The organism is Draconibacterium halophilum, from assembly GCF_010448835.1.
GTDB lineage: Bacteria > Bacteroidota > Bacteroidia > Bacteroidales > Prolixibacteraceae > Draconibacterium > Draconibacterium halophilum.
Genome location: NZ_CP048409.1, coordinates 1,211,100 through 1,307,500 on the forward strand (window position 1 = coordinate 1,211,100; position 96,401 = coordinate 1,307,500).

At 40.0% G+C, this 96,401-nt stretch carries 78 protein-coding genes, 3 tRNA genes, 2 rRNA genes and 3 pseudogenes (2 of these 86 cut by a window edge); 55 read left to right on the forward strand and 31 right to left on the reverse strand.

The genetic code is table 11. The annotated features are described in order from the left end of the window. On the forward strand, positions 1 to 1,947 hold the 3' portion of the coding sequence (locus tag G0Q07_RS04900) for a helix-turn-helix and ligand-binding sensor domain-containing protein (RefSeq protein WP_163345036.1). It extends 888 nt beyond the left edge of the window; the window shows 1,947 of its 2,835 coding nt (coding positions 889-2,835); the start codon falls outside the window, past its left edge; its stop codon occupies positions 1,945 to 1,947. A 77-nt stretch (positions 1,948 to 2,024) separates the two neighbouring features. Here G0Q07_RS04900 and G0Q07_RS20220 read toward each other — a convergent pair whose 3' ends face one another. The 11 genes from G0Q07_RS20220 to G0Q07_RS04945 form a co-directional block, all read right to left on the reverse strand. After that, positions 2,025 to 2,642: an outer membrane protein assembly factor BamB family protein gene (locus G0Q07_RS20220; protein WP_394366531.1), complete on the reverse strand. Its 618-nt coding sequence runs from the start codon at positions 2,640 to 2,642 to the stop codon at positions 2,025 to 2,027. Positions 2,643 to 2,698: 56 nt separating this feature from the next. Further along, positions 2,699 to 3,148, reverse strand: coding sequence for an outer membrane protein assembly factor BamB family protein (locus tag G0Q07_RS20225; RefSeq protein ID WP_203532674.1), 450 nt, complete (start codon positions 3,146 to 3,148; stop codon positions 2,699 to 2,701). After that, entirely contained in the window at positions 3,085 to 3,300 is a 216-nt protein-coding gene (locus tag G0Q07_RS20230) for a hypothetical protein (protein ID WP_203532675.1), read from the reverse strand. The genes G0Q07_RS20225 and G0Q07_RS20230 overlap by 64 nt, the downstream gene beginning before the upstream one ends. A gap of 319 nt (positions 3,301 to 3,619) precedes the next feature. Further along, positions 3,620 to 7,699 (reverse strand): PAS domain S-box protein, encoded by a 4,080-nt coding sequence (locus tag G0Q07_RS04910; RefSeq protein ID WP_163345037.1) that lies wholly within the window; start codon positions 7,697 to 7,699, stop codon positions 3,620 to 3,622. Continuing rightward, the gene (locus G0Q07_RS04915; RefSeq protein ID WP_163345038.1) at positions 7,696 to 11,340 is read right to left on the reverse strand and encodes a PAS domain S-box protein; all 3,645 of its coding nucleotides are present in this window, start codon (positions 11,338 to 11,340) and stop codon (positions 7,696 to 7,698) included. The genes G0Q07_RS04910 and G0Q07_RS04915 overlap by 4 nt, the downstream gene beginning before the upstream one ends. An 87-nt stretch (positions 11,341 to 11,427) precedes the next feature. After that, entirely contained in the window at positions 11,428 to 11,868 is a 441-nt protein-coding gene (locus G0Q07_RS04920; protein WP_163345039.1) for a response regulator, read from the reverse strand. 118 nt (positions 11,869 to 11,986) lie between these two features. Beyond that, the gene (locus G0Q07_RS21245) at positions 11,987 to 12,280 is read right to left on the reverse strand and encodes an ATP-binding protein (RefSeq protein WP_163348883.1); all 294 of its coding nucleotides are present in this window, start codon (positions 12,278 to 12,280) and stop codon (positions 11,987 to 11,989) included. Further along, positions 12,262 to 13,311 (reverse strand): sensor histidine kinase, encoded by a 1,050-nt coding sequence (locus G0Q07_RS04930; protein ID WP_163345040.1) that lies wholly within the window; start codon positions 13,309 to 13,311, stop codon positions 12,262 to 12,264. Before G0Q07_RS04930 ends, G0Q07_RS21245 begins: the two co-directional genes overlap by 19 nt. Positions 13,312 to 13,328: 17 nt before the next feature. Beyond that, on the reverse strand, positions 13,329 to 13,826 hold the full coding sequence (locus tag G0Q07_RS04935) for a chemotaxis protein CheD (protein WP_163345041.1): 498 nt from the start codon (positions 13,824 to 13,826) through the stop codon (positions 13,329 to 13,331). Between the two features lie 133 nt (positions 13,827 to 13,959). Further along, complete coding sequence (locus G0Q07_RS04940; protein ID WP_163345042.1) at positions 13,960 to 17,907, reverse strand: PAS domain S-box protein; 3,948 nt, start codon at positions 17,905 to 17,907, stop codon at positions 13,960 to 13,962. 298 nt (positions 17,908 to 18,205) lie between these two features. Continuing rightward, positions 18,206 to 19,042, reverse strand: a complete 837-nt coding sequence (locus tag G0Q07_RS04945) for a peptidylprolyl isomerase (protein ID WP_163345043.1) — start codon at positions 19,040 to 19,042, stop codon at positions 18,206 to 18,208. A gap of 823 nt (positions 19,043 to 19,865) precedes the next feature. Between G0Q07_RS04945 and G0Q07_RS04950 the strand changes: the two genes are divergently transcribed. From G0Q07_RS04950 to G0Q07_RS04980, 7 genes are all read left to right on the forward strand, one after another. After that, complete coding sequence (locus G0Q07_RS04950) at positions 19,866 to 20,849, forward strand: NADP-dependent oxidoreductase (RefSeq protein ID WP_163345044.1); 984 nt, start codon at positions 19,866 to 19,868, stop codon at positions 20,847 to 20,849. A 53-nt stretch (positions 20,850 to 20,902) separates the two neighbouring features. Then, positions 20,903 to 21,541 (forward strand): SDR family oxidoreductase, encoded by a 639-nt coding sequence (locus tag G0Q07_RS04955; RefSeq protein ID WP_163345045.1) that lies wholly within the window; start codon positions 20,903 to 20,905, stop codon positions 21,539 to 21,541. A gap of 60 nt (positions 21,542 to 21,601) precedes the next feature. Continuing rightward, positions 21,602 to 22,603 carry an NADP-dependent oxidoreductase gene (locus G0Q07_RS04960; protein WP_163345046.1) on the forward strand — a complete coding sequence of 334 codons (1,002 nt, stop codon included), beginning with the start codon at positions 21,602 to 21,604 and terminating at the stop codon, positions 22,601 to 22,603. 504 nt (positions 22,604 to 23,107) lie between these two features. Then, positions 23,108 to 24,370, forward strand: a complete 1,263-nt coding sequence (locus tag G0Q07_RS04965; protein WP_163345047.1) for a tyrosine-type recombinase/integrase — start codon at positions 23,108 to 23,110, stop codon at positions 24,368 to 24,370. 2 nt (positions 24,371 to 24,372) lie between these two features. Next, positions 24,373 to 25,014, forward strand: a complete 642-nt coding sequence (locus G0Q07_RS04970) for a hypothetical protein (RefSeq protein ID WP_163345048.1) — start codon at positions 24,373 to 24,375, stop codon at positions 25,012 to 25,014. A 149-nt stretch (positions 25,015 to 25,163) separates the two neighbouring features. Next, on the forward strand, positions 25,164 to 25,439 hold the full coding sequence (locus G0Q07_RS04975) for a helix-turn-helix transcriptional regulator (protein ID WP_163345049.1): 276 nt from the start codon (positions 25,164 to 25,166) through the stop codon (positions 25,437 to 25,439). After that, entirely contained in the window at positions 25,432 to 26,847 is a 1,416-nt protein-coding gene (locus G0Q07_RS04980; RefSeq protein ID WP_163345050.1) for a hypothetical protein, read from the forward strand. The genes G0Q07_RS04975 and G0Q07_RS04980 overlap by 8 nt, the downstream gene beginning before the upstream one ends. Positions 26,848 to 27,249: 402 nt before the next feature. On the opposite strand, the gene G0Q07_RS04985 is transcribed toward G0Q07_RS04980, so the two are convergent. From G0Q07_RS04985 to G0Q07_RS05000, 5 genes are all read right to left on the reverse strand, one after another. Continuing rightward, entirely contained in the window at positions 27,250 to 27,462 is a 213-nt protein-coding gene (locus G0Q07_RS04985; RefSeq protein WP_163345051.1) for a hypothetical protein, read from the reverse strand. A 46-nt stretch (positions 27,463 to 27,508) separates the two neighbouring features. Continuing rightward, positions 27,509 to 27,682: a hypothetical protein gene (locus G0Q07_RS04990; protein ID WP_163345052.1), complete on the reverse strand. Its 174-nt coding sequence runs from the start codon at positions 27,680 to 27,682 to the stop codon at positions 27,509 to 27,511. 229 nt (positions 27,683 to 27,911) lie between these two features. Continuing rightward, complete coding sequence (locus tag G0Q07_RS21250; RefSeq protein WP_394366535.1) at positions 27,912 to 28,208, reverse strand: HNH endonuclease; 297 nt, start codon at positions 28,206 to 28,208, stop codon at positions 27,912 to 27,914. A 95-nt stretch (positions 28,209 to 28,303) separates the two neighbouring features. Next, positions 28,304 to 28,753 carry a JAB domain-containing protein gene (locus tag G0Q07_RS04995; protein ID WP_163345053.1) on the reverse strand — a complete coding sequence of 150 codons (450 nt, stop codon included), beginning with the start codon at positions 28,751 to 28,753 and terminating at the stop codon, positions 28,304 to 28,306. 112 nt (positions 28,754 to 28,865) lie between these two features. After that, the gene (locus G0Q07_RS05000; protein ID WP_163345054.1) at positions 28,866 to 29,123 is read right to left on the reverse strand and encodes a hypothetical protein; all 258 of its coding nucleotides are present in this window, start codon (positions 29,121 to 29,123) and stop codon (positions 28,866 to 28,868) included. A gap of 465 nt (positions 29,124 to 29,588) precedes the next feature. On the opposite strand from G0Q07_RS05000, the gene G0Q07_RS05005 reads away from it, so the two are divergent. The 7 genes from G0Q07_RS05005 to G0Q07_RS05035 all read left to right on the forward strand — a co-directional run bounded on the left by G0Q07_RS05005 (position 29,589) and on the right by G0Q07_RS05035 (position 40,681). Continuing rightward, positions 29,589 to 31,781 (forward strand): type I restriction-modification system subunit M, encoded by a 2,193-nt coding sequence (locus tag G0Q07_RS05005; RefSeq protein ID WP_163345055.1) that lies wholly within the window; start codon positions 29,589 to 29,591, stop codon positions 31,779 to 31,781. Positions 31,782 to 31,783: 2 nt separating this feature from the next. Beyond that, the gene (locus G0Q07_RS05010; protein ID WP_163345056.1) at positions 31,784 to 33,100 is read left to right on the forward strand and encodes a restriction endonuclease subunit S; all 1,317 of its coding nucleotides are present in this window, start codon (positions 31,784 to 31,786) and stop codon (positions 33,098 to 33,100) included. Next, complete coding sequence (locus G0Q07_RS05015) at positions 33,093 to 36,125, forward strand: type I restriction endonuclease subunit R (RefSeq protein ID WP_163345057.1); 3,033 nt, start codon at positions 33,093 to 33,095, stop codon at positions 36,123 to 36,125. Before G0Q07_RS05010 ends, G0Q07_RS05015 begins: the two co-directional genes overlap by 8 nt. A 152-nt stretch (positions 36,126 to 36,277) precedes the next feature. After that, positions 36,278 to 38,152 (forward strand): AbiJ-related protein, encoded by a 1,875-nt coding sequence (locus tag G0Q07_RS05020; protein ID WP_262888008.1) that lies wholly within the window; start codon positions 36,278 to 36,280, stop codon positions 38,150 to 38,152. Beyond that, positions 38,145 to 39,011: a hypothetical protein gene (locus G0Q07_RS05025; protein WP_163345059.1), complete on the forward strand. Its 867-nt coding sequence runs from the start codon at positions 38,145 to 38,147 to the stop codon at positions 39,009 to 39,011. The genes G0Q07_RS05020 and G0Q07_RS05025 overlap by 8 nt, the downstream gene beginning before the upstream one ends. A gap of 612 nt (positions 39,012 to 39,623) precedes the next feature. Beyond that, the gene (locus G0Q07_RS05030) at positions 39,624 to 40,118 is read left to right on the forward strand and encodes a hypothetical protein (RefSeq protein WP_163345060.1); all 495 of its coding nucleotides are present in this window, start codon (positions 39,624 to 39,626) and stop codon (positions 40,116 to 40,118) included. A 125-nt stretch (positions 40,119 to 40,243) separates the two neighbouring features. Further along, positions 40,244 to 40,681, forward strand: a complete 438-nt coding sequence (locus tag G0Q07_RS05035; RefSeq protein WP_163345061.1) for a hypothetical protein — start codon at positions 40,244 to 40,246, stop codon at positions 40,679 to 40,681. 188 nt (positions 40,682 to 40,869) lie between these two features. Here G0Q07_RS05035 and G0Q07_RS05040 read toward each other — a convergent pair whose 3' ends face one another. Further along, positions 40,870 to 41,256 carry a hypothetical protein gene (locus tag G0Q07_RS05040; protein ID WP_163345062.1) on the reverse strand — a complete coding sequence of 129 codons (387 nt, stop codon included), beginning with the start codon at positions 41,254 to 41,256 and terminating at the stop codon, positions 40,870 to 40,872. 472 nt (positions 41,257 to 41,728) lie between these two features. Next, positions 41,729 to 41,802 (reverse strand) — tRNA-Ala (locus G0Q07_RS05045). 147 nt (positions 41,803 to 41,949) lie between these two features. Between G0Q07_RS05045 and G0Q07_RS05050 the strand changes: the two genes are divergently transcribed. The 4 genes from G0Q07_RS05050 (at position 41,950) to hflX (ending at position 44,721) form a co-directional block, all read left to right on the forward strand. After that, positions 41,950 to 42,639 carry an energy transducer TonB gene (locus G0Q07_RS05050; RefSeq protein WP_163345063.1) on the forward strand — a complete coding sequence of 230 codons (690 nt, stop codon included), beginning with the start codon at positions 41,950 to 41,952 and terminating at the stop codon, positions 42,637 to 42,639. Between the two features lie 108 nt (positions 42,640 to 42,747). Beyond that, the gene (locus G0Q07_RS05055; protein WP_246222986.1) at positions 42,748 to 43,215 is read left to right on the forward strand and encodes a hypothetical protein; all 468 of its coding nucleotides are present in this window, start codon (positions 42,748 to 42,750) and stop codon (positions 43,213 to 43,215) included. After that, positions 43,176 to 43,436: an energy transducer TonB gene (locus G0Q07_RS20620; RefSeq protein ID WP_246222987.1), complete on the forward strand. Its 261-nt coding sequence runs from the start codon at positions 43,176 to 43,178 to the stop codon at positions 43,434 to 43,436. Before G0Q07_RS05055 ends, G0Q07_RS20620 begins: the two co-directional genes overlap by 40 nt. Positions 43,437 to 43,509: 73 nt before the next feature. Next, a complete protein-coding gene (gene hflX / locus G0Q07_RS05060; RefSeq protein WP_163345064.1) occupies positions 43,510 to 44,721 on the forward strand; it encodes a GTPase HflX in 1,212 nt (403 codons plus the stop codon). 13 nt (positions 44,722 to 44,734) lie between these two features. Here the strand turns inward: hflX and folK are convergent, their stop codons facing one another. Beyond that, the gene (gene folK / locus G0Q07_RS05065) at positions 44,735 to 45,226 is read right to left on the reverse strand and encodes a 2-amino-4-hydroxy-6-hydroxymethyldihydropteridine diphosphokinase (protein WP_163345065.1); all 492 of its coding nucleotides are present in this window, start codon (positions 45,224 to 45,226) and stop codon (positions 44,735 to 44,737) included. Between the two features lie 77 nt (positions 45,227 to 45,303). Here folK and sppA point away from each other — a divergent pair, with 77 nt between their 5' ends. The 7 genes and pseudogenes from sppA (at position 45,304) to G0Q07_RS05105 (ending at position 52,442) form a co-directional block, all read left to right on the forward strand. Continuing rightward, entirely contained in the window at positions 45,304 to 47,091 is a 1,788-nt protein-coding gene (gene sppA, locus G0Q07_RS05070) for a signal peptide peptidase SppA (protein WP_163345066.1), read from the forward strand. Positions 47,092 to 47,196: 105 nt separating this feature from the next. Further along, a pseudogene (gene lpxK, locus G0Q07_RS05080) lies at positions 47,197 to 48,236 on the forward strand (tetraacyldisaccharide 4'-kinase). Positions 48,237 to 48,239: 3 nt separating this feature from the next. Beyond that, positions 48,240 to 49,055 carry a purine-nucleoside phosphorylase gene (locus G0Q07_RS05085; RefSeq protein WP_163345069.1) on the forward strand — a complete coding sequence of 272 codons (816 nt, stop codon included), beginning with the start codon at positions 48,240 to 48,242 and terminating at the stop codon, positions 49,053 to 49,055. Positions 49,056 to 49,106: 51 nt separating this feature from the next. Further along, positions 49,107 to 50,051 (forward strand): SMP-30/gluconolactonase/LRE family protein, encoded by a 945-nt coding sequence (locus G0Q07_RS05090; RefSeq protein WP_163345070.1) that lies wholly within the window; start codon positions 49,107 to 49,109, stop codon positions 50,049 to 50,051. Between the two features lie 42 nt (positions 50,052 to 50,093). Further along, complete coding sequence (locus tag G0Q07_RS05095) at positions 50,094 to 51,044, forward strand: pyridoxal-phosphate dependent enzyme (protein WP_163345071.1); 951 nt, start codon at positions 50,094 to 50,096, stop codon at positions 51,042 to 51,044. 478 nt (positions 51,045 to 51,522) lie between these two features. After that, positions 51,523 to 52,119 carry a hypothetical protein gene (locus tag G0Q07_RS05100; protein WP_163345072.1) on the forward strand — a complete coding sequence of 199 codons (597 nt, stop codon included), beginning with the start codon at positions 51,523 to 51,525 and terminating at the stop codon, positions 52,117 to 52,119. After that, the gene (locus G0Q07_RS05105; RefSeq protein ID WP_163345073.1) at positions 52,119 to 52,442 is read left to right on the forward strand and encodes a hypothetical protein; all 324 of its coding nucleotides are present in this window, start codon (positions 52,119 to 52,121) and stop codon (positions 52,440 to 52,442) included. Before G0Q07_RS05100 ends, G0Q07_RS05105 begins: the two co-directional genes overlap by 1 nt. Positions 52,443 to 52,976: 534 nt before the next feature. Here the strand turns inward: G0Q07_RS05105 and G0Q07_RS05110 are convergent. Beyond that, positions 52,977 to 53,348 carry a phospholipase D-like domain-containing protein gene (locus tag G0Q07_RS05110; RefSeq protein WP_394366532.1) on the reverse strand — a complete coding sequence of 124 codons (372 nt, stop codon included), beginning with the start codon at positions 53,346 to 53,348 and terminating at the stop codon, positions 52,977 to 52,979. Between the two features lie 38 nt (positions 53,349 to 53,386). After that, on the reverse strand, positions 53,387 to 54,427 hold the full coding sequence (gene cls, locus G0Q07_RS05115) for a cardiolipin synthase (RefSeq protein WP_163345074.1): 1,041 nt from the start codon (positions 54,425 to 54,427) through the stop codon (positions 53,387 to 53,389). A 113-nt stretch (positions 54,428 to 54,540) separates the two neighbouring features. Here cls and G0Q07_RS05120 point away from each other — a divergent pair, with 113 nt between their 5' ends. Further along, positions 54,541 to 54,942 carry a DUF6146 family protein gene (locus tag G0Q07_RS05120; protein ID WP_262888009.1) on the forward strand — a complete coding sequence of 134 codons (402 nt, stop codon included), beginning with the start codon at positions 54,541 to 54,543 and terminating at the stop codon, positions 54,940 to 54,942. Positions 54,943 to 55,556: 614 nt separating this feature from the next. On the opposite strand, the gene ribD is transcribed toward G0Q07_RS05120, so the two are convergent. Next, positions 55,557 to 56,606, reverse strand: coding sequence for a bifunctional diaminohydroxyphosphoribosylaminopyrimidine deaminase/5-amino-6-(5-phosphoribosylamino)uracil reductase RibD (gene ribD / locus G0Q07_RS05125; RefSeq protein ID WP_163345076.1), 1,050 nt, complete (start codon positions 56,604 to 56,606; stop codon positions 55,557 to 55,559). A 40-nt stretch (positions 56,607 to 56,646) separates the two neighbouring features. On the opposite strand from ribD, the gene prmC reads away from it, so the two are divergent. Together prmC and G0Q07_RS05135 are read left to right on the forward strand one after the other, a co-directional pair. After that, entirely contained in the window at positions 56,647 to 57,486 is an 840-nt protein-coding gene (gene prmC / locus G0Q07_RS05130) for a peptide chain release factor N(5)-glutamine methyltransferase (protein WP_163345077.1), read from the forward strand. Positions 57,487 to 57,568: 82 nt separating this feature from the next. Beyond that, positions 57,569 to 58,633 carry an endonuclease/exonuclease/phosphatase family protein gene (locus G0Q07_RS05135; RefSeq protein ID WP_163345078.1) on the forward strand — a complete coding sequence of 355 codons (1,065 nt, stop codon included), beginning with the start codon at positions 57,569 to 57,571 and terminating at the stop codon, positions 58,631 to 58,633. On the opposite strand, the pseudogene G0Q07_RS05140 reads toward G0Q07_RS05135, so the two are convergent. After that, positions 58,630 to 59,564: pseudogene (locus G0Q07_RS05140) on the reverse strand (bifunctional riboflavin kinase/FAD synthetase). The gene G0Q07_RS05135 and the pseudogene G0Q07_RS05140 overlap by 4 nt on opposite strands. A 346-nt stretch (positions 59,565 to 59,910) precedes the next feature. Here G0Q07_RS05140 and G0Q07_RS05145 point away from each other — a divergent pair. The 3 genes from G0Q07_RS05145 to G0Q07_RS05155 are packed head-to-tail and all read left to right on the forward strand — an operon-like array spanning position 59,911 to position 63,035. Beyond that, positions 59,911 to 61,167: a TlpA disulfide reductase family protein gene (locus G0Q07_RS05145; protein WP_163345079.1), complete on the forward strand. Its 1,257-nt coding sequence runs from the start codon at positions 59,911 to 59,913 to the stop codon at positions 61,165 to 61,167. A 15-nt stretch (positions 61,168 to 61,182) separates the two neighbouring features. After that, positions 61,183 to 61,944, forward strand: a complete 762-nt coding sequence (locus G0Q07_RS05150; RefSeq protein WP_163345080.1) for a UDP-2,3-diacylglucosamine diphosphatase — start codon at positions 61,183 to 61,185, stop codon at positions 61,942 to 61,944. A gap of 8 nt (positions 61,945 to 61,952) precedes the next feature. Further along, positions 61,953 to 63,035, forward strand: a complete 1,083-nt coding sequence (locus G0Q07_RS05155; RefSeq protein ID WP_163345081.1) for a 3-oxoacyl-ACP synthase III family protein — start codon at positions 61,953 to 61,955, stop codon at positions 63,033 to 63,035. 67 nt (positions 63,036 to 63,102) lie between these two features. Here the strand turns inward: G0Q07_RS05155 and G0Q07_RS21385 are convergent, their stop codons facing one another. Further along, positions 63,103 to 63,426: a uracil-DNA glycosylase family protein gene (locus G0Q07_RS21385; RefSeq protein ID WP_449504531.1), complete on the reverse strand. Its 324-nt coding sequence runs from the start codon at positions 63,424 to 63,426 to the stop codon at positions 63,103 to 63,105. Continuing rightward, on the reverse strand, positions 63,321 to 63,764 hold the full coding sequence (locus G0Q07_RS05160; RefSeq protein ID WP_449504533.1) for a uracil-DNA glycosylase: 444 nt from the start codon (positions 63,762 to 63,764) through the stop codon (positions 63,321 to 63,323). Before G0Q07_RS05160 ends, G0Q07_RS21385 begins: the two co-directional genes overlap by 106 nt. Before the next feature lie 140 nt (positions 63,765 to 63,904). Here G0Q07_RS05160 and rmuC point away from each other — a divergent pair, with 140 nt between their 5' ends. Further along, the gene (rmuC, locus tag G0Q07_RS05165; protein WP_163345082.1) at positions 63,905 to 65,257 is read left to right on the forward strand and encodes a DNA recombination protein RmuC; all 1,353 of its coding nucleotides are present in this window, start codon (positions 63,905 to 63,907) and stop codon (positions 65,255 to 65,257) included. Between the two features lie 136 nt (positions 65,258 to 65,393). Here the strand turns inward: rmuC and G0Q07_RS05170 are convergent, their stop codons facing one another. Beyond that, positions 65,394 to 66,737, reverse strand: coding sequence for a dihydroorotase (locus tag G0Q07_RS05170; RefSeq protein WP_163345083.1), 1,344 nt, complete (start codon positions 66,735 to 66,737; stop codon positions 65,394 to 65,396). 184 nt (positions 66,738 to 66,921) lie between these two features. Beyond that, positions 66,922 to 67,656: a polyprenol monophosphomannose synthase gene (locus tag G0Q07_RS05175; RefSeq protein ID WP_163345084.1), complete on the reverse strand. Its 735-nt coding sequence runs from the start codon at positions 67,654 to 67,656 to the stop codon at positions 66,922 to 66,924. Between the two features lie 247 nt (positions 67,657 to 67,903). On the opposite strand from G0Q07_RS05175, the gene G0Q07_RS05180 reads away from it, so the two are divergent. Continuing rightward, positions 67,904 to 69,460 (forward strand): sigma-54-dependent Fis family transcriptional regulator, encoded by a 1,557-nt coding sequence (locus G0Q07_RS05180; protein ID WP_163345085.1) that lies wholly within the window; start codon positions 67,904 to 67,906, stop codon positions 69,458 to 69,460. A gap of 92 nt (positions 69,461 to 69,552) precedes the next feature. Beyond that, positions 69,553 to 70,020, forward strand: a complete 468-nt coding sequence (locus tag G0Q07_RS05185; protein ID WP_163345086.1) for a GNAT family N-acetyltransferase — start codon at positions 69,553 to 69,555, stop codon at positions 70,018 to 70,020. A gap of 147 nt (positions 70,021 to 70,167) precedes the next feature. On the opposite strand, the gene G0Q07_RS05190 is transcribed toward G0Q07_RS05185, so the two are convergent. The 4 genes from G0Q07_RS05190 to G0Q07_RS05205 are packed head-to-tail and all read right to left on the reverse strand — an operon-like array spanning position 70,168 to position 76,418. Beyond that, positions 70,168 to 71,556, reverse strand: coding sequence for an efflux transporter outer membrane subunit (locus G0Q07_RS05190; RefSeq protein WP_163345087.1), 1,389 nt, complete (start codon positions 71,554 to 71,556; stop codon positions 70,168 to 70,170). A 20-nt stretch (positions 71,557 to 71,576) separates the two neighbouring features. After that, entirely contained in the window at positions 71,577 to 74,729 is a 3,153-nt protein-coding gene (locus G0Q07_RS05195) for an efflux RND transporter permease subunit (RefSeq protein ID WP_163345088.1), read from the reverse strand. Between the two features lie 20 nt (positions 74,730 to 74,749). Then, positions 74,750 to 75,928, reverse strand: coding sequence for an efflux RND transporter periplasmic adaptor subunit (locus tag G0Q07_RS05200; RefSeq protein WP_163345089.1), 1,179 nt, complete (start codon positions 75,926 to 75,928; stop codon positions 74,750 to 74,752). 40 nt (positions 75,929 to 75,968) lie between these two features. Beyond that, the gene (locus G0Q07_RS05205) at positions 75,969 to 76,418 is read right to left on the reverse strand and encodes a MarR family winged helix-turn-helix transcriptional regulator (protein WP_163345090.1); all 450 of its coding nucleotides are present in this window, start codon (positions 76,416 to 76,418) and stop codon (positions 75,969 to 75,971) included. 494 nt (positions 76,419 to 76,912) lie between these two features. Here G0Q07_RS05205 and nifH point away from each other — a divergent pair, with 494 nt between their 5' ends. The 20 genes and pseudogenes from nifH to G0Q07_RS05305 form a co-directional block, all read left to right on the forward strand. Next, positions 76,913 to 77,737 (forward strand): nitrogenase iron protein, encoded by an 825-nt coding sequence (gene nifH, locus G0Q07_RS05210; protein ID WP_163345091.1) that lies wholly within the window; start codon positions 76,913 to 76,915, stop codon positions 77,735 to 77,737. 131 nt (positions 77,738 to 77,868) lie between these two features. Then, on the forward strand, positions 77,869 to 78,195 hold the full coding sequence (locus G0Q07_RS05215; protein WP_163345092.1) for a P-II family nitrogen regulator: 327 nt from the start codon (positions 77,869 to 77,871) through the stop codon (positions 78,193 to 78,195). Positions 78,196 to 78,213: 18 nt separating this feature from the next. Further along, entirely contained in the window at positions 78,214 to 78,588 is a 375-nt protein-coding gene (locus tag G0Q07_RS05220) for a P-II family nitrogen regulator (protein ID WP_163345093.1), read from the forward strand. 17 nt (positions 78,589 to 78,605) lie between these two features. Further along, on the forward strand, positions 78,606 to 80,237 hold the full coding sequence (gene nifD / locus G0Q07_RS05225; RefSeq protein WP_163345094.1) for a nitrogenase molybdenum-iron protein alpha chain: 1,632 nt from the start codon (positions 78,606 to 78,608) through the stop codon (positions 80,235 to 80,237). 139 nt (positions 80,238 to 80,376) lie between these two features. Continuing rightward, positions 80,377 to 81,759, forward strand: coding sequence for a nitrogenase molybdenum-iron protein subunit beta (nifK, locus tag G0Q07_RS05230; RefSeq protein ID WP_163345095.1), 1,383 nt, complete (start codon positions 80,377 to 80,379; stop codon positions 81,757 to 81,759). A gap of 173 nt (positions 81,760 to 81,932) precedes the next feature. Beyond that, a complete protein-coding gene (nifE, locus tag G0Q07_RS05235; protein WP_163345096.1) occupies positions 81,933 to 83,288 on the forward strand; it encodes a nitrogenase iron-molybdenum cofactor biosynthesis protein NifE in 1,356 nt (451 codons plus the stop codon). A 42-nt stretch (positions 83,289 to 83,330) separates the two neighbouring features. Continuing rightward, positions 83,331 to 84,793 (forward strand): annotated as a pseudogene (locus G0Q07_RS05240) (nitrogenase component 1). A gap of 64 nt (positions 84,794 to 84,857) precedes the next feature. Then, entirely contained in the window at positions 84,858 to 86,177 is a 1,320-nt protein-coding gene (locus tag G0Q07_RS05245) for a radical SAM protein (protein WP_163345097.1), read from the forward strand. A gap of 114 nt (positions 86,178 to 86,291) precedes the next feature. Next, a complete protein-coding gene (locus G0Q07_RS05250; protein WP_163345098.1) occupies positions 86,292 to 86,633 on the forward strand; it encodes a NifB/NifX family molybdenum-iron cluster-binding protein in 342 nt (113 codons plus the stop codon). Between the two features lie 126 nt (positions 86,634 to 86,759). Next, positions 86,760 to 87,065, forward strand: coding sequence for a (2Fe-2S) ferredoxin domain-containing protein (locus G0Q07_RS05255; protein ID WP_045033451.1), 306 nt, complete (start codon positions 86,760 to 86,762; stop codon positions 87,063 to 87,065). Positions 87,066 to 87,284: 219 nt separating this feature from the next. After that, complete coding sequence (locus tag G0Q07_RS05260; protein ID WP_163345099.1) at positions 87,285 to 88,409, forward strand: homocitrate synthase/isopropylmalate synthase family protein; 1,125 nt, start codon at positions 87,285 to 87,287, stop codon at positions 88,407 to 88,409. Between the two features lie 64 nt (positions 88,410 to 88,473). Further along, a complete protein-coding gene (locus G0Q07_RS05265; RefSeq protein WP_163345100.1) occupies positions 88,474 to 88,866 on the forward strand; it encodes a HEPN domain-containing protein in 393 nt (130 codons plus the stop codon). 350 nt (positions 88,867 to 89,216) lie between these two features. Then, positions 89,217 to 90,014, forward strand: a complete 798-nt coding sequence (locus G0Q07_RS05270; protein WP_163344491.1) for an IS982 family transposase — start codon at positions 89,217 to 89,219, stop codon at positions 90,012 to 90,014. Then, positions 89,998 to 90,780, forward strand: a complete 783-nt coding sequence (gene modA / locus G0Q07_RS05275) for a molybdate ABC transporter substrate-binding protein (RefSeq protein ID WP_163345101.1) — start codon at positions 89,998 to 90,000, stop codon at positions 90,778 to 90,780. The genes G0Q07_RS05270 and modA overlap by 17 nt, the downstream gene beginning before the upstream one ends. Further along, positions 90,773 to 91,474: a molybdate ABC transporter permease subunit gene (gene modB / locus G0Q07_RS05280; RefSeq protein WP_163345102.1), complete on the forward strand. Its 702-nt coding sequence runs from the start codon at positions 90,773 to 90,775 to the stop codon at positions 91,472 to 91,474. Before modA ends, modB begins: the two co-directional genes overlap by 8 nt. Beyond that, positions 91,471 to 92,553 carry a molybdenum ABC transporter ATP-binding protein gene (gene modC, locus G0Q07_RS05285; protein ID WP_163345103.1) on the forward strand — a complete coding sequence of 361 codons (1,083 nt, stop codon included), beginning with the start codon at positions 91,471 to 91,473 and terminating at the stop codon, positions 92,551 to 92,553. Before modB ends, modC begins: the two co-directional genes overlap by 4 nt. Before the next feature lie 871 nt (positions 92,554 to 93,424). Continuing rightward, positions 93,425 to 94,948, forward strand: a 16S ribosomal RNA gene (locus G0Q07_RS05290). A 135-nt stretch (positions 94,949 to 95,083) separates the two neighbouring features. Then, positions 95,084 to 95,157 (forward strand) — tRNA-Ile (locus G0Q07_RS05295). A 105-nt stretch (positions 95,158 to 95,262) separates the two neighbouring features. Continuing rightward, positions 95,263 to 95,336, forward strand: a tRNA-Ala gene (locus tag G0Q07_RS05300). A gap of 397 nt (positions 95,337 to 95,733) precedes the next feature. Beyond that, positions 95,734 to 96,401, forward strand: a 23S ribosomal RNA gene (locus tag G0Q07_RS05305) (it continues 2,130 nt past the right edge of the window). The 16S and 23S rRNA genes sit together here with 2 tRNA genes alongside, the layout of an rRNA operon.

Here is a 96,401-nt window from a genome sequence, read left to right on the forward strand (position 1 = left end):
ACGGTGTTGGGCATTGCAACCGACGAACGAGAGAATACCTGGCTGGCACTCGATATTGGAATTGGTTTTGTTGCCGACAATCCCAATAAAAGTTTTGTGGTTAAAAAGCTACCAGGAGCGGGCGCTATATACTCGACCGCCATTTTCGAGAACAATCTGTTCCTTGGTACGAACCAGGGTTTGTTTAAAGGATCGCTTGATTTGGATAATGATGATATTAAACTTGTTCAGGGCACGCAGGATCAGATATGGGATCTGAAAGTAATTGACGACGAGCTATTAATAGGGCACAACCAGGGGAGTTTTGTGCTAAAGAATGGGGTAAAAAGAGTTATCTCATCTGAAGGAGGAGCATTCAATTTTGTGCAGGATCCGTTTCATCCCGACTTGCTTTTGCAATCTACCTACAACCGCATTGTTGTATACAACAAAACCAACGACGGAATAGCGTTTCGAAACTACATCGAGCATTTTAGTAATCTGATCCGTTATATTGAATTCGATCATTTAGGAAATATCTGGGCCAGCCACATGCACCGAGGAATTTTTAAAATTCAAGTGGATGAAGAACGGACAAAAGCAGTGGGCGAACCTGAATATTTCGGAGAGGAGACATTTGGGAAAGACCATTCCATACATGTTTTTAAAATTGAAAAACGTATTGTTTTTACTACCGGCGAAAAATTATATACCTTCGACGATCTTACAAATTCTATTCTCCCATACGATACTTTAAATGTAAATTTGGGGAAATATGCAGCAGCCAACCGAATTGTTAAAGCTCCTGATAATTATTACTGGTTTATCGAGTCATCATCAATCGGTTTGTTTTCCATTGTACAAAACGATGTGAAACTGATTAAAGAGTTTCCGACTTCGTTGTTTAACGATCCGTTGTTGGTTGAAGGTTTCGAAAATATACTTCCTGGAAATGAATATACCGGAATTTTGTGTTTGCAAAACGGGCTGGCTTTTCTTGATGCTTCGGTGAGCGATTCAGCCACAAGTATGATTGGGCGTTACGCGCCAGAGGTGAGAACGATTGAGCTGCAACGTAATGGCGGTAGATCGGTATTTTTGCCACTTAACACCAATAAAACCGAGATTAAGAACACGCTGAACAACGTAAAATTCCGCTTCTCTTTTCCTATGCTCAATGAATTTCCGGTATCATACAAGTATTTTTTAAGGGGCTTGCATCAGGGCTGGTCGGAAAGTGTGGCGAACCCCGAATTTCAGTTTGAAAGATTACCGCGCGGAGACTATCAGCTACAAGTAAAAGCTGTTGATATTTGGGGTAACGAAAGCCAGCTTTATACCTTTGATTTTAAAATTCTGCCAGCACTATTGGGCACAAAGCTTGCCATATTTATTTACATGTTCATTTTAATCGGAGCGCTTTTATTGTTCCGAAGGTGGGGAGTGAAACAAACCCGAAAAAAAGAACAGCTAAGACTTGAAAAGCGCGAACGCGAAATTATACGGCTGAGAAATGACAAACTGCGAGACGAAGTACAGTTTAAGAGCAAAGAATTAGCAAACTCAACAATGGCGATTATTCGAAAGAATGAATTTTTGCTTGATTTAAAAAATATAGTGAGAAAACAGAAGAACGAGCTGGGATCGCGCTACCCAGATAAATATTACAATTATCTCAATAATAAAATAGACAAGAATATTTCGAGTAGGGATGATCGTCAGATTTTTGAGAATAATTTTGAGCGGGCACACGAACAGTTTTTCCAGAAAATGAAGAATAAATATCCTGACCTCACATCGAGCGACCTGCAACTTTGTGCTTATCTGCGAATGAATTTGTCGTCGAAGGAAATTGCACCACTACTTGGGATTTCAATTCGCGGCGTTGAAAACCATCGTTATAAGTTAAGGAAAAAGCTCAAACTGGAACCCGAGGATTCGCTCACCGATGTTATGTTTTCGGTTTAATAGCGTGAGTTTTATTCTAAAATGATTTTTACAGAAAGTTTTAATTGCTGCACTACCGCTGCACGGAGTTTCAGTTACTATTTTGATAAATCAGCACAAATCAGTTTATTATCGTTACGAATAAAAACATGTTTATTGGCAAATGCAGGGTGAGTCCAGGTTACGCCACGAGGCAATTGTTTTTTAGTGGGATCAATTAATTTAGCCCTGCTAATCTCGGTAAATCCTTCAGGCGATAATTCTGAAATTATTAATTCTCCCTGCTCGTTAAACATCCATATTTTATCGTTGTGCTGAATAAAATGAATGTTTGCCCAACGGTTTCGTTTTACGGCGGTTTGATCTTCCCAAATCCTGTCGCCAGTATGAAAGTCGAGGCAACGTAACTCGCCATAACTATCCACTCCGTAAATGTATTCGCCTATAATTACCGGGGTATTCATTACACAATGTAAAGCATCGGTTTTACGCTCACTTTCACCACTGCGTTGCCATACTTTTTCGGCACTAGTGTAATCATCGCCTAATTTTACCAGCAACGAGCCACTGTAAAAAGCACTAACAAAGATATGATCGTTTGCTAATACCGGAGTGGCAATACTCATTCCTGAGCCGGTTTTCCAGGGAAAACGCCAATACACTTCGCCAGTCTTAGGATTTAATCCCGACAAACTGTGTTCGGTCCAGTTTACCACTACCTGTTTTCCATTTTTTTCGATAAATATTGGAGCCGAATATCCAGCTCTATCCTCTAAACTCCGCCAGATTTCTTTGCCTGTATTTTATTAAAGGCTACAATACATGCATTATTACTACCACTCACATGCACTATAATCATTTCGTCAACAATTAAAGGAGTAGCTGCAATTCCCCATATAGGCATAATAATTTCGTATTCGGTATTCAGGTCCTTATTCCAAATCACCTCTCCTGAAGCGGCATCAAAACAATAAAAATGCCCCATTGTTCCAAGCGAATAGGCTTTGCCATTATTAATAACTACCGAAGCTCTTGGGCCGGCAGGGTAGCCAACGCCGGAGTACACACAATCATAAGAAAATTCCCAAATCTTTTCTCCGTTTTTTTCATCCACACAAAGCACGCGTTCACGCTGATTTGGTTTTTCAATGCGGTCGCTTACATAAACTTTTCCATTGGCAACAGTTGGCCCGAATAGCCCGGGCCAATTGATACTGACCATTTTACAGGAATTATTTCCGATTCAAACTTTTCGGTTATACCTGATTCATTCCAAACGCCATCGCGGTTAGGACCACGCCAATCCGGCCATTCCTGTGCCATAGCAGTTATTGTTGAAAAGAGAAGTGTCAGAAGTAGTAGTCGCTGTTTCATTCTGTTAAAATTGTTGATTTTTATAGTATAACATGGAACTCGCATCTATTTTTATTATCCTCTTGGGTGCAATTATTTTACATGCTCGTTTCATCCGTATAAATTTTAATTTCTTGATGAATCTAAAAATTCAAATTTGACAGATGGAACCGCTCCATCCGTCGCTCTCACATCAAATTTATTCATTCTAGTTTTTGTAATTTTTGAATGAAAAATTTCATGTTCGTTTCATTAAAATATATTTTTTGCAAAATTAGTTTTTATTCCACCTTCTAAAAGTAATAATCACAAGGAGATTGGTTTTTCAATGGAATTTAAATCAAAAATGGTTAGCTACTATTTCCAATAGTCGATTTTTGTTAATAGGTTTCGAAATATACTCATCGCATCCAGCTATTATTGCCTTTTCCCGGTCGCCCGATTGTGCGTAAGCTGTTTGTGCCACTATAAATACTTGTTTATTGAATTCACGTATTTGTCGTGTTGCCTCGTAGCCGTCAATACCGGGCATTTTAATATCCATTAGAACGATGTCTAGTTCTGAATTATTACGGCAGATTTCCACGGCTTCAATTCCTGTTTTGGCAATTAATAAAGTTTTTGCATATTCTTTAAGTATGGCGCTTAAATAGGTAATCGCAAATTCATCATCCTCAACAATGAGCATTTTTAATTCCATTTTTAGAGGTTGGTGTTCAGTAGAAGCGGGATTGCTCTCAGCTGTTTCGCTAGTAGAAGAATTAAAAGGAATGGTAAAATAAAATTGCGATCCTACTCCTTCTTCGCTTTCAAACCAGATTTTTCCACCTAGCATTTCAACATAAGCTTTGGAAATTGCCAGCCCTAAACCTGATCCTTGAAAAGCATGTGTATCCGAAATATCTGCTTGCACAAAACGGTTAAAAATAGCTTCTTGCCTGTTTTTCGGAATTCCAATTCCTGTATCTTTCACATAACACTGCAACTGATTATTTACTTTACTGCAGCCAATCTCAATGCTTCCCCTGTCGGTATATTTAATCGCATTTTTTATCAGGTTGGAAAGAATGGAATTAAATTTCTGTTTATCTGATTTTATCTGTTTTTCGTCATCCGTTAATAAATTCCGAAGCAAAAGCTTTAATCCTTTTGTTTCTGCCTCTACCTTAAAAAAGTTATAATGGGTTTCAATTTTTTCGGAAACATCCATTTCGTTTATGGATAAATCCATTTGGCCGGTCTCAATCTTTGAAATATCAATTATATCGTTTATCGTATTAAGCATGCGGTCTCCACTTCTTTTTATTATTTCAATAAACTTTTGCTGTTCTTTGCCTGAAAGATTAGGCTCTTGAAGCAGACTGGTAAACCCAAGAATCCCGTTCATTGGTGTTCGGATTTCGTGACTCATATTCGCCAAAAATGCTGATTTTAAGCGGTCGGCTTCTTCCGCTTTTTCTTTGGCATCAATTAATTCTACTTCTGCTTGCTTACGGTCTGTTATATCAGATAAAATACTCAGGTTAAAATCTTTTTTAATCCGAACCGCGCTGTATAGTGCGGTTTTCTTTATGCCTTCCGGAGTAATAAATTCAAATTCACCGCTGTCTCTGCCGTTCTTTAAATAGTTATTGTATTTTTTTGATGCTCCACTTTTTTCAATGGTATGCAATTCACCCACCTTCATTTTTAGCAAATCTTCTTTTGCATACCCTAGCAGTAATGCAGCAGCATCATTTGCTGAAATATAATTTCCCTGATTGTTGGAAACGACTATGGCATTGATACTATTTTCAAATATTGCTTTTAAAAATGATTCACTTTCCTTTAATTCCTGTTCTGCCTTTTTTTGTTGTGTGATTTCTTTAAAAGTACAGTACGTTTGTTTGAAATTCCCTTTGTCGTCATAACCGATACATCCTTCGAAAGAGACGGTAATTTCGGCATCGTCGCTTCGCACCATGTTAAATTCAACACCACCTATAGTTCCTTTCTTTTTAAATTGTTTGAAGTTTCTACGAAAATGTTCCCTGTAATCGTGAGCAAGAAAATTGCCGAACCATTTGCCAACAACTTCCTCTTTTGTATAGTCTAGTGTTTTTAACCACTGAGGATTAACATCTTTTATTTCTCCGTTAATGTTTAACGATTGATAAGCAAGAGGAGCATTTTGATACAATGCACGGTATTTCTCCTCACTTTCGGCTAACTGCTGTTCTGCCTTTTTTCTTTCGGTAATATCTTCTCCGGAACTCAATAATCCGGTAATATTTCCGTTTTTATCCACCAAGGTATTGTTGTACCATAAAATAGTACGAATTTCACCGGATCTTGTAACAACAGCCGATTCATAACGTTCTACTCTGCTTAATTCACCTGCTATTATTTGTTTAAAAACTCCTTTAATTTCTTTTATATCATTTTTGGGGAGACAAGTTGTAAACCAGTTTTCACCTATCAATTCCTGGTTTTTAAAGCCCAATAGTTTATGGCCACTTTCATTTAGGATTAAAATATTTCCTTTAATATCGAGGGATAAAATAACTTCAGATGAAATATTTAAATAGCGTTCAGCGGTTTCTTTGCTATCGCGTAATTCTTTTTCGCTGGCTTTTAGCTGTTGGTTTGCTGCCTTCAATTGTTGTTCGCCTGCCTGTAATTGTTGAACTGTAGCCTGCAATTGTTGCTCGTTAGCGACTAACTGCTGATTCGCAGCTCTTAGCTGTTGTTCATTGGCTTCCATCTGTTGAAATGCTGCCCGCAGTTGTTGTTCACTTGCTAATAATTGTTGATTGGATGCTTTCAATTCTTGCTCGCGGGCCTGTAATTGTTGATTCTGTGCTTTTAATTGTTCTTCTGCTTCCTTTTTTTCGGTAATGTCGTTTAACGTTATAATTAAACTGCCTGGGATAAATTGCGCATAAATCTCACAAATTTTTACTGTTCCATTTTTACAATGTATCTCGTATTCTCCGGTGTTAACTGACATTGAATGTTTTCGGGCGATCTCCAATTTAGGTTTCCAGCGCTCAATTACTTTGTTGCGATATTCCGGATTTGGGTAGGCCATTTCGTACCACTCTTCCGATGTTTTCGGATTATGCCCAAATAACTCCAACGCATTCTTGCTCCAATACAAAATATTTTGATCCTTTTCATCAACTACTGCAACCGGGAATGGACTATTGTCAACTACTAATTTGAATTTTTCCTCTGCTTTTTTCCGTTCAGTAATGTCCTGAAAAGAACCAAATAACCTTACAATTTTCCCATTTTTATCGTGTTCTGCAAATCCACGTGCAGTGCAATTCGCATTAGTTCCGTCGCCGCGTATTATCACCAGATCAACTTTATAAGGTTGGCCGGAGTCAATTGTTCCTTTTACTTTCTGGTCCAGCAAGTTCATGCTTTCGGGAGTATAAAGCTTAGGGTGCTCTGCGTAAGACGGTGCTCCTTTTTGAGGATCTATTTTGAATATGCGAAACAATTCATCTGACCAGGTAACAGTATCTGATTTCATGTCCCATTCCCAGCTACCAAAATGTGCTAATTCTTCCGTTCGTTTTAGTTTGGCATTTTTATTTTTAAGATTTTTTTCGGCTTTTTTTCGCGAAGTAATATCCTGAAAAGTGCCATGTAAACGCACACATTTACCCGCTTTTAGTTCAGGTTTCCCAATGGCATGTACCCACAATGTATTGCCTTTTGCAGTTACAAATTGCGACTCTATTTCATATTGAATTCCTTCTTGAATGGCTTTCTCGATTGCTTTTTCCATCCGTTTTTTTGATTCTCCGGGAAAGAACCCAATCGCTTCCTCAAGCGTTGGCAGATAATCTTCGGCAACTTCATGTATTTTTTTGGTGCTTTGCGTCCAGTAAACCGTGTTGTTTTCCAAATTAATCTCCCAGCCACCAACGCGTGCCATTTCCCCGGTATCGTTTAAAACTTCCAGATTTTTAGCTAAATTCTCCTCTGCTTTCACCAGTTGTTCATTTCTTTCAATTTCGCCACACAAGTGTTTAATTTTTACAGGTAAAATATCAATAAAATTGGGCTCTTTCACCATGTAATCCCAAACGCCGAGCTTCATCATTTCAACGGCAATTTTTTCGTCGCCATAACCGGTAATTACAATTATTGGAGGAATTTTGTGGTAGTTCTCAATCAATTTATTTGTTAACTCCTTGCCCGTCATATCAGGCAATTTAAAATCAATTAAAAGTATTTCATTTTTATTACCAGTGGTTTTAGCCAATGCTTCTTTTCCGGTTATTGCTCCTTCGGTTTCATAACCTTCTTTTCGAAGTTTTTTTTGAATTAAGCGGTTCAATCCATCATCGTCTTCAATAACAATGATTTTAAAATTTTGACCTTTATTTGCTTTGGTTGATTCCGGATGTTTGTCGCTAATCATCATTGTTCTGGGTTTAATAAGATTTTTATTTTTTCAAATAATCGATCCTTCTTTATTGGCTTGGTTACATAATCGTTACATCCTGCTTTTATTGTAGCGGCACGGTCGCCCACCATCGCAAAGGCAGTTTGTGCAATTATTATTACATCGGTATTAAATTCTCTAATTCGCTGGGTGGCTTCGTAGCCGTTTAACAGCGGCATTTTTATATCCATTAATATCAGGTTAATATCTGGATTTTCCCGACAAAGATCAACTGCTTCAATACCCGTTTGTGCATGGATAATTTCGCCGGCAATAGCTTTTAACAAAATAGACAAGTGTTGAAAGCTGACTTCATCGTCCTCAGCAATCAGTATTTTTAGTTTCTTATTTAATAATGGTGCAGGTTTTATTGAATCTTTAATAGAATTATTGCTCTTTTTGTTTTCAGAATTTTGGAATGGAATTGTAAAACAGAATGTTGATCCAACTCCTTTTTCCGACTCTACCCATAACTTACCACCCATCATTTCTGCATACGCTTTTGAAATGGCAAGACCTAAGCCTGAGCCCTCAAAAGCACGTGAATCGGTGATGTCGGCCTGGACAAAACGATCGAAAATAGCTTCTTGTCTGTTTTCAGGAATGCCAATTCCTGAATCTTTTACATAGCATTCGATGTACTCATCCTTTTTAATACAACCAATTTCAATAAATCCAGTATTGGTAAATTTTATAGCATTTTTAATCAAGTTGGTGAGTATTGAATTAAACTTCTGTAAGTCATTATTGATACGGTTGTTGTCTGGTAATAAACTGGTTAATATCAACTTAATTCCTTTCTTTTCTGCTTCTGGTTGAAAGAATTGAAAATGTGATTCTAACTCTTTGCCGATGTTAAATTCCTCGACAGAAAGTTTTACCTGTCCGGTTTCAATACGCGAAATATCAATTAAGTCGTTCACTGTTGTTAACATCCGATCTCCGCTTTTTTGAATGATTTCAATAAACTCTTGCCGTTGTTTTCCTGAAAGTTCAGGTTCTAAAAGTAAATTGGTAAACCCAAGGATGCCGTTCATCGGAGTCCTTATTTCATGACTCATATTGGCCAAAAAGGCAGATTTTAAATGGTCGGCTTCTACGGCTTTTTCTTTGGCTGAAATGAGTTCTTTTTCATACTTTTTAAGAGAAGTGATATCGGTTAAAAGAACAGCAAAGAACTTCGGTTTTGGTTGAAAGGCACTTATCAGATAGTATTTATCAATTTCTTTATCGTGATACTCAAATTGTTTATTCTTGCCGGTTTGGGCTATATCATTAAAAAGGGAAATCCATTTGGGATCGGTTTCCGGAAGTGCAGTATAAACATTTTGCCCAATAAGTTTTGAAATATTTCTTTTCGTAATTTTTTCATAGGCGGGGCTAACCTTAACAAATTTAAATCCAATGGGCTCTTCATTTTTGTTGTATATCATTTTATGCAAGGCAAACCCCTGGTGCATATTTTCGAAAAGTAACCTGAAGTCCTGTTCGTTTCTTTCGGCCAGTGCTTTTGCTTTTTTAATATCTTCGATATATTTTACACGTTCCGAAATGTTACGCATAATACCCAGGTTTCCAATCCAATCGCCATTGGCGTTTTTCAACTTTGCTCCAAAGCTTTCGCCGGGAAAAACCTTATTCTGTTTATCTCTATAGTACGTTGTAAAGAAATTCGTATCGCTTATTGAATTTTCTCCAAATAATTCAGAACCTGAATCTTTGTATTTATCCTCATCGGCATAAAATATTTTGGTGCTTTTTCCAATTACCTTTTTGGGATTGTAACCAAATGTTTTTTCAATTCCATTGTTGGCGTGTGTAATTTTTCGTGATGGGTCGGTGAGAACAACGCCATCTTCAATGGCGTTAAACATGGTTTCAAACAGCAATTTCTGTTCAATAAGCTGCTTCTCTGTTATTTTGTAGTCTGTAATATCCTGAACTATTCCATATAAATCAGTCACCTCTCCTTTGTTGTTTTTTACGGAGAAGCCCTTTGTTCGTATCCATATTGTGTTTCCATTGTTATGCACTACTCTCACCTGAATGTCATAACTAACTGCTTCATTTATTAACCTTTCTACGGAATGGTTATATAAACTCCAATCATCAGGGTGAATGTAATTTTTTTGTTCAATAAACTCTGGCTCTCCTTTTTCTTTGGGAATGCCAAACATCCTGAAAACTTCATCCGTCCATTTGGGGAGTTGTGTTTTAATGTTAAAGCTCCAATATCCTAGTTTTGCAATATTTTGAGCCAACGAAAGCTGAGAATTTAAGTTCAGCAGTTGTTTTTCAGCTTCCTTTCTGGCCGATATATCTTCTCCCGAACTTAGTGTTCCAATTATACAATCATTTTCGTCTTTCAGAATTGTATTGTGCCACAGCATTGTCTTTATTGCGCCCGAACTTGATATGATTTCTGATTCGACGGTTGAAAAATTTGCAATGTCACCTGATATCATTTTCTGAAACTCGTAGGACACTTTTTTTCTTGATTGTTCAGGAATACAGGTAGTAATCCAATTTTTTCCAGGCAATTCTCCTTTTTTATACTCCAGTAATTCCCTTCCACTGTCGTTTAATAAGGTAATTTCGCCCTTTGTATTGAGCGTTAAAATAATTTCGGCGGCTACGTTTAAATATTTTTCTGTTCTTTCTTTGTTTGCTATAAGTTGCTGTTCATTTTTTCGTAGCTGTTCAATGGTATTTTTTAATTCCTGTTCGCTTGCCTGCAATTGTTTATTCGATGCTTTTAACTGCAGTTCGTTGGCCTTTAATTGTTGGTAGGCGGCTTGTAAATCCTGTTCGTTTTTCCGAAGCGTTTTTTCTGCTTTTTTTCGGTTTGTTACATCCCGAATACTGCCTACAATTTTTATTGGCTTTCCCAATTCGTCAAATACAATTTTTGACGAAAATGAAGCTGTAATGATTGAGCCATCTTTGTTTATCAGTTCTAACTCATAATTAGATATTTCACCCTTTTGCTGAAGTTGGTCTAAAAAATGATTTCTTTTTTCAGGTATTTTGTACAAAGGGAGAATGTTTTGCCCAATTAAATCTTCTCTTACAATTTGACCTTTGGATAGAATTTTTACTGAAGGACTAACTTCCAGAATCGTACCATCTAAAGTGGATTCATAATAGGTGTCCTGTATATTCTCAAAAATGTCCTTGTAGCTTCGTTCGTTAATTTTTAGTCGATGTTCATTTGCTATATCGTTACAAATCCTTTTTATTTTTTCAGTAAAAACATCAATAAAGTCTGCTTCCTTAATAATGTAATCTCGTGCACCCAGCTTCATCATTTCTACCGCTATTTTTTCATCGCCAAAACCGGTCATGGTAATAAAATGGGGTGTTGTACGGAATTTATTCGTTATTTTTTCAATGAGTTCCTTACCGGTCATATCCGGCAATTTGTAATCAATTAGAAGAACTTCGTTCTCCTTCCCTGTGGTTTTAGAGAGTGCTTCGTTTCCATTTTCAGCCCAATCAACCTGGAAATCCTCCCGTTTGAGTCTTTTTCGAATTAAAAAATTCAATCCTTCATCGTCATCAATTACAATTATTTTAAATGAATTTATTTTGGGCTGGCCTTTTAGATTTTTTTCTGTCATGGATATTGAAATAAATGAAATTGAGAAGAAGCGCAAAACTTATTTGGGGCAACTTAAAGAAAGTAACACTAGGTGAATACACAAAAATTAATCTTTTATTTCCGGCAACTCTACTATTAGAAGAAATAATCCCAATTGCCGTATGGCATCCACAAATTTGTCGTAATCGATAGGTTTTGCGATGTAATTACTACAACCCAGTTCGTGGCAATTATCTATCTCGCGCGGATCGTCGGTTGTTGTAATCATTATTACGGGCATTTTTTTCAATTTAGGATCCTGTTTCACCTGGCGTAAAACTTCAATACCATCAACCTTTGGCATTTTAATATCCAATAACAACAACGATGGAATACTATCCTTGTATTCCTCTTTTTTTTTGGCTTGATTCAAAAAATCAAGTGTCTCCTGCCCATCTTTAAAATGAATAATTTTGTTTAACAAGCCCGAACGTTTTAAATTTCGTTTAATAAGCGTGGCATGTCCTTCATCGTCCTCAGCAAGAAGTATAGTGAGTTCTTTATTCATGAGTAATTTCTGTTATATATTTTTCTATAAAGTTAAACTTTGCAATGCGATTGAAGATGCCATTTTTATGCGAAACTATTTTTAATGTAATCGGGTTAAACACTCGTTTAGCTTACATTCAATCAGGTATAAATATATTAAATTTTGTACCAATATTGAATTTCGACTCCAGCTGAATATTCCCTTTATGTTTCTCAACTATTTGGTTCACGATATTCATTCCCAGACCAATTCCCGGTTTTTTGGGGTCGAGCTTATGAAATAACTCAAATATTTTGCCCTGATGATCGGGATGAATGCCAATACCGTTATCTTCTACGATGTATTTGGTAAAGCCATTTTCTTTCGCTCCTGATATATTAATTATACCGGGCCTTTCCGGATCGAGAAATTTCAGGGCATTATCAAACAGATTGGAAAATAACTGATTGAATTGAAACTCGTCTCCATGGCAGGGGGCAAATCTGAAACATTTACAACGATATTATTTTTATTTATTTCATATCCAAAATTGTCTATAACATCTTTTATTAATTGATTCATGTCGATATCTTTAAAAACAGATTTTTGCCGGCCTAAACGCGACAAAGCCAGTAAGCCCGTTAATAAAGCATCCATTTTATTGGTACTTGACGTTATAAAATGCATGGCTTCGGGTATTTCCTCTTTCAGTATTGGTGAAAGCCGGGTTGTTACTGATTCTGGAATATCCGGGCTTTCCAGTAATTCCGCCAGTTCGTTTAAAGATGTTCCCAGCTCTTTATTAAATCCCTGGATATTAACTAGTGGAGATCGCAGATCGTGGGTAGTGATATACAGTATTTCCTGTAATTCTTTGGTTCTTGCTTTCAATTCTGAATTCAGGTGTTTTAAGTTTTGTTCGGCCTGCCTGCGTTGTGTAATGTCTTGAATGGAAAGTAAAATTCGTCTTTTTTTGTCTTTCTCCTGCAACAATTCTCTTGCATTAAGAAGCATTATTTTGTATCCAATTTTTTCAAACTGATGTTCAATTTCGTAATTTTCGACAAGCGATTTCTCAGGTAGTATTTTACTAAGGAGATTTTTTAACATCGGAATATTCCATTGTTTATTCCCCAGTTCATATAAAAGTTTACCAACAGTTTCTTTTGGAGTTACCTCGAAAGTGGTGTAAAAAAATTGGCTGGCTGATACTACACGTAAATCGTCATCTAAAATCACTAATGGCTCACGTACTGTTGATATAATATTTTCAGCATATTCGCGGGCTTCCCTCGCCTGTGCTTCTTTTTCAATAAGCTCCTGTTCGCTGGCTTGCAGTTGCTGATTGCCTGCATCCAATTGCTGGTTGGCTGCCTGCAATTCTACTTTTGTTTTTTTTAACAGGATTTTATGCTGTTCCAGTTCTGAAACCTTTTTACGTAACTGGCTTAATTCATTGGCAATTTGACTCTTTTCGCTCATAGCCAACAATATACGTTTTATTTTGGTTTACTCGTAGTTTGCCACAGTGGTTTTGGTTTTGAATCGCCAACGGTGAAAAAAATGCTTCCCTTTTCAATATCAAATAAAACCGTTCTCCTTTCGAAGCCGCCAATTGCCTTGGCGCAAACATTTATGCTTTTCTCATCAAGCCATTTTTCAACCGAGTCTATATTGCTTTTTGCAATGGTGTCGTTTGGTCTTTTTAAAACATTTGCACCGCCAATAATACAGGTTTCCAATTGGCATACTTTGCCATCATCTTTCTTCATCAATGTCAATAATTCGTTGATGGCATTAACTGCATATTTTGTATTTTTTAAGTTCTTTCCTTCGGGGGTAGATCCAGGTAACATTACATGAGCCATTGCTCCAATTCTATTCTCAAAATCATAGGCCGTAATTACCACACACGAACCGATTGCTCCGGAATTTAGCAGAATGCCAGCATCGCCTGATTTTACTTCACCGGTATTTACGTATATCACTTCTTTCATTGCCTAAAAGTAGGAAGTAGAAAAATATTTCGGGTATCTTTTTTACGTTTTATTTTCCGAAAAACGGATAATATGGCGTGTATTGCTATGTTTAAAATTAAGGCGATATTTACAACCATCACTTATTCTGGATTCAAAACCGATTTGCTATTATTTCCAATAATTTTTCTTTGTTAATGGGTTTAGAAATATACGCATCGCATCCTGTTTCAATGGCCTTTTCCCGGTCGCCCGATTGTGCGTAAGCTGTTTGTGCCACAATAAATACTTTTTTATTGAATTTGCGTATTTGTTGTGTTGCTACGTAGCCGCTAATACCCGGAATTTTAATGTCCATCAGAATAATGTCGATATCCGGATTATCGCGGCTGATTTCCACTGCTTCAATCCCGGTTTTTGCAACGACGAAAGTTTTTGCATATGCTTCAAGTACTATACTTAAAAACGTAATTGTAAACTCATCATCGTCGGCAATAAGTATTTTTAATTCTTTTTTGATTGAAAGCTGATTGTTTGAATCTGCGGTATTCTTTTCCGAAATTTCTACCTTGTTGGTATGGTAAGGAATGGTAAAATAAAATGTAGAACCTACTCCTTTTTCGCTTTCCATCCATATCTTTCCACCCAACATATTTACATAGGCCTTGGAAATTGCGAGTCCCAAACCGGAACCTTCATAAACGTGTCTGTCTTCAATGTCAGCTTGTTCAAAACGATTGAAAATCGCATTTTGTCTATCCTTTTGAATTCCTATACCTGTATCTTTTACATAAAATTTCAGTAGACTTTGTCCGTCACTTTCCAGTATCGAATATCCGATTTTAATACTTCCGTGAGGGGTGTATTTTATCGCATTTTTAATTAAATTAATGAGTATTGAATTTAATTTTTCTTTGTCGGATTTAAAATTAGCGAGTTGGTCAGGAATTCTGTTCGTTATAGAAAGTTGAAGCTTCTTTTTCTTTGCTTCAGGCAAGAAGAATTCCAAAAGTTCATCCATCTGATTATTCAGGTTAATGGCCGAAATTTTAACCTTAATTTGTCCCGATTCAATTTTCGAAATATCAATAATATCGTTGATGGTACTTAACATGCGGTCGCCACTTTTCTGAATAATATCGATGAACTTCTGTTGTTCTTTTCCGGTAAGGTTGGGTTCTTTAAGAAGGCTGGTAAAACCAAGAATACCATTCATGGGTGTGCGGATTTCATGACTCATATTGGCAAGGAATGCTGATTTTAAACGGTCGCTTTCTTCTGCTTTTTCTTTGGCATTTACCAGTTCTAATTCTGCCAGTTTCTGCTCAGCCAGGATTCTGGATTGTTTAATTGTGCTGAAACTTAGGTTTGAGATTATTCCGGCAAGCTTGGAGTAAAATCGCATGCCGGCATCTACCATTTCCTTAGTAAAACGAGGTACCTTATCGAGTGCTGCCAGGTATTCTTCCTCATTGAATCCGTGTTTTCTGGCCTGTTTGCGGAATAACTCAGTATCCTGCACTTCATCTTCATGGATGTATTGTCCTATAAACACATTTCCAACATGCTTGCTGCCAACCATAATGGGTGTAACCATGTCCCACATATTGTTTTTGCAACGGTAAGATTTAAAAGTTCCTTCTCGCACACCTTTGGTGAGGATCGTATCACTTTCGATGCAGTTTTTCAGGGTGTCGGGATTACATCGATGAAACTTTGTGCAGATATCTTGCCAGCCAACAGCAACCAAAACTTTTCCTGATACATCAAGTACCGCACCTAACATTCCGGTGAGTTGGAAAAAATCTTCCATTAATGATTGGAGTATTTCAACATCAATAATATCAGAAAGTTCCAGGGTGTCAATATCTCCGTCTGGTTCTGTAATCGCTTTAAGCTTATTGCGGATAGTGGCTTCACTTTGCAGTAAGGCTTCCTCCGTGTTCTTTTTCTCGGTGATATTCATATTAAAACCATACCAGGTTATGCTTCCATCAGCCAATTTCTCAGGCGATGATCTGGAATAAATCCATTGGGTTGGTTTGCCGGGTAGTTGAACCCGAAACTCACAGGTGAAGTAAGTTACATGTTTTGCCGAATATTCAATTTCATTCATTACTCTTTTAGCATCTTCCGGATGAATAACCCTGGCAATGGGTTCAAAACTATCAACAACATCTTGGGGTGTACATCCAAAAATATTCTTGATACCTTCTGAGGCAATGGGAACAAAATAGCTTCCATCGGGTCTTCTGGTAAATTGAAAGATCAGATCGGGAACATTTGCCGAAAGCTTTCTAAATTCAATGTCTTTTGCTCGAATCTTCTCTTGCACAAGCTTTTGTTCCGTGATATCACGCACTGTGCTTATTGCGCCAACTATCTCACCTTTGTGGTTATAAAATGGAGCAGTAGTTTCTGAAACCCAACTTTTTTTTCCTGATTTTGATAGTTGGAACGGAAAATCAATCGCTGCAGTGGATTTCCCGTTTAATGCTTCTTCAAAAGTATGAATGACTCCAACATCTTTCAGAGAAGGGAATAAATCCAAAGGGTGTTTACCTAAAACAGCAGCGGCATTCATTCCGGTTAATTTTTCCATATGTGGATTCCAAACCCGATATCTCATTTCTGTATCGTACACAATAATACCTTCATTGGCACTGTTGATTAGTTGCTGGTTAAATTGGTTGGCTTCGTAGAGTTTCTCGGCAGTTTGAATACGTTCGGTTATGAGCTCAAAGTAGATTATTATGCCACCAATTGCCCCGTTAGCTTCAAACCAAGGGCGGCATTCCCATCTCGCCCACTCAGTCTTCCCATCATTCGTCTTATAAGAGTCTTTGTCGGAACCTAATATTTCTCCTGCCAATGCTTTTTTATGAACTTCTCTCAATTTCTGAGGAAGATCTGGAAATACCTCATAATGGTGCTTCCCAATAATATTTTCCTTATTAATATTGTATTGGTTGAGGTAGTCTTGGCTCACATAAATATAGTTCAGTTCTTTGTCGAGAACAGCAACAGCGCTTTTGTTGTGCTCAATAATGTAGCGCATCAAATCGCGTGAGTGAACCAATGCTGTCTCTGCCTTTTTTCGTTCAGTGATATCGCGTGCAATACCGTAATAAAAAGTTTTTTTGTTTTGTTTATATTTTTTGCCACTAATTTCAACAGGAATCAGGCTTCCGTCTTTTCGGATATGAGTTGTTTCGAATCGTGTATTCTGATCAAAGGGAATCTGCTCCCATAATTCAATAAATTGTTTTGTTGTATAATTCGGATCTATGGAGTTTAGTTGTGATCCAATAATTTCATTTTTAGATTTTCCCAACATATTACAGGCACCCGTATTGGTTTCAATAATAATTGTATCCTCCGACATCAGGTAAATGGCATCTGATGCAATTTCTACCAGCTCTTTATATTTTTCTTCACTTTCCAGTAATGCTTTCTCAGCATTGTTTCTTCTCAGTGAAACTGACATTAAATGCGCAAAAGATTCAAGTAATTGAATGGATGGAGACGCTTGCCCCTTCTTAAAAGCAAGTAGAGTGGTGCCATATAATTCCCCCTCAATAACATGGGCTATCGGATACAAACGGTCAATTCCGGTCGATGCACGTATTGCCTTGTCGATAAATTGGGGAATAGCACCAAATGAAACTTTGGTAAACGTATTGTGCGTGCTAACTATTTCGTTTATAATTAATTTATAGGTTTCATCATTAACTGGTGACGTGATTTGGGTTATCTTCTCTCCGGCAATTTTTATGATTGTTTTCAAAATACCCTCTTCTGCTTCAATATGTAGAAGTTCGAGTTCCTTTTTTTCGGAGTTATAATAACTAAATGCAGCCAGAGTTGCACCGGAGTAATTCTTTACGGTTTTAAGTAAAATATTACTTAATTCTTCAACGGCAGATTTATCTGCCGAAGGGATGGCTATTGAATTTAAAAATTCCAGAATTAAACGCTGTTGATTAGCATCCTCGTCTGAATTTTCTAATTTTTCTTTACTACTTTTTGTACTGATTAATTCGTGTTCGAGTTGCTCTATTTTCGATAATAATTCAGCTTTACTTAAATTATCATATTTCATGGTAGTAAATTTGTTTGTTTATAAGGCATCGTTCGGAGCTCGCATGTGTTTTAATTATCTTGTTGAGGCTAACTAATTTACATGTACGTTTCATAATAAAACCATTTTTGATACGTCATCTCAAACTTCCAATTCAGAAAAATACCAGTACGTAAAATTTATATGGTAAAATAGCTGCCCATTTTTAGCTTTATAAAGTTAGTTCTTAAAATTGTTTTTCAAAATTTGCAGCTCTTGTCGTGGAGAATAGCTCAATAATAAGGTCGTAAACAAAAGAATATTGTAGGATTTAATTGTTTTACTCCCTCACTCTCACGCTATAAACCCGAAGGTCGTTAACGGGCCGGTCGAACGCTCCGGTTTGCGCAGACGCAATGGAATCTATAACATTTAAACCTTTAATAACTTCGCCAAAAACGGTGTAGTTTTGGTCGAGGTGAGGTGTGCCGCCAAGGGTTTTGTATACTTCGCGCTGTGTGTCAGGAATACTGTAGTGTGCAAAATTCGTGTAGGATTTTGCAATAGAAATTAAACTGTCGTCGTAAAGCTTATACGTATTTCTGTCTTCTCTTTTTTCTGCGTTTACCAGCGAGTCAACCAGCGTTTTATTGGCAGGGTCTTTTCGGGAGTAGTAATCGGCCAGCCAGCCATTAATCCGTTTTTCGGCCAGAGAAAGGAGGCTGTCGTTAAATATTTTTCCCTGCACAATGTAAAACTGTGTGCTGCTCGATGCACGCTCCGGATTGCCATCGCGTGCTGCCCCCAGTGCTCCCTTTTTATGGAATAGCTCAGGGCGAAACTCTGCATCTACTCTGTAGTTGAGTTCTCCATCGCCAAGAGTGTCGCCGGGTGCGGCATTTTTGCTGTCGATGTCACCTGCTTGTATCATAAAGTTTTCGATTACGCGGTGAAAAAGCACACTGTCGAGAATACCTTCGTTGGCAAGTTTTATAAAATTGTCGCGGTGTTTAGGTGTTTCGTTATACAATTCCAGAACGATAGTACCCCGGTCGGTCACCATTTCAATGGTAACACGCTTTTGATGTTTATTTTCTTCCGGTTTTGGTTTTGTATTACAGCTCCAAATAATAAAAGCGGAGATACAAAGCAGAATAATTTTTTGGTTGAATTGCATAACAGTTAGTTGAGTAATTTGAGTGCTAAATATACTATAAATAAGGTTTTTATTCTCCGGTTAATGGTTAAAACCTTGCAATCTTGTTGCAGCTACTTTAGTTTCTGTAACGATCATTTAATCTCAGAAGTTGGATGTTTGAAGAGCGAAGTTAAACTAGAAGATAGATACCTCTTTCTTCCAACTTTACACTTCGGTCTTCTGCCCAAAAAGTATTGCAATTATCGAATTTTATTCGATTTTATAACTATGTATCTTAAAAGCATTGTGTTTTGTTCTTTAATCTAATAATTCCCCTTGGCTTCGCCATGGGGTTGCGCTTTTTCTCCCCGTTTGAGGGGAGATGTCAGCCTTTATGGCTGACAGAGGGGTGAAATAAAGAAAATTCGAGTTTCAGCGATTTAGCTGAAATAAAGTTGGCGTAATACCCCTTGGCTTTGGCACGGGGATAGTCAACTTTAAGAATTTTCTTTATTCGAAAAGCAAAGAATAATGGCTCTTTAATAATATAAAAAGGACAAAGGCTTATCAGAATAGAAATTCTACTATAATCGCCAATTTGATTCTAAACGTTTCAGCGATTTTTGATTTCTATTTATGGATAAAAAATACCAGAACTAGATTAAAAGGTCATATTAAAAGGTAAGCCAACTAAATTAATGCAAAGAATAGATAAGTTAAGCAAATTGCGCGATGCTTCTTTAGGGCATTGTGATAGGTTTGAAAAGGTTTCTTTTTGAACTTCTAATAATATCTGATGTTCTGCTTTAAAGGGTAGAATAATTTGCTGATAAATAAAATAATGCATTTAAAATAATGACCTATGAAAGCATTACAAATAATAAAATATGGTGAACTTAAGGAAAGTTTGTCCATTAATGAAGTCGAAAAACCAACAGTAAAACCAAATGATGTTTTTGTTGAGGTTAAAGCAGCTTCGTTAAATCCTATTGACTATAAAATGGCAGAAGGGTATTTAAAAGAAATGGTGCCTTTAAACCTGCCGGGCACAATCGGTTTTGACGTGAGCGGTAAAGTTATGGAAATGGGCGCCGAGGTTAGCAATTTCGAAATTGGTGATGACGTATATTCCAGAGTACCAATGGAACAAATGGGTACAGTATCAGAATATGCTGTGGTTAATAGTGACGTAGCCGCTAAGAAACCGGCGAACAGCTCTTTTGAAGAAGCCTCGGGCTTGCCATTGGCCGGACTCACTGCCATTCAGGCGCTGGAACGCGTTGGTTTGAAAGAAAACGACCGTGTGCTTATCCATGCAGGATCGGGAGGAGTAGGCAGTTTGGCAATTCAATATGCCAAAGTTAAAGGAGCTTTTGTTTACACTACCACCAGTACTAAAAATGTAAACTGGGTTAAGGCGCTTGGTGCCGATCGCGTGATCGATTATAAAACTGAAGACTACAAAACGATTGCAACAGATTTGGATGTTGTTTTTGACACATTGGGAGATACCTATACGCAGGAAGCCTTTGCGGTTATTAAAGCGGGAGGAAGAGTAGCCACGATTGCAGGTCCGCCCGACGAAGAATCTGCAAAAGGTATGGGCTTAACTGATTATAAATTGCCCGAAGAAATCTCAACCCTGATTCGAGAAAAATCGGCTACTTATAAATACACATGGATGCAACCCAATAGCGAACAATTGGATGCACTTTCAGCCATGGTAGAAGATGGGAAGATAAAGCCGGTGGTCGATAAGGTTTATTCCCTGGATGAAGGTATTGAAGCCTATCTTTACTTAGCAACAGGCAGAGCCAGGGGAAAAGTGATCATAACCCTTTCCTAAACGCTTTGTGTTGTTCTGCTGCAAAACGATTGTAACTACAAAAGAAAAATAAAATGAGCACAGAAAAACAAAATATATTGGTTGCCGGAGCCAATGGCACTACCGGAAGGATCATTATCGATTTACTGAAAAACTCAGCCACATATCAGCCAATTGCCATGGTTAGAAAAGAGGAGCAAAAAAAGCATTTTAAAAAGGAAAATGTTAAAACCGTCCTTGCCGATTTGGAAGACGATTTGAGTGAGGCCGTGAAAAACACGGACAAAGTAATTTTTGCTGCAGGATCAAAAGGAAAAAACCTCATTGGAGTAGATCAGGAAGGAGCCAAACGATTGATCGATGCCGCTAAAGATGCAGGACTCGGGAAATTTGTCATGCTGAGTGCTATGGGGGCAGACGACCCTTCGCTGAATAAAGAGCTTAAAGCATATTTAGAGGCCAAAAAAAATGCAGATGATTACCTGCGTGCCAGTGGCCTGGATTTTTCCATTGTCCGGCCAGGTCATTTGACGAATGATGAAGGTACGGGCAAAATTCAACTCAAAGAAAAATTTGAAAATCCTGGAAGGATTACAAGAGCAGATGTGGCCAAAACATTGATTGAAGCCCTGGAAGATGATGTAAAGCAAAACCAGGTTTTTGAAATCCTGGGTGGTGAGGTTCCAATTGAAAAAGCAGTACGTCTGCTTTAAAAAAACATTTCCAACAAACATGTTCGCACGATCATTTTTTAATATATAAAGGATAAAACCATGAATACAACGAGAACGATAAATTTAAAAAACAGACCTACAGGAAAACCTGAGTTGACAAATTTTGATATTACTACTTCCGAAATACCCGCAATAAAGCAAGGAGAAGTTTTATTAAGCACTAAATATGTTTCGGTAGATCCCTATTTGCGAGGTCGAATGAGCGATGCTCCATCCTACATTCCTCCATTTGAGCTCAATAAGCCAATTGCATCCGGTATTATAGCCGAAGTTTTAGAATCAAATACTAGTAGCTTTAATAAAGGAGATTTTGTTTCCGGGATGCTGCAGTGGAAAGAAACACAGGTTGCGAAAGCCGATGGACTGATGAAGGTTGATCCCGATAAAGCGCCTCTTTCTGCATATCTTGGAATTTTGGGAATGACAGGACTTACTGCCTACCTGGGACTTACAGAAATAGGAAAACCTAAAAAAGGCGAAACCCTGCTTGTTTCAGGTGCGGCAGGAGCTGTAGGAAGTATAGTAGGACAAATTGGGAAGATACTTGGATTAAAGGTTGTAGGTATTGCAGGAAGCGATGAAAAGACTGAAATGCTAAAATCTGAATTCGGTTTTGATGAAACTATAAATTACAAAACTACCGAAAATATGAGCGAAGCCATTGGCAAAGCATGTCCGGACGGTGTAGATGTATATTTTGACAATGTTGGAGGAGAAATCTCTGAAGCTGCACTTTTTAACATCAACAAGTTCTCAAGAACAGTAAACTGTGGAGCTATCTCGGTTTATAACAACACCAAACCTCCCAAAAGCATTAGCGTACAACCATTTCTTGTAAAGAAAAGTTCTTTGATGCAAGGTTTCGTGGTCTTCGATTATGTAGATAAACATCCTGAAGGAATCAGGCAATTAGCCGAATGGTTATCTCAGGATAAACTAAAATATGCTGAAACCATAAGAGAAGGATTTGAAAATATACCACAAGCCTTTTTAGATCTTTTTGAAGGAAAGAACAAGGGTAAAATGGTAGTGAAGTTGTAAAGCAAAAGGAATAGAAATAAACAATTTATTGCAACTAATATAATCAAAAGAATCCTCGTGGTTTGCCTCGGGGATTCTTTTAATCCTACCATATAGCTATAAACAAGGACCAAAGCTCAAACAACACGCAAACTTCGCTACAACTCTGAAACATTATGTAAATGAAATCGAAATTGTAAAATGTATTACCAAAGATAGGAGCAGAAAACGTTTTAAAGTCTTTGAATAATATATTTTTTGCTCTAAAACTACACAGCATAAAAAAAGAGTTACAAAATGTCTTGTAACTCTTTGAAAATCAAGTGGAGAATACCGGAGTCGAACCGGTGACCTCTTGACTGCCAGTCAATAAAAGGTATTAATTGATAGTATTCTTATAATTTCCGATATATTCTACAGGGCTTATAAATACAGGAGTTTTGTTGATAATTCTTTCTTTTGATATAAGTTCTATTTCCATGTTTGTGTATACATTTGTGTATGAAAATTTGAAATACATACACAATGAGTTTGAAGATGGCGACGGTCGGCATTGTGTTAATGCCGCGAAAAAATAAGAAAGGAGAGTACCCAATTGCACTTCGCATTACATACGACAGGGAGCGGAAATATTACACTGTGCGTGGAGAAAGTGCAACAAAGGAGGAGTATCAAAAGATTTTGGAATCTTCCAGGGGAGAACGAGCAAAGCGAAAACGTAAGTTCGAGGATATAAAGAAGAATGCAGAGAAGACGATTGAAGGACTAGCTGAATTCTCCTTTGAAGAGTTTGAGGGTAACTATCTAGGTAAAAAACAACAACGTGAACTGTCTATCGACGAATATTTCGAGAAGAAGGCGACCGAGTTGCAACAGAACGATAAACTTCAAACTGCAACAACCTACAGGGCGACCATTCGTAGTTTGAAGCGCTTTGATAGTCGCGTTAGCTTCAATAGTATTACACCAACATATTTAAAGAAGTATGAAAACTGGTTTGTAACCGAAGGTAAGACGCCTCAAAAGAAAGATGCACCAAAGCAAGGTGGTTCATATACGACGGTGGGTATTTACATGAGAAACTTAAAGGCTATCCTTAATATCGCGATTAAAGATGGTGTAGCGATTAAGTATCCATTTGGAACAGATAAAGGCTTATATCAAATTCCTGTATCGAATAATACAAAGAAAGCCTTAACGATTCAGGATATCGGTAAGTTATTCAGTTATTCAACGGCGGACAAGAACGAAAATACTGCTTTAAAATACTGGATGTTTAGTTACTTGTGCAATGGAATGAATCCAGCCGACATGGCAAACCTTAGATTCTCCAATATCAGAGGAAAGAACATTGAGTTTATAAGACAGAAAACGAAGGATACAACGAAAGTAAAGACCGTCATCAAGGTTCTTATTAATGAACATATTCAACGTATAATAGATGAAATTGGGAATACACCTGATCCTGACAGTTACTTATTCCCAATTTATCAAGAAGATTACACAGAGCGTGAGAAATTCAATCGGTTAAAACAGTTTATAAAGCTCACAAATAAGTACATTCGGCGCGTTGCAGGAAAGGTAGGTGTTGATGCAGGGATTACGATGTATTGGGCAAGGCATTCATATAGCACTATCTTAAAACGCTCTGGGGCACCTATCGAATTCATTTCTGAGCAGTTAGGTCATCAGAATACTGCAACAACACAAAATTATCTGGATAGCTTTGAGAATGAGCATCGGGCAAAGTATTCAGAAGCACTTATGCCGGATTTAAACGATGAATAAATATGAAATATACAACAGAAGAAGAAATTGAGAGAAATATAGTATTACTGTACCAAGTGCCAGAAAGAGTAAAGACTATAGAAGATTACGAGATTCCTGAAATGTTACTGTACATTGAGAACGCGATCCTTGATGTAATGAATTTCGGAATTGATAAATCCATGTTTGTTAAAGAGTGGTGGGAAGATCAAGCTATTCGTGAAGGTGGTAGAAGTAAAATGGAAAAGTTCGAAATAGATGCTTTAAAAAGTGTTGAACAAACCATTATTCAGTACCGAGACCGCTTTGAGCCGGATGTGAATGACTGCCCCTCTTCGATTGAAGATATTAAGGAGCTGAATACTCCGGAGGCAAAAGTAATATTTGATAAGGCAATAGATGCCGGATTAATCTCTGAGGATAACGGATATAAGTGGACAGGAGTATCGAAACAACAGTTAGCTTATTTCGTTGAGAAAACAAGTCTTCATCTCGGATTAAGAAAGAGCAGGCTTGATGAACATGGTAACCCAACAATAGACTGGAAAATATTCGAAAAACTTTTTAAAAAAAACCGGATTCAATCAGCAAAATCAAGTTATATGAAAAGCCGAGACGATTTCGAACCGCCTGGTCATGAGGTTGTTGATGTCTTGTTTGGTTAGGTGGCATGCACAAGCATTTCATCATGCAAGGAACCTGTTAGCAGCCTGCTGGCAGGTTTTTTTGTTTCCATACTTTCCGATACTTGCAGAGTTATAACAAACTAACAGGCATTGCAAAGCCATTTTTTTAACATAAAAAATTTTTAAAAATGGAAGTATTGTTCCAAAAATTAGAGAGGTTGGAGAACCTGATTAGAACAACTCAGAAAGAAGTATTAAACATAGATGAAGTTTGTGAGCTTACAGGCTTAAGCAAAAGCACGATATACAAACAAACGATGTCAGGGAGTATTCCACATTACAAACAGGCGAAACATCTTTTTTTCGACCGTGTGGAAGTGATAGACTGGTTGAAATCGAATCGTGGATATAGCAGTGAAGATGCCATTAATTCAGTGAAGATGAAAGGAGCCGTTCATGCATAAGGAAGGAGGTAGCCCGGTTTATGAAGCAGTTTTAGAAAACGGCGGAGGGGAGTATTATTCGATTGATAATGGTAAGGTGAAATTTGATGATGGATTGTTTATACAGTATCTGGAACGATATGGTTTTAGGACAGTATCGCTAGCCAGGGACATCGAATTGGTTCGAATTGAGGGAAGCGTAGTTTCAAAAGTAAGTGCCAGCGACGTGAAGTTATTTGTAAAGGAGCATACTATAAGTGAGCCCCAGATTCATAACTACATAATAAGATCAACACGTCTATTCAGTATGAACTATCTGGATGTGTTAAAGCGTGCTGATTTAAAGATGAATCGTGATACGAGTACTTCCTCGTTTTATTACTTCAGGAACGGAGTAGTAAAGGTTACTGCTCAAGGAATTGAAGATCCGGTGTCGTACAATGATTTTGGTGGGTTAGTGTGGCGTGAACACATCATTGACTGTGATTTCAACATAAACGCGAAGTCTACAGATGCGGTATTTCTGGACTTTTTGAAAAAGCTGTGTAATAACGAAAACAGTAGATTGTATTATTTGGCTACAATAATTGGCTACTGTTTACATGATTATAGGGCTCCGGGAAAAGCAAAAGCTGTAATTCTAAATGATGAGATTGTTAGTGATCAACCGGAAGGCGGATCAGGGAAGAGTTTGATCGTTCAAGCGATGGGTAAAGTTCGGAAAATAGTAGACCTTGACGGTAAGAAGTTTGATCCGAAAAGTGAGTTTGCATGGCAAAAGGTGAACGAGAGTATTAGGATTGTTAACATTGATGACGCTAAAACGGGCTTCAGTTTCGAGGATTTGTTTTCTACTATTACACAAGGCTTTCAGGTTAACAGGAAGAATAAGGATGAGTATTTCCTTCCTTTAGAACAATCTCCGGTTATAGTCTTAACGACCAACAGTATTATGAAAGGTATGAGTGGTTCATTTAAACGAAGACAGTACAATGTGGATATTCACCAACATTTCAACTTATACCATACTCCGGAGGATGAATATAAACATACATTCTTTAGTATGTGGAGCGAAAAAGAATGGCAAGCCTTTTACATGCTTATGCTTCAATTTGTCCAAGCCTACTTGGTAAATGGTATTCTTAGTTGTCCCGAAACTGATAGACAAAAGAAGGATGCGATCAGGGCGACTACGCAAAACTTCGTCGATTGGATGGAGGAGTATCTTAAGGATTTTATAGGAGAGATACAGCCTACAGGCGCTACAAAAGAAATGTATCTGAGTTACACAGGTCAAAGCGGTACAAGTTTATCAGATAAGAAGTTTACTGGTTGGTTGAAATCGTATTGCGAGATATATGGTTATAAATACGAGAGTATAAGTAGTATCAGGCCGCGAGGTTTTAAGATAAGTAATCAGAATGCCTGACACATCTAATATTTAGGTAGAAAATGTGGTTGAATCGGTTATGGTGCACATTTTCAGTGAAGTAGGGCATTTTGTATATGGTCTTGTTTTTTTAAAGTTTAGGTTACGAAAGGGGTAGGCGTTAAAAGCCTGCCTCTTTTATTTTGATACTTACCATAAGCTGGTCCGTGTTTAATGTTTTGATAGTATGAGTTTTAACCAGCACCTCCAATTGATTCGGTAAAAAATACATACTACCTAAAAGAATTAAGCTTATTATCCACTTCGGGTAATATTGAACCAGCAGGTCATAACCTCTTGGCAAAGTCTAACCGGGTTCGAAACCCGGAAAGACTTTAGGAAAGGCTTCGGTACAAAACATCACCGTTAGTCATTCCTCTTGGCAAAAGATTTAATGCCCTGCTAGAACCAGGAGTCGAACATAGCAATAAGTATCATCGATATGAGGTGTGCGACTCTGCTTAGTACACACCACAATGTTATGAACACGATAAAGTTCCAGAAGCTATCAGGCTCGATCAGGTTCCACGATAGGATACCGGCAACACCGGTAAGAATAATTGTTACTATCCACATGACAATTGCCACTGGATCAACATTGTCAGACTTACTCATAGCATTATATTTAAGAGTTTGAATGAATGAAATAGACAGAACCATGTTACACAGAGAAATAGCTCCTAAACTGGTGGTATTCAAAAGCGACAATCTGTTTGTCCAGAAGTTCTGAAGCTCCAGAGAAGTACACTGTATTCATGTGAGAGGTGAAAGCATCCCAGATACTGATATTCTCCTCCATCACATCACTTGTAGAAGTGTGAGATTGAAAATCCATAGTAAAAGTTTTAATGATTAAAGAAATTCGGAGTTCCAATGAATTAGCATAAGGAAGAACCGAGATATCAGGAACGGTTGAAGGTTTCAGAATGAATGGACACAACTCCCACTAGATGATGTGCAAAAAATTAAAAGTCATCTATTATATAGTATTCTTATAGAACACTTTTAAAAAATTGCACATCTAATGTATCGGATACAGGATGAGGGTACAGTAGAACTAATCCTCAAAATGAGCCTGTATCAGAGATATTGAGAAGAAAACTAATTGATAGCAAACCTTCGTCAGCTTTCATGTGGCATTGCTTACATAGTGTAATTCCGTTATCAATACAGTATTTCCAGTGAGGATAGCAACTCACTCGCATTATGTGGTGGGCATCAAGATCCTCATTCGATCCACAAACCTTACATACACTCCGATCTCTTCTCTTTACCTTCATAGACCATCTGGCCATTGGCTTTCTGCGCTTGCCCAGATCGGTGTATTTTACGTTTACCGTTGAATAGTCGATCACAGTCATCACGGCAGTTGATTAAACGGTTACAAGCCCCATCCATTTACGAAAGCTTGAACAAGTTAGTTCAACTTCCGGCAACGGATAGGCTCAAAACACAACTACAGCTCTCCTTCATCAGCCATTGAGTAATACGTCTCAGATGTCAATATAATATGCTCAAGAACGTCAATGTCCAAGAGTTTAGCACCATCTTTGATTTTCCGGGTGATCCTCCGGTCTGCCTCACTGGTTCGCAATTCACCGGAAGGATGGTTGTGGAGCAAGATGATTGACGAGGCGTTTGATTTTAGTGATACCTGAAAGATAAGCTTAGCATCAACTACTGTCCCTGAAACTCCACCGGTAGAGATCCATGAGAGTCCCAATACCTTCAAGCTACGAGAAAGTAGTAGAACTGCGAACCTCTCCCTGTACTCCAAGTCCGGCCACAATGGACAAACGAAATCGTAAACCGACTTCGATCCGGTGATCCGTACCTGATCAGATGGCTTGATTTTATGAGAATACTTAATGGTTACCTCCGCAATGTTTTGTTGAAATAATGTCATAGTTTTTGTTTTTAATTGAGGACTGATTAAAGCAGTGTTCGTCCATCTACATGAAATACAAAAGACGACCCCGTGCTGTCGCGGTCGTCTTCTGTGGAATAATTAACTCATTCTACTTCTTAGTTGATTTCTCAGAGGGCTTCTTGGAATTGTCATCAGGAACTTCCTCTACCGTTGTACAATAAGCAGTATGAGTTCTGTTAAAATCGTCAGGCTGTTGCAACTTGGCAACTTCAAAAGTGCAGTACTGTTCACCACCAAACTCATGAACATGTTTCAATAGTTCGGAAACTTTCACTGTTACTTTAGTGATAGACATGTTAGGCACCTGAATTCCTTTGCCGATGTAATTCTTTTTAAATGTTTTCATAATAGTAGTATTAAAGTTGAAAGGATTGAAGGTTTTGAAATAAATACGGGGTAAGCTACATTGCATTATTGTCAATCACTAAGAGCAGGAAAGGCAGGTTAGCCCAAGGAAAAAGTATCAAAGAATACAACTGATTCAGTCTGTGCAGGAAATCAGTGAAATTAAACAGATAGCACCATAAAACGATGTTATCTGTGTTGTGGAGGTACTAAAACGAGCGTATTAAGCACCCTGCGAATAATTTACGAAGCTACATTGCATTTATAGAGGGAAACACCCCGGGGTACTTTCCCCTCAGCGTTGTGTTTTAAAATAGTATAGGGCGCACGCACATTCGCGTAATACATAAATTTTTCAAAAGTTAGAATTTGAATAATGAAATGTATTTGTACTTTTAGTCTCCTTTAAAAGCAATCAACCATTTGCTGTAAACCAGAGGTGAAAATTTTTAATACGTTATACTAAATGACACAGAACACGCACTCCGAATTAGTTGGACTGATTTGGAATATCGCAAATAAATTAAGAGGACCATACCGACCACCACAATATCGTAAAGTAATGCTTCCAATGATCGTGCTGAGAAGACTCGATTGTGTGTTGGAAGAGAACCACGAGAAGGTAGCAAAGAAATACGAACAGTTAAAAGCATCAGGGAAGTATTCCGACGATGTTATAGATAAAATGCTCGCGAAAACAGCTTCCGGCGAACGTAAACATCCATTATACAATACCAGTAATTACACATTTAGGAAGCTGATAGCTGACTCAGAAAACATTGCGCGTAACCTGGTGGCCTACATCAATGGATTCTCTCCTAAGGCAAGAGAGATATTTGAGAAATTTAAGTTTGAAGACGAGATAGCCAAGCTGGACGAAGCTAATCGGTTATTCATGATCGTTAGGGAGTTTATTCACCCGGAGGATGGAAAGACCATCGATCTACATCCTGAACGTGTTACAAACCTACAGATGGGTTATGTGTTTGAAGAATTGGTAAGAAAGTTTAATGAGCAAGCGAACGAAGAAGCAGGAGATCACTTTACTCCGCGTGAAGTAATCCGTTTGATGGCAAACCTCATTTACACCGATGAAGAGGACGTGTACAAGTCCGGAATCATTCGCACGATATACGACCCAACCTGCGGAACGGGCGGTATGTTATCGGTTTCAGAGGAGCATATTAGAGAGCAGAATCCTAATGCAAACCTTATTCTGTTCGGTCAGGAATATAACGGCGAATCATATGCAATATGCTGTTCAGACCTTTTAATCAAGGATGAACCGCTTGACAATATTGTGATGGGTGATACGCTGGGAGATGGAAAGACATTCGATGGACATCCGGGAAAGCAATTCCACTATATGTTAGCCAATCCTCCATTCGGGGTAGAGTGGAAGCCTCAGAAGAATACTGTCGAAAAGGAATATAAGAACCTTGGCTTTACCGGTCGCTTTGGTCCCGGCCTACCCCGGATTAACGATGGTGCATTATTGTTCCTACTGCACATGATCTCGAAAATGCATCCAAGCCCTGCAAATGGTGGCGATGGTTCCAAAATCGCGATTGTGTTTAATGGTTCACCACTTTTTACCGGTGATGCTGGTTCAGGAGAGAGTAACATCCGACGCTGGATAATTGAAAACGACATGCTAGAAGCTGTAGTCGCTCTTCCTAATCAACTCTTTTACAATACAGGCATATACACCTATATTTGGTTGGTTACAAACCGAAAAACGGAGAAACGCAAAGGAAAGGTACAGTTGATAGACGGTACTAAGCACTACCAAAAAATGGGTAAGAGTTTAGGTGATAAACGTAACGAGCTGTCAGACGAGCATATACAGGAAATAACTCGCTTATACGGAGAGTTTGGACACGAAGCAGTATCTAAATTCCTATGCGAGGGTAAACCGGAAGAAAAGATAGCCTCAAAGATATTTGATAATCGCGAGTTCGGATATCTTAAGATGACAGTAGAACGCCCCCTACGCTTAAACTTTCTTGTCAATGACGAACGCATCCAAAGAGTTCCTGATCAGGCAGCATTTAGAGCCTTAGTACTAACAAAGAAGCGCAGGAATAAGGAAGAGATGGAGAAAGAGATTGAAGCCGGCAAAGCCTTACAGAATTCCATTATGGAAGTGCTAGAAGGAATGAAAAGCAACCAGTTGATAATGGATAGAGCAGTATTTGAGAAGATGCTTAGGAAAGAGATAAAACAAGCAGGTTTAAAGTTGGATGCTACTGTACAAAAAGCCATTGTATGGGCACTCTCAGAGCGTGATCCAGACGCCACAATTTGTAAAGACACTAGAGGAAATCCAGAGCCTGACCCATCATTGCGTGACACAGAATTGGTGCCATTAGCTGATAATATCGATTTACCTCTGCCGATGGAATACGATAAGAAAGCTAAGAACACAGAACTACTAGATATTGTAGAGGATCACTGCGAAACATACTTAGCAAAGGAAGTTCTTCCACACGTCTCAGATGCATGGATAGATCATAAGAAAACCAAAGTTGGGTATGAGATACCATTAAATCGCCACTTCTATGTATTCGAGCCACCAAGACAATTAGAAAATATTGAAAAGGATATCGAGACAATTGAAAAGGAAATATTGGGTCTTTTAAAAGAAATGAGAATATAAAGATGGGTTATAAATATAAAAAGTTCCAGGGTAGGTGGCTCCATAAAATTCCGGAGGAATGGGAATACGTCCCTACATTGAGGTATTTGGATTCATTGGTTGACTACAGAGGAAAAACACCGAAAAAGGTGGAGTCCGGCATCTTTTTGGTAACCGCAAAAAATATCAAAAATGGTATAATTAATTACGAACTATCAAAGGAATATATTGAGGAAGATAGTTATGAAGAAGTTATGAGGCGGGGAAAGCCAGAGATCAATGATATATTATTTACGACAGAGGCACCACTTGGAGAAATTGCTCTAGTAGACAAAGTGGACGTAGCTTTTGCACAAAGAATAATTAAATTCAGACCAAGAAAAGAATTTATAAACGCAATATACTTTAAGTATTATTTACAAAGTAAATTTTTTCAACAAAGCCTTTTATCGTTAGCAACAGGATCAACAGCGCTTGGAATTAAGTCAAGTAAATTGTGTCTTTTACGAACGTTAAAACCAAACATTTCAGAGCAAGAGCAAATCGCTAACTTCCTGGAGTACAAAACCACGCAGATAGACAATCTTATTGAGCATAAAGAAAATCTTCTAAAACTACTTGCAGAGAAGCGAACAGCGGTCATTACTCAAGCCGTAACCAAAGGAATAGAACCAAATGTGGAGATGACGGAAACAGGTATAGATTGGTTGGGAGAGATACCAAAGAATTGGAAAACTGTTACATTAAAATGGATTAGTTCAAGATATTCTGGTGGTACGCCTGATAAAACGAAGCCTGAGTTTTGGTACGATGGAAATATTCCTTGGTTTAATTCAGGCATTGTAAACAATTTATTCATCTCAGAACCATCGAATTATATCACAGAAGAGGGATACATAAAAAGCAGTGCAAAATATTTTGAACCAGGCGCACTTCTAATGGCGCTCGCAGGGCAAGGAAAAACGAAAGGTATGGTCGCACAAACAATGATAAAGGCGACTTGTAATCAATCACTCGCAGTTATTAATATTACAGATCAAGAACCTAAGTTTTATCTTTGGTGGCTAAACTCAAAATATAAACAAATCAGAGGAATGTCAAGTCAGGATGGAAGAGATGGCCTTAACCTGGAAATGATCGGCAATATCCCGTGCCCTATACCGCCACTGAATGAACAAAAAAGAATCTCAGATTATATAGAAACCGAAGTAAGAAAGATAGACTCGACGAATAGAAAAATACAACAAAGTATAACCCAGCTAAAAGAATATCGAGAGGCATTAATCAATGCGGCAGTTACAGGACAAATCGACGTAAGAGAGGAGAACGCCTATGAGTAAACACACCGAGATACGTTTTGAAGAAGCAATAGAACAGGCACTGGTCCCTTCAGGAGGTTATATTAAAGGAGATCCTAAGGCATATGATATTGATAAAGCCTTATTTCCAGGTGATGTAATTGGTTTTATCCAAGATACTCAGAAAAAGAAGTGGGAAGCACTTGTAGACATAATAGGAGATCGTGCAGAAGAAACACTTGTAAACGACCTTGTGAAAGAGTTAGGTTTGAAGGGATCTCTTCATGTGTTACGTCATGGATTTAAATGTTTCGGAAAAGCCTTTCGCTTAGCCTATTTTACACCTAACACAAAAATTAATAATCAGGCTTGGGAAGACTACGAGAAGAATATATTAACAGTAACTCGTCAGGTACATTTCAGCCCGAAGAATCCTGCCCTTTCTTTAGATGTAGTGCTATCATTAAACGGCTTGCCAGTGGTTACGTTGGAGCTTAAAAACCATATGACCGGTCAAACCATTGACAATGCTATACATCAATACAAGTTCGATCGTCACCCTGCTGATCCGATATTTCGTTTCAAAGAACGTGCCTTGGTACACTTTGCGGTTGACCCAGATCTGGTATCGATGACTACTAAACTTGCAGGTAAAGACACCTTCTTTCTTCCATTTAATAAGGGGCACAATTACGGAGCAGGTAATCCCCCTAACGATAACAACTACAAAACAGCCTACCTTTGGGAAGAGGTCTTGCAAAAGGATTCGCTCTTAGATATCCTCTCCCGGTTCATGCATTTACAAGTTGAAGAAAAGCAGGTAGTCACCAAGAAGGGTATCGTTCGCAAAACAAAGGAAACGATGATCTTTCCACGGTATCATCAATTAGATGCAGTTCGTTGTCTGGTAGGTGATTCGAAACATAAAGGCTCGGGACACAATTACTTAATACAACATTCAGCCGGTTCGGGCAAATCGAACTCTATAGCATGGCTTGCACATCGACTATCAAGTCTGCATAACGAACAGGATGAGAAAATCTTCGACTCTGTAATAGTAATAACAGACCGGAGGGTGCTTGATCAGCAGTTGCAAGACACAATCTACCAGTTTGAACACAAGCAAGGAGTAGTTAAAAAGATTGACGAGGATACAAAGCAACTAGCCAAAGCCTTATCAGGTGGAGTTCCGATAATCATATCTACCATACAAAAGTTTCCGTTCATCGCCCAGGCCATTGAAACCTTGGAGAAGAAAGGGGAAGGAGTAAAGATAGACACAGCAGGCAAAAGATTTGCAGTAATAGTAGATGAAGCGCACAGTTCGCAATCAGGTGAGAGTGCTATGGAATTGCGCAAGGTGTTGAATAGGGACGGTATACAGTCGGCTATAGCTGAACAGATTCTGGATATGGATGATGAAGAGCTATCAGACGAAGCAAAGGAAGCTATCCTTATGGAAATGCTAAAACGGCCGCAGCAGAAAAACATAAGTTATTTTGCATTTACAGCAACCCCAAAGTTTAAGACTCTTGCGGTCTTCAACGAGCCCGGAAAGACAGGTAAGTCACCATTTCACCACTATAGTATGAAGCAAGCTATACAAGAGGGCTTTATTATGGATGTGCTGGAAAAATATACAAACTACAAAACATACTGCGGACTTATAAAGTCAATTGAAGATGATCCCGAGGTGCCTAAAAAGAAGGCAGCCTTAGCTTTAGCTAGGTTTATGAGTTTACACCCACATAACATAAGCCAGAAAGTCGAAGTTATTGTAGAGCATTTTAGAGCATTTACAAAGCATAAGATCGGGGGAAGGGCTAAGGCTATGGTCGTAACACGTTCGAGGCTACACGCAGTTAAATACAAGCTTGAATTTGATCGTTACATAAAAGATAAAGGCTACACTGATGTTAAATCACTGGTTGCTTTTTCTGGCACTGTAATAGATCCTGACTTTCCGGATAAATCATACTCCGAAACCGGAATGAATCTGGGAGTAAAAGAGACGGAGTTACCCGAAAAATTCAGCACCGATGAATATCAGGTATTGTTAGTAGCCGAGAAATACCAGACAGGGTTTGATCAACCATTGCTACATACTATGTACGTAGATAAGCGTCTGTCGGGAATTCAAGCAGTACAAACACTCTCCCGGTTAAATAGAATCGCGTCAGGGAAGGAGGATACCTTTGTATTGGATTTCGAAAATGACCGGGAAGAGATATATGAGTCGTTTAAACCGTACTATGAGATAACAGAGAAGGGGCCAGATGGAGATCCCCATCAGCTCTACACTCTTCAGCATGGATTACAGGAGTATCGCGTATTTACCGAAGAAGAGATTACAGCACTTTGCGACGTATGGTTTAAAAACCGACAGGAACCTACACCCGGCGATCATAAGAAGATGAACAGCATCTTGGACAAGGCTATTGAGCGTTTTGGAGATTTGGAGGAACAGGAACAAGAAGAGTTTAAAAGTAAACTGGTGAGCTTTCGTAACCTTTATTCGTTCCTGTCGCAGGTAATACCTTATCAGGATTCAGACCTTGAAAAATTATATACGTATCTCCGCTTCTTAAACACAAAGCTTCCCAAACGTCAAACCGGAAAGTTTGAACTGGAAGACGAAGTAGAGCTTAAATACTACCGATTACAAAAGATAAGCGAAGGAAGTATAGATTTGGAAGCAGGCGAAGCAGAACAGCTATACGGCGCAACAGAAGTAGGTACCGGATCAGCTAAAGAAGAAGAGGTGCAACTATCGACGCTTGTAAATAAACTAAACGATCGCTTCGGCACAGAGTTTACATTAGCAGATCAGCTATTCTTCGACCAGGTTATAGAGACTGCAATGGAAGATGAAAAGATACGCGAAGCGGCGGAAGTTAATTCCTATGAGAACTTCATGTACTATTTCGGAAAGATGCTGGAAGGACTGTTTATAGAACGAATGGACGGTAACGAAGAGATCTTCACCAAGCTAATGAATGATGATAAAATGATGCAGGTAGCCGCCAAACAGGTAGGTAAGGATGTTTATAATCGGGTGCGGAAGTAAGAATTTAGAACTCCATTATTGCACTAAGCTAAAACAAACGAACACAATAGGACAGAGGATATGCAACCGAAAATTGAAAGATCTAATAAGAAAATTATATTTGAACAGATTGTAAAAAGAACTGATCCCTTTCGAGAAGATGGGAATAGGGGATATTAAATTTTCTTAGTAGTGTTTGGGATTTGAAGAGCATGCCTTCTGAAGATCCCCGGTTTAGCGATGCCGAGGGAGATATCATACAGCATACTGTAAATAACGAGGACTGGGATGTTGAATATCTTTTCATAGATAGATTGAAATTGCTGGAAGATGATACAGTTTTCATAAAATTTATAGAGAGTGTCGTCAGTCCGGGATTCAGAATTGATGAAGATGATATTGTTCATTATGTACTAGGAATTAATGATGTACTTCAGAGGGATAAGCTTCAACTAGCTGTCTCTGATTATGATAGAGAAAACCTTCCAGTTTATACAGTACGGGAATATGACGAAAGTGAACAGTATCCTATAGATTTAAAAAGGAACACGATACCAATATACGTAGATAAGAGTCCAAAAGGAAGAATTGATAGATATCAGAATCATAAAAAGCCGGAAGTATTTAACTCAATTGTTTTAGTATTTAATGAAGGATGGAATGACTATGGTGTACGTAGTCAATTTGCAATGTTCTTTTACGATTGGACTGGCAATCCATCATTAGTTGGATATGTGAAAATAATAATAAAAAATAATAACAATATTGATAGCATCCCAGAATCGTTCGTACAGTTAAATGACGATTACTGTTCACTAGGGATGAGTCTAGGGTATTATCAGAACCTGAGCAATTTACTAGGGAAGGAATTTTTAGGATTATTATTTGCTTTAAGAGATGCTGCTTTCTTTACAGAAACACACGAGAAGTTTGAAAAGGATGACAATTTTAATAACTCCTTACTGCGGTTTGATGAACAAGAAAGAACTCTTCGAGAAGCGAAGCACTTAGTTGCAGGATTAAGTCTAGATAATCTCTATTCATTTCAATATAAATTCATTCCTAAATATTCGAGAGAGGCGATAAATGTTGATTTCCAATTTGGAGAAGACAGTGAAATACCGAATAGAGTCTATGCTTTAATAGGGAAGAATGGTGCAGGGAAAACTCAATTAATAACTTCACTGCCAATAAACATCGCTGAGAGGAGAGACGATTGCTTTGACCCGACAATTCCATTGTTTAGCAGAGTGATAGCTGTTTCATACAGTATCTTTGACACTTTCCAGATCCCTAAAAAGATGGCAACATTTAATTATGTTTATTGTGGGCTAAGAAACGAGAAAGGGACCATGTTAACGGACCAGGGATTGCTCTTGCGATTTCATAATTCATGGAAAAAGATAGAAGAAATTGAAAGAATAAATAAATGGAGAAGAGTATTGTTGAATTTTATAGAGGAGGAGGTTGTATCAGAGTTTCTAATTGAAAGGGAGGATATAACATCTCGACACAACAAGTACAAAGTATCACTGGAAGGTTTCGGAAAAGCAAGAAAAAAGTTGAGTTCAGGAGAAAGTATTATTTTATATATAATTACCCAGATAGTTGCAAATATTCGATATGATTCACTTCTGCTATTCGATGAACCAGAAACGCATTTGCACCCTAATGCTATAACCCAGTTGATGAATACAATTTATAGCTTGGTTAATGAGTTTCAGTCCTATTGTATTCTTGCAACACATTCTCCACTTGTTATTAGGGAATGTTTATCAAGGAATGTGTACATAATGGAACGACATGAGAACACACCTGCGATAAGAAAAATCGGACTCGAATCGTTCGGAGAGAACTTAACTGTTTTGGCTGAAGAGGTATTTGGAAATAAAGATATTCCTAAATATTATAAATCGATAATTGATCAGTTAGTTGGTCAAAAGAAATCTTATGAAGAGATTGTTGGATTAATAGAGTCAGATGCGACCCCCTTAAGCCTGAATGCAAAAGTGTATATCAAAAGTGTAATCCGGAATACAAATGCGTAATCTAAGACCTTACCAAGGCCAAAGCTTTGATTTTCATAATGCAATATTAGAGTCAAAGAGAAATACAGATCAAGATCCCACCTATAAAGACAGAGTAAGGGAACTGGCCGAAGTGATAGAACAAAAATTTGAAGAGTATGATGAAAACTTTGAAGAAAATACACTGGACAACCTAGAGTGTCATGGGTATCAGAATATAGAAAAATCTGACCTACTCAAATTATATCGTTTTAAAAGTAGGCTGATTCAAGAACTAAAATTAGAAGTTACAACCTCTGAATTCAATAGGAGATTAAATACTTGTCAGAACTGTACAATTAGTGAAATCAATTCGATGGACCATTTTGTAAGTAAAGAAGAGTTTCCAGAGTATACGGTGCATCCTAAAAATATATTTCCATCATGTACGACGTGTAACTCTTATAAAAACAAAATATGGAGGATTGATGGCAGAATTCAGTTTCTAAATCTATACCTAGATGAATTACCTGAACAACAGTATCTGTTTGTCAATATCGGAGTGGAATTGGAGGAAAATGTAATAACAACAGAGTTCTACATAGATAATCGAAATAATATTGACGAAGCCAAATATAATCTTATCAGGAACCACTATGAGAGATTGCATTTGTGTGAGCGATTTGAAAGGAATAATGATGTTGTAATTTCTCCTCTTGAGAACATAATAAGAACGTTCAGTCAAACATTGGAAATAGAAGAGGTTAAGGAATTAATAGAAGAAACAAGTTTGAGGAATAAGATCTATTATGGGCAAAACTACTGGAAATCAATTCTGGAAATAGCATTGGTAAATAATGAGGATTTTCTTTCCCTTGTAAGCCAAGAACAATCAGTATGAAATTTAAAAAGTATTCCTTAATCTAGTTTTTTAATATGACTAGTCTTTCAATCGGCTGGATAAGAAGTGCAATGACCGGAGTGGATTGCAGTTATTATTCAAGCTTCGCGAGCCGCCTGCGAGTTGAGCGAGGGTCTCACAAAAAGCAGGTTGAAGTATGAGACCGGTTTGTGTGATATCTGTGTAGTGACGTAGGAACGGAATAGACGAAACCGCCAGACCATCACTTAATCAATCCTGGTTGAAGCTTGAGCGATCTGCAGGCTCGCCTAACTCGGGCAGCGGGTGGATTATAAGCTCATGTATAGAGGAACGACTACATGTGCTTATAATACAGAGGAAGCTGCCGTGACGACAACGACTGAGCCTCAAGAACTATGACAGCCTGAGAGTAACGAATCCGAAGGACGGTAAGTACTTTATATTCCATATAAAACAGAAACTAAATATAAAGTGCTTGCCGGGATGGCATTGGTCTTGCTGAATAGGCGGAGGAACACCTTATTTCCTAACATGAAGTTGATAATATAAACATAATTTAGTTTCGCACTCTAACAATATTGTTTATATTGAACACCGAATAAACAATAAGACACAAAATCAACTTTTACTATGGTTAAATCTAATGTCCCAAAGCCTATCAGCCTCATTGTAATTATAACCTTGATAGCGATAACAAGTTCTGCTCAAACATACACGTATGACATAATTCGAGAAACAAAAATGAATAATGCCGGAACCCAACAGATTGGAAACTACGAAGATTATGGTAGTAATACGGAAATATCTTTTAGAGGAATAGACGTCACAATAAAAATAGATGGTGAAATATTCGTTGTTGGACGAGAAATGTATGGAAGCAATATAGATAAAGAAGAAACTGAAGTTGTAAAAAAAATTAGCAAGTATTACTTCCCTTTAGGAAAGGAGCATGCGGATAAAACAAACTTCCACCTTACTGAATATTACGACAAGGTAAATAAAAGAAAATCTCATATTCTAAGTTATGAGGTAAATAAGAGAACAACAAATGTCGCAGGTGCAAAATTTACATCATCTGAACAGCGAGTGTTAATGTTCATTAATTCAAAAGAATTTAATAACTAATAGAGAATGTGGGTACTACTTTTTAACGGAGCTATAATCGGAGCAATAATACTATTCATAGCGATTGTGATTGGAATAGTAAATCGTTGTAAAAAGAAATGATAAACAAACTAAGAATTTTTTAATTGAAATCTATAAAAATAAATCAAATGAATCTTTTCAACAAAAGAATGCCTAATGAGTGTATTACAGCACTGAGTGATAAAGATTATGAGTATGTATATAAAGGAACACATCATGGAATTAAATCAACCTATACTTCAGAAATGAATCCATTAGATTTTGAGCTCATATTAACAAAGGACACAATGAAGATAAAGCAAGATGGAAAAATTGTAATTAAATATGAAATAGAACCATCCTCTTATAAAGAAATCAAAGTTGACGGTGACAAGAGTTATTTATGGGATGCTTATTTGTATGTTGAGCGTGAAGGAGGCTATCATGATGGAACGCTAATTTTAAACACCCATTCCAAGGGGTATTCGTGGTTTTTTGACCAAGGAAGCGGTGGGGCAGTTATGTTTCATACTGAAAAAGGAGTAACAAAGAAAAGAGCCTAAACCTTTTGGGAGGTGCGATGAAATGTGTCCATCACTACTTAATGGCTTTTATAGTACTGGCAACTATAGCTTCATGTGATCAGATTGAGCAAGTACGCAACCATAAATATTACGTTAAGGAGAACGAACGGTTTTTAGATAGATAAATACAAAAAAAAGAAAACAGGAGAGTTTCCTCCCCTGTATAATTAATCTTTAGTATAAGTTTCAACATATTCACCGGTGTCAATATCAATAACACTAAGATGATCATTACTCAAATCAAGTTTAAAGCTCGATAAGGATTTGTCATCTAAGGGATACTGACTGAACTTGTCCAGGTTAACAACGAATTTACCAGAGGACTCGTCAACAGGAGAATAGTTACCACTCCATTCAACGTGATAAGCAGAGCCGTTCATTACGCCTTCAACCTGATGGTCATCAGAGAAAGACATGGTTTTAGCAAGCCCATCGGAGGACCTGATATACTTCCAGGATGTGTTTGATAACTCATCATCAGGAAGCTCATCCTTGCTACAAGATGACGAAAGTAAAGCAGCAAATAGTGTAAGTAATAACAATACATTTTTCATACACGGTTAAATTTTTAAATTAATGATATCGATAATTTGAATGTAACTGTGAATCGCAAATGTGTTCGATGGAACCAATGGATTACTATATTGAGTCTTCACATAGTCCAGTACAACACAATACGTAGCGCCGAAAGGCATGAGGGTTTAGGTAAAAACAAGAATTCCAAAAATATTAACAGAATCCACGAAGGTGTAACTTGTAGATTATTAGTATTATAGCGTTAGGTGTGATTGACTGTAATGTCACAGGTTATATATAACTGAAGATTCTATATACAAATCGTCCATTTATAACGTGCAGAATTATACTCACGAAAGATGTATTCATTTCTTAACTGGATCCGCTCAGGAATGGCATTCAGGGTAAGCTGCAAAAAAAGGGTAGCTAATGATGTATTTGTGTATGTATTTGTGTATGAAAATAAAAAAGAGTTACAACTTGTAGTGTTGTAACTCTTTGAAAATCAGGTGGAGAATACCGGAGTCGAACCGGTGACCTCTTGACTGCCAGTCAAGCGCTCTAGCCAACTGAGCTAATCCCCCAAAACGTGGCTGCAAATATAAAAATATTTTTCAGAATCAATCAAATTTATTTTTTGGTAGAGTTTTTGCAGTAATTTAATGTAACTGCAGAAAACAAAAAAGCCGGTGTTCTTTTATTTATTGACAATCCAATTAAAATTAGAAGCCATGATGAACAATAAAAAAACAAAAAAAACTGATCTTGAAGGTAAAAAGACAACTTTGTTTCTGGTAGGGATGGTAGTTGCACTTAGTTTTACATTGTTTGCATTTGAGTGGAAACAACCTGTTCGAAAACCCATGATTGTTCAGGGAAGTACAGATTACTTTCCACCCGAGGATTTGGTAATTCCACGTACTCAGACCGAAAACGCGGAGCCGGAAAAACCCATCATCAAACTACCGGTTTTTAAAGTTATTAAAGACGATATAAAAATCAATGAAGAATTAATTTGGGAAGGAGAAGAACCGGATGAACCGGTAATGATTGATTTTGGCAATATAATGGAAACTGGAAAAGACCCGGGCGAAGAGAATCTCGATGGTATTTTAAACATAGCGGAAGTAATGCCCGAATTTCCGGGAGGAGATGCTGCTTTATTAAGCTACTTAGCACGAAATGTAAAATACCCGTTAATCGCTCAGGAAAATGGAATTGAAGGCAAGGTTTTTGTAACCTTTGTTATCGATGAAACTGGAAATATTTTTAACGTAACTTTGACGCGCGGAGTCGACTCGGCACTTGACCTTGAGGCAATTCGCGTAGTGAAATCGATGCCGCGGTGGAAGCCGGGCAAACAGGGTAATACGGAAGTAAAAGTGCGCTACACCGTGCCCATTAGTTTTGTATTGCAATAGAAATTTGAAATGAATTAAAAATTCACTTGCATGTGAAGATTATTTTTTATCTTTAAGCCCCGATTTTGAAGGGCAAAAAATCAAATAAAACAAATAAAATAATTAAGTATGGAACTTAAAAAAACACCAAAAGCTGATCTGGAACCAAAAAAAAATACTTTTTGGTTGATCGGATTAGTTGTCGCGTTGGGGATTTCGCTCCTGGCTTTTGAGTGGACTACAAAACCATCAAAAGCAAACGACCTCGGTGCCGTTCAGGTTGCGGAAGTTGAAGAAGAAATCATCCCTATTACTCGTGAGCAAGAGGTAAAACCACCTCCACCACCTCCACCACCACAAGTTGTTGAGGTGCTGAACATTGTTGACGATGATGTTGAGATTGAAGACGAGCTGAAGATTGAAGATTCAGAAGCCGACGACGAAACAATAATCGACGTTGCTCCTGTAATTGAAACAGCTGACGAAGAAGAAGAGGAAGAAGCACAGGTTTTCTTTATTGTAGAAGATATGCCTGAATTCCCTGGGGAGACCTTGCATTGCGTAAATATATCGCCAATGCTATCAGCTATCCTGTAATTGCACAGGAAAACGGTATTCAGGGAAAAGTATATGTAACTTTTGTTGTAAGTAAAACAGGAAAAGTTACCGATGCCAAAATCGCAAGGGGAGTTGACCCTTCGTTGGATAAAGAAGCTCTTCGTGTGGTAAATGCGCTTCCTGCATGGAAGCCAGGAAAACAGCGAGGAAAACCGGTTAACGTATCGTACACGGTACCAATTAACTTCGTGTTGCAGTAAAGAATAAAAAACAATATTTTTGCACTCCTGTTTCTTTAGAAGCAGGAGTTTTTTTTTGACTAAAATAAAGTAAATGATAGAAACAGCACCTTTAACAGAAAAAGCGGTTATTGTGGGACTGATCAATCAAGATCAGGATGAACGTCAGGCAAAAGAGTACCTCGACGAGTTGGAGTTTTTGGCCGATACTGCGGGTGCGCAAGTATTAAAAAAATTCACCCAAAAACTGGATATCCCAAATAAAGCCACATTTGTTGGTCCCGGGAAACTCGACGAGATTAATCAATATATTAAGGTTGTTGAGGCCGATACGGTAATTTTTGATGACGAACTTACGCCAACACAATTACGAAATATTGAAGGCGAACTGGAGTGTAAGATCCTTGATCGTACCAACCTTATTCTGGATATTTTTGCAAAAAGGGCAAAAACAGCCCACGCAAAAACACAGGTTGAGTTGGCACAGTATCAGTATTTGCTTCCACGATTAACAAGAATGTGGACTCACCTCGAACGACAGCGTGGTGGTATTGGTATGCGCGGTCCGGGTGAAACACAGATAGAAACCGACCGCCGGATTATCCTTGATAAAATCAGTCGGCTAAAAGCACAACTGGTAAAAATCGATAAACAAAAAGCTACCCAGCGAAAAAACCGTGGAAAAATGGTGCGTGTGGCTTTGGTTGGCTATACCAACGTTGGTAAATCTACCATTATGAATATGATGGCGAAGTCGGAAGTATTTGCCGAGAATAAACTTTTTGCAACGCTGGATACTACCGTCAGAAAAGTAGTGATAGGGAATTTGCCTTTCCTGCTGGCCGATACCGTTGGATTTATCCGCAAACTGCCACATGGTTTGGTAGAGTCGTTTAAGTCAACGCTCGATGAGGTTCGTGAGGCAGATATTCTTTTGCATGTAGTTGATATTTCGCATACAGGTTTTGAGGAACAGATTGAAACGGTTGACGGAACGTTGGAAGAAATTGATGCAGGTGATAAACCAACTTTTTACATTTTCAACAAAATTGACGCTTTTACCTACAAGGAAAAAGACGAGGATGATCTATCGCCACGAACAAAAGATAATTTTACACTGGAAGAGTGGAAAAGCTCGTGGATGGCTAAAAGTAATACGCCAGCCTTATTCATCTCGGCAAAAGACAAAACGAATATTGAAGAGTTTAAAAAGGAACTTTACGAAAAAGTGAAAGGTATTCATTCGCAGCGTTTTCCGTATAACGATTACCTGTATAACTCTGACTGGACAAAAGGAATTCAATAAAAAATGGATTACTTTAACCCATTTCAATTTTCTTAATAACCGATTGGTCGAGGCAGTTTTCCAGCATCTCAATACTGGTTAAACGGCGAAGTGGATGTTTCATTTCCGGGGCAATTTCAACCAGGGGAATAAGCACAAAACGTCTTTCGTGTATACGCGGATGAGGAATGATGAGGTCTTTTGATTCTAAAAAATCATCATTAAAATAAAGAATGTCAATATCCATTTCGCGCGATGAGTAGCGTTCATTTCCTCTTTCTCGTCCAAAATCGGTTTCAATTTCGCGGATTCGCCATAACAGTTCTTCCGCTTCCAGTTTGGTTTCAATAATCAGTACCTGGTTCCAAAATGCATCTTCACTCCGAAATCCCCAAGGTGGCGTTTCGTAAACCGATGACTTTTGGATTATTTTACCTAATTTTATTTCGATCAAGTTGAGTACATGAATGAAATTTTGTCTTTTATCTCCAATATTTCCTCCAATTCCAAGAAATACCTTGTTCATTGTATCTTATATTTGTAATTCCTTAAATAAAACATTACTCATTCACTAAAATAGAATATTAATTAAATTACAAAAATATGAAAGAATTCTTCAAATACGTATTAGCTACTATTGTGGGCGTATTAGCTTTGTCGTTAATCGGTACCTTTTTAATGTTTATTATTTTCGGAGCAATTATTGCTTCAGCCGATAAACAGGTAACAGTAGCCGATCAATCTATGTTGGTAATCGATTTAAACCAAAGTATTGTTGATCGGGCATCGAATGATCCTTTTGAGGACATCGAACTTCCGGGGTTTTTAAGCTCGGTAAAAACAATTGGCTTGGATCATATTAGTGAATCGTTGAAGAAAGCTGTAGACGATGATCGTATAAAAGGTATATACCTCAAATTGTCGACAACAAACGGAGGTTTTGCTTCGGTTGAAGAAATAAGAAATGATCTGATTGCTTTTAAAGACAGCTGCGATAAACCCATTTACGCCTGTGCCGACCAAATGTTGCTCGATCAGAAAGGTTATTACCTGGCAACAGTAGCCGATCAGATTGTTTTGCATCCCGAAGTAACACTCGATTTTCGTGGATTAGGCAGCGAGTTAATGTTCTACAAAAATGCGCTTGATAAATTGGGAGTTGAAATGCAGATCATTCGTGGCCCGAACAACAAATTTAAATCGGCAGTAGAACCTTTTATGTTAGAAGAAATGAGCGAGGCAAGCCGCGAACAGCGACTGCTTTACATGAATAGTTTGTGGAATCACATGCTGAATGGGATCTCTGAAGCCCGCGGTATTTCGGTAGAACAACTAAATGTTCTGGCCGATGAAGCACAAACCTACAAGAAAGCCATAGAAATGGTTGAGAATGGTTTGATTGACGCTGCAAAATACCGCGATGAAGTGCTCAACGATATGCGCGAAATTACAGGAATTGAAGGCACCGACGCGATTCCGGTTGTGAGTGTGAAAGACTACGCTAAAGTTCCGGTTAAAGGGCAAAGTAAAAAATATAGCCGAAACAAAGTTGCTGTAATTTATGCCAGTGGCGAAATTGGAGTTGCATTGAGTGGCGACGAAGGAATTAGCGGCGATAAGCTGGGAAAAGAAATTCGTAAAGCGCGCCAGGACAGCTCGTATAAAGCGATTGTGTTGCGTGTTAATTCTCCGGGAGGAGCCGTGTTTGATTCGGAAACAATTTGGCGCGAAGTAAAACTGGCTGCCGAAGAAAAAACGCTGGTGGTATCGTTTGGCGATGTGGCTGCATCTGGTGGTTACTACATCTCTTGTCCGGCCGATAAAATTGTTGCCAGCCCGAATACGATTACCGGTTCCATCGGTATTTTTGGTCAAATACCAAACTTTGGCGAACTAATGAACGACAAGCTTGGAATTACTACCGACGCTGTTGGTACCAACGAACATTCAAACTTTGTTTCGTTAATGCGCCCAATGACTCCATACGAAAAACAACGCATGACACATTATATTTCTATTGGATATGATACTTTCCTTTCGCATGTTGCCGATGGTAGAGGCATGACCAAAGAAGCGGTTGATAACATTGGACAGGGCCGTGTTTGGAGTGGAGAAAATGCAATGGAAATTGGATTGATCGATGAGTTTGGAGGTTTGGAACACGCCATTCAGCTGGCAGTAGAAATGGAAGGATTGGAAGACTACAGAACAGTCTCGTTGCCTGCATTAAAAAGTCCGTTTGAGGAAATGTTTAAGTTGGGCGGAAATGTAAAGGCACGTATATTAAAAGGCGAACTGGGAGATACCTATCGCTATTACGAGCACCTGAAAAAAGCAACCGAAATGAACGGGATTTATGCCCGCATGCCCTACGATATTTATTTGAATTAAGCTTCTTCTGCAATAAAAATGAAGGATGCATCATAACTTGTGGTGCATCCTTTTTTCTTATCCCAAATTCACATTATCTTAGCTTCCTGTTTTGAAGAACAATTTATGGTAAAAATTTTGCTTTATCCGCTGGCCTGGTTGTACGGAATAATAATTTTTCTGCGCAACAGAGCCTACGATCTTAAAATAGTAACGTCGAGAGAGTTTGATGTGCCCGTTATTTCTATCGGTAATATTACTGTTGGGGTACCGGAAAAACGCCGCATGTAGAGTACCTGGTAAATTTGTTGAAAGACAATTACGAAGTAGCGACTTTAAGCCGGGGCTATAAACGAAAAACAAAAGGTTTTCGTTTGGTTGAAAAACAATCTACCGCGCAAGAAGTAGGAGACGAACCGTTGCAGATTAAAAATAAATTTCCGGAGGCTACCGTTTCAGTGTGCGAGAACCGCGTTTCGGGAGTAGAGAAATTACTCGATCCAACTATCGAAAAAACACCTGATGTGGTATTGCTCGACGATGCCTTTCAACACCGCAGAATATCGCCCGGAATAAACATTTTACTTATCGATTATAACCGACAGCTAAAGAATGATTCGTTATTGCCGGTTGGCCGTTTGCGCGAAGGTGTTTACCAAATGCGCCGGGCAAATGTTATAATTTTCACCAAATGCCCCGAGGAAGTAACGCCTATTATGCGCCGTATTTTGGGGAATGATGTGAATTTGTTACCCTACCAGAGTTTGTATTTTACACGACTGGTTTATGGAACGCTGCAACCGGTGTTCGATGCGCCCAAAATTGATGAAGCAAGCTATAAAGATGTTGCCTGCCACATGTTGGTGGTTACCGGTATTGCCTCGCCAAAACAAATGCATTCCTTTATTCGTAAGATGGGGACGCATATGGAAACCATGAGTTTTTCGGATCATCATTCGTATACGCTGAATGATATTCTAGAGATTGAGAAAAAATTTAATGAAATAAAATCAGAAAGAAAGCTAATTGTGACAACCGAAAAGGATGCTATGCGTTTTAAAGACATCGGCGAATTAAGCGATGAGCTGAAAAATGCCATGTATTACTTGCCGGTTAAAATAGATTTCCTTGAAGAAGAAAAAAATCGTTTAATAAGAAGATATTAAATTATGTTGGAGAAAATAAAAGTAACCGCGAACTTCATAAAAGAAAGAATTCAGGCAAGTCCTGAAATTGGAATCATTTTGGGAACCGGTCTTGGTGGGCTGGTGAACGAAATTGAAATTCTGGATTCTATTCCGTACACCGAAATTCCAAACTTTCCTGTATCTACTGTAGAAGGACATGCCGGACGATTGATTTACGGAAAACTGGGCGATAAAGAAGTACTTGCCATGCAGGGCCGCTTTCATTATTACGAAGGTTACGATATGAAAGAAGTAACTTTTCCGGTGCGTGTAATGAAACATGTGGGTGTAAAAAACCTTTTTGTATCGAATGCCAGCGGTGGTTTAAATCCCGATTGGCATGTTGGCGAAATTGTGTTGCTTACCGATCACATTAACTTTTTTCCGGAACATCCTTTACGCGGAAAAAATTTGGCAGAACTCGGACCACGTTTCCCCGATATGAGCAAACCCTACAGCCAGCGTCTGCGTAACAAAGCCAAATTAATAGCGCTGCAAAATAACATCGATGTAAAAGAAGGTGTTTATGTTGGGGTTTCAGGGCCGACTTTTGAAACGCCGGCAGAGTATAAAATGTTTCGTATTTTAGGTGGCGATATTGTGGGCATGTCAACCGTACCCGAAGTTATTGTGGCCCGCCACATGGATATGCATGTTTTCGGAATTTCAATAGTTACCGACAGCGGAGTGCCCGGCGAAATTGTGGAGATTTCGCACGAGGAAGTGCAGGAGGTGGCAATGAAAGCCGAGCCTAAAATGACGCTGATCATGAAGGATCTGATTCAGAGCATTGAATAATAAATTGTAGTAAGCAGATAAATCTTGCAAACAATCGAAAAACCTATAATCATGAAACATACACTTTTATTCCTTTCAATTGTATTGTTGCTGTTTAGTTGTTCCGAACCAAAATCTAAGCAGGCAGTATTGGTGCTCGACACGCAATCGACACTTGGCGAAGGTGCGCTTTGGAATTACAAAACCGGAGAACTGATGTGGGTTGATATTAAAAAGGAAATTCTGAACGTTTACAATCCGGCCACGGGCTACAACAAAGAAATGTTTACCGGCCAGATGGTTGGCACTGTAGTTCCTACCGAAAGTGGCAATGCGCTGGTTGCTTTGCAAAACGGGATTTATCATTTTAATCTTGAAACCGGGGCAAAAAAATTATTGGTTGATCCCGAGGTCGATTTGCCCGATAACCGTTTTAACGATGGAAAATGCGATCCGTCGGGAAGGTTTTGGGCAGGAACAATAAGTACAAAAGGAGGAAGAGGCGTTGCCGCTTTGTACCGTTTCGATCCGGATACAACGATTCACAAAATGGTGGATGAGGTTAGTATTTCCAACGGAATTGTTTGGTCGGCTGATAAAACAAAAATGTATTACATCGATACGCCCACCCAAAAAGTAATGGCCTACGATTACGATGATGCCACCGGGGAAATCTCAAATCCTGTGGTTGCGGTAACCGTACCTCGCGAATTGGGTTCGCCTGATGGAATGACCATCGACGAGAACGATAAGCTGTGGGTAGCTTTATGGGGTGGTTCGGCCGTTGGTTGCTGGAATCCTTCAACCGGCGAGCTGATCGATAAAATTGAAGTACCGGCAAAAAATATTACTTCCTGTGCTTTTGGCGATGAGGATATGGGAACGCTCTACATCACCTCGGCAAGAGAAGGTACAAGCGACGAGGAATTGGAAAAATGGCCACATGCCGGAGGTGTTTTTAAAATCCGTCCGGGAGTAAAAGGCGTTCAGGCTTTCTATTTCAACGATGTAAACTAAGCGGGTTATATTTTTGCTGTATCGTAAAACCAGTAACATTACATGAATATTCCAACTTATACCGATATAGAAATAGCACACGAAATCGTACAGAAATATGCACATCGCACACCGGTTTTGTCGTCGGAGAGTATTAACAACATTGTTGGTGCCGAGCTATTTTTTAAGTGCGAGAATCTACAAAAGGTTGGAGCTTTTAAATTTCGTGGAGCGTGTAATGCGGTGTTTTCATTGAGTGAGGAAGAAGCACAAAAAGGTGTGGCAACACACTCATCGGGAAATCATGCAGCAGCACTGGCCTTGGCAGCCCGGATGCGCGGAATTGATGCTCACATTGTAATGCCCGAAAACTCACCCGAAATAAAAAAGAAAGCCGTTGCCGGTTACGGAGCCAAAATTACCTTTTGCAAACCTACTTTGCAGGCGCGCGAAAGTACACTGGCAAAAGTGATTGAAGAAACTGGAGTCACCGAAATACATCCCTACAATAATTTTTATGTAATTGCCGGGCAGGGGACAGCTGCCAAAGAATTGATAGAAGACAAAGGCGAATTTGATGTTATTATGGCACCCGTTGGTGGCGGTGGTTTATTAAGCGGAACGGCTATTTCAACCAAACATTTGTTACCTGATTGTATGGTTATTGCTGCCGAACCGGCTGGAGCTGATGATGCTTATCGTTCGTTTCATTCGAAACTTTGGGTACCTTCAGAAAATCCAAAGACAATAGCTGATGGCTTATTGACCTCATTAGGCGAGTGCAATTTTCAAATTATTTTAGATAAGGTAGATGATATTGTTACCGTTTCGGAAGAAAGTATAGTGGAAGCCATGCGTATGATCTGGGAGCGTATGAAAATTATTATCGAACCATCTTCGGCAGTGCCGCTGGCTGCCATTCTTGAGAAGAAAGTGGATGTGCAGGACAAAAAAGTAGGTATTATTCTTTCGGGGGGAATCTGGATTTGGGGAAATTGCCGTTTTAACCGTTGATGGTCTCACTTCCGGTGAGGCTATCAATAACTGAAAAAGTTCAAAATAGGGTTGGGAGTTCAGCGTATTTAGCACTGAGTATCCAGTATCGAATATCCGGTATCCGGTTTTTAAAAATACCATCTTTATTTGTTTTATGTAGAGAAGGATGGCACCCTTTTTTTCCTCTCCACAAAATATGTTATTAATAACGCTAAGCTGAATTATGCTATTTAACATAGGCTCATAATTTTGAAGTTGACCAAAGAAAATATACTTTTAAAACACCAATTTATTATATAAACCTTTAAGCAGATTACCATGCCACGAGCCCCTTAATTTCATCTTTAAATTCAATCATTAACTAAATTTTGTTCATTAAATAATTGAACAGGAAATTGTATAAAAAGTTAATACTGCCTCAAGCATTATTAATCATTAAATCAAAAAAATGTAAAGAAATGGAAAACAAAAAAATTGCCATATTTATTGGTATACTATGTTTATTTTTACGGGTATTACCAATAGTATAGCTCAAAACCAAACAACAGCTACAAACAAATATGAGATAGCTGTCGACCTTCAGAACTTCTTCTCCGATGGTACCCCTGATAAAGTGTTGTTTAAACTAAACAATATTAAAAATAACCAAATAAAAGGTGCTTATCGCTTTGGTATTGGAACTTCTTACTGGGTTGATTTATATAAAATTACTCATGATGATGAAAATTATGAGCTTACGGCAAAGCAACATAAAACAGATTTGTCTTTATCGTTAGGCTATGAATTTCAGAGAGAATATAATCGGGCTATATTTTATTATGGTGCTGATCTGGGAACTTCATTATCCAGACATGATGATATCGATTTTCCTAATGTAAATGAATATTATAAGTTGTTCTTTGTGCCTTTTGTCGGGGTGAAAGTTTTACTCAATGATAATTTGGCTGTTGCCTTTGAAGCTGGTGCCGAAAATTTTGTACAGTGGTCAAAAACAGAAGGAAGTGAGAATTTTCCTGATAATAGACAGTATCATCTTTTTTATCAATCACATTTTGATTTACCATATAGTTTAACCTTTAATTTTAATTTCTAATGAAACCGAATATAATTTTAACAATATTGTTTGCAATTATCTTTTTCAACACGAAAGCGCAGGAGATTTCAATTTCAAAACAAAATGATGATGATCCTACAGATGTTTGTGATAATTCCATATTATATTATAAAACATCTATATCTGGATGGCAGGATGGATATATGGAACAAATTAGTTCGATGACAGCCGTGCGTGGCGACCTGGAACAGGCGATAAAAGACCTGCTCGAAATTCTTCCGGGTTTCTACCGAATGACCAACAACGAAGCGCTGGGCGTGGTTCTTCCAAAAATAAAAGAACTGATCGACCGCACGGTGTAATTGCTGGATGATCGGTACTTTTTCAGACCTTCAAGGTTTCAAAAACCTTGAAGGTCTTTCTTTTGAAAAAAAACGTAAAACGCTGAAATATAAGCTCTAGTAAATCTGCGGCTAACGACTTTTTCCGTCGGATTACCAGCCGCAATTCTGCGAGAGCTTCCCTGGCGAGTAGGATTTGCCCCTGCAACTCAGCGAGAGCTTACCCGACGCGAAGGAAGGGCTCTTGCAACTCAGCGAGAGCTAAACTTTTGCAAAAGATTGGCTCCTGCAACTCTGCGGCTAACACCTTTTTCGGTTGGATAAGCCCCCGCAACTTTGCGGCTGGTAATTTTTTGTGTAGGAGTGCCCCGCGTAAACCTGCGACAAACAACTTTTACACGAATAAAGATTTACGCAATTTTGTGGCAGGCAGTGCTTTATTGTAAGAGATTCTTCGCTGCGCTCAGAATGACAACATTCAGTATCCAGTTGAACGAAGTGAATTGAAAATCGGCCACAGCCAAATCCCTACCGATAGCGTCGGGGCATCCGGCATCAAAACATCGGGCTAACGATATACGCCAGCGATTCGCGAATTTTATCTGTATGAGGTCGCTTACGCCACTCGCGATACTTTACTTCGCGGCACTGCTGTAAATCAGCTAAAAAGTGTTGTTCTACTTCTCGCGTAAATTCTTTTTGGTAGATAAAGGCATTGGCTTCAAAATTGGTTTCAAAACTGCGAAAGTCGAAATTGCTGGTTCCAACGCTTGAAATACAATCGTCGACCAGGAGGTATTTGCTGTGTATAAAACCTTTCTGGTAAAGAAAGATGCGAACGCCGGCTTCCAGTAATTCTTCTACGTAGGCAAACGAGCACCATCTGGAGATTATGGCATCCGATTTCTCGGGAATGATAATGCGCACATCAATCTGGCTGAGTGCTGCTGTTTTAAGCGCTGTTTTTAACTCGGGCGGGGCATCAGGTAGGGCGTAACAATGTATATCTTTTTTCGTGCTGCGGTAATGGCGGCAAAAAAGGCCTGTTCAATACTTTTCCAGCTGTAATCGGGGCCACTTGCCGATACTTGTACCGGAACGCCCGGAGCATCGGTAAGAGGCGGAAAATAGTTATTCCCGTATAGATTTTCTTTGGTGATAAAATACCAGTCGGCAGCAAAAATTACCTGCAGGGTGGTAGCTGCATCGCCTTCAATCTGCAAATGCGTGTCGCGCCAGTGGCCCAAACCTTTCAGGCCTTCAAGGTATCGGTCGGCAATATTTATGCCGCCTATAAAGCCCATTTTCCCATCGATAACAATAATTTTTCGGTGGTTGCGGTAATTGACCCGCGAAGTAAAACGCGGAAAACGAACCTCCATAAAAGGATATATTTCGATACCGTTTGCCTGCAAATGGCGAAAAAACTTTTTTCTCAGTCCCCAACTGCCCACGTCGTCAACAATAAGACGCACCTCAACACCTTCCTGCCGTTTTTTTATCAGCAGCTCTTTTAGTTTGTTGCCAATTTTATCGTCGGCAAAAATGTAATATTCAAGGTGAATATGGTGACGTGCCTTTTCAATAGCTTCAAAAATATGATCGAACGTTTGCTGTCCGTCTTTCAGCAGGTGAAGTGTGTTTCCGGTAGTTAGCAGCGAGTCGGAATTATTCAGCAGTAAGCGAATAAGGTGTGCCTGATTTTGTAATCCTGCTAGCGAAATAAGCTTGTTTTGTTCGATGTTTTTTAACTGCTCGGCACTCAAACGCCGCATCGCCTTCAGACTTTTTATTCCACGTCTTGAAAACATTTTTCGTTTCCGGTATTCCTGGCCGAAAACGAGGTAGAAAATCATTCCAAAAATGGGGATGAGAATCAGTATTAAAATCCAGGCGGCGGTTTTAAATGGCGAGCGTTTTTCTAAAATAATCATCAGTGCAACAGGAATGGCAGTGATTAGAAAGATCAGATAAAACCAGGTCCAGAATTGACTCCAATCGAACATATTTTTGAATTTTGTTTAGGTAAATTTCTAAATTTATTTGAGTAAAAACAATATTTGTTTCATATTCGTTGTTAATGATAGAGATGAAGAGGATTAAATACATATTACTGTGGATGTTCGTAGGAGGAGCTGTGTTTTTCTATGCTTGTTCGGGGCCAAAAAATATGGCGAAAAACGAAACATCGAGTGTTGAGGTAACCGGAGAAGACAGTGTTGAGTATGACGTGGAAACATTTAACTCCAATTTCGACTCATGGTATCAACTGCAAAATACTCCGGCCAGCTATCGGTCGCAATCGTATTACGAGAGTTGGAACCAACAATATGTAAGTGCCTGGAATGCGAAATGCGCCTCACCATCGCGCAATTGGTCGTTTGAACCGGTTGTTGGCTACGATCCTACTGAAGATTATGGTTTTGAGATGAACCACAAACTATTCTACTACTTTATGTACGTGGAACGAGTTCTGAAAAAGCAGATCATTCCCGGAGGTCCACACGTGGTGTTTAAGTAGTGGAATTCATGAGGTTCCCTCCTAGAGTCAGATGACTGGATTCTTCCTTCAAGTATTATAGTTAAGCAGAAGAAACTGGCTTTTGCCCTATCGGGCTGATTTTACTTTTTGTCTTGAGAAAATAAGTAAACAAAAAACTCAAGGCTGCGCCTGACTCGCTCGGAAAAGCCCTGCCTACCGGCAGGCAGGTACGCGGCGCCAACTAAAATTTCTGAAACTTCCCGATGCTACGATCGGGACAGGCAGTCGTACCTCCTCAAACCTGCCGGCCGGCAGGCGGGCATCAGTAATTTTTGAACGTCGTCACCACTTGTTTTCCGGTTCATCAGCCGAGGCCAGGCTTCGATGTCGCTGACGTTACAATTGTAGACGGCCTCTTTTGGTCTTTACGCGGAGTTGAAATAAAATTTTAGGGAGAGCGGGAAGCTCCGGGTGTGCGAGGAGATCACCCGTCCGAACTTCAGTTTTATAAGAACGTAGAGTGAAGGCAAAAAGAAGACTTGACTTTTTTGCTTCGTTTTTGTGGTAAGACAAAAATGAAGGCCGCCGGCAGGCCGCAATTCCGAAGATTTTGGGTGTCGTTTAATAGTTGCAATCTGCCGTCTTGGATGATTCTAAATAGCCGTATTTCGGTAAATTACCAATTTGTCTTTCCCTATTGATTCCGATTGTCCTGTAGTTCCGGGCAGAGAAGGTGCTTTTATACCACTGCCAAACTGCATGTGCCCGGTGTAAACATGAGCTTCGTCCCACAACCCGGCATCAATAAAAGTATGTAGTAGTTGCCGGCCTCCTTCTACAATTAACGAGAGTACATTTTTTTGATGCAGCACTTCCAGCATTTGAGGAAGAAGCTGAGCTGAGAAATCAATTTTAATGAATTCTGTTTTGTTGTGGGTATGGTTTTTAAGTGCGTTAAAAACAATTGTTTCTGTTGAGTTATCAAATAAGTTGAGCTTCTTATTCAAACGTAACTCCCGGTCTAAAACAATTCGCAAAGGATTTTTTCCTTTAATAAGCCTGACTGTTAGCGAAGGGTTATCTTTTTCGGCGGTGTTTGTGCCCACTATAATTGCATCTTCTTCCGCACGCATTTGATGAACCCGCAATAATGCCCGCGGACCGGTAATCCAGGTTGGCTCTCCGTAGTTTTCAGCACTTCGTTCAACATCAATAAACCCATCAGTAGTTTGTGCCCATTTTAGCAAAATGTAGGGGCGTTGTTTCTGGTGAAAAGTAAAAAAGCGCCGGTTCAGCTCGTCGCATTCTTTTTTCAGAATACCTGTTTTTACTTCAACACCGGCATTCTGTAGTTTTTCTATTCCTTTTCCGGCAACTTTGGCAAACGGATCGATGCTGCCAATTACCACACGCGGAATTTGTTTCTGGATGATCAGGTTGGAGCAGGGAGGTGTTAAACCGTAATGTGCACAGGGTTCCAGCGAAACATAAATGGTGCTTTCTTTCAGTTTTTCCGCGTCGGTAACCGAGTTTATGGCATTCACCTCGGCATGCGCCTGCCCGTGTTTTTGGTGATACCCTTCGCCGATTATCGTGTTGTTGTACACGATAACACAACCCACCATCGGGTTGGGCGAAACATGTCCGGCACCCAGGCGGGCCAGCTCGATACAGCGAGCCATATATTTTTCTTCGGTTGTCATTTTCAAAGAAAGACTAAATTTGTAGCAACAAAAGTACACAATGCAGAAAACTATTCAATACATCCGTGCAGAATTGGCACCGTATTATCCCGAAACCGAAATTTCAGGGTTCATACAAATGATTATGAATAGCGTGTTGCGAATGTCGTACACGCAAATGATTTTGGAAAAAGACCGGGTGTTGGAAACAACTGAATCGGACGGGATAAACGTGATTGTTGAGCGACTGAAAAGACACGAGCCCATTCAATATATTTTGGGTGTTGCCGAATTTTATGGATTACAGCTGGATGTGAAACCGGGAGTTTTGATTCCCCGGCCGGAAACCGAAGAGTTGGTGGAGTGGATTAGCAAAACAGAAATTCCTGAGCAGGCAAGAATCCTCGACGTTGGCACAGGCAGCGGTTGTATTGCACTGGCATTAAAAAATGAGTTGCCCACTGTTGAGATCATGGCTGTTGATGTATCGGAAAATGTACTTACACTTGCAACCGGGAATGCAATAAGAAATGAGCTTGAAGTTACATTTAAACAAGCCGACATATTAAACTGGCCACAATATTCGTGGCCACAATTTGATGTAATTGTAAGTAACCCGCCTTATGTAATGGAACGCGAAAAAAAGCAGATGGAAGCCAATGTGCTGGAGTACGAACCCGAATTGGCGTTGTTTGTGAGCGACACCGATCCGCTGATTTTTTACCGGGCCATTGCAAAGTTTGCTTCAAAACAATTAAATGAAGGTGGATTCCTGTTTTTTGAAATTAACGAAAACCTGGGAGATGAAATGGTGGGGCTTGTTAACCAGTTGGGATTTAAGTCGATAGAATTACGTCGCGATTTGAATAATAAAAATCGCATGCTTCGATGTCAAAAATAAATGGTTTCGATATCATGAAAAACAGATTTTACCGTTTGTTTTTGAAAACGATTATTTATTTTGCAGTGACTAAATCTAATAAGTGAGAAAAGTAATCCTTAAAATACTGTCTCTAGTCAATATTCTTCTGGCGTTGGCTCTTGCGGCATCGTATCTTTCGGTGTACATCCCGCCCGATAAATACTGGCTGCCGTCGCTATTCGGAATGGCCTATCCATTTTTACTGGGTGGCAACATCATATTTATTGTACTCTGGATTTTGTTTAAACCGCGTTACACATTGTTGTCGTTGGGGGTAATTCTTTTAGGCTGGGGTTACGTTACGCGTTTTATGCAGATCAATGGCAAAGGCAGCGAGGAGGCAAATATTAAAGTAGTGTCCTATAATGTGAAACACTTTGTAGCCGACACCAGCGGAACTCAGAAAGAAAATGCAACAAAAATTATCTCGTTTTTAGCTGATCAGAATGCAGATATTATTTGCTTGCAGGAAGCCCGTTTGCGAAAGAACAGCATTTTTAACCTGGCACAAACGGTTAAAGACCTGCAATCGATAAAACACTACCAGTTTGCACGCTCGAGTACAACCTACGGGTCGGTAACCATGACCCGCTACCCGATTGTAAACATGGGAGAAATCAGGTTTGAGAACTCACGAAATATTACCATTTATACTGATGTTTTAATCGACACAGATACCGTTCGGATTTTTAATATTCATTTACAGTCGTATCACATCAATCCTGATAAATATTCAATTATTGAATCGCCGGGATTAAACGAAGAAAAGGATTTGGAAGAGGTGAAAGAAATGGGAGCGAAATTTAAAGAGGCCTTTCAGTTGCGGGCCGAACAAGTTCGCGAAATTCGCAAATATGTTGATGAGTCGCCTCATAATGTGATTGTTTGCGGCGATTTTAACGATACTCCGGTTTCTTTTTCGTACCGTACTTTGGCCAGCGGATTAACTGATGCTTTTGTGAATTCAGGACAGGGGATAGGACGTACCTACATTGGAAAGCTGCCTTCGTTCCGAATTGATTACATTATGCATGGCGATGGTTTTGAGTCGTACAATTTTGAAACACTCGATTACCGCATGTCCGATCACTTACCGGTTAGCTGTAGCCTGTTAAAAATGGATTAGTGATGTGCAAGTAATTTTACGGCAACTTCTTTATCGGTTTTAAGTTGCTTCACCAATGCTTCAATGCCTGAGAATTTCTGCTCTTCCCTGATTTTGTCGATAAAAATGAGGGTGATATTATTGCCGTACATATCTCCTGAAAAATCAAAAATATTTACTTCTATACTTCGGTTATCGGCATTGTTGTTAAAGGTTGGTCGCGTGCCAATATTCAGCATTCCTTTATACTGCTTGTCTTCAATCTCAATTAAAACAGCATACACACCGTAACCCGGAATAATTTTATATTTATCAGATGCTTCAATGTTTGCCGTGGGGAAACCCAGTTTGCGGCCCAGTTGCATCCCTTTTACTACGGTTCCGTGCAGTGTGAACTCATAGCCCAGATATTGATTGGCTTTTTTTATATCTCCCGATTGCAGCGCTTCTCTGATTTTTGTAGAGCTAACTTTTTCTGCTTCTACCGACAATGCATCGGTCTTTTTAACCTCGAAATTGTTCTTTTCAGCACATTCTTTCAAGTATTCATAGCCGCCCTCACGGTTTTTGCCAAAGCGGTGGTCGTAGCCCACAACCAAACACCGTGTGCCTATTTTATTCACCAATAAATCTTTTACAAATTGGGTGTATGATAACTCCGCAAACTCTTTATTAAAAGGATAGATAATCAGGTGATCGACGCCAAACTTTTCAAAAAGCTTAATTTTCTCATTTTTGGTTGTCAGCAAACGTAGGCTTTTATCATTTGGCGAAGTAACAATTCGTGGGTGGGGTAAAAGGTAAAGATCACCGTTTCGCCATTCATTTCTCTGGCCAAAAATTTTAACTCTTCAATAACCGACTGATGGCCTTTGTGCAGCCCATCGAAGGTGCCGATAGTTACCACAGGGTTACGGGCATTAAAATCATCAAGCGAATAATGAATCTTCACTGGTTTTGTATAAAATGTTTTGCGCTACAAACCTATTGAAAATTTTAAAGCAATTAAAGGCGTAGTGTTGAATCAGGTTAAAATTATGCGAAGTAAAAAAGGTTTTATAATCGTTTTTGCCCAAATATTATTCATTCAAACCCTTTGTTTATACATTTGTAATCATCTTAATGCACAATTGAACCCATAAAAATTGTTATTTTCTTTGATTGCTATTTTCGATGTATGCAAAATTGTTAATTTTACGGCCTTTATATTGAAACGAGCAACCTTGGTCAGATCACTTCAGGTTTAAACCAATTTGCACGATTACGATGATACCTTATTGGTAGCTTATATTAATCAGATGAAACGAGCATCACAAAATTTGCCCAACGGGAGCAAGATTAAAAGCGAGTTACATGAGTTACCGCTGAATGTGAACAACTTTAATCGAATGACAAACATGACGTACAGAGTTTTATTTTTTTTAGTGGCTGCCCTGCTTGTTTTGGGAGGGTGTAAGCAAGACAAAGAGTTTACAATTCGTGGTAAAATCACACACGCAGAAGACGAAACCATTGTTTTGGAAGAATTGCATACTACTTCGCTGAAAAAGATAGCAGAAACAAAAATCAATACAAAAGGAGAGTTTGAGATTTCGGCAATGACCGGAATTCCGACATTTTATCTTTTAAAACTTAGCGACCAGAACTTTATCACCTTGTTGGTCGACTCGGCAGAAACAGTTACCATTGAAGCCGATGCAGCTAATTTTGATCGCGAATACAATGTTGAAGGATCGCTCGGATCAGCTCAGGTGAAGATGTTGGATTCGAAGCTCAAAGATACCAGACATAAACTGGACTCGCTAAGGTCATTAGATAATTTATATGCCGGCAACCCGGAGTATGATAATGTAAGACCACGATGGGCGGAAGAATATAATGAGATTGTTCAGGAACAAATAGAGTTCTCCACAAATTTTGTTCGCGAAAATCCGTTTTCAATGGCCAGTGTGCTGGCACTTTATCAGAAGTTCAATCCCGAAGATGAATCGTTTATTGTTCGAGATTTGCAGGTGATGAAAACAGCTGCTTCGGCCTTAAATACTATTTATCCAAAATCAGAACAGGTACAGGCACTTTATAACAATACCCTGCAGATTGTGCGTAATGAACAGTCGGCAAATATGCAACGGTTTATTCAGGAACAAGGCGATAACAGCCCTGATATTGTTTTGCCCGATCCTGAAGGAAATGAAGTGGCCTTATCATCGTTGCGCGGCAAAGTAGTTTTGCTGCAATTCTGGGCTGCTGTCGATCGTGGATCGCGAATTCAAAACCCGGTTTTGGTAGAAGCTTACAAAAAGTACCATCGCAAAGGTTTCGAAATTTACCAGGTAAGTGTTGATCAAAATCGGGCTGAGTGGGTAGATGCCATCGATCAGGATAAACTGTCCTGGATAAATGTTGGTGATATGGAAGGAAGTAAACTAGCTGCAGCAGTTTATAATGTGCAGAATATTCCATTTAATTATTTGCTTAATGAGGAAGGCGAGATTGTTGCCAAAAACCTAAAAGGACCGGCTTTAGATAAAGCACTGGCTCGACTTCTCGACTAGTATAAAACTGGCAAATTGACGCAAAAACGAAAAATATATTTTGTCTCAGATGTACACCTTGGAGCACCGGCACTGAATAACAACCGGGAACGCGAGCTATTATTCGCCTCCTGGCTCGATAATATTCGTGAAGATGTTGCTGAACTATACCTGTTGGGCGATATTTTCGATTTCTGGTACGAATACAAAAAGGTTGTTCCGCGTGGTTTTACACGAATTTTAGGACGACTGGCCGATCTGACCGACCGGGGTGTTCCGGTACATTTTTTCACCGGCAATCACGATATGTGGGTATACGATTACCTTGCTGAAGAAACAGGTGTGCAGGTTCATCACGATTATATTTTACGCGAAATTTACGGAAAGCGATTTTTTCTGGCTCATGGCGACGGGCTCGATGCATCGGATAAAGGATATATTTTTCTGAAAAAGATGTTTACCAATAACACCATGCGATGGCTATTTTCGCGGTTACATCCGAATTTCGCATTTAATATTGCACATAAGTGGTCTGCGTCCAGTAGGTTATCAAATTCTGATAATGATGAAGATTTTATGGCAAATAAAGATGGAATGTATAAATTTGCCGCGGATTTTTTACATACAAATCCGATTGATTATTTTATTATGGGCCATCGGCATCAGTTGGTGAACGAGAAAATGAACGAAAAAACCCGGTTTATTATACTTGGCGACTGGATAAAAGCGTTCTCTTATGGTGTTTTCGATGGCGAAAAATTTGAATTAAAGAGATTTAAAGATAGAGCGAAAGCTTAAAAAGGATTATGGCAAAGCAAACTTATACAAGAATTATTGGTACCGGAAGTGTTCTTCCATCACAAATAGTTAAGAATAAACACTTTATGAATAATGAGTTTTATACTCCATCGAAGAAAAAGATCGAGGATAAAAGCAACGAAGAAATTATTCAGAAGTTTAAAGAGATTACCAATATTGAAGAACGACGCTACATTGCTGAAGATTTGGTAACGTCTGATATCGCTGCAATGGCAGTTGAAGATGCATGTAAAACGGCCGGAATTTCAAAAGAAAGTCTGGAATTTATCATTATTGGACATAACTTTGGAGATACCCTGAACGGAAATGTAAGAACTGATATTTTGCCCAGCCTTGCCAACAAGGTTAAGATGAAACTGAATATTAAAAACCCGGGCTGTATTTGTCACGATGTAATATCGGGTTGCCCCGGTTGGACCCAGGGAATGATCACTGCTGATGCCTACATTAAAAGTGGGTTTCATAAACGAGGTGTTGTGGTTGGAGCCGACGTGCTTTCGCGCCTTTCAGATCCACACGACCGTGACTCAATGATTTATGCCGACGGTGCAGGAGCTACCATCGTAGAGGCAGTTGAAAGTGAAGAGCCTGTAGGCATCCTGTCGCACTCAAGTCGTTCCGATTCGGTTAAATTTGCGAATCTGTTGACTTTGGGTGAATCAAGTAATCCAGACTATGAAGGGGATGAACTATTTCTAAAAATGATTGGACATAAACTTTACGTTTATGCCATTACTACAGTTCCCGGAGTAGTAAAGGAAAGCATTGAAAAAGCAGGTCTCCAACTTGGTGACATCAAAAAGATTTTTATTCATCAGGCCAATGAAAAGATGGACGAGGCAATTTTAGCAGGTGTATTAAAATTGTATGGCGAAAAAGAAATGCCTGAAGGAATTATGCCAATGAGTATCCGGAAGTTAGGTAATTCGTCGACTGCTACTGTGCCTACCCTCGTTGATTTGGTGGCCAAAGGGAAGATAGAAGGGCATGAAGTGAACGAGGGTGATTATACCATTCTTTGTTCGGTAGGTGCCGGAATGAACATCAACTCTATTGTATATAAGTGGTAAAAATGTAAAACGACTATATTGAATATTAAAACCGGTACAATTTGTATCGGTTTTTTTGTTCCTCCAGTTACCAGTTTATCGGCTCCAGTCCTTTCGAAACCAAAAACTCGTTGGTGCGACTAAAATGTTTGTTGCCAAAAAAACCACGGCTAGCCGAAAGTGGAGATGGATGCACCGATGTTAATACAAAATGTTTGTCCTGGTCGATAAACTTACTTTTGCTAATTGCATAGTTTCCCCAAAGCAGGAAAACAACATTCTCTTTTTCTTCACTAATCTTTTTAATTACAGCATCAGTAAATTGCTCCCACCCTTTTTTTGGTGCGAACCTGCCTGATGTGCACGAACAGTTAATGTAGCATTCAATAATAAAACACCCTGTTGAGCCCAATCTGTTAGGTTGCCACTTTCGGGAATTGGCTTGTCCACATCATTGTTTAGTTCTTTAAAGATATTGCGCAAACTCGGCGGAAATTTTATACCATCGTTTACCGAAAAGCACAAACCATGTGCCTGCCCTGGTCCATGATACGGATCCTGGCCAAGAATCACCACCTTTAGTTTGTTGAACGGACATTGGTCGAAGGCATTAAAAACAAGCTTGCCGGGAGGGTAGATTTTGTGCGTTTTGTATTCGTTGCGTACAAATTCGCTCAGTTGAATAAAATAATCCTTTTCAAATTCCTCTTGCAGTTGTTTTTTCCAGCCGGTTTCAATCTTTACATCCATGTTTTTTGCTTTTCAAAAATCTAAAAATAAGAAAATAATGGCTATCGCATTTCGATAATTCAAGTTGTTAAATACTTTTTTCAACAGCCTTCGATTGCTAGATTTACATTTCGTATTTTTAGCTTTCAAATAGTTTAACCATGGAATTTATTTATCTGCTTGTTGGTGTGGTGCTTGGCTTTGTTGCAGCCTTTTTGTTTTTCAAAATGAAAGGGCAGAAAGGCCGGTTTGATATTGAAAAAGATTTAATGGAAAAGGAAAAAGCTTTTCAGGAACAAAAAGTAGCGGTTGAAAAACAAAGCCTGGTTTGGGAAGAACGTTACAAGGCATTAACAAAAGATGCCGAAGAATGGAAGCAGGATTTGGAGAAATTGAGGGTAGAAAATACGGCTTTGGTGGGGCGTTTGGAAAAAGCAAAGGTTGAATACTTCAACCTCAAAGAAAAACTGGAAACACAGAAAGCAGAACTTGAGGAAATCCAAAAGAAATTTACTACTGAGTTTGAAAATGTAGCCAATAAAATTCTCGAAAAAAACAGCGAGAAATTTACGGCTGCCAATCAGAAAAATATTGGCGATGTATTGAATCCCCTGAAAGAAAAGATCCAGCTTTTTGAGAAGAAAGTTGATGATACTTACAAACAGGGATTAAAAGATCAGACCGACCTGAAAGCAGAACTGAAAAAGCTGTACGATCTGAACAACAAAATAAGTGAAGAAGCCAGTAACCTGACCAAAGCGCTAAAAGGCGATGTGAAAAAACAAGGTAACTGGGGCGAAGTTGTTCTGGAGCGTATTCTGGAACGTTCGGGATTAAACGAAGGAGAACAGGGCTACCAAAAGCAGTTTAGTGATATTACAGAGGAAGGCAAACGCATTCAGCCCGATATTGTGATTAATCTGCCAGACAGCAAACATATTATCATCGACTCGAAAGTATCGATGATTGCTTATGAACGGGCGGTAAATGCTGACGATGAGATTCTACGCATTAAATATGTGAAGGAACATCTGTTGAGTTTGCGCCAACATATTAAAGGACTTAGCGAAAAACATTATCAAACGGCAAGCAAGTTAAATTCGCCCGATTTTGTGTTGCTGTTTATCCCTATTGAAGCGTCGTTTAGTGTGGCTGTTCAAGAAGATCAGGAGTTGTTTTCTTATGCCTGGGATCAGAAAGTGGTGATCGTGAGTCCATCAACACTGCTGGCTACGTTGCGCACTATTTCTTCTATTTGGCAACAGGAAAACCAAACCCGAAATGCTATTGAAATAGCTAAACAAGGCGGTGCTCTTTACGATAAGTTTGTTGGCTTTATCTCTGATATGGAAACAATAGGAAAAAATCTGGCTACCACGCAAAAAACTTACGATTTAGCTGTAAACAAATTGCATATTGGTGCCGGAAATCTTGTTCGCAGAGTCGAGAACATTAAAATACTAGGGGCAAAAGCCACAAAAGAATTACCAAAGAAGATGCTGGACGATCAATAACAAAATAAGGTGATTTCTAAAAATAGAAACCACCTAATGAATGTGTAACTTATTTAACGAATAAGTTGTACGGACATAAACGTTTATTGCCAAAATAGGTTTAAAAGAAGGGATTATTTTAGAATTGTTAGAATGATTATGGATTAAACGAAATGGCTTGTCCGTAATTTGGATGAACAACTTTGTCCTTGTCGTATACCTTAAGACCATTTACAAAAGTGCTTACCACCTTGTTTGAAAACTCAGTTCGCTCGAATGGTGCCCATCCGCACTTGTATAGAATATTCTCGGGTGCAACAATCCAGTTTTTAGTCGGATCCACCAGAACCAGATCGGCAAAATAACCTTCGCGAATGTAACCACGTTTGTTTACACGGAATAAATCGGCCGGAGCATGGCACATTTTTTCAATTACCTTTTCTATCGAAATAAATCCTTTTTTACTCAGTTCCAACATGGCAACCAGCGAGTGCTGTACCAGCGGTCCGCCCGACGGAGCTTTAAAGTACGAGTTATTTTTTTCCTCTAAGGTATGTGGTGCATGGTCGGTGGCAATTACATCAATTTTGTCGGCAAGCAATGCTTCCCAAAGTGCTTCTTTATCTTTCACACATTTTACCGACGGATTCCATTTTATGCGTGTTCCATAATCGATGTAGTCGCGCTCGTCGAACCACAGGTGATGGACACAAACTTCGGCTGTAATTGTTTTATCGCTAACCTTGCCCGGCGAAAAAAGGCTCATCTCTTTTGCTGAAGTAAGGTGCAGAATATGCAAACGTGTATCAAATTTCGAGGCCAGTTCCACCGCTTTCGACGATGATTTATAACAAGCCTCGTCGCTGCGAATGTGGCAGTGGCGCGAAATTGGAACGTTTTCGCCATAACGCTGGCGGGCAATTTCGGTATTTGCCTTTATAGTCGCTTCGTCTTCGCAGTGGGTAGCAACCAAAGTTGGTGCATTTTTGAAAATATCAGATAGTGTCTTGTCGTCGTCAACCAGCATATTTCCGGTTGATGATCCCATGAAAACTTTTATGCCACAAACTTTTGAAGGATCAGTTTTCAGCACCTCGTTGAGGTTGGTATTTGTGGCGCCCATGTAAAACGAATAATTTACCGCCGAAACTTCTGCGGCCCGGTCGAATTTTTTTTGCAATTCTTCCTGAGTGACGGCTTGAGGATTGGTGTTAGGCATTTCCATGTAAGTAGTAACACCACCTGCAGCAGCAGCTTTACTCTCGGTAGCAATTTCGCCTTTGTGGGTTAAGCCCGGTTCGCGAAAATGCACCTGGTCGTCGATTACTCCGGGTATTAAAAGTAAACCTGTGGCATCGATTACTTCTGTTGCACTTACATCAAAATCGGCGGGAACAACGTGGGGAAAGACTTTCTCTATTTTTTCACCATCAATTAAAACACTTCCTTTAAATTTTAATCCCTCGTTTACTATTGTTGCGTCTTTAATTAATGTTTTCATCTCCCCTGATTTTTGATTTATAACAAAGTTACTAAAATACGCCGAGACCCTTTCATCTTGTCTCCAACGAAATTGTCTAACCTTTTGTCAAAGGTTTATTATCGCTCATTATTCCTATTTAAGGAGAAATATTCACAAAAAAAGCTGCACTCGGCAGCCTTTTTTTATCATTTATGGTTAATCTTTAATCGTTTCGTTCGTATTTTCGAGTAAAGCTGTTTAATTTCATTTTCAATACGCCCCAAAGTGCTTCATTAAAAATACCACCACTCATTTTCGAGGTTCCTTCCTGGCGGTCGGTAAATACAATTGATACCTCCTTAATCGTAAACCCAAATTTGTGTGCAGTAAATTTCATCTCAATCTGGAATCCGTAACCGATTAGTTTAATTTTATCGAGGTCGATGGTTTCCAGAACTTCTCTCTTCCAGCAAACAAAACCGGCGGTTGTATCGCGCACATCCATTCCGGTAACTATACGTACGTACATCGATGCAAAATACGACATCAGCACACGACCGAGCGGCCAGTTTACCACATTAATTCCGGTAATGTAACGCGAGCCAACAGCAACATCAGCACCATTTTCAATAGCTCCAAAAAGCTTAAGTAAATCGTCGGGATTATGCGAAAAGTCGCAGTCCATTTCGCAAACAGCTTCGTAATCTCTTTCCAGTGCCCAATTAAAACCGGCAATGTAAGCAGTTCCCAAACCAAGTTTCCCCTTACGTTCCAGAATGTGGAGTTTGTCAGGAAATTCCTTCATCAGTCGTTTTACAATGTCAGCCGTTCCATCAGGCGAGTTATCTTCTACAATCAGCAAATGAAAAGGCTTTTCTAATGAGAAGACCTTGCGGATCATCTTTTCAACGTTTTCCTTTTCGTTATAGGTTGGAATGATTACTAAATTCTTTGACACTTTTTTGAATATTTGAATGAAGTAACGAAAATACAGTTTTTGTATTAATTCTAAATCGTTTATCAATCAATTATTAAAATCGAACTTATTTGTGTATTTGATAGTAAATGCGACGGTAAAGTTTCCAAATGTTGGGATATAGGTTAATAAAGTGTTAAAAAGATGTGATAGTGCCCAATTAGCTAACAGGTGTCTGTTTAATTCGCAAAATTTGTTCCCGTCGAAATGGATGTATAATAGATTTTCTATGGAAATTAAATGCAGAAAAGGCGGGGAAGAATGTTACGGCCTGAGTGAAATGACTTTACTTTTTGATATAAGTCAGCGATTGATTCAGAGCAAACAGTTTAAGAATGATTTGAATTCCATTGTGAAAATGGTAGCAGAATACCTTGGCGCTGAACGTTGCTTTTTGAACATATTAAATCGCGAGAACGAGCGTATTTATATGGAAGCGGCTTATGGTGTAAATACCAGTCAGCAGGCCCGTGCAAAGTATAAGCTAGGAGAAGGAATTACTGGTAAGGTTGTTGAAATGGCGCGGCCGGTTGTCGTAGAAAAGATTTCAAAATCCTCACTTTTTCTAAACCGCACAAATCAGGAATTGTACAAAGATGGTAAAGAACTAACTTTTGTTTGCGTGCCCGTAATCGATGAAGGAAAAGTGGCCGGAACACTAAGTTTTGCACGTGTTTATAATCCGTATATAAGTGTTGATGAAGATACTCGACTATTAACGATAATCGGTTCAATGGTTGTTCGTACAGCGTTGCACCGCCAGGAACGATTGGAAGAACTGGAAGCGCTGAAACAAAAAAATCTGGAGCTGGAAAGCAGGATTTCAGGGCAAAAACATTCGAATATGATCGGGAACTCGGGGAAAATGCGTGATGTGTTTTCGCTGGTTCAAATGGTTGGAAAAACCAGCTCAACCGTACTTATTCGTGGAGAAAGTGGTGTGGGTAAAGAACTGGTGGCCGATGCAATTCATGAAGCCAGTAACCGCAAAGGAAAGACTTTTATAAAAGTCAATTGTTCGGCATTGCCCGAATCCCTAATCGAAAGTGAACTGTTCGGACACGAAAAAGGAGCCTTTACCGGTGCCGACACACAACGCAAAGGGCGTTTTGAACTGGCCAATGGCGGTACCATTTTTTTGGATGAGATTGGTGATATACCGTTGTCGACACAGGTGAAACTTTTGCGGATGATCCAGCAACGCGAGTTTGAGCGGGTAGGAGGTACGCAAACCATCAAATCGGATGTGCGGATTATCTGTGCAACAAACCGGAAACTGGAAGAAATGATCGAGACGGAAGAGTTTCGCGAGGATTTGTATTACCGGATTAATGTATTTCCGATTTATATTCCGTCGTTGCGCGAGCGCCGCGATGATATTCCGCAGCTGGTTGATCATTTTATTGGCAAGTTTAATAAAGAGAACCAGACAAAAATTAAACGAATTACCACTTCGGCACTCGATATGTTAATGGTGTACAAATGGCCGGGTAACATTCGCGAACTGGAAAACTGCATTGAGCGGGCCTGTATTTTAAGTACCGATAATGTGATTCACAGTTACAATTTACCTCCGTCGTTACAAACAGCCCATTCGTCGAATACCAGCTCGAAAGGCGGAATGGTGTATACCGTTGAACAGGTGGAAAAACAATTGATTCGCGATGCACTAACATCAACAAAAGGAAATATTACTAAAGCTGCCGAAGAGTTAAGAATAACAGAACGGATGCTGGGCACGCGCCTGAAAAAGTACGAAATTGACGCCTGGAGATATAAGGTTTGAGACAGTGTTGGAATATTGGAGGATTAGAATGTTGGAATGCGAAAGTGCTTATTTTTAATTATTATTGCATTAACGCATTTAATCATTTATAAATGGAAAAGAAACTCATTCAGGTTGATTTGCAAAATCCCGTTCATTGCGAGCAGGTGCTTCATCTTTTGAATGATTACATGGAAGATGAAATGGGAATCAACGAACCGATGCCCGAAGGACTTGGCCCAAAAATTATTGAAGGCCTGAGACGGCATTCGGCATACATGGGTTTTTTTGTTTGTATTGGCGATCGATTTGCCGGGCTGGCCAATTGCAACCTCAATTTTTCAACCTGGAAAGCCAGTCCACTGATTAATATTCACGATCTGATTGTTTCTCCCGATTTCCGCCAGCAGGGAGTTGGCCTGTTTCTGCTAAAGGGCATTGAAAAATATACCGAAGAAAATGGTTACTGCCGGATAAACCTCGAGGTGCGCCACGATAATATTAAAGCTCAAAACCTTTATAAAAAAGCCGGTTTTACCGAATGCGAACCTAATAATTTCTTTTGGGAAAACAGGATATAAGGAAATGTCTTACGAAAGATACAGGTCAACTTATGGAAGACGAAGGCTATCTTCGGCCAGCGAATGATTCTCTGCCGTAAGATTGTAACGATGTAAAAAGGGCCATCCGTTGCCGAATGACCCCTTGTTGAATTTATTTGTTGCTTTTTATTTCCATCCGCCACCAAGTGTGCGATACAACGAAACCACAGCATTCAGTTGCTGCACCTGGTCGTTAACATCGCTCAGTTGTGCATTCAACAAACTTTGCTGGGCATTTAAAACTTCGGTATAGGTTGCCGATCCGTAAACCAGCAATTCTTTGGTGTAGTCTACCGATTTCTCCAGCGCATCCAACTGTTTGTTGCGCAGCTCGATCTTTTGTATCGAAGCGTCGTACATGCTTAATGCATCATTCACCTCTGCACCGGCATTCAGCAAAGTACTTTTGAAATTCAGCAGCGCCTCTTCTTGTTGTGCTTTGGCCACTTCCAAACGTGTTTTGTTGGCGCGCTTATTAAAAATTGGCTGAACCAAACCGTCTACAACATTGGCTGCAAACGATGTCGGATCAAACAAATCGCTAAGTTCCAGCGACTCTAAACCTGCATTTGCTGTAAGTGTAACCGACGGGTAAAAGTAAGCTTTGGCACTATTGGTCATATGGTAGGCGCTAATAACGCTGTATTCGGCCTGCATAACATCTGGGCGATTATCCAAAAGTTCTGCGGGAACACCTATTTCTAACAATTCGTGCGCCTGCTGATCCTCCAATTTTCCGCGTTCTACTTTTCCCGGAGTTCTGCCCAAAAGAATACAAAGTGTATTTTCGTTTTCTCGTATTTGCTGTTCAATATCCGGAATAGTTACTTCTGCCGCATAACGCGCAGCTTCACTTTGTACCACTGCAGCACCCGTTACACTTCCGCTTTCTTTTAATGCTTTTATGGTTTCAACCAGTTCGGCACTGTTTTTTACGGTAGCTTTTGTAATCTCAAGCTTGGCATCCAATGCCAGCAAATTGTAATAAACCGAGGCCATGTTTGCAATCAGGCGCGTTTGCACCGCTTTGTGTGCGGCATCGGTGGCCAGATAATTGGCGTATGCCGATTTTTTGGCGTTGTTCAATTTCCCCCAGAAATCGATTTCCCAGCTACTTTGCAAAGTTATTTGCGATGCATTGTAATGGTCGGGGCCATTCGGGCTGGTAGCTTCCGAGTTTTTTACGTAAGTGTGGCCGGCCTTTCCCGACAAGGACGGAGCCAGTTGCGCTTTACTTTGGTAAAAATTCGACTCGGCAACAACAACACGTTGAACTGCAGCTTGCAAATCAAGGTTGTTTCTTAATCCGTCGGCAATTAAACTGTCCAGAATCGGGTCGTTAAACAGGTTTTGCCAATCTTCGTTCGATAAGTTGGAATCGCTAATTTTTGCTTCTCCATACAAACCGTCAGTAAGATTTTTGCTTCGCTGGTATTGATTTGTTGTGCTGCACGAGAAGAACAACACTGAAATACCGGCAATCAGTAATATATTTTTTATTGAATTTGTCTTCATATCTAATCTTTTCTAGCGGATTAACCCAAACTATTCATTTCTGAAATCTCTTGTTGTTCCTTTGGTTTTTTCACTTTTTCTTCTAAAATCTGGAAAACAACAAACATGGCCGGAATAACCAAAATCCCAATCAAAGTACCGATAAGCATACCGCCTACAGCTCCCGCTCCGATAGAACGGTTCCCATTGGCACCAACTCCGCTGGCGATAACCAGCGGAATCAACCCAACGATCAATGCAAACGACGTCATTAAAATTGGGCGAAGTCGGGCAGTGGCACCTTCAACGGCTGCCTCGATAATCGACATACCTGATTCGCGTCGTTGTCGGGCAAACTCTACAATAAGAATGGCATTTTTTGCCAGAAGTCCGATAAGCATTACCAGCGAAATTTGCAGGTAAATGTTATTCTCAACACCTAAAATACGGGCAAAAATAAACGAGCCGGCTATACCAATTGGCAACGAGACAATAATCGAAAGCGGCATAATATAACTTTCGTATTGGGCAGCCAGCAGGAAGTACACAAAAATCAAACTCAAAATAAAAATGATGATTGTTTGATTACCGGCATTGATCTCCTCGCGGGTGATACCCGAGAACTCGTAGTCGTAACCGGTTGGCAACATTTCTGCTGCTACCTCACGTACAGCATCAATTGCATCTCCTGAACTAAAACCCGGATTTGGATTTCCGTTTACCGAAATTGCGGTGTACATATTAAAGCGGCTAATCGTTTCAGGACCATAAACTCGTGTAAGTGTAATGAACTCTGAAATTGGAGCCATTTCTCCATTCCCGGTACGTATTTTAATGTTGTTTAAATCTTCAGGATTACCGCGGTATTCGGCTTCCGACTGTACCATAACACGGTACTGTTTACCAAATCGGTTAAAATCGGATGCATAATAGCCGCCAATATAACCTTGCATGGCCGAAAGAACCGAACTTACCTGCAAGCCCGAGCGCATACAGCGGGCAGCATCAACATCAATTCGGTATTGCGGAAAATTGGTATTAAATGCCGTACGTGCATACTGAATTTCAGGCCGCTGATTTAAAACTCCAAGGAAATTATTGGTTACTTTTTCAAACTCCTTAATATCGCCGCCGGTTTTGTCTTCCAGTTGTAATTCAAATCCACCGGTAACACTAAAGCCCGGAACCATTGGTGGCGAGAAAATGATAATACGCGCACCTTTAATTTGCGAAGTAAGCATGTACAACTTTTGAACAATGCTGTTTAAATCCTGACCTTCGCCTTTTCTTTCTCCGAATGGTTTTAGTCCTGCAATTACCATGGCGTAAGGACTACCCTGCCCACCTAAAAACGAGAATCCGGTGATAGCAGTTCGTCCGTTAATTTCGGGAATGGTTGCCAATATCTGATCAACTTGTTTGGCCACTTCAGCAGTTCTTTCTGATGAAGAAGCCGGTGGCATGGCAATATCAACAAACATTCGGCCGGTATCTTCTGCCGGAACAAAACCTGTTGAAGTTGTTTTCATAAGGTAGCCCAGCAATGCAACAAAAACTACGATCATTCCAGCTGCCAGCCATCTTTTGTTGATAAAGAAGTGGGTAACCTTTTTATATTTTCCGGTCATGGCTTCAAAAGCGGTATTAAAAGCCGTATAAAAACGCTTCATTACCCCCTTTTGTGCTTTTTCCTCTTTGCTGTGTGGTTTCAGAAACAGCGCACAAAGAGCCGGACTTAAGGTAAGCGCGTTAATTGCTGAAAGTAGAATTGCCACCGTTAGTGTAATACCAAACTGACGGTAGAAAACACCGGTAGTTCCTGTAATAAAAGTAACCGGAATAAACACCGCTGCCATTACAAGCGTAATGGAAATAATGGCTGTTGAAATTTCGCTCATGGCGGAAATGGCCGCCGATTTAGCGTTTCGTGCGCCACCGTCGAGTTTGGCATGAACCGCCTCAACCACCACAATGGCGTCGTCAACCACAATCCCTATGGCCAGAACCAGTGCGAATAAGGTTAGCAGGTTAATGGTGAATCCGAACAAATTCAGGAAAAAGAAAGTACCGATAATAGAAACCGGAACCGCAATTGCCGGAATAAGTGTAGCCCTGAAATTTTGGAGGAATACGAATACCACAATAAATACCAGGATAAATGCTTCGAGTAGTGTGTGTAATACTTTTTCGATTGATGCATCGAGGAATTCGTTGGTGTTCATCAGTTCGATATAATCAACTCCCGGAGGAAATGATTTGGATGCTTCTTCCAGGGTGTTTTCTATTTCAAGAATCACATCTCTAGCATTCGAACCGGCAGATTGGAAAATTGCCATGGTAATACCTGGTTGTCCCTGTGTTTGCGTCATGGCGGTGTAATTCATCGATCCTAATTCCACCCGGGCAATATCTCTAAGGCGAAGAACATTGCCATCTTCATCCGATTTTATAACAATATTTTCAAATTCTTCAGGCTGTGTCAATTTTCCCCGATAACGAATTACGTACTCAAAACTTTGATTGTTTTCGCTACCAAAACGTCCCGGCGCGGCTTCAAGGTTTTGGGCATTAAGGGCAGCAACAACATCCGAAGGCATTAAATGGTAACTCGACATAATATCCGGTTTTAACCAAATACGCATCGAATAGTCTTTTTGTCCAAATACCAATGCCTCACCAACGCCGTTAATACGTTGCACTTGCGGCATCAGGTTAATTTTGGCGTAGTTTTGTAAGAATGTTTCATCGTACTTCCCATCTTTACTATAAAGCGAAAATACCATTAACATGTTGTTCTGGCGCTTGGCAGTAATAACCCCGGCACGTGTAACTTCGGCCGGTAAAAGAGCATTGGCGCGTGTAACCCTGTTTTGCACATTCACTGCTGCCATGTCAGGATCGGTGCCCTGTTTAAAATAAACCTGTATGGTTGCAGAACCGTTATTACTTGCTGTTGAGCTCATGTAAATCATGTCTTCAACACCATTAATCTGCTCTTCAAGTGGAATAACAACACTGCTTAAAACAGTTTGCGCATCGGCACCGGTATAGTTAGCCGATACCCTGATGGTTGGCGGAGCAATATCGGGGTACTGCTCGATGGGTAATGTGGTAATACCGAGTACACCCAGAATTACCAATAGGATTGAAATAACGGTTGAGAGAACCGGTCTTTCTATAAATTTATTAAACATACTTTTTGGTTCTTAATTGATTAATTGTTTGACGGTTGATTGTTTTCTTCAACTGCTTGTTGCCTGGCCAGTTGGGGTTTAATTTCCATGCCATCGCGGAGGGACGTAATTCCTTCAACAACAATTTTGTCGCCGGCTTTTAAACCTGACGTAACAACAAAAACGTCTTTCAAATCTCCTGCAATTATCTGAATCTCGGTATTTACAACTTTATTTTCGCTGTTGAGAACGTAAACAAAATGTTTTTCCTGTATTTCGTAACTGGCAGGCTGTGGAACCAGCAAAACATCTTTGTGGTATTCCGGTAACCGAATATTTCCACTTCCGCCCGAGCGTAGGTTTCCTTCAGTGTTAGGAAACGAAGCACGCATATTTATAGCTCCGGTTTGCGAATCAACAATTCCGCTGGCAATTTCAATTTTACCTTTCTCGCTATAGGTTGATTTGTCGGGAAGAATTAGCTCTACTTCAGGCAGGTTTGCCAGTTTTTCGCGCATGTTGTTTCCTTGCAGTTCTTTTGTCATTTGTAAAAATACTTTCTCGTTTATGGAGAAATAGGCGCGCATGCTGGCAGTATTTGATACTGTTGTAAGCGGCTGGGTAACTGAGCTGCTTACCAAACTTCCAACGCGGTACGGAAAAGTTCCGATAATGCCTTTTGTTGGACTGGTAATCATGGTGTACTGGAGATTGGCTTTTGCATTGGCTAAATTTGCCTGTGCCTGCGCCAGTTGTGCCTCGGCCGATTGTAAGTTTGTTTTTACCGATTCGAGCTGAAAATCGCTGACAATATTTTTCTCTACCAGCGGTTTTGTTTTCTCCACTTCGATTTTTGCAGTGGCAACCTGCGATTCGGCAACTTTAATCTGTGCTTCGGCTGACCGAACCTGTGCCCTGATATCGTTTGCATTAAGTTGAAAAAGAAGCTGGCCTTTTTTTACATAGTCACCTTCGTCAACAAATATTTTTTCGATATAACCTGCAACTCTGGGGCGAATTTCAACAGTTTGTTCGCCTTCAAGTGTGGCCGGAAAATTTTGATAAAGAGTAATGTTTTGTGGTGTAACTTCTTGTACCAGGTATTCGGGAACCTGGCCTCCCATCGTTGGGTTGCTTCCTTGTTGGTTATTCGAACAGGAAGAAAAGATTAAAAGAATGGCAAGCAGTGCCATGCTTGTAGGTTGTACAATTGTTTTCATGTTTTTTGTGTCTATTGTATTATAATTTCTTATCCTTGTTTTAGCAGCACGACAGGCATTCTTTAAAACCTGTGTTATGCTGAATTTTTGAGATCACATGCTCAAAATTTGTTAGCTCTTCCTGCGAAATTCCATCTAAAAGTTCTGTTGAAACTTCTACTGATTTGGCTTTTAGTAACTCAAGCATTTCAATTCCTGCCTTCGTTAGCTGTAAATTTTTTTTTCGTTTATCTTCATCATCTTGCGTACGCATTACATACCCCAAATCAATAAGTGTATTAATCTGGCGCGTAACAATTGATTTGTCGCGTAAAAAGTGATTAGCAAGATCTTGTTGGGTAGATGCTGAATTTTCGTGGATGTAGAGTAACACTACAAACTGTTCCAGCGTTAACTCTAAATTATTTTCCTTAAACTTTGCCATTAACTTATGGCGAACCAATTTCATGGTTTGCCCAAGCAAATAGGTCAATGGTTCTTTTGTTTTCATCACTTTCTAGTTTTTCTGTGCTGCAAAGCTAAGACAAATTAGTTGCTAAAGTCAACTAGATTTTCAGATATTATTTAAAAAAAATCTAAACAAATTGCAAAGTGTTGATAATCACTAGGTGTGTTGTGTTTTCTATTTGTTAACTTAAAAAGAGGCGTGGTATATACTTTTTAAGCTAAAAACGATTCAAGAATCTGAAGTTATACCCTTTCCTACCTAAATGTAGGTTACCTCAATGTTAACACCCCGAATGCCCCTTAAACATGGGCTTCTTAAAATTTTCCACCTTATTGTGTGTATTACGGTTTCATTCTACAAAAATGTAGGATTACTTCTCGTGAATTGTAATGAAAATAAAATTTTGAAAAATTTTTACAGACAGTAAATCAGTTAGTTAATTCAGGTTTGTGTGCCGGAAATATGTTGTCGAGCATATTTTGTGGCACCAATATGGCGTAATGGCAATCAAACGATTTAACTTAAAATATAAAATCATGAGAAAGATTGCAATTTATGGAAAGGGTGGAATTGGTAAATCAACCACAACCCAAAATACTGTAGCAGGATTAGTTGAAGCAGGTAAAAATGTAAAAGTTGTGGGTTGCGACCCTAAAGCTGACTCAACCCGATTATTATTGGGGGGTATGGCCCAGAAAACAGTGTTGGATACACTTCGCGAAGAAGGTGAAGATGTAGAGTTGGAAGACATTGTAAAAGTAGGATACGGCGGTGTTCGTTGTGTTGAATCAGGTGGTCCTGAACCAGGTGTAGGATGTGCCGGTCGTGGTATCATTACTTCTATTAATATGTTGGAGCAGTTGGGTGCATGGGACGAAAAATTCGAGCTTGACTACACTTTCTACGATGTACTTGGTGACGTTGTTTGCGGTGGTTTCGCCATGCCTATTCGCGAAGGTAAAGCAGAGGAGATTTACATTGTAGTATCGGGCGAGATGATGGCAATGTATGCCGCCAACAACATCTGTAAAGGTATTAAGAAATATGCTCAGGCAGGTGGTGTTCGTTTAGGAGGATTGATTTGTAACTCGCGTAAAGTTGATAACGAATCAGCAATGATTGAAGAGCTTGCCAGACAGTTGGGTACGCAAATGATTCACTTTGTTCCTCGTGATAATATGGTTCAGCAGGCCGAAATCAACCGTAAAACTGTTATTGAGTTCAATGCAGAACATCCTCAGGCCGATGAGTACAGAGCCTTGGCAAAAGCGATCGACGAAAACGAAATGTTTGTAATTCCTGAACCACTTGAAATGGAAGTGTTGGAGAAATTATTGATCGACTTCGGGATTGCCAGCTAATTGTCTATCACGCTGTCATTTCGAACGAAGTGAGAAATCTCTTTCATCGAGGGAATAGATTTCTCCTCATTCTTCGTCGAAATGACAGGATATAACTCAATATTTTAAACTAAAGAAAAGGAGAATATAACATGTTAATGGTAAGAGCTATTATACGCCCGGAGAAATCAAGTAAAGTACTGAAAGCCCTGTTCGAGGCTGGATATATTGCAGTAACAAAGATCCCTGTTGTGGGACGTGGTAAACAGCGCGGTATTAAAATAGGCGATGTTACCTATGATGAACTTCCGAAAGAAATGTTGATCATGGTAATCAAAGACGAAGACAAAGACTTCGCTATCAGCACCATAATGGAAGCAGCGCGTAGCGAACCGAAAGGTGCCTTTGGTGATGGAAAAATCTTTGTAACCTCAGTAGACGAGGCCTACACCATCAGTCGCGGAACAAAAGAATTATAACCTTAAAACTGTACGACTATGAAGATGGTATTGGCGATCATCAGGATCGATAAAATGAATGCAACAAAGCGGGCACTTACCGCAGCGGGCATTACTTCAATGACGGCCACCGGAAAAGTTTTTGGAAGAGGAAAAGGTGCCTGGGATGCCCAGGTAATGGAAGGTGCAAAAAAAGATATGCCAGAAGCACTTACGCACCTCGGGAAAGAACCCCGGCTGAGACCTCAGCGCGTACTAAATATTGCGGTTTCCGACCACAATGTGCAATTAACAATTGATACGATTATCGAAGTTAATCAGACTCCTGCTCCCGGCGATGGAAAAATATTTGTCCTTCCATTGGATGATACGTATCGGGTTCGCACCGGCGAAACAGGGACGACAATTCTTTAATTAAAAAAGACAAAATTATGCCGAATAAGAAAGATTATACCAACGGATTGCCCGATGCTTCGCAACTGAAGGAAGAGATTCTGGCAAAATATCCGCGAAAAGTAGCCAAGAAAAGAGCCAAGGCGATGGTTATCAACGATCCTAACGAAAGTCAGGAGATTGGCGCCAATATTCGTACCGTGCCTGGAATTATTACACAACGTGGGTGTACTTATGCCGGTTGTAAAGGGGTGGTTTTAGGACCTACACGCGACATCATCAACCTGGTACACGGACCAATTGGTTGCAGCTTTTACGCCTGGTTAACAAGGCGTAACCAAACCAGGGCTCTTGAAGGTGATCCAAACTTCATCACCTATGCATTTTCTACCGATATGCAGGATGAAAACATCGTGTTTGGTGGAGAGGCAAAATTAAAAGATGCCATCCGCGAAGCTTTTGATACTTTTCATCCAAGTTCAATCGGTATCTTCTCTACATGTCCGGTAGGTTTGATTGGTGACGACGTTCATGCTGTTGCCCGTGAAATGAAAGAAGAACTGGGAATTAACATCTTCGGATTTAGCTGCGAAGGTTACCGTGGAGTGTCTCAGTCGGCCGGTCACCACATTGCCAACAACGGTATTTTTAAACACGTTGTAGGTAACGACGACCGCGAGCGTACCGGTAAATACCAGGTAAATTTATTAGGTGAATACAATATTGGTGGCGATGCTTTCGAAATCGAAAGTCTTTTCGAAGAAATCGGAGTAACGCTTATTTCAACATACAGTGGTAACTCAACCGTTGAAAGTTTTGCCTACTCACACACTGCCGACCTGAACATGGTTATGTGCCACCGTTCCATCAACTACATTGCCGAGATGATGGAAGAGAAATATGGTATTCCATGGTTTAAGGTCAACTTTATTGGAGCCGAATCAACTGCAAAATCATTGCGTAAAATGGCTGAATATTTTGGCGATCCGGAAATGATTGCCAAAGTTGAAGAAGTTATTGCACGGGAGATGCTAAAAGTGAAAGCAGTTGCCGAAGCTGTTAAACCAAAGGTTGAAGGTAAACTGGCAATGATGTTCGTTGGTGGATCACGTGCTCACCACTACCAGGATTTATTTACTGAACTGGGTGTTCGTGTAGTTTCTGCCGGTTACGAGTTTGCTCACCGCGACGACTACGAAGGACGTGAAGTTCTTCCGAACATTAAGATTGACGCCGATACACGAAACATCGAAGACCTTGTGGTTACCAAAGATGAAGAAAAATATCGCGACGATCTGGCCGAGAAAAAAGCCAAACTGGAAGCTGATGGTTACGAGTTTAAAGATTACAAAGGTATGATGCCTGATATGCAGAAAAACTCGCTGGTAATTGACGATGTAAACCATTGGGAAACTGAAAAGCTGATTGAATTCTACAAGCCTGATATGTTTTGTGCGGGTATTAAAGAAAAATACGTGGTACAAAAATATGGTGTGCCATTAAAACAGCTTCACTCTTACGACTATGGTGGTCCATACGCAGCCTTTGGTGGTGCAATAAATTTCTACAAGGAAATGGAACGTATGCTGGGCACTGATATTTGGAAACTGGTTGATACACCGTGGAAACACGAGCCAGAGATTGTTGGAAGTGTAACCGTTGACGCTTAGTGAGACTATGATTTTGGGAGTCTGAAGACGACTGAAAATCATTAAGTCGAACGCGTCCCGGCAACGGAGTTCGTCGGGGCATAAACGGATTCTTGGATTCCCATTAATCGATAATCAATAATCATTAAAAATTGAAATCATGTTATTACGACATACAACAAGCGAAGTAAAAGAAAGAAAAGCACTAACGGTTAACCCGGCAAAAACCTGCCAGCCGGTTGGTGCTATGTACGCAGCTCTTGGAGTGCACGGTTGTTTGCCACACAGTCACGGTTCGCAGGGCTGTTGCTCATACCACAGAAGTGCCTTAACAAGACATTATAAAGAGCCTGTAATGGCTGCAACAAGTTCATTCACCGAAGGATCATCAGTATTCGGTGGACAGGCAAACCTGTTGCAGGCGATCGATAATATTTTTGGAATTTACGATCCTGATATCATTGCCGTTCACTCAACTTGTTTGTCAGAAACAATTGGTGACGACCTTGGACAAATCGTTAAAAAAGCATTGGACGATGGTAAAATACCTGAAGGTAAATTCGTTGTTCAGGCATCAACTCCAAGTTACGTGGGATCTCATGTAACAGGTTATGCCAACATGCTTGAAGCATTTGTAAAATATTTTTCATTCAATACCGATGAGAAAAAACGTCAGGTTAATATGTTGTCAGGTTGGGTTGAACCAGCTGATATGCGTGAACTGAAACGTTTGGCAGGATTGATGGACTTAAAAACAGTTCTGCTGCCCGATACTTCAGACGTTTTGGATACGCCAATGGACGGAACATATAAAATGTACCCGAAAGGCGGAACAACCCGCGAAGAGATTGTAAGCATGGGCGACAGTATGAGAACTGTTGCAATGGGCGAGTGGGCTACTGAAAAAGCAGCCATTACGTTGGATAATAAATGCAAGGTGCCTTTTTCTATGACTGACGTTCCAATCGGTTTGAAAGCTACCGACCGCTTTATTCAGGCGCTTTCTACTGCCGGTAAAGTTTCAATTCCTGATTGTATTTCAGATGAACGCGGTAAACTTGTTGACGTGATTACCGATATGCATCAGTATTTATACGGTAAGCGTGTTGCCCTTTGGGGAGATCCTGATACATTATTACCATTGATCGAGTTCCTGGTAGATATAGATATGAAACCTGTATACGTGGTTTCCGGAACACCGGGTAAAAAATTCTCGAAACGTGCAATGGAAATTCTGGAAGCAAAAGTACCCGAAGCAAAAGTTCGTAACGGAGCTTCTGCCGATATGTTCCTGATGCATCAGTGGATTAAAGAAGAGCCTGTTGACTTGCTGATTGGTAACACCTACGGTAAATACATTGCCCGCGACGAAGGTATTCCATTCGTTCGTTCAGGATTCCCGATCATTGATCGTATTGGTCACAGTTATTTCCCAACCGTTGGGTACATGGGAGGTATACGTCTTCTGGAAAGCATTCTTGGAGTCATCATGGACAAAATTGATGCAACAAGTCCAGAAGAGTCGTTCGAACTTACAATGTAGTTGCAATATAATTCAAAATTGATTTCGAGGTGGGTTCAGCTGAGTCGCTCTCAGCTGAACTTCACCCGAAATAATTAGCACTACATAACAAGAATCAGAGATAATAAATCAGAATTGTAATTAGGATAAGACCTGCTTGCAGGCAACTTCGTCCATCTTTTAACTTTTGAATTATGAGCAACTATCTAAAAGATCGCGAAAGCCAAATCCTTACAAAAGGAAACGACGCTGCAGAAATTTCCTGCGATAAAAAAAGTCTGGCCGGGTCAGTTTCGCAACGAGCTTGTGTGTTTTGCGGATCGCGCGTGGTGCTTTATCCCATTGCCGATGCATTGCATGTTATTCACGGTCCGGTTGGTTGTGCTTCTTATACCTGGGATATTCGTGGTTCGCTTTCGTCGGGGCCACAGTTACATCGCCTGAGTTTTACCACCGATTTAAAAGAAAGAGACGTGGTTTTTGGCGGCGAAAAGAAATTGTATCACGCCCTTATTGAATTAATCGACAAACATCAGCCAAAAGCTGCCTTTGTTTTTTCAACCTGTATAATCGGAGTTATTGGCGACGACGTGGAAGCCGTTTGCCGCCAGGTTACAAAAGAAAAAGGCATCGACGTTATTCCGGTAATGTCGGAAGGGTTTAACGGCACCAAAAAAGACGGCTACAAAATTGCTTGTGGCGCACTTTCAAAATTAGTTGGAACAAACAACGACTACACACCATCAAAATATTCAATCAATATTCTTGGCGACTTTAACCTTGCCGGCGAGTTGTGGATTTTGGCTGAATACTACAAAAAACTGGGTGTTGAAATCATTTCGTGTATGACCGGTGATGGTCGTGTTGAACAGATTCGTCGCGCACATAAAGCCTCGCTGAACGTGGTTCAGTGTTCGGGATCGATTATGCACCTGGCTAAAGAGATGAAAGAAAAATACGACATTCCTTTTATGAAGGTTTCCTATTTCGGAATCGAAGACATGTCGGAAGCATTGTACGAAGTAGCCAAATTTTTCAAAGATGATGAAATGATGGCCAAGGCCCGCGAACTGGTTACCAACGAAATTTCAAAATTATTACCGGCACTGCAACCCTACCGCCAAAAGCTGGAAGGTAAAAAGGCAGCCATTTATGTAGGTGGTGCTTTTAAAGCTATTTCGCTGGTAAAAGCCTTGCGTTTGCTGGGGATGAAAACAGTGGTTGTTGGCTCCCAAACCGGAAATGCGGAAGACTATAAACTACTAAAAGATTTGTGTGATGAGGGAACCATCATTGTTGATGATTCCAATCCAAACGAACTTTCTGAATTTGTGAAGCTAACCGGAGCCAACCTGTTTATCGGCGGCGTTAAAGAACGCCCTATTGCACATAAACTGGGCCTTGGCTTTTGCGATCACAACCACGAAAGAAAAGAAGCACTGGCCGGCTATGTCGGCATGATGAACTTTGCGAAAGAAGTTTATGCCTCGGTTACAAGCCCGGTGTGGAAATTTATCGCCCCTCCCAACCTCCCCGTGGGGGAGGAGTAAAAAGAGAAGTTCTTCTAAATCTTACTACAAAATTGGATTGAAATGAAAAAGGGAAATACTATTTTAAATTCTTCGCACTATATTGATACAAGAGCGGTTTCTTTCTCCTCCCCTACGGGGAGGTCGGGAGGGGCTGAATACAAGGCAACACAAAATGCCTGTAAACTTTGTTCGCCATTGGGAGCCAGTGTCGCTTTCAAAGGTTTTAAAGGCTGTGTTCCGCTAATTCACGGTTCGCAGGGCTGCGCAACTTACATTCGCCGTTACCTTATTTCGCATTACAAAGAGCCAATCGACATTGCCTCGTCGAATTTTACCGAAGATGCTACCATTTTTGGTGGCGACGAAAACTTCAAACTGGCTGTCCTTAATATTATCAATCAATATAAACCGGAAATTATCGGTATTGCCTCAACCTGTTTGAGCGAAACCATTGGCGACGATGTTAGCCTTTTCCTGCACCATTTTCTGGAGAAGCATCCTGAAATCGACACTGATTTTGTAATGGCTTCAACACCCAGTTACCAGGGAACGCACATCGACGGATTTCACGAAGCAGTTGCCAGCGTGGTAAAACGTTACGCCAAAAAAGGTATTTCGCAAGATCATGTAAATCTTTTCCCTGGTTTTGTTTCAACCGAAGATTTGCGCTTGCTGAAAGAAATTATGGCCGACTTTTCGTTGGAGCACATTATGATGCCCGATTATTCTGAAAGTCTCGACAATCCGGTTTGGGATACTTATCACCGTATTCCCGAAGGAGGAACTGCAAAAGAGGATGTAGTTAAAAGTGGCAGTGCCAAAGCCAGTATCGAATTCGGTACTATCCTGAACAAAGGAAAATTATCAGGCCGCGTAAAAAGCAAACAATTGTCGCGCACCGGGGCACAGTTCCTGAAAAACGAAATGGATGTACCGTTGGTAAATATCCCAATGCCAATCGGTATCACTCAAACCGATGCCTTTTTTGAGGAGCTTAAAACTCTTTCGGGCAACGATATTCCTGAAAAATATACCAAACAACGTGGTCGCCTGGTAGATGCTTATGTTGATGCACATAAATACACCTTTGGCAAAAGGGCAGTGGTGTATGGCGAAGAAGATTTTGTAGTTGCCATGGCAGCTTTCCTTGATGAAATTGGAATTGAACTGGCGCTTGTTGCCACAGGCGGCGAAAGTGGCATGTTGGAGAATGAAATAAAAAATATTGTCCTGAGAATAAAGATAAAGTGGTGGTTCGCGAAGGATACGATTTTGAAAGTATCCGCGATTGGAGCCTCGAAAATAAACCTGACATCCTGATCGGGCACAGCAAAGGCTACTACATCGCCCGCGAACTAAATATCCCGATCGTTCGGGTAGGTTTCCCAATTCACGATCGTGTGGGCGGACAACGCATAAAACATCTTGGTTATTCAGGTACGCAGGAATTATTTGATAAAGTAGTGAACGCACTGATTGAACACAAACAAAGTATTTCGCCGGTAGGCTATAAATATATGTAAAGCCCCTCCTAACCTCCCCAAGGGGAGGGAAAAAGAGAGGATGAAACTTCTAAAATATTGGACTATGAAAGACATAAAAAGTAATACAGAACAAAACTCCTCCCCATTGGGGAGGCCGGGAGGGGCTATTGACATTAAAACACATCCCTGTTTCAATAAAGATGCAAAAGGCAAATATGCCCGCGTGCATCTCCCGGTGGCACCGCAATGTAATATTCATTGTCATTATTGCAAACGCGATTACGATTGCGTAAACGAAAGCCGCCCTGGTGTTACCAGCGAAGTACTATCGCCTGAGCAGGCTTTAGCCTACACCATCAGGCTAAAAGAAAAAATGCCGCATTTGTCGGTTGTGGGAATTGCCGGCCCCGGCGATCCGTTCGCCAATCCGATTCAAACCATGACAACACTTCGGTTGATTCGAAAAGAGTTTCCGGAAATGATCCTTTGTCTTTCGTCAAACGGGCTGAATGTATTGCCGTATGTTGATGAATTGAAGGAGCTGGAAGTTAGCCACGTTACCATTACGCTGAACGGAACTGAGACAAAAACATTATCACAATTATATAAATGGGTGCGTTTCGAGAAGCGCGGATATTTTGGAGAACAGGCAGCTGAAATTCTGCTGCGGAACCAGATGGAAGCAATCCGTGCATTAAAACGTGCTGGTATTACTGTTAAAATCAACTCGATTGTAGTGCCGGGAATCAATGATAATGTGATCGTTGATATCGCCAAAAAAATGAAAGAGATGGAGGTGGATATTATGAATACCATTCCGCTCTACCCGGTTGAAGGAACTCCTTTCGAGGATTTTGAAGAGCCTTCGCCAAAACGAATGAAAGAATTGCAAAACGGTATAAAAGAATATTTACCACCGATGACGCACTGTGCCCGTTGTCGTGCCGATGCTGTTGGATTGCTGGGACAAGACGATGCAGAAGCAAAACAGATCTTGTCGGAAGTGTCGAACCTGTCGGTGAATGTTGACAAAACAAAACCATACGTCGCAGTTGCAAGTCACGAGGGATTGTTGGTAAACCAGCACCTTGGAGAGGCAACGCAGCTCTATATTTTCAGAGAAACGCCAAATGGCTATCGTTTGGTGGAACAACGTGCAACACCAAAACCCGGAGCCGGAAACAGTCGTTGGGCAGTACTGGCTGATGTGATCGATGATTGCAGGGCCTTGCTGGTTGGCGGAATCGGACCATCGCCATCGTCGATTATTGGCCGGGCAGGAATCAAGATCGTTGAAATGACCGGCTTGATCGATGAGGGATTGGATGCCGTTTACAAAGGCAAAGAACTCCGGACACTGAAAAAAGCCGATGTTTTTAAATGTGGTTCAGAATGTTCGGGAAAAGGAACCGGTTGCGGATAGAAGTTTCATCAGAACGTCATGCTGAACTTGTTTCAGCATCTTTTGGTAACCATTTTTCAGATTCCGAATCCGTCAGATGACGGGCCGAATGACGAATTATAATAATCAAAACAAATGAGAATAGCAGTAACAACAAGTAACGGAGTAAAGGTTGACCAGCATTTTGGAAAAGCTACCCGCTTTGATGTGTACGACGTGGAAGGTGATGAAATGAAACTCGTGGAAACACGCGAAGTTACATCGTATTGCAGCGCAGGAGGCCAACCTGTTGCCGATCATAAATTTTCATCCGATCGATTTTCAACAGTAAAAGAAAAACTCGAGGATTGCGAAAAGCTGTACACCATGCAAATTGGTGAAAAGCCAAAAGAGCAATTCGATATCATTGGAATAGCAGTACAAACCTGCACCTGCTCGGTGGATAAAATTCCCGGGTGCAGCGGAAAATGTAAATAATTAATAGCTGTCATTTCGACGACGAAGGAGGAGAAATCTATTTCAAAGGAGCAGATTTCTCCCCGTCAGCCGACGGATCGAAATGACAAAAATTAGAAATAGTATCAACTTAAAATATAGAGCGACATGAAAAAACCAGAATTTCACATTTTAGTATGCAACTCGTACCGGGTTGCCGGCGATGCACAAGGTTATTGTAACAAAAACGGTTCATCCGATTTAATTCAATATATAATGGAAGAATGTAACGACCGCGGCATGGACGTCGCGGTCTCTTCCACCGCTTGTTTAAACGTTTGCTCACAAGGGCCCGTAATGGTTATTCACCCAAATAACTATTGGTACGGAGGAATTAATGAAGAGAAAATCGACGAAATTTTAGATGCACTGGAGGAGGGGGAGGCCGTTGAGGATTATCTCATAAGCGAATAAGTTAAACTGCATACTCAATTGATTTTCCCCTCTTATCCAATTGTTTTTCAGAGTGAGCCTTGGTGAAGCTTTGAAATTACAATGGATAATGCCGATAGATGTTTGAAAATAAACTCTCATCGGTAGAACCAGAACTAATCAAACTTCAACTTGTATAGTATTCCCGGCTTGTGCCGGGGGTACTTTTATCGGATTGAAAACCAATAACAATTATATATTATGAAGGATGAGAAGTTCCCATATTTGATCGACACTACGCTGCGTGACGGAGAACAAGCTCCGGGTGTAGTATTTTCATTGAAAGAGAAACTCGAAATTGCTCAAAAGCTTGATGAAATTGGAGTACCGGAACTGGAAATCGGAACTCCGGCCATGGGCGAAAAAGAGCAGAGCGACATTCATTGTTTGATCAACCAGGGATTTTCCTTCGCTTCTACCTGCTGGTGCAGGGCAACTTTCAACGACTTGGAAGCTGCCCTGGCTACAGGAGCAAAAAGGGTCAACCTTTCGTTCCCGGTTTCCGATATACAACTTGAAACGCTTGGGAAGTCGCGCGACTGGGTACGCAAAAACCTTCCCGGGATCATGAATTTTGCCACAAACCATTTCGAATTTGTGGCAGTTGGTGCGCAGGATGCTTCACGTGCCGATTACGATTTCCTTAAAGAATACATCTATCTGACAACTTTATACGGCGCCAAACGTGTGCGCATTGCCGATACGGTAGGAGTTCTGAATCCGCTTTCCACACAGAACCTGTTTACCCGTTTAAGCGGCGATTTTGCCGATGTAGATTTTGAATTTCACGGGCACAACGATTTGGGTATGGCAACCGCCAATCACGTTGTGGCATTACAATCGGGCGCACAAAGTGTGAGTCTTACTGTTAACGGTTTGGGTGAGCGAGCCGGAAACGCCTGTTTGGAAGAAGTGGCTTTTGCACTAAAATACTCCTGCGGTTACGACTTTAATTTCGAAGGAAAGAAAATGGTTCAGCTTTCGAAACTGGTGGAACGGGTTTCAGAGCGAAAGTTAGCATTATCGAAACCCGTGTCGGGAGAACTGGTTTTCTCGCACGAATCCGGAATTCACTGCCGCAGCCTAAAAGAAAATCCACTTTCATACCAGCCTTTTAATCCGAACGAAATTGGACGACAAACCGAGTTGGTAATCGGAAAACACTCGGGAATGGGCGCAGTTGACGAGATGCTGCAAAGGCGAAATATATTCCTTCCAAAAAACGAACTGGCCATTCTTGTCGCTAAAATCAAAAAGCTGTCGATCGAGTTAAAGCGCGACCTGCATTTTAATGAGGTGAAAAACCTCATTTCGTCGAACATTTAATTAGCGAGACAAAAAAATTACAACATTTTAATACAACAAGGTTGAATAACTAAAATTTGAAATTATGGCAAACTGGACAAAGTACATGGATGAGGCCGACAGCTACGCAAAAGCAGCAGTTGGTTCGTACAAAAAAGAGAAATTGGGAAGCCTGGTAGTATATAATGTATTAAGCATGGCAGTGGAAAACTATCTGACGGCTTTGTGTGTAAGTACCGGCGAGCTGCCCGAGCATTCGGGAATAACAGCCATGTTAAGGCAGGTTGCTAAGAAAATGGAAATTCCTGAAGAGTTTCTTGTGGAGGCACGGTTTCTCAATCGCTTTATGAATTTCTGCTCGCTGGAAGTGCTGGAAACACTTGAGCCAACACGCGAAGAGTTGTCGAGAATGCTCGATTTTACCAATGCATTGAAAGAATATTGTAATGCGGCACTAGTTGAAGAAGAGTCCGTTTAGGATTTTTCAGGACTGCTTTAGAAGCGAATGGTGCTTTTAATGAAAGCATCTTTACTTGTTGATGCTACAATTTGCCTAACTTTAGCGGTCGAATAATGAGTAGAAAAGCATTACTATATAACCCGTTGTGCGGTTTAATTTGTTAATAACCTTATTAATATCTATAACTAAAAAAAGTTATGCATAATCATGATATTCAATATCTTAGAAGTATAAAACACCACATTTTTACTTCTGTTATGCATAACTTGAAATCAAATTACGACAGATTCTTTCTCATTACCAAATCTGTATTTAAAAATCGCATCAACTCTTTCGATAATTTCTATTCGTATAGAAACCGCCCAAAGATGTCTGATTGTCAAATTATTGCGTTCTCTATTACTGGCGAGTCACTCGGAATCGACAGCGAAGCTTTTTTGTGGGCTAAAATCAAAAGCGAACATGCTGATGATTTTCCCAACCTAATCGACCGAAGCAACTTTAACCGCAGAAGAAAACGCCTTTATCCTTTTATCGAAGAATTGAACAAGACTGTAGCCGGCTTTCTCAATGCAGGAGAAGACTGTTTCCTGGTTGATTCGATTCCCATCCCTGTTTGCAAGAACGCCCGTGAACAACGCAGCAGGATTTGCAAAGAAAACTTTGAGACAGCACCAAACAAAGGCTATTCTGCTGTTAATAAAACCTGGTATTACGGCTACAAGCTTCATTTGCTTACCTCTGCAAACGGGGTTTTTCATAGTATGGACTTAAGCAAGGCTAGTGTCCATGATGTTCATTACCTGTCGCAGGTAAAGCATTCTGGGCTAAACAATTGTATCCTGCTGGGAGATAAAGGATATTTATCCAGTTCTCAGCAAATTGACCTGTTTTCTTCCTGCAACGTTAAACTGGAAACCCCCATGCGGGCTAATCAAAAAGCTTACACTTTGTACCCACCTGTTTTTAAAAAGTTTAGAAAAAGGATCGAAACATTGTTTTCTCAACTTTGCGACCAGTTCATGCTTAAACGTAATTACGCCAAAACACTTATTGGATTGTCAGTCAGAATACTCACAAAAGTTACTTCGGTGACTTTACTGCAATATATTAATTTAAAGAACGGTAAACCAATTAATAATTTAAAATATGCCCTGGCAGTTTAAACCGCACAACGGGTTACTATATATATTAATAGTATTCCTGTTTTTTGGATGTGCCCAAAAATCGCAAAAAAAGCAATCGACAGAACTGTTGGTTTTCAGTGGAGCCGGATTGACAAATGTTGTCTCTGAACTGGCTGAAATCTACAAAACGGAAAATGACGTCGACATCAAACTGAATTTTGCCTCGTCGGGAACATTGGCCCGGCAAATTGAACAGGGAGCACAACCTTCAGTTTATATATCTGCTAACGAAAAATGGGTAGACTACCTTATTAATCTCGATTTGGTGGTTCCTGAATCAAAAGAGAAAGTCGTTGGAACGTCGATGGCAGTCATCGTTCCTTCCGACAGTGAAACGGACACCATCACATTTTTGGATCATTTTCCGGAGAAGTTTAATGGTCGCCTGTCAATTGGCGATCCGAAACATGTTCCTGCCGGCGACTATGCATGGAAAGCAATCGAGAGCGGTGATTATGCCGACGTTTTAGCCAATCGGATTTTACCTGCAAAAGATGTGCGCTCGGCATTAATGGTGGTCGAATTAGGCGAAGTGGAAATGGGCATTGTATACAAAACGGACGCGTTAAAATCGAAAAAAGTAAAGATAGTTTCCATTGTTCCCGATGAGCTGTATCCGCCAATAGGATTTTATGCCTCCATTTTAAAGAACAAAAACAACGAACAAACCAGGCTTTTTTATAATTTTCTGACCTCGAATGAAGCAAGAGACATTTGGATAAAACACGGATTTAGGATTGAGTGAACTTTTTAAATATACAGCAAGCGAGTGGTCGGCAATACAATTATCGTTATATGTTGCGATAATTTGTGCTGTAATAACCTTGCCGCTGGCCATAGCCGTAGGCTGGTTTTTAGCCCGCAAAAAGTTTTTCGGCAAGTCGGTGCTTGAAGGAATCATCCATTTACCATTGGTTTTACCTCCCATTACTACGGGTTATTTATTATTACTGGTTTTCGGAAACCGCGGAGTTATCGGAAAATTCTTTTACGAAACGTTCGGAATTCAAATCGCCTTTTCATTTTATGCGGCGGTAATCGCTGCCATTTTTGTATCGTTTCCGTTGGTAACACGCTCCATTCGTTTGTCCATTGAACTGGTCGATCAGAAATTGGAGGAGGCCGCACGCACTTTAGGAGCTTCCAATCTCCGGGTGTTTTTTACCATCACACTTCCGTTGGCATTGCCCGGTGTAATCAGTGGTTTTATTCTTTCGTTTGCCAGAAGTCTGGGGGAATTTGGAGCCACCATTTCGTTTGCCGGAAACATCGAAGGCAAGACACAAACACTTCCGCTTGCCATTTTTTCTGAAATGCAGGTTCCCGGACAAGAAGCTTCAACCATGCGTTTGGTTGTGGTATCTGTTATATTATCATTGTTGGCCATGATCGCTGCCGAGTTCTTAAACCGACGTGTAATTAAAAGTAAAACGGCATGAGTGCGGCATTGCGATTCCATATAAAACTGCAGCGAAAGGATTTTACACTTGATGTAAAAGCTGAAATCCCAAATGGGATTACCGGAATTTTCGGACCATCTGGTCATGGGAAAACAAGTTTGCTGAATTCGATTGCCGGAATTGTTATCCCCGATTCAAGTTATATTCATTTGAATGGCGATACACTTCTCGATACTAAGAATAAGATAAATGTTAAGATCAGGAAGCGAAGGGTGGGCTACGTTTTCCAGGACGAGCGACTTTTTCCGCACTATACTATAAAGAAGAACCTGTTGTATGGCGAAAAGAATCCCGATCCGCAACTTTTCGATGAGGTGATCGAAACTTTGCAGATCGCTCATTTATTAAATAAGAAACCCGAGCAGTGTTCCGGCGGAGAAAAACAACGTGCTGCAATAGGGCGTGCGATTATCAGTGGCTCCAAAATATTATTGATGGATGAGCCCTTCTCTGCCCTGGATGTAAACCTGCGCCGCGAGATAATTCCGTATTTAAACCGGGTGCATCAGAAATTTTCGCTTCCTATATTAATAGTAAGCCACGATCTTCCCGATTTGTTAAGCCTTACCGATAACTTAATGCTGCTGAAAAATGGTCGCTTGCTTGGGCATGGAAAGTTCACCGATCTGTTGGACCAGCCTGATAATTTGGCGCTGATGCACGAGTCGGGGTGGTACAACGTAATGCACTTGTCGGTATTCGCACACCTCGAATCAAAGAATATGGTTTTGCTGAAGAGCCATAAAAGCAATCTCCAGATACAGGCTCTGGCACAAACCATCGGAAAAGATGTGGAGGTAAATCAGGAATTGAAGGTGCTGATCAAACCTGAAAATATTGCCATTTCAAAAGAAATGGTTCCCAATATCTCACTTCGCAACCAGGTTGAAGGAACTATAAAGGATGTTTTTTTAAAAGACGGTCTGGCCTTTTGTATAGTTGATGTGGGCGAAAACATCATTGTAGAGGTAACCGAAGCCTCGCAAAAAAGCATGTGCCTTGAGAAAGGGGAGCATGTCTACTGCCTTTTTAAATCGGCAGCCCTAAAAATTTATTAAAGTTTCCTGCTCAGATTATCAATTAGTTGCGATTTTGATCCGAAAAAAGTTGCATGTATTTAGCGCAAAGTGCTTGCATTATTAAAAACCTTGATTACTTTTGCAGCCGCTTTGAGAGAAGCGAGTTCATAGAAAAGATGGGATATAGGACGGCAAAGGAGAGCAGGTGGAAGGAGTAAGGATTTCGGTCTTTACAGCGGTAAATCGGTTCGGCAAAAAAGTTTCTAAAAAACTTAAAAAAGTATTTGGCAGAGACAAAAATAGATTTACCTTTGCAGCCGCTTTAACAGATAGCGACGTTCAAAGGGAAAATGATGAAAGGAAGAGAGTTTGGGTGAGACGGCAAACGAGCTGTTAAAATTCAAGTGATCGACCGCAAAAGACTTCAAAATAAAATTTCAAAAAAATGAAAAAATGTTTTGGAGGATTCAGAAAAGCAATTACCTTTGCACCCGCTTTTAAAACGAAGCAACGTTCAGGCGACATAATGAGAGTAAAAACGAGTGAACAAAACGGCCGGTAAAATGGTTGTAGAAATCACGTCAAAGCCGCATGGAGCATTAGAAATAAAGTTTCAAAAAAAGCTAAAAAAGTTTTGGAGGTTTTGAAAAAGTAGTTACCTTTGTCGCCCCGTTAAAAGGGAAATGAGTTCTGGCAAACGAGAGAGATTAAGAGGAGAAGAGAAAGCCAGTAAGATATAATAGAAAAGTAAATGGCCGGCATTGCGAGGTAATAATTAAGATGCTGGTTTTTTTACGCGAGTTCTTTAAAATTTTGAAGCATAAAAAAAGCAAGGTTAATTTAAAACAACTTTGTTGATTTCTGAGAGATAAGTAAACCTGGAGCGAAAGATATTAAACTTTTTATATTTACAACGGAGAGTTTGATCCTGGCTCAGGATGAACGCTAGCGGGAGGCCTAACACATGCAAGTCGAGGGGTAACAGTGGTGCTTGCACCAGCTGACGACCGGCGCACGGGTGCGTAACGCGTATGCAACCTTCCTTGTACAGAGAGATAGCCCATGGAAACGTGGATTAATATCTCATAGTATCACAATTTCGCATGTTATTGTGATTAAAGTTTCGGCGGTACAAGATGGGCATGCGTATGATTAGCTAGTTGGCGAGGTAAAGGCTCACCAAGGCAACGATCATTAGGGGTTCTGAGAGGATTATCCCCCACACTGGTACTGAGACACGGACCAGACTCCTACGGGAGGCAGCAGTGAGGAATATTGGTCAATGGGCGCAAGCCTGAACCAGCCATCCCGCGTGCAGGATGACGGCCCTATGGGTTGTAAACTGCTTTTGTTTGCCAAGAAAGGACGCTACGTGTAGCGTATTGACGGTAGCAAATGAATAAGGACCGGCTAACTCCGTGCCAGCAGCCGCGGTAATACGGAGGGTCCAAGCGTTATCCGGATTTATTGGGTTTAAAGGGTGCGCAGGCGGATCTTTAAGTCAGTGGTGAAATCTTGCCGCTTAACGGTAAAATTGCCATTGATACTGAAGATCTTGAATGTAGTTGAGGTAGGCGGAATGTGTTGTGTAGCGGTGAAATGCATAGATATGACACAGAACGCCAATTGCGAAGGCAGCTTACTAAGCTACGATTGACGCTGAGGCACGAAAGCGTGGGGAGCGAACAGGATTAGATACCCTGGTAGTCCACGCCGTAAACGATGATCACTCGCTGTCTGCGATACACTGTAGGCGGCTGAGCGAAAGCATTAAGTGATCCACCTGGGGAGTACGATCGCAAGGTTGAAACTCAAAGGAATTGACGGGGGCCCGCACAAGCGGAGGAACATGTGGTTTAATTCGATGATACGCGAGGAACCTTACCTGGGCTTAAATGTAGACTGCATAAGGTAGAAATACTTTTTCCCTTCGGGGCTGTTTACAAGGTGCTGCATGGTTGTCGTCAGCTCGTGCCGTGAGGTGTCGGGTTAAGTCCCATAACGAGCGCAACCCCTATCGTTAGTTGCTAGCAGGTAATGCTGAGGACTCTAGCGAGACTGCCACCGTAAGGTGAGAGGAAGGTGGGGATGACGTCAAATCAGCACGGCCCTTATGTCCAGGGCTACACACGTGTTACAATGGTCGGTACAAAGGGCAGCTACCAGGCAACTGGATGCCAATCCCTAAAGCCGATCCCAGTTCGGATTGGAGTCTGCAACCCGACTCCATGAAGTTGGATTCGCTAGTAATCGGATATCAGCCATGATCCGGTGAATACGTTCCCGGGCCTTGTACACACCGCCCGTCAAACCATGGAAGCTGGGGGTACCTGAAGTATGTGACCGCAAGGAGCGTCCTAGGGTAAAACTGGTAACTGGGGTTAAGTCGTAACAAGGTAGCCGTACCGGAAGGTGTGGCTGGAACACCTCCTTTCTGGAGCACAGGTTTACTGTGATCTATGAAGAGATTGACAACGGTTGTCCTTGCTTTTTTTTATAATATTACACTAGAGTTACAAGCGGGGGCTGCGCTAAAAGCTACAAGCTCTGAGCTTGAGTTTAGTAAAACAGTCCCGTAGCTCAGCTGGTTAGAGTACTACACTGATAATGTAGGGGTCCCCAGTTCAAGTCTGGGCGGGACTACTGGAATATTGGAATAATGGAATATGAGAATAGCTGAATGAGAAAATGTGAAAACACAAATCATTCAAATCTTCAAAACTCCAACATTCTAATCTTCAAAAGCCCGGGGGATTAGCTCAGTTGGCTAGAGCGCTAGATTTGCATTCTAGAGGTCAAGGGTTCGACTCCCTTATTCTCCACGAGAGACTGAAAAGTTGAAAGACAGAAGACCGATAAGGTTGGAAGTCGAAAAAGAAGAAAGACCATGAAAATGGCAAACGTTCAAAAAAAATTGAAATACTGAAAGACAGAACAAGTTTATATAAAAGTACAGGGATGTACAACTTGCGGCTGTCACGAGATAAGGCTGGCGCCTTGATTGGGGTTCGATTCCCTGGTTATCTACGGTTAACACCGGGAAAATGTACTTGGTACGAGTTACTGAGACAACTTTCAGGAGGTTAAAAAGTTCTTTGGCATGTTGGGAAAAAAATAATTTTGATAATTACAATGTAATTATCGAGAGTCAAATCAAATCACAAGATAGAGACGACAATTTTACAGAGATACAATTGAATCAATACGAGGATTCTCTAAAAGAAAGTTACTAAGGGCGTACGGAGGATGCCTAGGCTCTCAGAGGCGAAGAAGGACGTGACAAGCTGCGATAAGCTTCGGGGATTAGCAAATATGAATCGATCCGAAGATTTCCGAATGGGGCAACCCACCCGCAAGGGTACCCGCAAGGGGGCTAACCCGGGGAACTGAAACATCTAAGTACCCGGAGGAAAGGAAAATAATAATGATTCCCATAGTAGTGGCGAGCGAACTGGGAACAGCCTAAACTGATATTGTTTCGGCAATGTCAGGGTTGTAGGGCTGCGATATGGAGAAATATTTTGAACTGGAAAGGTTTTGGAAAAGCCTACCACAGACGGTGACAGTCCGGTACAGAAAAGAAATACTATCCTAGCAGTACCCTGAGTAGGGCGGAACACGAGAAATTCTGTCTGAATCTGCCGGGACCATCCGGTAAGGCTAAATACTCCTGAGAGACCGATAGCGAACAAGTACCGTGAGGGAAAGGTGAAAAGCACCCCGAACAGGGGAGTGAAATAGTACCTGAAACCGTACGCTTACAAGCGGTAGGAGCTTCTATTTATAGGAGTGACTGCGTGCCTTTTGCATAATGAGCCTACGAGTTAGTCGTCACTAGCAAGGCTAAGGATTTAAGATCCGTAACCGAAGCGAAAGCGAGTCTGAAT

What these genes read in the sequence shown, in the direction of transcription:
- G0Q07_RS20225 (WP_203532674.1), bottom strand. Translation starts at nt 3,148, where the DNA reads ATGGTCAGTATCAATTGGCCCGGGCTATTCGGGCCAACTGTTGCCAAT.
- G0Q07_RS20230 (WP_203532675.1), bottom strand. Translation starts at nt 3,300, where the DNA reads ATGAAACAGCGACTACTACTTCTGACACTTCTCTTTTCAACAATAACT.
- G0Q07_RS04910 (WP_163345037.1), bottom strand. Translation starts at nt 7,699, where the DNA reads ATGATGATTAGCGACAAACATCCGGAATCAACCAAAGCAAATAAAGGT.
- G0Q07_RS04915 (WP_163345038.1), bottom strand. Translation starts at nt 11,340, where the DNA reads ATGACAGAAAAAAATCTAAAAGGCCAGCCCAAAATAAATTCATTTAAA.
- G0Q07_RS04920 (WP_163345039.1), bottom strand. Translation starts at nt 11,868, where the DNA reads ATGAATAAAGAACTCACTATACTTCTTGCTGAGGACGATGAAGGACAT.
- G0Q07_RS04930 (WP_163345040.1), bottom strand. Translation starts at nt 13,311, where the DNA reads ATGAGCGAAAAGAGTCAAATTGCCAATGAATTAAGCCAGTTACGTAAA.
- G0Q07_RS04935 (WP_163345041.1), bottom strand. Translation starts at nt 13,826, where the DNA reads ATGAAAGAAGTGATATACGTAAATACCGGTGAAGTAAAATCAGGCGAT.
- G0Q07_RS04940 (WP_163345042.1), bottom strand. Translation starts at nt 17,907, where the DNA reads ATGAAATATGATAATTTAAGTAAAGCTGAATTATTATCGAAAATAGAG.
- G0Q07_RS04945 (WP_163345043.1), bottom strand. Translation starts at nt 19,042, where the DNA reads ATGCAATTCAACCAAAAAATTATTCTGCTTTGTATCTCCGCTTTTATT.
- G0Q07_RS04950 (WP_163345044.1), top strand. Translation starts at nt 19,866, where the DNA reads ATGAAAGCATTACAAATAATAAAATATGGTGAACTTAAGGAAAGTTTG.
- G0Q07_RS04955 (WP_163345045.1), top strand. Translation starts at nt 20,903, where the DNA reads ATGAGCACAGAAAAACAAAATATATTGGTTGCCGGAGCCAATGGCACT.
- G0Q07_RS04960 (WP_163345046.1), top strand. Translation starts at nt 21,602, where the DNA reads ATGAATACAACGAGAACGATAAATTTAAAAAACAGACCTACAGGAAAA.
- G0Q07_RS04965 (WP_163345047.1), top strand. Translation starts at nt 23,108, where the DNA reads ATGAGTTTGAAGATGGCGACGGTCGGCATTGTGTTAATGCCGCGAAAA.
- G0Q07_RS04970 (WP_163345048.1), top strand. Translation starts at nt 24,373, where the DNA reads ATGAAATATACAACAGAAGAAGAAATTGAGAGAAATATAGTATTACTG.
- G0Q07_RS04975 (WP_163345049.1), top strand. Translation starts at nt 25,164, where the DNA reads ATGGAAGTATTGTTCCAAAAATTAGAGAGGTTGGAGAACCTGATTAGA.
- G0Q07_RS04980 (WP_163345050.1), top strand. Translation starts at nt 25,432, where the DNA reads ATGCATAAGGAAGGAGGTAGCCCGGTTTATGAAGCAGTTTTAGAAAAC.
- G0Q07_RS04985 (WP_163345051.1), bottom strand. Translation starts at nt 27,462, where the DNA reads ATGAGTAAGTCTGACAATGTTGATCCAGTGGCAATTGTCATGTGGATA.
- G0Q07_RS04990 (WP_163345052.1), bottom strand. Translation starts at nt 27,682, where the DNA reads ATGGATTTTCAATCTCACACTTCTACAAGTGATGTGATGGAGGAGAAT.
- G0Q07_RS21250 (WP_394366535.1), bottom strand. Translation starts at nt 28,208, where the DNA reads ATGACTGTGATCGACTATTCAACGGTAAACGTAAAATACACCGATCTG.
- G0Q07_RS04995 (WP_163345053.1), bottom strand. Translation starts at nt 28,753, where the DNA reads ATGACATTATTTCAACAAAACATTGCGGAGGTAACCATTAAGTATTCT.
- G0Q07_RS05000 (WP_163345054.1), bottom strand. Translation starts at nt 29,123, where the DNA reads ATGAAAACATTTAAAAAGAATTACATCGGCAAAGGAATTCAGGTGCCT.
- G0Q07_RS05005 (WP_163345055.1), top strand. Translation starts at nt 29,589, where the DNA reads ATGACACAGAACACGCACTCCGAATTAGTTGGACTGATTTGGAATATC.
- G0Q07_RS05010 (WP_163345056.1), top strand. Translation starts at nt 31,784, where the DNA reads ATGGGTTATAAATATAAAAAGTTCCAGGGTAGGTGGCTCCATAAAATT.
- G0Q07_RS05015 (WP_163345057.1), top strand. Translation starts at nt 33,093, where the DNA reads ATGAGTAAACACACCGAGATACGTTTTGAAGAAGCAATAGAACAGGCA.
- G0Q07_RS05025 (WP_163345059.1), top strand. Translation starts at nt 38,145, where the DNA reads ATGCGTAATCTAAGACCTTACCAAGGCCAAAGCTTTGATTTTCATAAT.
- G0Q07_RS05030 (WP_163345060.1), top strand. Translation starts at nt 39,624, where the DNA reads ATGGTTAAATCTAATGTCCCAAAGCCTATCAGCCTCATTGTAATTATA.
- G0Q07_RS05040 (WP_163345062.1), bottom strand. Translation starts at nt 41,256, where the DNA reads ATGAAAAATGTATTGTTATTACTTACACTATTTGCTGCTTTACTTTCG.
- G0Q07_RS05050 (WP_163345063.1), top strand. Translation starts at nt 41,950, where the DNA reads ATGATGAACAATAAAAAAACAAAAAAAACTGATCTTGAAGGTAAAAAG.
- G0Q07_RS05055 (WP_246222986.1), top strand. Translation starts at nt 42,748, where the DNA reads ATGGAACTTAAAAAAACACCAAAAGCTGATCTGGAACCAAAAAAAAAT.
- hflX (WP_163345064.1), top strand. Translation starts at nt 43,510, where the DNA reads ATGATAGAAACAGCACCTTTAACAGAAAAAGCGGTTATTGTGGGACTG.
- folK (WP_163345065.1), bottom strand. Translation starts at nt 45,226, where the DNA reads ATGAACAAGGTATTTCTTGGAATTGGAGGAAATATTGGAGATAAAAGA.
- sppA (WP_163345066.1), top strand. Translation starts at nt 45,304, where the DNA reads ATGAAAGAATTCTTCAAATACGTATTAGCTACTATTGTGGGCGTATTA.
- G0Q07_RS05085 (WP_163345069.1), top strand. Translation starts at nt 48,240, where the DNA reads ATGTTGGAGAAAATAAAAGTAACCGCGAACTTCATAAAAGAAAGAATT.
- G0Q07_RS05090 (WP_163345070.1), top strand. Translation starts at nt 49,107, where the DNA reads ATGAAACATACACTTTTATTCCTTTCAATTGTATTGTTGCTGTTTAGT.
- G0Q07_RS05095 (WP_163345071.1), top strand. Translation starts at nt 50,094, where the DNA reads ATGAATATTCCAACTTATACCGATATAGAAATAGCACACGAAATCGTA.
- G0Q07_RS05100 (WP_163345072.1), top strand. Translation starts at nt 51,523, where the DNA reads ATGTTTATTTTTACGGGTATTACCAATAGTATAGCTCAAAACCAAACA.
- G0Q07_RS05105 (WP_163345073.1), top strand. Translation starts at nt 52,119, where the DNA reads ATGAAACCGAATATAATTTTAACAATATTGTTTGCAATTATCTTTTTC.
- cls (WP_163345074.1), bottom strand. Translation starts at nt 54,427, where the DNA reads ATGTTCGATTGGAGTCAATTCTGGACCTGGTTTTATCTGATCTTTCTA.
- G0Q07_RS05120 (WP_262888009.1), top strand. Translation starts at nt 54,541, where the DNA reads ATGTTCGTAGGAGGAGCTGTGTTTTTCTATGCTTGTTCGGGGCCAAAA.
- ribD (WP_163345076.1), bottom strand. Translation starts at nt 56,606, where the DNA reads ATGACAACCGAAGAAAAATATATGGCTCGCTGTATCGAGCTGGCCCGC.
- prmC (WP_163345077.1), top strand. Translation starts at nt 56,647, where the DNA reads ATGCAGAAAACTATTCAATACATCCGTGCAGAATTGGCACCGTATTAT.
- G0Q07_RS05145 (WP_163345079.1), top strand. Translation starts at nt 59,911, where the DNA reads ATGAAACGAGCATCACAAAATTTGCCCAACGGGAGCAAGATTAAAAGC.
- G0Q07_RS05155 (WP_163345081.1), top strand. Translation starts at nt 61,953, where the DNA reads ATGGCAAAGCAAACTTATACAAGAATTATTGGTACCGGAAGTGTTCTT.
- G0Q07_RS05160 (WP_449504533.1), bottom strand. Translation starts at nt 63,764, where the DNA reads ATGGATGTAAAGATTGAAACCGGCTGGAAAAAACAACTGCAAGAGGAA.
- rmuC (WP_163345082.1), top strand. Translation starts at nt 63,905, where the DNA reads ATGGAATTTATTTATCTGCTTGTTGGTGTGGTGCTTGGCTTTGTTGCA.
- G0Q07_RS05170 (WP_163345083.1), bottom strand. Translation starts at nt 66,737, where the DNA reads ATGAAAACATTAATTAAAGACGCAACAATAGTAAACGAGGGATTAAAA.
- G0Q07_RS05180 (WP_163345085.1), top strand. Translation starts at nt 67,904, where the DNA reads ATGGAAATTAAATGCAGAAAAGGCGGGGAAGAATGTTACGGCCTGAGT.
- G0Q07_RS05185 (WP_163345086.1), top strand. Translation starts at nt 69,553, where the DNA reads ATGGAAAAGAAACTCATTCAGGTTGATTTGCAAAATCCCGTTCATTGC.
- G0Q07_RS05190 (WP_163345087.1), bottom strand. Translation starts at nt 71,556, where the DNA reads ATGAAGACAAATTCAATAAAAAATATATTACTGATTGCCGGTATTTCA.
- G0Q07_RS05195 (WP_163345088.1), bottom strand. Translation starts at nt 74,729, where the DNA reads ATGTTTAATAAATTTATAGAAAGACCGGTTCTCTCAACCGTTATTTCA.
- G0Q07_RS05200 (WP_163345089.1), bottom strand. Translation starts at nt 75,928, where the DNA reads ATGAAAACAATTGTACAACCTACAAGCATGGCACTGCTTGCCATTCTT.
- G0Q07_RS05205 (WP_163345090.1), bottom strand. Translation starts at nt 76,418, where the DNA reads ATGAAAACAAAAGAACCATTGACCTATTTGCTTGGGCAAACCATGAAA.
- nifH (WP_163345091.1), top strand. Translation starts at nt 76,913, where the DNA reads ATGAGAAAGATTGCAATTTATGGAAAGGGTGGAATTGGTAAATCAACC.
- G0Q07_RS05215 (WP_163345092.1), top strand. Translation starts at nt 77,869, where the DNA reads ATGTTAATGGTAAGAGCTATTATACGCCCGGAGAAATCAAGTAAAGTA.
- G0Q07_RS05220 (WP_163345093.1), top strand. Translation starts at nt 78,214, where the DNA reads ATGAAGATGGTATTGGCGATCATCAGGATCGATAAAATGAATGCAACA.
- nifD (WP_163345094.1), top strand. Translation starts at nt 78,606, where the DNA reads ATGCCGAATAAGAAAGATTATACCAACGGATTGCCCGATGCTTCGCAA.
- nifK (WP_163345095.1), top strand. Translation starts at nt 80,377, where the DNA reads ATGTTATTACGACATACAACAAGCGAAGTAAAAGAAAGAAAAGCACTA.
- nifE (WP_163345096.1), top strand. Translation starts at nt 81,933, where the DNA reads ATGAGCAACTATCTAAAAGATCGCGAAAGCCAAATCCTTACAAAAGGA.
- G0Q07_RS05245 (WP_163345097.1), top strand. Translation starts at nt 84,858, where the DNA reads ATGAAAGACATAAAAAGTAATACAGAACAAAACTCCTCCCCATTGGGG.
- G0Q07_RS05250 (WP_163345098.1), top strand. Translation starts at nt 86,292, where the DNA reads ATGAGAATAGCAGTAACAACAAGTAACGGAGTAAAGGTTGACCAGCAT.
- G0Q07_RS05255 (WP_045033451.1), top strand. Translation starts at nt 86,760, where the DNA reads ATGAAAAAACCAGAATTTCACATTTTAGTATGCAACTCGTACCGGGTT.
- G0Q07_RS05260 (WP_163345099.1), top strand. Translation starts at nt 87,285, where the DNA reads ATGAAGGATGAGAAGTTCCCATATTTGATCGACACTACGCTGCGTGAC.
- G0Q07_RS05265 (WP_163345100.1), top strand. Translation starts at nt 88,474, where the DNA reads ATGGCAAACTGGACAAAGTACATGGATGAGGCCGACAGCTACGCAAAA.
- G0Q07_RS05270 (WP_163344491.1), top strand. Translation starts at nt 89,217, where the DNA reads ATGTCTGATTGTCAAATTATTGCGTTCTCTATTACTGGCGAGTCACTC.
- modA (WP_163345101.1), top strand. Translation starts at nt 89,998, where the DNA reads ATGCCCTGGCAGTTTAAACCGCACAACGGGTTACTATATATATTAATA.
- modC (WP_163345103.1), top strand. Translation starts at nt 91,471, where the DNA reads ATGAGTGCGGCATTGCGATTCCATATAAAACTGCAGCGAAAGGATTTT.